This window comes from Fimbriimonadaceae bacterium (assembly GCA_019638775.1).
Classification (GTDB): domain Bacteria; phylum Armatimonadota; class Fimbriimonadia; order Fimbriimonadales; family Fimbriimonadaceae; genus JAHBTD01.
The window spans coordinates 115,344-226,955 of sequence record JAHBTD010000001.1 but is presented as its reverse complement, the minus strand read 5'-3'; the positions used below and the strand labels follow the sequence as shown (position 1 = coordinate 226,955).

General features: G+C 56.7%; 121 protein-coding genes and 1 tRNA gene (2 of these 122 running past the window's edge). 69 read left to right on the top strand and 53 right to left on the bottom strand.

Translation table 11 applies throughout. The features are described from left to right. The 3 genes from tpiA to KF784_01035 form a co-directional block, all read left to right on the top strand. Window positions 1-664 carry the 3' portion of a triose-phosphate isomerase gene (gene tpiA / locus KF784_01045; protein MBX3117623.1) on the top strand. Its footprint begins 128 nt before the window's first position, so 664 of the gene's 792 nt are visible here — the last part of the coding sequence; its start codon lies beyond the left edge, outside the window; its stop codon occupies window positions 662-664. Then, entirely contained in the window at window positions 661-1,194 is a 534-nt protein-coding gene (locus tag KF784_01040) for an acyl-CoA thioesterase (protein MBX3117622.1), read from the top strand. Before tpiA ends, KF784_01040 begins: the two co-directional genes overlap by 4 nt. 141 nt (window positions 1,195-1,335) lie before the next feature. Beyond that, window positions 1,336-1,965 (top strand): PEP-CTERM sorting domain-containing protein, encoded by a 630-nt coding sequence (locus KF784_01035; protein MBX3117621.1) that lies wholly within the window; start codon window positions 1,336-1,338, stop codon window positions 1,963-1,965. A gap of 69 nt (window positions 1,966-2,034) precedes the next feature. Here KF784_01035 and KF784_01030 read toward each other — a convergent pair whose 3' ends face one another. Then, on the bottom strand, window positions 2,035-2,895 hold the full coding sequence (locus tag KF784_01030) for an NAD+ synthase (protein MBX3117620.1): 861 nt from the start codon (window positions 2,893-2,895) through the stop codon (window positions 2,035-2,037). Between the two features lie 198 nt (window positions 2,896-3,093). On the opposite strand from KF784_01030, the gene KF784_01025 reads away from it, so the two are divergent. From KF784_01025 to KF784_01015, 3 genes are all read left to right on the top strand, one after another. Beyond that, window positions 3,094-3,285, top strand: a complete 192-nt coding sequence (locus KF784_01025; GenBank protein ID MBX3117619.1) for a hypothetical protein — start codon at window positions 3,094-3,096, stop codon at window positions 3,283-3,285. A gap of 43 nt (window positions 3,286-3,328) precedes the next feature. After that, window positions 3,329-5,563: a penicillin acylase family protein gene (locus KF784_01020; protein ID MBX3117618.1), complete on the top strand. Its 2,235-nt coding sequence runs from the start codon at window positions 3,329-3,331 to the stop codon at window positions 5,561-5,563. Between the two features lie 416 nt (window positions 5,564-5,979). Then, window positions 5,980-6,056 (top strand) — tRNA-Glu (locus tag KF784_01015). Window positions 6,057-6,203: 147 nt separating this feature from the next. Here the strand turns inward: KF784_01015 and KF784_01010 are convergent. Further along, window positions 6,204-7,289, bottom strand: a complete 1,086-nt coding sequence (locus KF784_01010; GenBank protein ID MBX3117617.1) for a hypothetical protein — start codon at window positions 7,287-7,289, stop codon at window positions 6,204-6,206. 581 nt (window positions 7,290-7,870) lie between these two features. Here KF784_01010 and KF784_01005 point away from each other — a divergent pair. Further along, complete coding sequence (locus KF784_01005; GenBank protein MBX3117616.1) at window positions 7,871-8,863, top strand: hypothetical protein; 993 nt, start codon at window positions 7,871-7,873, stop codon at window positions 8,861-8,863. Between the two features lie 97 nt (window positions 8,864-8,960). Here the strand turns inward: KF784_01005 and KF784_01000 are convergent, their stop codons facing one another. Both KF784_01000 and KF784_00995 read right to left on the bottom strand, forming a co-directional pair. Continuing rightward, window positions 8,961-9,668: a DNA alkylation repair protein gene (locus tag KF784_01000; GenBank protein MBX3117615.1), complete on the bottom strand. Its 708-nt coding sequence runs from the start codon at window positions 9,666-9,668 to the stop codon at window positions 8,961-8,963. Window positions 9,669-9,701: 33 nt separating this feature from the next. Beyond that, complete coding sequence (locus KF784_00995; protein MBX3117614.1) at window positions 9,702-10,187, bottom strand: hypothetical protein; 486 nt, start codon at window positions 10,185-10,187, stop codon at window positions 9,702-9,704. Between the two features lie 212 nt (window positions 10,188-10,399). Here KF784_00995 and KF784_00990 point away from each other — a divergent pair, with 212 nt between their 5' ends. Beyond that, entirely contained in the window at window positions 10,400-10,819 is a 420-nt protein-coding gene (locus KF784_00990) for a hypothetical protein (protein MBX3117613.1), read from the top strand. Window positions 10,820-11,049: 230 nt separating this feature from the next. Here the strand turns inward: KF784_00990 and KF784_00985 are convergent, their stop codons facing one another. Beyond that, window positions 11,050-11,532 carry a DinB family protein gene (locus tag KF784_00985; protein ID MBX3117612.1) on the bottom strand — a complete coding sequence of 161 codons (483 nt, stop codon included), beginning with the start codon at window positions 11,530-11,532 and terminating at the stop codon, window positions 11,050-11,052. Between the two features lie 170 nt (window positions 11,533-11,702). Between KF784_00985 and KF784_00980 the strand changes: the two genes are divergently transcribed. The 3 genes from KF784_00980 (at window position 11,703) to KF784_00970 (ending at window position 13,622) form a co-directional block, all read left to right on the top strand. Next, on the top strand, window positions 11,703-12,038 hold the full coding sequence (locus KF784_00980) for a hypothetical protein (protein MBX3117611.1): 336 nt from the start codon (window positions 11,703-11,705) through the stop codon (window positions 12,036-12,038). Window positions 12,039-12,202: 164 nt separating this feature from the next. Then, complete coding sequence (locus tag KF784_00975; protein ID MBX3117610.1) at window positions 12,203-12,718, top strand: hypothetical protein; 516 nt, start codon at window positions 12,203-12,205, stop codon at window positions 12,716-12,718. A gap of 187 nt (window positions 12,719-12,905) precedes the next feature. Next, entirely contained in the window at window positions 12,906-13,622 is a 717-nt protein-coding gene (locus KF784_00970; GenBank protein ID MBX3117609.1) for a hypothetical protein, read from the top strand. A 62-nt stretch (window positions 13,623-13,684) separates the two neighbouring features. Here KF784_00970 and KF784_00965 read toward each other — a convergent pair whose 3' ends face one another. Together KF784_00965 and KF784_00960 are read right to left on the bottom strand one after the other, a co-directional pair. Then, window positions 13,685-14,569 (bottom strand): alpha/beta hydrolase, encoded by an 885-nt coding sequence (locus KF784_00965; GenBank protein MBX3117608.1) that lies wholly within the window; start codon window positions 14,567-14,569, stop codon window positions 13,685-13,687. Window positions 14,570-14,614: 45 nt separating this feature from the next. Next, a complete protein-coding gene (locus tag KF784_00960; GenBank protein ID MBX3117607.1) occupies window positions 14,615-14,908 on the bottom strand; it encodes a DUF1905 domain-containing protein in 294 nt (97 codons plus the stop codon). 87 nt (window positions 14,909-14,995) lie between these two features. Between KF784_00960 and KF784_00955 the strand changes: the two genes are divergently transcribed. Both KF784_00955 and KF784_00950 read left to right on the top strand, forming a co-directional pair. Next, on the top strand, window positions 14,996-15,493 hold the full coding sequence (locus tag KF784_00955; protein ID MBX3117606.1) for a DinB family protein: 498 nt from the start codon (window positions 14,996-14,998) through the stop codon (window positions 15,491-15,493). 23 nt (window positions 15,494-15,516) lie between these two features. Continuing rightward, complete coding sequence (locus KF784_00950; GenBank protein MBX3117605.1) at window positions 15,517-15,897, top strand: VOC family protein; 381 nt, start codon at window positions 15,517-15,519, stop codon at window positions 15,895-15,897. A 5-nt stretch (window positions 15,898-15,902) separates the two neighbouring features. Here the strand turns inward: KF784_00950 and KF784_00945 are convergent, their stop codons facing one another. Beyond that, window positions 15,903-17,588 carry a hypothetical protein gene (locus KF784_00945; protein ID MBX3117604.1) on the bottom strand — a complete coding sequence of 562 codons (1,686 nt, stop codon included), beginning with the start codon at window positions 17,586-17,588 and terminating at the stop codon, window positions 15,903-15,905. A 92-nt stretch (window positions 17,589-17,680) separates the two neighbouring features. Continuing rightward, window positions 17,681-18,493: a methyltransferase domain-containing protein gene (locus tag KF784_00940; protein ID MBX3117603.1), complete on the bottom strand. Its 813-nt coding sequence runs from the start codon at window positions 18,491-18,493 to the stop codon at window positions 17,681-17,683. 259 nt (window positions 18,494-18,752) lie between these two features. On the opposite strand from KF784_00940, the gene KF784_00935 reads away from it, so the two are divergent. After that, a complete protein-coding gene (locus KF784_00935) occupies window positions 18,753-19,502 on the top strand; it encodes a zinc-dependent peptidase (protein ID MBX3117602.1) in 750 nt (249 codons plus the stop codon). Window positions 19,503-19,513: 11 nt separating this feature from the next. On the opposite strand, the gene KF784_00930 is transcribed toward KF784_00935, so the two are convergent. Further along, window positions 19,514-20,848 (bottom strand): HD domain-containing protein, encoded by a 1,335-nt coding sequence (locus KF784_00930; GenBank protein ID MBX3117601.1) that lies wholly within the window; start codon window positions 20,846-20,848, stop codon window positions 19,514-19,516. 117 nt (window positions 20,849-20,965) lie between these two features. Between KF784_00930 and KF784_00925 the strand changes: the two genes are divergently transcribed. From KF784_00925 to KF784_00910, 4 genes are all read left to right on the top strand, one after another. Continuing rightward, entirely contained in the window at window positions 20,966-21,667 is a 702-nt protein-coding gene (locus KF784_00925) for a tetratricopeptide repeat protein (GenBank protein ID MBX3117600.1), read from the top strand. Continuing rightward, complete coding sequence (locus KF784_00920; protein MBX3117599.1) at window positions 21,664-23,382, top strand: exo-alpha-sialidase; 1,719 nt, start codon at window positions 21,664-21,666, stop codon at window positions 23,380-23,382. The genes KF784_00925 and KF784_00920 overlap by 4 nt, the downstream gene beginning before the upstream one ends. A 99-nt stretch (window positions 23,383-23,481) precedes the next feature. Then, complete coding sequence (locus tag KF784_00915; protein ID MBX3117598.1) at window positions 23,482-24,498, top strand: hypothetical protein; 1,017 nt, start codon at window positions 23,482-23,484, stop codon at window positions 24,496-24,498. Between the two features lie 110 nt (window positions 24,499-24,608). Beyond that, window positions 24,609-24,758, top strand: coding sequence for a hypothetical protein (locus KF784_00910; GenBank protein ID MBX3117597.1), 150 nt, complete (start codon window positions 24,609-24,611; stop codon window positions 24,756-24,758). A gap of 23 nt (window positions 24,759-24,781) precedes the next feature. Here the strand turns inward: KF784_00910 and KF784_00905 are convergent, their stop codons facing one another. From KF784_00905 to KF784_00825, 17 genes are all read right to left on the bottom strand, one after another. Beyond that, window positions 24,782-25,096 carry a hypothetical protein gene (locus KF784_00905; protein ID MBX3117596.1) on the bottom strand — a complete coding sequence of 105 codons (315 nt, stop codon included), beginning with the start codon at window positions 25,094-25,096 and terminating at the stop codon, window positions 24,782-24,784. A gap of 143 nt (window positions 25,097-25,239) precedes the next feature. Continuing rightward, window positions 25,240-25,764, bottom strand: a complete 525-nt coding sequence (locus KF784_00900; GenBank protein MBX3117595.1) for a hypothetical protein — start codon at window positions 25,762-25,764, stop codon at window positions 25,240-25,242. A 293-nt stretch (window positions 25,765-26,057) separates the two neighbouring features. Then, window positions 26,058-26,540, bottom strand: a complete 483-nt coding sequence (locus KF784_00895; GenBank protein ID MBX3117594.1) for a DinB family protein — start codon at window positions 26,538-26,540, stop codon at window positions 26,058-26,060. A gap of 10 nt (window positions 26,541-26,550) precedes the next feature. Continuing rightward, window positions 26,551-27,213 carry a YceI family protein gene (locus KF784_00890; protein MBX3117593.1) on the bottom strand — a complete coding sequence of 221 codons (663 nt, stop codon included), beginning with the start codon at window positions 27,211-27,213 and terminating at the stop codon, window positions 26,551-26,553. A 163-nt stretch (window positions 27,214-27,376) separates the two neighbouring features. Then, window positions 27,377-27,772, bottom strand: a complete 396-nt coding sequence (locus KF784_00885; protein ID MBX3117592.1) for a YciI family protein — start codon at window positions 27,770-27,772, stop codon at window positions 27,377-27,379. A 105-nt stretch (window positions 27,773-27,877) separates the two neighbouring features. Further along, the gene (locus KF784_00880; protein ID MBX3117591.1) at window positions 27,878-28,270 is read right to left on the bottom strand and encodes a hypothetical protein; all 393 of its coding nucleotides are present in this window, start codon (window positions 28,268-28,270) and stop codon (window positions 27,878-27,880) included. 120 nt (window positions 28,271-28,390) lie between these two features. Then, window positions 28,391-28,825 carry a YciI family protein gene (locus KF784_00875; protein ID MBX3117590.1) on the bottom strand — a complete coding sequence of 145 codons (435 nt, stop codon included), beginning with the start codon at window positions 28,823-28,825 and terminating at the stop codon, window positions 28,391-28,393. Window positions 28,826-29,096: 271 nt separating this feature from the next. Continuing rightward, window positions 29,097-30,371: an RNA polymerase sigma factor gene (locus KF784_00870; protein ID MBX3117589.1), complete on the bottom strand. Its 1,275-nt coding sequence runs from the start codon at window positions 30,369-30,371 to the stop codon at window positions 29,097-29,099. Next, complete coding sequence (locus KF784_00865) at window positions 30,352-30,750, bottom strand: DUF1801 domain-containing protein (protein MBX3117588.1); 399 nt, start codon at window positions 30,748-30,750, stop codon at window positions 30,352-30,354. The genes KF784_00870 and KF784_00865 overlap by 20 nt, the downstream gene beginning before the upstream one ends. A 69-nt stretch (window positions 30,751-30,819) precedes the next feature. Further along, window positions 30,820-31,302, bottom strand: a complete 483-nt coding sequence (locus KF784_00860; protein MBX3117587.1) for a VOC family protein — start codon at window positions 31,300-31,302, stop codon at window positions 30,820-30,822. A 32-nt stretch (window positions 31,303-31,334) separates the two neighbouring features. Further along, on the bottom strand, window positions 31,335-31,709 hold the full coding sequence (locus KF784_00855; GenBank protein MBX3117586.1) for a DUF1801 domain-containing protein: 375 nt from the start codon (window positions 31,707-31,709) through the stop codon (window positions 31,335-31,337). Further along, on the bottom strand, window positions 31,706-32,176 hold the full coding sequence (locus KF784_00850) for an SRPBCC domain-containing protein (protein MBX3117585.1): 471 nt from the start codon (window positions 32,174-32,176) through the stop codon (window positions 31,706-31,708). The genes KF784_00855 and KF784_00850 overlap by 4 nt, the downstream gene beginning before the upstream one ends. Continuing rightward, window positions 32,173-32,679: an SRPBCC family protein gene (locus KF784_00845; GenBank protein ID MBX3117584.1), complete on the bottom strand. Its 507-nt coding sequence runs from the start codon at window positions 32,677-32,679 to the stop codon at window positions 32,173-32,175. The genes KF784_00850 and KF784_00845 overlap by 4 nt, the downstream gene beginning before the upstream one ends. Window position 32,680: 1 nt before the next feature. Next, complete coding sequence (locus KF784_00840; GenBank protein MBX3117583.1) at window positions 32,681-33,013, bottom strand: helix-turn-helix transcriptional regulator; 333 nt, start codon at window positions 33,011-33,013, stop codon at window positions 32,681-32,683. A 121-nt stretch (window positions 33,014-33,134) separates the two neighbouring features. Further along, a complete protein-coding gene (locus tag KF784_00835) occupies window positions 33,135-33,866 on the bottom strand; it encodes a DUF899 domain-containing protein (protein ID MBX3117582.1) in 732 nt (243 codons plus the stop codon). A gap of 31 nt (window positions 33,867-33,897) precedes the next feature. Beyond that, window positions 33,898-34,371: a DUF1579 domain-containing protein gene (locus KF784_00830; protein MBX3117581.1), complete on the bottom strand. Its 474-nt coding sequence runs from the start codon at window positions 34,369-34,371 to the stop codon at window positions 33,898-33,900. A gap of 46 nt (window positions 34,372-34,417) precedes the next feature. Then, window positions 34,418-35,044: a TetR/AcrR family transcriptional regulator gene (locus KF784_00825; GenBank protein ID MBX3117580.1), complete on the bottom strand. Its 627-nt coding sequence runs from the start codon at window positions 35,042-35,044 to the stop codon at window positions 34,418-34,420. Window positions 35,045-35,151: 107 nt separating this feature from the next. On the opposite strand from KF784_00825, the gene KF784_00820 reads away from it, so the two are divergent. After that, complete coding sequence (locus tag KF784_00820; GenBank protein ID MBX3117579.1) at window positions 35,152-36,060, top strand: site-2 protease family protein; 909 nt, start codon at window positions 35,152-35,154, stop codon at window positions 36,058-36,060. Window positions 36,061-36,062: 2 nt separating this feature from the next. Here the strand turns inward: KF784_00820 and KF784_00815 are convergent, their stop codons facing one another. Then, window positions 36,063-36,779, bottom strand: a complete 717-nt coding sequence (locus KF784_00815; protein MBX3117578.1) for a DUF1697 domain-containing protein — start codon at window positions 36,777-36,779, stop codon at window positions 36,063-36,065. On the opposite strand from KF784_00815, the gene KF784_00810 reads away from it, so the two are divergent. The 9 genes from KF784_00810 (at window position 36,766) to KF784_00770 (ending at window position 43,046) form a co-directional block, all read left to right on the top strand. After that, window positions 36,766-37,089 (top strand): hypothetical protein, encoded by a 324-nt coding sequence (locus tag KF784_00810; GenBank protein ID MBX3117577.1) that lies wholly within the window; start codon window positions 36,766-36,768, stop codon window positions 37,087-37,089. The genes KF784_00815 and KF784_00810 overlap by 14 nt on opposite strands. 216 nt (window positions 37,090-37,305) lie before the next feature. Beyond that, window positions 37,306-38,061, top strand: coding sequence for a hypothetical protein (locus tag KF784_00805; GenBank protein ID MBX3117576.1), 756 nt, complete (start codon window positions 37,306-37,308; stop codon window positions 38,059-38,061). A 121-nt stretch (window positions 38,062-38,182) separates the two neighbouring features. Then, window positions 38,183-38,989 carry an SUMF1/EgtB/PvdO family nonheme iron enzyme gene (locus tag KF784_00800; GenBank protein MBX3117575.1) on the top strand — a complete coding sequence of 269 codons (807 nt, stop codon included), beginning with the start codon at window positions 38,183-38,185 and terminating at the stop codon, window positions 38,987-38,989. Window positions 38,990-39,384: 395 nt separating this feature from the next. Then, entirely contained in the window at window positions 39,385-39,597 is a 213-nt protein-coding gene (locus KF784_00795; protein MBX3117574.1) for a hypothetical protein, read from the top strand. A gap of 40 nt (window positions 39,598-39,637) precedes the next feature. After that, window positions 39,638-40,171, top strand: a complete 534-nt coding sequence (locus KF784_00790) for a DinB family protein (GenBank protein ID MBX3117573.1) — start codon at window positions 39,638-39,640, stop codon at window positions 40,169-40,171. 125 nt (window positions 40,172-40,296) lie between these two features. Continuing rightward, window positions 40,297-40,824, top strand: coding sequence for a hypothetical protein (locus KF784_00785; GenBank protein MBX3117572.1), 528 nt, complete (start codon window positions 40,297-40,299; stop codon window positions 40,822-40,824). Between the two features lie 139 nt (window positions 40,825-40,963). Further along, entirely contained in the window at window positions 40,964-41,899 is a 936-nt protein-coding gene (locus KF784_00780; protein ID MBX3117571.1) for an ornithine cyclodeaminase family protein, read from the top strand. A 111-nt stretch (window positions 41,900-42,010) separates the two neighbouring features. Continuing rightward, the gene (locus KF784_00775; GenBank protein MBX3117570.1) at window positions 42,011-42,421 is read left to right on the top strand and encodes a cupin domain-containing protein; all 411 of its coding nucleotides are present in this window, start codon (window positions 42,011-42,013) and stop codon (window positions 42,419-42,421) included. Between the two features lie 73 nt (window positions 42,422-42,494). Beyond that, entirely contained in the window at window positions 42,495-43,046 is a 552-nt protein-coding gene (locus tag KF784_00770; GenBank protein MBX3117569.1) for a hypothetical protein, read from the top strand. Window positions 43,047-44,214: 1,168 nt separating this feature from the next. On the opposite strand, the gene KF784_00765 is transcribed toward KF784_00770, so the two are convergent. The 7 genes from KF784_00765 to KF784_00735 all read right to left on the bottom strand — a co-directional run bounded on the left by KF784_00765 (window position 44,215) and on the right by KF784_00735 (window position 48,466). Further along, window positions 44,215-44,454: a hypothetical protein gene (locus KF784_00765; protein MBX3117568.1), complete on the bottom strand. Its 240-nt coding sequence runs from the start codon at window positions 44,452-44,454 to the stop codon at window positions 44,215-44,217. 8 nt (window positions 44,455-44,462) lie between these two features. Continuing rightward, window positions 44,463-44,828: an N-acetyltransferase gene (locus KF784_00760; protein MBX3117567.1), complete on the bottom strand. Its 366-nt coding sequence runs from the start codon at window positions 44,826-44,828 to the stop codon at window positions 44,463-44,465. Window positions 44,829-44,913: 85 nt separating this feature from the next. Beyond that, window positions 44,914-45,771, bottom strand: a complete 858-nt coding sequence (locus KF784_00755) for a hypothetical protein (GenBank protein MBX3117566.1) — start codon at window positions 45,769-45,771, stop codon at window positions 44,914-44,916. Window positions 45,772-45,788: 17 nt separating this feature from the next. Then, the gene (locus KF784_00750; protein MBX3117565.1) at window positions 45,789-46,859 is read right to left on the bottom strand and encodes a hypothetical protein; all 1,071 of its coding nucleotides are present in this window, start codon (window positions 46,857-46,859) and stop codon (window positions 45,789-45,791) included. A 61-nt stretch (window positions 46,860-46,920) separates the two neighbouring features. Continuing rightward, window positions 46,921-47,391 carry a DinB family protein gene (locus KF784_00745; protein MBX3117564.1) on the bottom strand — a complete coding sequence of 157 codons (471 nt, stop codon included), beginning with the start codon at window positions 47,389-47,391 and terminating at the stop codon, window positions 46,921-46,923. Between the two features lie 52 nt (window positions 47,392-47,443). Then, the gene (locus tag KF784_00740) at window positions 47,444-48,007 is read right to left on the bottom strand and encodes a hypothetical protein (protein ID MBX3117563.1); all 564 of its coding nucleotides are present in this window, start codon (window positions 48,005-48,007) and stop codon (window positions 47,444-47,446) included. A 15-nt stretch (window positions 48,008-48,022) separates the two neighbouring features. After that, window positions 48,023-48,466 carry an Lrp/AsnC family transcriptional regulator gene (locus KF784_00735; GenBank protein ID MBX3117562.1) on the bottom strand — a complete coding sequence of 148 codons (444 nt, stop codon included), beginning with the start codon at window positions 48,464-48,466 and terminating at the stop codon, window positions 48,023-48,025. A 130-nt stretch (window positions 48,467-48,596) separates the two neighbouring features. Here KF784_00735 and KF784_00730 point away from each other — a divergent pair, with 130 nt between their 5' ends. The 4 genes from KF784_00730 to KF784_00715 all read left to right on the top strand — a co-directional run bounded on the left by KF784_00730 (window position 48,597) and on the right by KF784_00715 (window position 52,936). Next, complete coding sequence (locus KF784_00730; GenBank protein ID MBX3117561.1) at window positions 48,597-50,213, top strand: hypothetical protein; 1,617 nt, start codon at window positions 48,597-48,599, stop codon at window positions 50,211-50,213. Between the two features lie 127 nt (window positions 50,214-50,340). Then, a complete protein-coding gene (gene msrA / locus KF784_00725) occupies window positions 50,341-51,042 on the top strand; it encodes a peptide-methionine (S)-S-oxide reductase MsrA (protein MBX3117560.1) in 702 nt (233 codons plus the stop codon). Window positions 51,043-51,077: 35 nt separating this feature from the next. Next, the gene (locus KF784_00720) at window positions 51,078-51,935 is read left to right on the top strand and encodes a hypothetical protein (GenBank protein ID MBX3117559.1); all 858 of its coding nucleotides are present in this window, start codon (window positions 51,078-51,080) and stop codon (window positions 51,933-51,935) included. A gap of 29 nt (window positions 51,936-51,964) precedes the next feature. Next, entirely contained in the window at window positions 51,965-52,936 is a 972-nt protein-coding gene (locus KF784_00715) for a TIGR01777 family oxidoreductase (protein ID MBX3117558.1), read from the top strand. On the opposite strand, the gene KF784_00710 is transcribed toward KF784_00715, so the two are convergent. From KF784_00710 to recG, 4 genes are all read right to left on the bottom strand, one after another. Further along, window positions 52,933-53,757: an HDOD domain-containing protein gene (locus KF784_00710; GenBank protein ID MBX3117557.1), complete on the bottom strand. Its 825-nt coding sequence runs from the start codon at window positions 53,755-53,757 to the stop codon at window positions 52,933-52,935. The two genes, KF784_00715 and KF784_00710, sit on opposite strands and share 4 nt — an antisense overlap. A gap of 172 nt (window positions 53,758-53,929) precedes the next feature. Beyond that, window positions 53,930-54,844, bottom strand: coding sequence for an HDOD domain-containing protein (locus KF784_00705; protein MBX3117556.1), 915 nt, complete (start codon window positions 54,842-54,844; stop codon window positions 53,930-53,932). A gap of 72 nt (window positions 54,845-54,916) precedes the next feature. Then, window positions 54,917-55,813, bottom strand: coding sequence for an HDOD domain-containing protein (locus tag KF784_00700; protein ID MBX3117555.1), 897 nt, complete (start codon window positions 55,811-55,813; stop codon window positions 54,917-54,919). 69 nt (window positions 55,814-55,882) lie between these two features. Further along, window positions 55,883-58,033: an ATP-dependent DNA helicase RecG gene (recG, locus tag KF784_00695; protein MBX3117554.1), complete on the bottom strand. Its 2,151-nt coding sequence runs from the start codon at window positions 58,031-58,033 to the stop codon at window positions 55,883-55,885. 23 nt (window positions 58,034-58,056) lie between these two features. Between recG and KF784_00690 the strand changes: the two genes are divergently transcribed. The 8 genes from KF784_00690 (at window position 58,057) to atpG (ending at window position 63,827) form a co-directional block, all read left to right on the top strand. Beyond that, complete coding sequence (locus KF784_00690; protein ID MBX3117553.1) at window positions 58,057-58,635, top strand: hypothetical protein; 579 nt, start codon at window positions 58,057-58,059, stop codon at window positions 58,633-58,635. Next, complete coding sequence (locus KF784_00685; GenBank protein MBX3117552.1) at window positions 58,632-59,012, top strand: hypothetical protein; 381 nt, start codon at window positions 58,632-58,634, stop codon at window positions 59,010-59,012. Before KF784_00690 ends, KF784_00685 begins: the two co-directional genes overlap by 4 nt. 81 nt (window positions 59,013-59,093) lie before the next feature. Beyond that, complete coding sequence (locus tag KF784_00680; GenBank protein MBX3117551.1) at window positions 59,094-59,798, top strand: F0F1 ATP synthase subunit A; 705 nt, start codon at window positions 59,094-59,096, stop codon at window positions 59,796-59,798. A 56-nt stretch (window positions 59,799-59,854) separates the two neighbouring features. Continuing rightward, window positions 59,855-60,067 carry an ATP synthase F0 subunit C gene (locus KF784_00675; GenBank protein ID MBX3117550.1) on the top strand — a complete coding sequence of 71 codons (213 nt, stop codon included), beginning with the start codon at window positions 59,855-59,857 and terminating at the stop codon, window positions 60,065-60,067. A 66-nt stretch (window positions 60,068-60,133) separates the two neighbouring features. Continuing rightward, the gene (atpF, locus tag KF784_00670) at window positions 60,134-60,754 is read left to right on the top strand and encodes a F0F1 ATP synthase subunit B (protein MBX3117549.1); all 621 of its coding nucleotides are present in this window, start codon (window positions 60,134-60,136) and stop codon (window positions 60,752-60,754) included. A 1-nt stretch (window position 60,755) separates the two neighbouring features. Beyond that, the gene (gene atpH, locus KF784_00665) at window positions 60,756-61,307 is read left to right on the top strand and encodes an ATP synthase F1 subunit delta (protein ID MBX3117548.1); all 552 of its coding nucleotides are present in this window, start codon (window positions 60,756-60,758) and stop codon (window positions 61,305-61,307) included. Window positions 61,308-61,329: 22 nt separating this feature from the next. After that, window positions 61,330-62,859 (top strand): F0F1 ATP synthase subunit alpha, encoded by a 1,530-nt coding sequence (atpA, locus tag KF784_00660; GenBank protein ID MBX3117547.1) that lies wholly within the window; start codon window positions 61,330-61,332, stop codon window positions 62,857-62,859. A 107-nt stretch (window positions 62,860-62,966) separates the two neighbouring features. Beyond that, window positions 62,967-63,827, top strand: coding sequence for an ATP synthase F1 subunit gamma (gene atpG / locus KF784_00655; GenBank protein ID MBX3117546.1), 861 nt, complete (start codon window positions 62,967-62,969; stop codon window positions 63,825-63,827). A 287-nt stretch (window positions 63,828-64,114) separates the two neighbouring features. Here atpG and KF784_00650 read toward each other — a convergent pair whose 3' ends face one another. Further along, on the bottom strand, window positions 64,115-65,596 hold the full coding sequence (locus KF784_00650) for a beta-lactamase family protein (protein MBX3117545.1): 1,482 nt from the start codon (window positions 65,594-65,596) through the stop codon (window positions 64,115-64,117). 72 nt (window positions 65,597-65,668) lie between these two features. On the opposite strand from KF784_00650, the gene KF784_00645 reads away from it, so the two are divergent. After that, the gene (locus tag KF784_00645; protein ID MBX3117544.1) at window positions 65,669-66,256 is read left to right on the top strand and encodes a helix-turn-helix transcriptional regulator; all 588 of its coding nucleotides are present in this window, start codon (window positions 65,669-65,671) and stop codon (window positions 66,254-66,256) included. Between the two features lie 119 nt (window positions 66,257-66,375). Then, window positions 66,376-66,783: a hypothetical protein gene (locus tag KF784_00640; protein ID MBX3117543.1), complete on the top strand. Its 408-nt coding sequence runs from the start codon at window positions 66,376-66,378 to the stop codon at window positions 66,781-66,783. A gap of 249 nt (window positions 66,784-67,032) precedes the next feature. On the opposite strand, the gene KF784_00635 is transcribed toward KF784_00640, so the two are convergent. Beyond that, on the bottom strand, window positions 67,033-68,283 hold the full coding sequence (locus tag KF784_00635; protein ID MBX3117542.1) for an NAD(P)/FAD-dependent oxidoreductase: 1,251 nt from the start codon (window positions 68,281-68,283) through the stop codon (window positions 67,033-67,035). 105 nt (window positions 68,284-68,388) lie between these two features. After that, on the bottom strand, window positions 68,389-70,917 hold the full coding sequence (locus tag KF784_00630; GenBank protein MBX3117541.1) for a T9SS type A sorting domain-containing protein: 2,529 nt from the start codon (window positions 70,915-70,917) through the stop codon (window positions 68,389-68,391). Window positions 70,918-71,043: 126 nt separating this feature from the next. Here KF784_00630 and KF784_00625 point away from each other — a divergent pair, with 126 nt between their 5' ends. Beyond that, window positions 71,044-72,534 carry a carboxypeptidase M32 gene (locus KF784_00625; GenBank protein MBX3117540.1) on the top strand — a complete coding sequence of 497 codons (1,491 nt, stop codon included), beginning with the start codon at window positions 71,044-71,046 and terminating at the stop codon, window positions 72,532-72,534. A 102-nt stretch (window positions 72,535-72,636) separates the two neighbouring features. Here the strand turns inward: KF784_00625 and KF784_00620 are convergent, their stop codons facing one another. Further along, window positions 72,637-73,224 carry a DUF1287 domain-containing protein gene (locus KF784_00620; protein ID MBX3117539.1) on the bottom strand — a complete coding sequence of 196 codons (588 nt, stop codon included), beginning with the start codon at window positions 73,222-73,224 and terminating at the stop codon, window positions 72,637-72,639. Window positions 73,225-73,347: 123 nt separating this feature from the next. On the opposite strand from KF784_00620, the gene gspE reads away from it, so the two are divergent. From gspE to KF784_00560, 12 genes are all read left to right on the top strand, one after another. Next, on the top strand, window positions 73,348-74,919 hold the full coding sequence (gene gspE, locus KF784_00615; protein ID MBX3117538.1) for a type II secretion system ATPase GspE: 1,572 nt from the start codon (window positions 73,348-73,350) through the stop codon (window positions 74,917-74,919). Between the two features lie 6 nt (window positions 74,920-74,925). Beyond that, a complete protein-coding gene (locus tag KF784_00610) occupies window positions 74,926-76,131 on the top strand; it encodes a type II secretion system F family protein (protein MBX3117537.1) in 1,206 nt (401 codons plus the stop codon). A gap of 59 nt (window positions 76,132-76,190) precedes the next feature. Beyond that, window positions 76,191-76,610 (top strand): type II secretion system major pseudopilin GspG, encoded by a 420-nt coding sequence (gene gspG, locus KF784_00605; protein MBX3117536.1) that lies wholly within the window; start codon window positions 76,191-76,193, stop codon window positions 76,608-76,610. Beyond that, window positions 76,567-77,130 carry a type II secretion system protein gene (locus KF784_00600; GenBank protein ID MBX3117535.1) on the top strand — a complete coding sequence of 188 codons (564 nt, stop codon included), beginning with the start codon at window positions 76,567-76,569 and terminating at the stop codon, window positions 77,128-77,130. Before gspG ends, KF784_00600 begins: the two co-directional genes overlap by 44 nt. Next, a complete protein-coding gene (locus KF784_00595; protein MBX3117534.1) occupies window positions 77,123-77,545 on the top strand; it encodes a type II secretion system protein in 423 nt (140 codons plus the stop codon). Before KF784_00600 ends, KF784_00595 begins: the two co-directional genes overlap by 8 nt. After that, window positions 77,542-78,300 carry a prepilin-type N-terminal cleavage/methylation domain-containing protein gene (locus tag KF784_00590; GenBank protein ID MBX3117533.1) on the top strand — a complete coding sequence of 253 codons (759 nt, stop codon included), beginning with the start codon at window positions 77,542-77,544 and terminating at the stop codon, window positions 78,298-78,300. Before KF784_00595 ends, KF784_00590 begins: the two co-directional genes overlap by 4 nt. Further along, complete coding sequence (locus KF784_00585) at window positions 78,297-79,538, top strand: general secretion pathway protein GspK (GenBank protein MBX3117532.1); 1,242 nt, start codon at window positions 78,297-78,299, stop codon at window positions 79,536-79,538. Before KF784_00590 ends, KF784_00585 begins: the two co-directional genes overlap by 4 nt. Beyond that, a complete protein-coding gene (locus KF784_00580) occupies window positions 79,535-80,818 on the top strand; it encodes a PilN domain-containing protein (protein ID MBX3117531.1) in 1,284 nt (427 codons plus the stop codon). Before KF784_00585 ends, KF784_00580 begins: the two co-directional genes overlap by 4 nt. Next, window positions 80,818-81,420 (top strand): type 4a pilus biogenesis protein PilO, encoded by a 603-nt coding sequence (pilO, locus tag KF784_00575; protein ID MBX3117530.1) that lies wholly within the window; start codon window positions 80,818-80,820, stop codon window positions 81,418-81,420. The genes KF784_00580 and pilO overlap by 1 nt, the downstream gene beginning before the upstream one ends. After that, window positions 81,413-82,090: a hypothetical protein gene (locus KF784_00570; protein ID MBX3117529.1), complete on the top strand. Its 678-nt coding sequence runs from the start codon at window positions 81,413-81,415 to the stop codon at window positions 82,088-82,090. Before pilO ends, KF784_00570 begins: the two co-directional genes overlap by 8 nt. After that, entirely contained in the window at window positions 82,087-84,609 is a 2,523-nt protein-coding gene (locus KF784_00565) for a hypothetical protein (protein MBX3117528.1), read from the top strand. The genes KF784_00570 and KF784_00565 overlap by 4 nt, the downstream gene beginning before the upstream one ends. A 197-nt stretch (window positions 84,610-84,806) precedes the next feature. Continuing rightward, complete coding sequence (locus KF784_00560) at window positions 84,807-85,598, top strand: Spy/CpxP family protein refolding chaperone (protein ID MBX3117527.1); 792 nt, start codon at window positions 84,807-84,809, stop codon at window positions 85,596-85,598. Window positions 85,599-85,840: 242 nt separating this feature from the next. Here KF784_00560 and KF784_00555 read toward each other — a convergent pair whose 3' ends face one another. The 5 genes from KF784_00555 to KF784_00535 all read right to left on the bottom strand — a co-directional run bounded on the left by KF784_00555 (window position 85,841) and on the right by KF784_00535 (window position 92,075). Beyond that, window positions 85,841-86,200: a sulfite exporter TauE/SafE family protein gene (locus KF784_00555; protein MBX3117526.1), complete on the bottom strand. Its 360-nt coding sequence runs from the start codon at window positions 86,198-86,200 to the stop codon at window positions 85,841-85,843. Between the two features lie 68 nt (window positions 86,201-86,268). Next, window positions 86,269-87,096 (bottom strand): N-acetylmuramic acid 6-phosphate etherase, encoded by an 828-nt coding sequence (locus tag KF784_00550; protein MBX3117525.1) that lies wholly within the window; start codon window positions 87,094-87,096, stop codon window positions 86,269-86,271. Beyond that, window positions 87,093-87,977, bottom strand: a complete 885-nt coding sequence (locus tag KF784_00545; GenBank protein ID MBX3117524.1) for a hypothetical protein — start codon at window positions 87,975-87,977, stop codon at window positions 87,093-87,095. The genes KF784_00550 and KF784_00545 overlap by 4 nt, the downstream gene beginning before the upstream one ends. Before the next feature lie 24 nt (window positions 87,978-88,001). Then, window positions 88,002-89,207, bottom strand: coding sequence for an MFS transporter (locus tag KF784_00540; protein MBX3117523.1), 1,206 nt, complete (start codon window positions 89,205-89,207; stop codon window positions 88,002-88,004). A gap of 126 nt (window positions 89,208-89,333) precedes the next feature. After that, on the bottom strand, window positions 89,334-92,075 hold the full coding sequence (locus KF784_00535; GenBank protein MBX3117522.1) for a prolyl oligopeptidase family serine peptidase: 2,742 nt from the start codon (window positions 92,073-92,075) through the stop codon (window positions 89,334-89,336). A 321-nt stretch (window positions 92,076-92,396) separates the two neighbouring features. Here KF784_00535 and KF784_00530 point away from each other — a divergent pair, with 321 nt between their 5' ends. Further along, entirely contained in the window at window positions 92,397-93,824 is a 1,428-nt protein-coding gene (locus KF784_00530) for a hypothetical protein (protein ID MBX3117521.1), read from the top strand. Between the two features lie 20 nt (window positions 93,825-93,844). On the opposite strand, the gene KF784_00525 is transcribed toward KF784_00530, so the two are convergent. From KF784_00525 to KF784_00510, 4 genes are all read right to left on the bottom strand, one after another. Then, complete coding sequence (locus tag KF784_00525; protein MBX3117520.1) at window positions 93,845-94,876, bottom strand: UDP-glucose--hexose-1-phosphate uridylyltransferase; 1,032 nt, start codon at window positions 94,874-94,876, stop codon at window positions 93,845-93,847. 297 nt (window positions 94,877-95,173) lie between these two features. Further along, entirely contained in the window at window positions 95,174-95,677 is a 504-nt protein-coding gene (locus KF784_00520; protein MBX3117519.1) for a VOC family protein, read from the bottom strand. Further along, window positions 95,668-96,006 (bottom strand): helix-turn-helix transcriptional regulator, encoded by a 339-nt coding sequence (locus KF784_00515; GenBank protein MBX3117518.1) that lies wholly within the window; start codon window positions 96,004-96,006, stop codon window positions 95,668-95,670. The genes KF784_00520 and KF784_00515 overlap by 10 nt, the downstream gene beginning before the upstream one ends. A gap of 366 nt (window positions 96,007-96,372) precedes the next feature. Further along, entirely contained in the window at window positions 96,373-97,335 is a 963-nt protein-coding gene (locus tag KF784_00510; GenBank protein ID MBX3117517.1) for an NmrA/HSCARG family protein, read from the bottom strand. A gap of 222 nt (window positions 97,336-97,557) precedes the next feature. On the opposite strand from KF784_00510, the gene KF784_00505 reads away from it, so the two are divergent. Then, window positions 97,558-97,914, top strand: coding sequence for a hypothetical protein (locus tag KF784_00505; GenBank protein MBX3117516.1), 357 nt, complete (start codon window positions 97,558-97,560; stop codon window positions 97,912-97,914). Between the two features lie 53 nt (window positions 97,915-97,967). Here the strand turns inward: KF784_00505 and KF784_00500 are convergent, their stop codons facing one another. Next, window positions 97,968-98,597: a hypothetical protein gene (locus KF784_00500; protein ID MBX3117515.1), complete on the bottom strand. Its 630-nt coding sequence runs from the start codon at window positions 98,595-98,597 to the stop codon at window positions 97,968-97,970. 92 nt (window positions 98,598-98,689) lie between these two features. Between KF784_00500 and pruA the strand changes: the two genes are divergently transcribed. The 12 genes from pruA to KF784_00440 all read left to right on the top strand — a co-directional run. Beyond that, window positions 98,690-100,318 carry an L-glutamate gamma-semialdehyde dehydrogenase gene (gene pruA / locus KF784_00495; protein MBX3117514.1) on the top strand — a complete coding sequence of 543 codons (1,629 nt, stop codon included), beginning with the start codon at window positions 98,690-98,692 and terminating at the stop codon, window positions 100,316-100,318. A gap of 241 nt (window positions 100,319-100,559) precedes the next feature. After that, a complete protein-coding gene (locus KF784_00490) occupies window positions 100,560-101,564 on the top strand; it encodes a proline racemase family protein (protein ID MBX3117513.1) in 1,005 nt (334 codons plus the stop codon). Window positions 101,565-101,654: 90 nt separating this feature from the next. Beyond that, window positions 101,655-102,128 carry a GNAT family N-acetyltransferase gene (locus tag KF784_00485; protein ID MBX3117512.1) on the top strand — a complete coding sequence of 158 codons (474 nt, stop codon included), beginning with the start codon at window positions 101,655-101,657 and terminating at the stop codon, window positions 102,126-102,128. Next, window positions 102,121-102,588, top strand: coding sequence for a GNAT family N-acetyltransferase (locus KF784_00480; protein ID MBX3117511.1), 468 nt, complete (start codon window positions 102,121-102,123; stop codon window positions 102,586-102,588). Before KF784_00485 ends, KF784_00480 begins: the two co-directional genes overlap by 8 nt. Before the next feature lie 709 nt (window positions 102,589-103,297). Further along, window positions 103,298-104,944, top strand: coding sequence for a phage tail sheath subtilisin-like domain-containing protein (locus KF784_00475; GenBank protein ID MBX3117510.1), 1,647 nt, complete (start codon window positions 103,298-103,300; stop codon window positions 104,942-104,944). Window positions 104,945-104,953: 9 nt separating this feature from the next. After that, window positions 104,954-105,475, top strand: a complete 522-nt coding sequence (locus tag KF784_00470; GenBank protein ID MBX3117509.1) for a phage tail protein — start codon at window positions 104,954-104,956, stop codon at window positions 105,473-105,475. Window positions 105,476-105,485: 10 nt separating this feature from the next. After that, window positions 105,486-106,178, top strand: coding sequence for a hypothetical protein (locus KF784_00465; protein MBX3117508.1), 693 nt, complete (start codon window positions 105,486-105,488; stop codon window positions 106,176-106,178). Beyond that, window positions 106,175-106,894 carry a hypothetical protein gene (locus KF784_00460; GenBank protein MBX3117507.1) on the top strand — a complete coding sequence of 240 codons (720 nt, stop codon included), beginning with the start codon at window positions 106,175-106,177 and terminating at the stop codon, window positions 106,892-106,894. Before KF784_00465 ends, KF784_00460 begins: the two co-directional genes overlap by 4 nt. Then, window positions 106,891-108,126, top strand: a complete 1,236-nt coding sequence (locus KF784_00455) for a DUF4255 domain-containing protein (GenBank protein ID MBX3117506.1) — start codon at window positions 106,891-106,893, stop codon at window positions 108,124-108,126. The genes KF784_00460 and KF784_00455 overlap by 4 nt, the downstream gene beginning before the upstream one ends. Continuing rightward, complete coding sequence (locus tag KF784_00450; GenBank protein MBX3117505.1) at window positions 108,123-110,012, top strand: ATP-binding protein; 1,890 nt, start codon at window positions 108,123-108,125, stop codon at window positions 110,010-110,012. Before KF784_00455 ends, KF784_00450 begins: the two co-directional genes overlap by 4 nt. Further along, the gene (locus KF784_00445) at window positions 110,009-110,206 is read left to right on the top strand and encodes a hypothetical protein (GenBank protein ID MBX3117504.1); all 198 of its coding nucleotides are present in this window, start codon (window positions 110,009-110,011) and stop codon (window positions 110,204-110,206) included. The genes KF784_00450 and KF784_00445 overlap by 4 nt, the downstream gene beginning before the upstream one ends. Beyond that, on the top strand, window positions 110,199-111,612 hold the 5' portion of the coding sequence (locus tag KF784_00440; protein MBX3117503.1) for a DUF4157 domain-containing protein. The gene runs 2,000 nt beyond the window's last position; the window shows 1,414 of its 3,414 coding nt (coding positions 1-1,414); its start codon is at window positions 110,199-110,201; its stop codon lies beyond the right edge, outside the window. Before KF784_00445 ends, KF784_00440 begins: the two co-directional genes overlap by 8 nt.

The following is a 111,612-nucleotide window of genomic DNA, read 5'->3' as shown; positions in this document are numbered from 1 at the left end:
TTTCACGTCCTTGCATAGCATTTATCAGTTGATCCGCCGAACGCATGTCGAGCTCGGCGCCCAAGATGTTTTCTGGATGGAGAAGGGTGCATTTACCGGGCAGGTCAGCGCTTTTCACATAGCCGATGCGGGGGCAAAGTACTGTATCGTTGGGCACAGCGAGACGCGCGGTAAGTTCGGAAAAGTGGAGGTTTCGGAAGAAACGCTGCCCTTTTTCTCAGAAACGGATCACACCGTCAACCTCAAAATTCGCACGCTGCTCTATCACAACATTGCCCCGATCCTTTGCGTAGGAGAGACGCTCGCCGAACGTGAGGCTGGCTCGACCGATCACGTCGTTCAACAACAATTGACGGGTGCGCTGGAAAACATCGAACCCGCCGAGCTGATGACATTGAGCGTGGCTTACGAGCCAGTTTGGGCGATTGGCACCGGCAAAACCTGCGACTCCGCCGAGGCCGATAGAGTTTGTGGAATGATCCGCGAACGCCTTGATAATCTTCTCGGAGAGCAACTCTCCAGCGGTATTCGAGTTCTTTATGGAGGCAGTGTAAAAGCCTCAAATGCCCGGGAACTGTTTGCCCAGCCAAACATTGACGGTGGCCTGGTCGGCGGGGCCAGCCTCGATCCCGAAGAGTTTAGCCAGATTGTGAAGTACGCATGACCTCCAAGAGAGCCTCCGAAACCAGGGTCAGCACGGCCCAAATCATGCAGCCCAACGACGCCAACTTTCATGGCTACGTGTTTGGTGGCGTGATCCTTTCGATGATCGACTTGACGTCTTACGCCGTCTCAGGGAGATTCGCCGAGAAGCTGACCGTAACGGCAAGTTTCGACCGTGTGGATTTTCACGAACCGATTGAGGTTGGGGAGTTGGTCGAAGTGGTGGGTTACGTCACGTACGTTGGGCGCACATCAATGGAAATCACTCTGGAAATCTACGCCGATAACGTGCTTAAAGGCAACCGAAGACATACCAATACGGCCCGGGTCACAATGGTCGCCATAGAAGACGGCAAACCGGTTGAGGTTCCACGCCTCATATGTGAGAGTCGTGAAGATAAAATCCGCTTTATTCAAGGCCGACTTCGCCGCGAAGTGCGCAAGCTTCACATACAAGAGTTGCACAAAAGATTTGCCGAAGTTGAGAGTGCAACGGATGAAGAACTCGACGCACTCATCGCCCAAGACTAATTCTCCCAGCATTATTACGAGCAGTTCCAATTTTTGCAGTTAATTGGTTGAAAAGTTATCTGTTTTGGATTATGCTAACTTTGTGCCGCAGGCTTGAACGTCCTTGGTTTCAGCTGAGCGGTTAATTTGGAGGAGGATTTTATGCGAATTCGTACATTTACGATTCTCGGTCTCGCTTTCTTTGCGCTTCCTGGCGCTCACGCGGCCATTGCTTTCAACAATTTTGGAGCTGGCGATTCTTTCAATACAGGTTCTGGTGGAACGATTGGTGGATCGTCTAGCCAAGTCGGCTACATTATCCAGGGCAACGGCTTTAACTCTCTTGCAACCGGTCAGATTTCGACCATCACACTCGGCTACGGTCACGTGACTGGAACAAACTCGACGACCTTCCGATTATTCGGAGGAACCGCAGGAAGTGTTGGCTCATTTATCACATCCTGGACAGTAACGAACAGCCCAGCCTTTGGTTCGGGTGGCCTTGTCGTCATCAACAACACGGACGCACTTGCCACGCTGAATTCGGGCACGGACTACTGGCTGATCGCCGAAGCCGCATCAGACGCTTGGCAGGCTTGGAATAATAATAACATCGGCGATGTTGGACCGCACGCGGTCAGCAACGACGGTGGTGCCACCTACGGCATCGGGAACGGAAGCCGCAACGTATTCCGCGTTGAAGTAGAGCCGGTTCCTGAGCCCGCTTCGATGGCAGTTCTTGGCATCGGTGCGCTCGCGCTGATCCGACGACGACGAAGCCGCAAGGCGTAAGGCAACTCCGTAGTTGGTCAGACTGGCCAGCAATTAGGGGCTTGAATCACATGTGATTCAAGCCCCTTTTCAGTAATCGACGGGCCGCAGGTAGTACTCGCCGATCGCGCTGTTGCTCAGCATCGCCACAGTCGGCAACCGACGCTTCCAGTGCGTCGATTGAACCTTTCGGAATGCAAGCCTCACGTCGCTTTCAGGAAATCCCATCGCGATCAGCTTCTGCTCCGAATAGTTCAGCGTGAGGTAGTAGAGGATCCGATCTGCCTGCGCATAGCTCATCCCAAAGTCGCTTTCGTCAGTTTGCCCTTTCACCAAGTCGGCGGTGGGCGCTTTTTTCACGATGACCTCGGGAACGCCCAGCGCCTCTGCGATCTGCCAAACCTGACTCTTGAACAAGTCTCCAAGCGGATTGATCGGAGGAGCGTCGTCGGCATGCCAGGTGTAGTATCCAAAGAGCCGCTCCGTTTTATTGCCCGTGCCGATAGGCAGCGCTTTGAGCTCCGCAGATTGATCGAACAGGACGATCATCCGCGACCGTGCACACACATTTCCTATCCGGGTGGCATCGGCGTCGGCCTGGAACTGAAGGTAGCCATCAACCATCGCCGTGATGTCGATGGTCTGCGAGGGCAGCCCCAGATCGTCAATGATGAGTTGAGCGTGATCTAGAGACTCGCTAGACGAAATCTTGTAGGGCATCCGAATCACGTGCGTGTTCTCCGGCCCAAACGCTTTCGCGCACAGATAAGTCGTCACGGCAGAGTCAACGCCCCCCGACAGCCCGATCACCGCTTTTGAGATGCGTCGCCGCCGAATGCACTCGTCCTGCAGAAACTTCACCAGCCAATGAATGACCAAGTCAGGATTTATACGAAGATTCGCGTCGTCCGTAGGGTCAAACGGCTTGCCGCGATAGACCGGGATGGGCATGACTTTAGCCTACCCGCAGGGTCATTGTGCTTACAGTTTAGGCTAAAAAGTCCTGGAAGTCGTCTTACAACCGGGGACCAAGGTCCTCACTTCGGAAGTCGCCCCAGCCATTCGCCGATAACTGCTGTAAAGTGGATTATCCTTAAGTCGGGGGTCTGATTCACGAGGCGGACCCACGTCCCGGATAGAGGTGAAACGATGTCGGGAAGTCTGAAACTAGGTTTGATTCTGGTCTTTGGAGCCATCGCCGCAGTTCTGGTGATCAATATTGCTCGGAGCTTAATGGGGCTGGTCTTGCCCATCGCGATCGTTGGCGGAGTCGGTCTGATTCTCTACTCACTCATCAGTCGAAAAGCCCTCGGTGGAAGCGGCAGAAACTACTTGCCGTAGGACCGAAAAGGAACACCCAACAGTTTTGTAGAACGTGTAGCTAATGCTGCACGTTCTTTTTGCTTTTGTCCTGGCACAATCCGCCGCTCAGGACGCCCCCCAAATTGCCCGCGACAACTACGGTGTCCCCCACATCTCCGCGAGCGGCCTCGACGACGCGTTTTTTCAGGCTGGCTATGCCGTTGCCGAAGATCGTCTGTGGCAGATGGAGAACAGCCGGCGCCTCGCTCGGGGAAAGATGTCCGAAGTTTTCGGCTCTCGGTTTCTACCCTCCGACCGCGAAATCCTAAAAACGGGCTATTCCGAGCAGCAACTCACGCAGCAGCTGCAACTCCTTGGCTCAGAGGGGCAAGCAGCTTTTGCCGCCTATGCCCGAGGGGTGAATGCCTACATCGCCACAGCAAAGCAGGCAGGAAAACTCCCGAAAGGGTACGCCGACAACGGCTTTCAGCCTGAGCCTTGGACCCCGACCGACTCCGCCGCGATCTGTATCCGCCTCTTTCAACAGTTCGGCAGGTTTGGAGCAGGCGAGATTCGCGGTCTGGCGATGAGCATCTACATGCAAGGGCAGCCATGCAAGGCCAAGTATCTCGACGTCCTCGACGACTTTATGTGGCAGAACGATCCTGGTGCACCCACCACGATCGCCGCCGGTGAGGGCGGAAACGCGCGCCCAGCCCTTGCCAGCTTTACCCGGCAGGACACCGAGCGCCAGCTTGCAGCAATGCCCAAAGTAAGCCTCTTTGAGCTTCTACCCGGCTTCCGGCTGGAAAGCCGCGAGTCCTCCATGCTTGCCGCCGAGGAGCGCGGCGTACCATTCAAGATGGGGAGCTACGCGGTTGCCGTAGACAAGAGCCGATCGGCCTCCGGGAATGCTCTGCTCCTGTCGGCTCCGCAGATGGGTTTCACTGATCCGTCCATCGTCCACGAAATGTCGATCTCGACCCCCCAATTCAGTGTCGCGGGAATGGACGTTCCCGGCGTCCCTGGAGTCGTGATCGGATACACACCGAACGTGGCTTGGGGGCTCACGAGCGGGGTTGCGGACACCGATGATCTGGTTGTCCTGAACCGCCCCGACACCGACAAATACCTCTACGGCGGCACGCCAATGCCAATCCAAAAGATTGAGCGCGAGCTGAAAGTAAAGGGAGGCAGCGCCGAAACGGTCATCCAAGAGATGAGTCACCTGGGGCCGGTCATCCTGGATAGCCGAGGCACGAAGACGGCTTTCGTACGTCAAAGCGCCGCGTGGATGAAAGAGCTCAAATCGCTGGACGCCGTCTTCGGCGTTTACCGTGCAAAATCATCCGCCGACATGAACACAGCCTTGGCCCATGCAACCGTCAACTTCAACTGTCTCTTCGCCTTTAGCTCGGGTGACATCGGCTACCGCTACGTCGGACTCGTGCCCATTCGCGCCGCAGGAATCGACCCCCGCTTCCCAACGCCCGGCGACCCCAAGTACGACTGGAAGGGGATGGTCCCGTTTTCCCAGATGCCCCACGTAGACAATCCCAAGTCCGGCCTCCTCTACAACTGGAACAACAAGCCCGCCGACTGGTGGCCCAATCTCGACACCCCGGTTTGGGGACGGATCTTCCGAGTTTGGGAGCTTGCCGGAGCGCTGAACAAGCCCAAGCTCGGCAGGGAAGATGTGGAGATGGCGGCTTGGACCATCGCCCGCCGACACTCCGACGAGAAGCTGCTCCTCCCCTTCATCAAGAACGCACTCAAAGGAGCGATCTTTGACGGGGTGAATGCGCAGACAGCGGCCCAACTGATGAACTGGGACGGGTGGGCATTGCAAGACTCGGTCGGGGCAACCATCTTTACCAACCTCATCGCCGCTCTTCGCGTTGAACTCTTCGCCCCCCACGTCGGCACCATGATCCAACCCGACCTCTTTGCCCAAGCCATCCAGCCAAGCCTCATCCTCAACGCCCTAGAAGGCAAGACGAAGTACTCGTTTTTGGGTGGGCGTAAAGCGTCGGAGGTCGTCGTCGCGGCGCTCAAGCGCACCAGCGAAAGCCTGATCAATGCCCGTGGAGAGGCCGTAGCGGCGTGGGGATACAAGCCCGCGACAATCGTGTACAGCGGCGAGCCGGAGGTCCCCTATCGCGAACGTGGCACGTATATCCAGATCATCGAGATGGCTACCACCCCCTACGGCAGGAACGTTCTGCCCCCCGGAGTCGCCGAAACAGGCCCCCACAGCCGTGACCAAATCCCACTCTCCCGGGCATGGACATTCAAGCCGATGAAGCTGAAATCGTAGACAGGGAACCTCTCCGTTGGTTCCGCTATGAAGCGATCTAGAGCGCTGAGCTTTTTGGGAGTGCGCGAATTCATTCGCGCTTTTCCCTGCGCTATACCTCGGGCGGACGGGAACCGCTCTGTCGGTTCCGCGATGAAGTGATTTAGAGCGCTGAGCTTTTTGGGAGTGCGAGAATTTATTCGCGCTTTTCCCTGCGCTATACCTCGGGCGGGCGGGAACTGCTCCGTCGGTTCCGCCAGGACTGAACCTCAGTTCAGCTTGACGGAGACCGAATTAACCGTCCACGCCTCCCATCCGGCAAAAGGCCGTAGAACCCATCCCTTACCGCTCCAACCGCACACCCGCCTGATAGACCCAACTCACGACCCAGGGGATAGACAAATCAGGCGGGTTCGGGTATCTTTTTGACCCTGCGTGCTCCGGTCGTCTAGCGGTTCAGGACATCGCCCTCTCACGGCGAAGATCGCGGGTTCGAATCCCGTCCGGAGTACCAACAAAACAGGAGAACTTGCCGAAGGTAGGTTCTCCTGTTTTGGTTTTCGCATGCAAGATTCGAACGTTCGAATCTTGAGACGGAGTCGAAATCCCGTCGTTGGGAAACAAACGCAGTGAGCCGGGGCCGTCCGGAGTCCCACTTCATTTAGGGCTGAAACGGCTTAAACTCTGATCCATCAAGTTTAAAAACACCCGCGCTGTCCGTTCCTAGCCAGATGTCGCCATTGTTGTCTTTATAGACTGTGATTAGCCATGAACTGCCTGTCTTGACAGGAAAGTGCTTAAGAGATCGTCCATCAAACCTCCAGACTCCAGAGCCGTTGCTCGACATCCACAGGTTCTGTTGATCATCTCTCGTCATGGACTCAAAGAAGATCGGATCATATCCGGATTTGCTAGCCGTGTGGCTGATTCCATCTTCCCTGGTGTAGTCAATGACATTGCTTTTTCCGCTTCGCATGCCAGCACTCATGGCGTACCGGAAGCGATTGCTACATATCCAGAACTTCCCGGACTTGTCTTCACCAATCGTCCTGATTCCAAACGATCCGCCGCCTTCGATTTCGGAGAGGTGACGTTCATAAATCCAGGTTAGAGATTTGCCGTCGTATCGGCAGGCACCGAGATTAGCAGTGCCGAACCACACGTTCCCTTTGGTATCTTTGTATATTGTGTAGATCGAATAGGGGCTAGCGGCTGGATACGGTGTCTCTTTAGTGATCTGATCCTCAAGATAGTGCTTGGGGAACTTGAGAAGGTAAAGGGTTTTGCCATCGTAGCGGAAAGGACCCGGCTCGTTGGATGCGCCTTTGAACCACAAGTCGTCTGAATGCAGTCTCCATCCTTTATCGGTCTTAACAACGTTTAACGTTGTGAATGTTCGCCCATCGAACTTGCAGATCCCATCCAAAGTAGAGATGAAGATATTGCCAGATTTGTCTTCCTTTATCTCTCGAATTCGGTTGTTGGGCAATCCGTCTTTGGTTGAAAACTGGGTGATCGCCTTGCCGTCGTAGCGGTATACACCTTGGCCATCACTGCCAAACCAATAGTTGTTCTTCTTGTCTTGATAGATAACCCAGACGTTTTTCCCGACGTCAGCAACGGCCTCGCCAATCACTGCCGTAGTTGTTGCTTTGGTTAATGGACTTACTGGCGCGGGAATGCTAGGAGTTAGGGATACCAGCGTGAGGAAAATGACTCCCGAGAACAAAGTTGATGCAAGATTCATTGGCCTCATTCTCAACCACACGTCGTGATCCAAAGTTCCTTGCATATCGCATCTGTGGAGTTCACGCTAACTCTGCTCCAGGAGTGCTGACTTTGAAGGGCGATGAATAATTAATAACTCTCATTTCGCTCAGTTCGATGTACCAAAGAGGCAGGACGGCTTGCCAAAGGCAGGTCCTCCCGATTTGGCTTCTGCACGGTGGATTTGCACGGCCGAATCTAGCGCGGAGGGACATTCCTCCGAAGGGCAATGAAGCATAGCAGACCCCGCTGAACGCAGTGAAGGAAATGAGCGTAGCGAATCGGGGTGAATCGGGTCCGCCTGCTCCGCCGAAGGGTAACGAACGCAGTGAGTCGGGGTCTGGAGTACCATCTGCACCTCAAGGTTCACTCGACTGTGACAGTTTGCCTATGCCAGTTTCGAGTCCGATTAACTCTCCCCGGCTATGACCTGCCAAAGCCTTGAGCGTCGCCTATACAAAAGGGAATGTGTGCAGCCTTTCCCTGCCAACTGCACCAGCACAGCAGGCTTCCGGGTAGATTGCGGGAAAGCCAGTCATTCCGTCCACGAGGGTCCATAACATGACGACACACTCCGCCAATCGCAGCCCGCAAGTGCACTCCGCCGTGCACATCCGCGCCCTATTTGCAACGGCTCTCGCCGTTCTCTTGCTCGCCGTACCCCTTTCAAGCGTCAGCACGGCCCTGCAGACGCCCGGATCGTCGCCGCAGACCGACGACTTGCGAGCGCTCGACGGAGAATGGGTCTATGTAGAAGACCGTACAGAGGGGCGTTCCCTTGAGCAACTGACCCCACCCATGGGATCGAAGTTTGTATTCCGTGTTGAAGAGAATGCGATCGTTCTGGTAAGCGGGCACGGCGGCGCGCGCCGCGAAGTACAGGTCTCGCTGGACGGTACAGAAATCGATGTGCCAAGTACACTTGAAGGAACGATAGCGCGCTACCGCGGCGCTTGGAAAGACGGTGCGTTTTCATACGAGATCGGCTTCGTGCGCACTCCCGGCGGCACACCTGAGGGATTGATTCGAAGGGAGTTCCGAATGACGAAGGACGGGCTGATCGTCCGCTCCAACCTTGGTTCGCCTAAGGAGTATTCGTCGGTTGGGCTCTACCAACACCCCCAGGACATCCCGATGCCCACGCCGGCAAAAGCCGTGATCGGCGATTTGGGATGGCTTTCGGGGGCGTGGGTCGGTACGCGGGGAACCGGCGGCGCGATCTCGTTCGAAGAGCGATGGAGCCCGCCGAAGGGAGGCGCGATGCTTGCCACGTCGCGAACGGTATCGCGCGACAGGATGTCCGCGTTCGAATTCCTACGCATCGTCGAGCGCGACGGCGGACTGGTCTACATCGCACAGCCGAACGGCTCACCCCCGACCGAGTTCGTTCTGACCGAACTGAGCGGCAAGCGTGCGGTATTCGACAACCCGCGCCACGACTATCCCAAGCGCATCGTGTACGAACTTTCAGCTGAGGGTGTCCTGACCGCTACGATCGGCTTCACCAAAGGCGGCAGTCCCCGTCGCTTCGAGTTCAAGCGCGAAAGCGATTAAACGGAGCTTCCTAATTCATCCACGGAGTTTCTCGGCAATGTAGCGATCCTGCCGCAAGGGAAATGTACTCAACGTAATCGGAACCATCCGCCCACCCTCAGCACCTCGCCGACTTGCGCTTTTTGCCGACCCTCCCCTTGTCAGCGACCTTACGGATGTAGTCCGGCGCGAACGGAACCTTGCACGACGTATTGCCCATATCCACGCTCACAGCTCCGATCTCCTCGCCCGCTCGCAGGGCCTCATCCGTAAGCTCGCTCACATAGCTCCCCAGCGCGATCACGAAGCCGTTCATCTTGTAGCGCACTCGGTTGGACGCGGTGTGGATGGTGCCCTTCACCCGCTCCAGCAGACTCCTTAGCGCCGGAATGTCCAGTTCGGCGTCGTCCTTCACCGCTACCACGCTCGACAGGGTCCCCCATCCCACCACTGCCGCCTTTTCATCCGAAGAGTCGATCCACTCCAGCGCGAGGTCCCAGCCGTGCGGACCGTCTGCCGCCACCCAGGCAACCGCAAACTCGGCAACCGTGTCGCTGGTTGCTTTGTCGAGCCAGTTGCGCAGGTCGTCCTTGGTCATCTTGGATTCGTCGGCGATGAGTCCAGCCAGGTACATGGCGTCGTAGATGCCGGTGTCGAAGAGGTCGAGCGCGAGCTGATAGTCCTTTTTGATCGCCTTCTCGTACTTCTTGAGCTCCTCCACCTTCACGCCGAAGAGCGGCCCGGTGATGCCGTGGTTGCGCAGGATACGGCGGTAGCCCTCGGTTCCAAGCGGCTCGATCTCTGAGATAATTTGCTGTGCTGTCATGGGTGTTTCCCCATTTTAGGCTCAGTTGGAGTTCTATGCAAGCTCGCTCTGGATAAATCGGCTGTCGAACGGCCTAAGCTTTCGAGTCGAAGGATTAAGGACAAGATCGACGATCGCGTTCTCGCCAGAGGAAGCATCCAGCACGAAAACGCATCCCGCCTCGACGACCGGACGGCAGCAAGCAAGCAAAAAGCGGAGAACAGCGCGACTTGTTTCCAAGTCTGCTTGCTCGGAGAGAACGATGATCCTCGCATAGCGAAGCCCACCCATGTTGAAAGTACCCTCGGCATCCTCGCCAGGAAGGCATATGCCCGTTCCCAGAGACGCCACGATCGATTGAACTTGGTCGTTCGACAGCGTGTCGAGCAAGTCTTCACTGTATGCAAAAGAGCCATTGATCGGCAACACCGCCTGAGTCATCCGGTCTCTGCCCTCCCGAACTGCATCGCTCAGGACCTTCGAGCATACGATGATCAGCTCTGTTTGGGAAGGGTCCTTGATGACACAGTCATGGAGCATTCTGAGAATGTACCTATCGCAAGCGATATATGCCCTTAAGCCGTTGCTATCTTTCTCCAGTAGAATGAATCAAGAGGCTTCCTATGATTCGGCTTTTGCTTGCAACCGCCCTAATCGTGCTCGTGCTGCCATCTTGCACGAGCATGAGTGCCCGGCCACACTTCGCTATCACGGGCTTAAAGACGAGCCCTTTATCCGGGGTAGAGGGAGTTATGGTTTCGGTGGAGGGTGAGAAGGCAAGCTCAACAGGCCAGGTACGTGGAAGTGGGAAGCGCTCGTTGCTCACGCTCATTTTTATGACTCCTGGAGCAACAGGAAATGGCTCAGAGAGCAGTACTGACAGCGGTGGTTTGGTGGCGAAATTCAGGCTGTCGAATGGGCTTCCACCGAACAAAGTCGACGCGGCAGCCGAATGGGACAAGAAGGCCGATGTGGTTGCGATTGAAGGGAAGAAATACGATCGCGCCAACGGAACGCTCTTTGTGATAGTGAAGTCACCCGGTTCTGCCGCGAAAGTCTGGCAGTTGAACCCTCCAGAAGGAATAACCGAGGAGAAGAAGCTGCTGGTATATGCGAAGGAAGAACTGAAGGACAACAGCGCAGTTCAGTCGGCGTCGTTGGATGCGAAATAGCGAAACGGCATAGAAGTGACTTCAATCACACTCCGTGCAAATTTCCTCCCCCTTGATGGGGGAGGCTGTGAGCGAAGCGAACTGGGAGAGGGTGACAAAGTCGGAGGACTCGCGCTTTTCGAGACGGACTCTAAATGCCGTCGAACGCTGTTTAGGGCTAGCGGAAGCGGTGAAACCGGGGCGATGTCAGTGCAAGAAAGCCCACTCTTGAATCAGTACGCCCACCCCCCTCACACATAAACTTCCTGATCGTCCCAGCAGGTCTGCAGATAGTCGATCTGCCCGGTATGGAGCGTAGCATGCCACCCCGGCAGCTGCATCAAGAACGTCATGGGCATGGACCACCCCAGCCCGGAATCCAGCGACATTGCCACATCTTCGGGCGTTAGAGAATCCAAAGCCGCCATGACCTCGTCGGTGCCCTTTCGGAAGATGGCTTCAATCTCCGCTCTGCTCGTGATCGCCTCTTCCTCGGCGTTCCGTTCCGCAATCCAAGCCTCCAGACTGTCCATCTTCGGCAGGCCCTTTTCACGGATCATGTGGGCGAACCTTCCCGCATAAAGGGCGGTGTGTGCGGCTATCCGAAGAGCGCTCTTGGCGGTTGGCGTAGGGGTCCAGTCCAGCTTGTCGTCGGGCACATGCGAGAAGTTTCTCAGGAACATTTCCATCCCTTGCACAGCGCTCTCTTTGCATGAATTCACGAGGTCTTCCATCTGTCCGTCCGTTGTCCTTGGGTGTCGGCCCGCTCTCTTGCGGCAAAGTGTACTGCCGAACGGCGCGGCAAGCGCGACCGGGAAAATTCTTTTAGCAATCTGTCGAATCTCAGCCGTCTTGTTCGGCTATAGATAAAGGCGGAGCTGCGGCCCGCCCGTAAGGAGAGATCATGAAATATCTGGTAGCCATTCACCACCCCGACGACTACGATCCCACAACAGAGGACCAGGCCATGCACCGCGCCATCGACGAGCTGAACGATGAGATGGTTGCGGCAGGGGTCCGGCTCTTTGTCGGCGGCCTGCACCTGGCAAGCAAGGCGAAGTCGCTGCGTGCGCAGCCCGGGGGCAAGGTCGTCGTCACCGACGGCCCCTACCTAGAGACCAAGGAGCACATCGGCGGCTTCTGGGTGCTGGAAGCCGCGAGTATGGAAGAGGCGCTGGAATGGGGCCGCAAAGCCGTGATCGCCTGCCGAGCTCCGGTCGAAGTACGGCAGTTTCACTAAGGGAGGACCAGCGGAATAAGCTAAGACCTACTATCGCCTTGGCTTATTCCCATCAAGAGCTCGCCATAAGGCACATTCCACCCCAGCAAACAAATCGTACGAGACACAATCTCCAAAGTCCCTCAGCGCTCTTCCTCCCGCCCCCAATGCCCCATAATTCCCGAGTGCCCTTCACCCCCGTCCCCAACTTTTGCGAAGAGAACGTTTGGCGGCATTTCCAAGCTCCCAGCGGCAACCCGCGATGGGTGGTTTTTGTCGCCTCAACCGAAGGCGGATGCACCATGCACGCTCAAATCTCGCAGACAGGCGGACCGGAGCCGGTGATCTGGGACTACCACGTCGTCGCCCTAGAGCAGACCCCCGACGGGTTCACCGTTTGGGACCCCGATTGCACCGAAGGCTATCCCCTCCCCAGATCGCGCTGGACCGAAGCCAACTTCCCAACAGCCGATCCATCCGTCCGATTCCGAGTGATCGAGGCCGACGCCTACCTGCAGAACTTCAAGTCCGACCGCCGCCACATGATCAGCGGCATCACGCCCCCATGGCCCAAGATCTCGCAGGACGAGAACAATCTGGACGAGTACAAATCGGTAACACCCGGCCCGCCCGGTGAAGTGCTGGACCTCGGCGAATGGCGGAAGTTCGGGCATCCGTTCAAACCTTCTCCCCTCCGTTAGCTCCAATCTTGTTTGTCACCTCCACGCGCCAACTATTGCGTTATAATCGCACTTAGGCGCGGCCCACGCCTCCCCCCTCCGACCGGGAAAGTGTCACTCACGCAGGGCATCAAAATCGTCGAACCGACTGTTCGAGCGCGAAGCAAAAGGAGGGACTGCCAAACCTGCTCGCAATAGGAGGTTACGAATGAAACTGTCAACACCGATCTATCACTTAAAGCGCAAGGCAAAACTCTTGTCCCGCGAAGACAAAATCCCCCTTCACGAAGCGCTCAACCGCGTCGCCCTTGCCGAAGGCTTCAGCAGTTGGAGCTTGCTCGCCGCCAAAGCATCCGCGACCGCCCCAGCCAGCAAACTGTTCTCTCGACTAAAGCCGGGCGACCTGGTTCTCCTTGGCGCGCGCCCCGGCCAGGGCAAAACGCTGATGAGCTTGGAGCTTGCCGTCGAAGCCATGAAGGCTGGCAATAAGAGCGTTTTCTTCACGCTCGAATACACGCCAAAAGACGTCTTGGAATGTTTCCGAGATATCGGGGTGGACTGGACGCAGTTCGAGGGCTTGTTCGAATTCGATGGCTCCGACGCCATCAGCGCGGTCTACATCGTCGAGAAGCTTGTAACCGCTCCACGCGGCACCCTGGTCGTCATTGACTATCTGCAACTGCTCGACCAAAGACGAGAGAATCCAGCCCTGTCTGTTCAGATACGCACGCTAAAGTCGTTCGCAAAAGAACGCGGGCTGATCGTCGTCTTCATCTCCCAAATCGACCGATCCTACGATCCATCGATCAAGCCGTGCCCCGACAGCCGCGATGTCCGGCTCCCAAACCCGCTGGATTTGAAGCTGTTTAACAAGATGTGCTTCTTGAATAATGGCGAAATCCAGTTCAAAACAGCGCGCTCATAACCACAAAGGCCTATGTCGCGGAATACCGCGACATAGGCCGATAGCATCGTCTTAAGCCCGCCCTACTTGCCCTTGTTGGCCATTAGAAAACCAACCAGAGCTGCCCCAAAGTCCGGCTTGGTCAGCGTCGTCATGTGGTCCGCGCCCTCCACAATCTTGACCTCATGATTGGGAACCACCTTCCGCGCCGCGCTGACGCAATTCTTAACGTAGTCCGACTCATTCCCCCCATAGATAAACAGGGTCGGAGCCTTACACTTCTTAAGATCATCCACGCTCACGGCAAGGTCCTTGAACCCACGACCCGCCGCCACAAACGCCCGGACGTCTTTCTTGCCATACAAAAACTTGGCATAAGCGTCGGCCTGCTCTTTAGTTGGTTTTGGCTTGTCGTCTGGGCTTACCGCCATGATGTAAGACCCCAGATCGCCCTCTTCCACCGCCTTGGCAAACAGATCAACCTCCCCAAATTTGAGCGAGGAAACTTCTTTAATGAGGGGCGCTTGCCCGCCATAGACCACGCTGATCACGCGATCCGGATGCGTCGCCGCCACGTGTCCGGCGATGAAAGCCCCCATCGAATAGCCGATCAAATGCGCCCTCTTGATCTTAAGGTGATCGAGCAGTCGCACCACATCCTCCGCCATTTCTGCGCCGTACTTGCTCGGCTCATACGGCTTGTCGCTTTTGCCGTGCCCGCGACAGTCGAGGGCGATGGCCTGGAAGCCCTCCAAAGGGGTGAGCTTGGTTTCGCCGGTTGCGGCATCCCTACCCCACATGCTGGAATCGCTCATCCAACCGTGAATCAGCACAATAGCCTCCCCCTGCCCCTCGGTGACGTACCGAATCTTCACACCGTTGGAGTCGAAGGTGCCCTCAGCAGCTTGGGCAGATATCGGCAAAGCGCATAGGGCGACCAGAGCCGCCAGAGTCGTCTTAATTCTCACAGAGGGTCCATACTCCGGAACAGGGCTAAGGGTTGCGATAGACCATTAACTTCCAGAAACCACCTCAACCCTCAACCTCACAACATCCCCCACATTCACACCCTCCGCCCGCTGGACCGCAACCTTCACCGGCACCAGATACACCCCATCCTTCGGAAAGAGCGACGTCCGATACTCCGTCTCCCCAATCCTCACAACCACCGGAATCACGCCCCAACCGTACGTCACCTGCGCCGAAATCGCCTTGACATCAGCCGAGAGATCGGGAGGAATCGGCACAAACACAAACGGAGCCGGGCCGCGCCAATAGATCGCTTCCCCCTCAAACTCCAAGATCATTCGGCAAGTATATCAAGGGCTGCCAGCTTGCTCTATCCCATTCCCCAACCGCAAAGCGCAAACCACCGCCCCAGGTAAAACCGACCGATGGATGTCACCGCCGCTCTCCTCGACTCCTGGGATCGCCAATGCCGCATCGTCAACGCCATCGCAGAGCGAGTGACCGAGGCTAACCGCCACATCAAACCCTCGCCCGACGGATGGTCGTTGGACACTCATCTGGCCCACATCCAGAAGGTCCGCACTTACTTCCTCACCCAACTCGACGCCGACAAGGCCAACGCGCTCGGCAAGCCGTTCAAGAAGGAGTGGGAAGACCCTATCGACGACCTCAACGCCATCCGAAAGATGCTCGCCGAAAGCAGCCTCGCGGTGAGAGATGCCGTCAAGAGCGCCATCGAAAAGGGCAACGAGAAGGCGGGTTGGTACGACAATCCGGTGCTCTATCTGCAGCACATGGTCTGGCATGAAGGCTGGCACGTCGGCCTGATCTTCCTTGCCCTAAGGTCGGCCGGAGAAGAACCGCCCGAAGAGTGGGAAGAAGAGAAAGTCTGGGGCGAGTGGCGCACAGAAGAGTGGTCATAGCGTCACCTCAGATACCATATAACGTGCTGCCAATTTTGCGCATTGCCCGACCCGTCACCGACCTCGCCCTGTCGCAGAGGATGTACTGCGAGGGTCTTGGCCTCTCCGTCCTCGGCTCCTTCCAAGACCACGATGGTTTTGACGGCGTCATGGTCGGAAGGGAAGGATCACCCTATCACTTCGAGTTCACCTACTGCCGCACAACTCCGGTTGAGCCAACCCCAACCCACGAAGACCTTGTCGTGTTCTACATCCCGACGGATCACGAATGGCAAGCCGTCTGCGATTCGATGCTTGCCGCAGGCTTCAAGGCCGTAACCTCCTACAACCCCTATTGGGAGAAGAACAGCCGAACCTTTGAGGATCACGACGGATACCGCACGGTGCTGCACAACGGGGTCTGAAGGCTTTACTTGGCCAGGGCCATTTTCAAAACGACTTTGCCCCTTTCCTCATTTGCCGTCCAACCCTTTTCCGTCGCTTGCGCTGTGCCCTGCACAACCGCAATCGAATATTCAAACTCCTGCCACCGATACGCCACTTGCTTGGGCTGAACGCCCGTTAGCGCCGACTTCGCCGGGTCCCACTCAAACGATACTTTCAGCTTCTTATCGCTCTTCGTGGCAAACTGCACCGTAATGCTGCTCTCTGCAAAATGGACTCGAAGAATCGCACCATCCTGAACCGGCAGCTCCACGATCATCGAATTGCCGTCCTCACGTACCGTGGGTTTGCCCGTGAGCCGCAACCGTTGATCATCCAGGTAGAAGTATCCACCCGCGCCCTCGTCATCAAGCGATCCCGGCTTCTTGCTCCAGTGGTAGCCGTCCAGCACGGCGGGCATGCGCTGCTCCACCTCGGTCAGCCGGGTCGGCTCGTCAAGAAACGGCTGCTTAAAGCGGTCGCTGTAGACTGTCAGATCGCGCAGATAGGGAAGGTCGCCCTTCATGTGCAGGTTCGCCCGGTAGAACCTGGACTGATACCAGACCGTCGCGGCGGGCTTCTCGTTCCCAAAGGGATCGTTCAGCATCACCTGAGCCTGGGGTGGCGTCTGCCGGAAGGCCTTCTTGAACCGCCGGCCTGTCTCCCCCATTGTCTCTACATGCACCACGCCCCGATCGCGCAAAGCCGCCAACGCCTCCATTTGGGCAGGGTAGCCCGTTGCCTGCTGATCCCACGGGAACGTGTTCTCCTGTCCCATCTGGGCATAGGCAAAGCCGAGCGTCGGCGACTTCTCGATCATCTCCAAGAACTCGCGTACAAAAACCGGACTCCGACCGGAAGGCCATACCGGCTCCATCGTGTCGGGTTCGCTGTGCCGCTTTCCGTCCGGCATCATCCAAACGCGGTCATAGTAGTAGACCGGGTCTTGCCCCAGCATCCGAAAGATCGGCGAGCCGATCTGCTGGCTGCGGTCCAGCGCCGGACTCCAACAGTTGGCCTTGCTGGGGTAGTAGCCCGCGATGGGTGCTCCCCAGATGGTGAAGCCGTCGGTGGCAATTTGGTCACGGCAGACGGCAAAGGCATCGACCTTGTACTTCTCGACCAGATGTGCGATGGTCACGGAGTCAAGATTCCAACTGGCGACGGAGCTTGGGTACTTGCCCCAAACCATCTTGAACTCTTCCATCGCCGTATCCGCTAGCTTGATCCGCTCCTCCTTCGTGTAGCCGATGGTGAACGCGACATGCGGGATGTGGTCCCATTCATAGCCGGGCCGCCCGCGCCATTCCACACCCGCCGCCTTGCAGTGCCGCTCGTTCATCTCAAACCAGAAGCCGACCTCGTGGTCCTTCGCCATCTGGGCCTTCAAGAACGGCACGAACGGCCCGGAGACCAACGCATCGAATTGGAGCAGCCAGGTCGCGGGCAGCCGATGCTTCAAGATGATCTCCATCTGCTTCTGGATGGGGAGCATCATGTCCATCTTGAAGCGAGGCTCGATTTCGCGGATGAAGTTGATGACGTTGATGCAGCGCGTCGTGTTTTGGCCAGTCGGCAGATCCATTATCATCAACGTGCTTGCAAAATTGAGGCTGCCAACAGAAGCCCACGCCGCTCCCGATAGCTTCAAAAAATCGCGCCTGCTGTGCATTGAGGCCATGCTACCCCGCCCTAACAACGGGGTAGCATGGCCTCCCTTAGCGATCCAAAAACGTTAGGGCTCCTAACATTCTCCGACCGCAATCAAACGTTCACAGTTACGCGCAAGAACGTCGCTGGGATGTGCGTCCCCCCGTTCTTGTCGGTGTTCTGCGCTCGCGCCAACTCCAAGAGTTGCGCATGCAGCTCTTCCGTTCTGCCATCCTTCTCCGCCGCGTCAAAAGCGTTCATCGTCGGACCGTAGAACCGTCGGAAGATATCGATAAACTGATCTGGCCCCGTGTCCGGCGAGATGAAGTAGAAAGTGTCTTTCGCCGTAGAGATATTCGCCTCGGGCACTCCTGCTTTCCCAAATCGCTCAATGATGTGAGAATCCACACCCCAGAGCATCGGGCTGATGAAGCCCTCCGGCGGAGGAGGCGTAAAAGCCGAGCTGATTTTGAGCAGCTGCGACACAAACGTCTCATCGCCCGGAATCCAGTTGCCCATAACCACTCGCCCGCCCGGCTTGGTCACTCGAACCATCTCCTGTGCAACTTCAAACGGCTTGGGGGCGAACATCGCGCCAAACACGCTAAGGCTCAGATCGAACGAATTATCCTCAACCCCTTGAAGGTCGCAGGCATCGCCCTCCCGAAAGCTCACGTTGGTAAGCCCCATTTCAGAGGCTCGTCGATTGCCGGCTTCCACAAGATTGCGAGCGATGTCGATGCCCACCACTTCCGCTCCCAATTGAGCAAGGGGAAGGGCGGTTGTCCCATCGCCGCATCCGAGGTCCAACGCTCGCAGCGGCGGGGTAATGCCGATAGACTCAACGACGGCGTGACCCGATTGACGCATGAAGGCGGCAATCTGAGTGAAGTCGCCTTTCTCCCATAACGCTTTATTTGGATTCATAACTGCTCCTGTTTCGATGCTCATAGCAAACCTCTGAAGAGTCTGGCATAGCTGATCTTGACCCCTCCCGAGTCCCAACGCAAAACGGGCTGCTGCACTCTCCAGATTCCGACCAACTGCCCATGACCGATGCGCAAGAAAGGGACATTAGGCCGTTGCTCCAGACCTTCTCAAACGCACTCGTTGGCAACCGAACACAGCCTTGGCTTACAGTTAAGCCTAGCACCCTTCTCAATCTAACGTAAGGCATACTCTGGAAATGGGTTTGAGTTATATCCTCCTCGCTGCGGTCACGCTGACGTCCTGCACGCAAGAATCGCCTGCGCCCGACCTTGCCGCATGGCTCACTCAGACAAATAAGCCCACCTACCAAAAGCGCATTGTGTCCGGCTGGACCGTCAACATCCAAACAGAGCTGCTCACCACCGATGCCAAGCTCACCGAACGCGCCATCGACTTGCTCAAAATCCAACTCGACGAGATCGTCAAAGTCGTCCCAAAGCCCGCCGTTAAGGAACTGCTCAAGGTGCAGCTTTGGTTCTCACCTGTATATCCCGACTCCCAAGCGGGCGCGGCCTACCATCCTGGCGCAGCGTGGCTCAAGGAGCACGGGCGAAATCCTGATATGGTCCAAGGAGTCGAGTTCACAAACATCCGCATCTTTGATGCCGAAGTTCGGCGAATGCCCAACTTCGCCCTCCACGAACTCGCCCATGCGTATCACGACCGCGTTTTGCCCGAGGGCTTTGGCAATAAAGAGGTTCGCGAGGCTTACGAAAAGGCGAAGGCAAGCGACAAATACCAGAGAGTTGAAAAGCAAGATTCTGAGGGGAGAAAGTCGATGGATAAGCATTACGCCCTCACCAACCCGCAAGAGTACTTTGCTGAGAGTACAGAAGCGTTCTTCACGCGCAACGACTTCTACCCATACAACGCCACTGACCTGAAAGATTACGACCCCGACACGTACGCTCTGATCGCGAAGTTATGGGGCGTGGAAAAGAAGTAAGTCGTTGCGCCCTACGCTGCATCAACGAGCTTTACATCGTAAATGCACTCTTTAAGTGCGGCAACGCAATCGCCATCGAATGCAGTGCCGATATCGCTGTCGAGAATGCTCCAAACCTTCTCCAATGGCATCGCCGCCCTGTAGGGCCGAGTCGCCGAAAGCGCATCGAAAACATCGCAGGCGGTGACGATACGAACGTCGAGCGAGAGGTCATCAGCCCCCAAACCGCGCCAGTACCCCTTGCCATCAAGCCTCTCGTGATGAGCTGAGGCAATCTCCGCCATGTATTCAAAGCTGGGAATCCGCCCCAAAATCTCGTGGCCAAATTTGGGATGCAGCGTGACGCGCTCAAACTCTTCAGGATCCAGCCGTCCCGGCTTCTCCAAGATGCCGCTGGGCACGCCAAGCTTGCCAATGTCGTGGAGCAGCGCCGCTCGCCGCAGGTCCGATAGCCTCGCTTTGTCGAATCCGAGGTGCTCGGCAATGAGTACCGAATACTGCATCACTCGTGTGGAGTGCTCAGAAGTGAAGTTCGACTTCGCGTCAACGATCATCGCAAACGCTTCACAAATCGCGTCGATGTCCGACTCGATCGCATTTCCGGCTAGCTCCGGCAATTCACGCTCGACAAATGATGGATCGCCGATGCTTTCTAAGAAAGAGTTATCGTCGGCAAAGTCCACACAAGCCTGCACGACCTCTGGATCGAACCACCTTCCAGAACGCGCTGCCGCCATATCAAGCGACTCCTCCAATCCATAGCAAGCCAGAAAGACCTCAAAGGTTTGGGCAAAGCAAAGGATGCGGCTCAGGATCGGAATCTTATCGCCAGCAAGCTGGTAGGGCGCTCCCTTGCCGTCCCAATGTTCATCCAGATAGAGAATCGCATCGGCAACTGCCGGGTTCAAACTCAGCATATTCGCGATGGCTGCGCCGCGCGTGCATCGTGCCTCGGTCATCGCGTTCATGACCTGGTTCGGCGAGCCGATGTTGCTCGCCATTCGGCGCAGCTTGGCCGCGAGAGATCGCCCAGCCTCCGTGTGTTGCCAGGCAAACTTGAGCGACTGTGCGGGTGAAGTCCAGTCGATAAATTTGACCGCACGCTTGGAAAGATGCTCGTCTCCACCAAAAATTTGCTGGATGCGGACGGAGTTGTTGGAGCATCCCGAATCTTTCAACACCGCTGCAAAGTAGAGGTCTTCGCGCTGCCTATTGGATAACCCCATCGTCTCGCCGATTTTCAGCGCAATTTGGGCCGTGCGCAGGGCATGCCCTTCCGGTTGACCCTCAACGAGGTCCAACGCTTGGCTAAGCGCACCCAAAATACTCGCCTTCGACGGCCTCATCTCCACAAGAGAATTGTCGGTACGGCTGGCATTTTTCTTAGGAAATTCACAAACGGGCCACAAGCCAATCCTGGCTTGTTATACTGGCGTTCTCGGGTTGCAATTTGGAGATGTTGAATGCGGGAATACGCGGTTAGGGGTTACACCTACTTAAGTTGCTGTGTCATGTTGCTCGCCGTTATCGGTTGCAGCCAAACGCCACCGCTCGCCAGTAAACAGCCTTCTGGAGTCCAGATGCCTCCTACCCAAAACCCAAAGGAGAGGCAGGACGAGGAGCGATTGAGCGCTGCAATCGAAGGTCTTAGCTTCGCCTCCGGCGCCGTCAAAGTAATCTCACCTCAGCGCGCCGATCGAAGTAAGAGCATCAAACTAACGCAAGCCGCTGAGAAGTGCCTGAACGTCGATAACGTCTGGTTCAAGGCAGCCGGCCTTTTCCGCGATGCAATCCTTGCCGACCCCAGCCATGCCCCCGCATACGAGGGGCTTTCGCGGGCGATAGTCCTCGAAGGCGGCACAGACCTCGCAAGCGCCGCCCTCAACACAGCAATTTCCCTCGATCCTGGCTTTCTTAAAGCCCGGTATGAGCTCGGTGTAGTCACCCAAATGACTGGCGACTACAAAGGCGCGATCCAGGCTTGGAAAGAACTGGTAGCCCGCGATCCCAATTACCCCGATGCCTATGCACGGTTGGCCATCGCCAGCTATTTCGACCAAGACTTTAAGTCCGCTCGGATGTACTTGGAGGAGGCCGACAAGCGCAAGCAAAGCGTCCCGCCCCAATTCCGCGACCTCCTACAAGAGGTGTCGACAAAGCCATGAAACGTGCGCTGATTATCTCTATTCTCGCGATCATGGCGTTTGCCGCCGCACAAAACCCGATCGTTAACAATCAAATCCGGGTGTCCTTAGACGATGTTTCAAAGTCCGCTACCGAGACCAGCGCAGCGGCAAGCGCCAACGGACAAGAAATCGTCGCTGGATTCGTCGACGCGCGTACCGATGGCTCCTACAAGAGCGGCTTTTCGGTGACTTCGAACGGTGGGCAAACCTGGGAGCATATTATCGTTCGACCCCCCGCAGCATTTCAAAGTACGACCGAAGCCGACCCCATGACCGCATACGACCCCCGAACGAACACGCTGTTCGTGGGCGCAATTGCAGGCGGCAAAGGGATGTATGTCGCCAAGAAAATCCCGGGGCAAAACGCCTTCACCCCCGCTGTAATGTGCCGTATCACCACCGGCGCCGACAAGGGCTGGATGACCGCCGGCCCCCTCCCCGGACAACCGAATTCGACAAGGCTTTACATCGGCTACAACGAAGGCATGATCTGGTCGGATGACCTGGGCGCGACATGGACAAATCCGCTCAGTATGGGTGCGGGAGTTGGCTTCCTGCCGCGAGTCGGTCCCCAGGGTGAGTTGTATCTCACCTATTGGGAATATCTTGGTTTCGGCATCCAATTCCGCCGCAGCTTCGACGGGGGCCAAACTTGGGATGCACCGGTTCAAGCCGCAACCCGCCTTGCAACCTGGGGAGTCGTGAATTACGGTGTCCCCGGAATATTCCGAAACGTTCACAACCACGCCATGGCCGTCAACCCGGTAAACGGTGAGATCGTTCTTGTTTACTTCGATCAAACCAACATCGTTGATGGTCGAAAAAACCTCGACCTTTATCTGATCAAGTCGGCAGACCAGGGTCAAACTTGGTCCAACGCTGTCCGACTGCCGTTCCGTCCACTCAACCAAATCTCCGATATGATCTTCCCCTGGCTGGAGTTCACCAAAGACGGACGCCTGCACCTGATGACAATGGACACCTCGTTCAATCCCGGGCAAGCGGACGGACTGATCAATGGACTGTGGGACCAGGTCTACTACTACAGCGACAACGCCGGAGATACATGGTCGCAAGCATTTCGACTCACGCCAACTTCGTGGAATAGCGCCAACGACGGCCTCGGCGGTTGGTTCTCAGGCGACTATCAAGGAATGGCCGCCAGCGACAAGGCGATGTTTCCCGTGTATCCCGACGCTCATACGCTCCAACACGAAGCCTATATAAACGTCATCTACAACCCCATCGAGCGCCCGCTCTCCTACGCCTGGGTTACCGGCATACCTGTGAGCGGGACGCTTGAAAGTCTCTTCCTTGCCGATGGCAACGCCGTCCAAGTCAAACCCCTATACGTGCCCATCCGCTCAGAACCGCAGATCAGAGTGGAGACAACAACCACGGTTCCTTCGAGCGCTCCATCGTCGATGAAGGTTTGCCTTTGGGCATCCACCACCATCGCCAACATCCAGCAGCATATCCAGCTGAAAAATGTAATCACCGGGAACTGGGACACGGTCGACAGTCGGGTCGCTGCGTTGTCACTGTCGAACGTAACGGCAACCGTGCCGACCCCGGCAAACTACATATCTGGCAACACCGTGAAGGCAAGGATTGTGTATAAAGCAAACGACTTTGCAATGGGCAGAGCTTGGACGGCGAGTATCGATCAATGTGTTCTCCTGGTTGACCCGTAGCCGATTCCAACGGGATTAGCCCGCTGATGCACCATCAAGATTCTAAAGGCAGTAGTTGATTAGTTACGGATTTGCCACTCAGAGCCGTATAATTACGAAATGCTAAAACGCTCTGTCTTTCTCAATCTTGGGATTGCGTTTTCCGTCGTTGCAGGCTGCCTCGTCGTCAGCTCTATCGCCCAAAGCTCCGCCCAGCAGACCAAGCCGCCCGCAACCGCCCCCACCAAGGGCACCGTTCAGATGCCCGGCGACAACGGCAAGGTCGGCACCATCTACCAGCTTGGCCCGAAGGGAACCGAGATGCACTTCACGCTGGATTCGGCAGCCGTCGCCACCCGCTACAAAACCGTCGATACCAACATCATCGCCGGCAAAGATGAGCGGCTGCTGGTCCTGACCTACACCGTCCACAACCCCCTCAAGACCGAGCAGATGGCAGATTCCCAGTCGTTCAAATTCACCGTCGTCTCGCCCGACGACAAGAACGTCGAGTTCCGTGGCGCTGTCTACGAACCGGTCAAGCGCACCGCCATCAGCCAAATGCTCAAGCCCGCTCAGAAAGTCAAGCTCACCGCGGTCATCCCGATCTTTGCCCAGGGCCCCATCACCAAGATCATCGTGGCTCGCGGACAGGGACCCGTCCTTCGGTACGACCTGCGCGAATCTCTGGTGAAATCGACCTCTGTCTTCGCCACCGACGGCGTGACGATCGGCAACGACGCGACCGTTGAGCTGGGCAAGCCGTTCGACTTTGGCGGGTTCGACATGGAGATTCAGGATATCAGCGAGTCAGCCGCCACCATCGGAGGCTACGTGGCCAGCGATTCAAAGGGCGTCTACCGCGTTGTCGTAAAGTTCTCCAACCCGCTCTCGAAGCCGCTTTCGGTCGGCTGGCAGTACTTCACACCCAAGCTCACCGACGAGAACGGCGAAGAGATTCACTGGGCAAAGGATCTGGCGTCCATGTCGGGAGCGTCCTATTTCAGCTCTGATGTGGACATGGATTCGTCGGTCCGCGCGCAGTACCTCTTCGCAGGTGCCAAGGGCCTTAAGCTGGCAAAGTTCAAGCTCACCCAGAACAGCACAGGCCGCGCGGTAACGGTCAAGCTGCAGTAGAATCAAACGTCGCCTCCCATTGCTGGACAGAGGTCGGCAATGGGAGGCTGCGTAGCTTTGAATGAAGGATAGGCGGCGCTCCACAAAACCCAAATCGAGTATCTTAAGTCATGAAACGACCATCGAAAAAAGAGATTAAAGCGGCAGTCGAGAAGCTGAAAGAGAAGCCTGTGGACACGTCAGGCGCTTCCGAACCGACCAATGTCGGCAAGCCCGCGTCCAAGAAGACCAGCCAGCGCATCCGCAAGCAAGGCGTCTAATCCCCCTTTAGGAGTGCGCGGATTCATCCGCGCTCTACTTTTTCATCTCGATTTAGCAGGAGATGAAAAGGGACAACCACGATCTCCGATCGCCGGCCGCCGATAGCCGATAGCTGATTTCTGATCTCTGATCTCTGATCTCCGATAGCCGATAGCCGATAGCCGATAGCTGATTTCTGATCGCCGATCGCTGATTTCTGATCTCTGATCTCCGATAGCCGATAGCCGATAGCCGATAGCTGATTTCTGATTGCTGATCTCTGATCGCCGACCGCCCCTACAAACTCCTCCCCTTCAAATACTCCCTCCAATCCCACGCCACCGGATCGTCGCAGCACCGCACCGCCACCGGAGCTGCCACCCGCATCGCAAGCTCATCAAAGATGCTCTTCACCGGCTCCACCTGGTCAAACCCAGGCTTTCCAAAATCCCTCGCCCGATTGCATAGCGAGCACACGGCCCGCAGGTTGATCGGCCGGTTTCATCCGCTGCCCGTGTGGTCGATCTCCGTCGCAGGCGCACCGCACACCTGGCACTTACCGCCATCCCGCTCGATCACCTTGGCAACGACCTTGGGCGGCACCAGCGCCTGCCGCATCGGATAGCCCCCAACCGCCACCGCCCACAGCTTCTGCCCCATCATCGCCTGCTTCTCCGGCTCCAAAATCGACCCGTCACTCACCGCCGCCCGAAACTGCCGCACAAACGCCGCCATCTCCCGGCACTTCTCGCTGCAATACGGACTCCGCTTGTCCTGAACTTCGATCCCACAGTTAGGACAGGTGTTGGAATCGGTAGGGAAGTTGGGGAAGCTTTCGCCCTTTCGAGTCGGATTAACTCGCCTGATGAATGGTATTAGAATGCGTCGAGTTTGAGCATCCGGGCCTTCAAGATGTTCGTCCTTAAGTAGACCACTCACAAAGCTTGTCACCAGTTGGTTCAAATGAGCGGACGTCTCAACCATCATCTGTATTTTACATAGAGCCTCAAGGAGTTGTAGCGACATGAACCCTTCTCGCACACGCTTTGAGTGAAACTCCTCCCCCTTGAGGGGGGAGGCTGTGAGCGTAGCGAACAGGGTGGGGGTGACGCAGACGCCGTCCTGGTCACTGTTAGGCTATCTACAGACCGACCGACTCCCCAGCCTCAACCAAAGTCGGCCCGACATCCGGCTTCCGAATCTTATAAACAATCACCCCAATCAGCACGACCAGCAACACCAAGGACGGCCCCTTACTGTAGCTCAGTCAATCTTCCTTCAATGTACGTAGGAGAAGGGAAGAGAGCAGACATATCTGGTCACATATGCCAATCCTGATCGCCGTAGACCGTCTGAATGTAGGCTATCTGGGCAGTGTGCCAATCAATGTGCCCCGCCATGAACGGCAACACGGTGTGCATGGGCGCTTCGCCCATTCCGAAGGGGAAGGTGATCGTGCTGTCCAACTCCCATTCTCCTACGTTTTCTAACCAATTCAAGAAAGCAAGGCTGTTCTCTTCCAAGAGCTTAAGAACCTCCTCTCGCGTAGAAAATGGCTTTTCCCACTCTCGAAACTCACGGTCGGCCTGTGCCGTGGTCGGCACGGCAAACGTCTGCCCCTGAAGCATCCCATGCATGCTCTGCACCGCCCATGCCGCATGGGCCACCAGCTGAATCGGGGTCCGAGCCGTAGGCGCAGGCGACCAGTTGATCCGGTCGTCCGGCGTTGTCGCGAGAGCGCGCTCGATTCCCGCCTTCGCTCTTAGAAACTCCTCTTTCGTCCTGTCGATCACGTCACTCATCTTCATTCCTTTACTTGTCTTTAATCGCCTCAAAGGAGATTCGAACGATAACGGTATCGCTCGCGCCCTCGGTGCCATCCGGGAGCTTGAAATCTCCCCCGACCCCAAAGTCGCTCCGCTTGATCTTGATCGGCTCGGCAACAATACCTACTCGTGTAGAATTATCACCCACCGTCAGCGTGTAAGGACCATAGTGCTTGAACGGGATAGTGATCGACTTCGTCTTATCCTTCATCGTCAGATCGCCCGTAACCGTGTACCCGTCCTTTGTCTTTTCAACCTTTGTGCTCTTGAAAGTCAGCGTCGGATACTTGGCGGCATCGAAGAAGTCCGCGGTCAGCAGATGCTTGTCCCGCGCGGCGACAGCCGTGTCGATCGAGTCGATCTGGGCTGTGAATTCAACGCTCGATTTGGTCAGGTCTTTGGCATCTTCCTCCAGCTTTCCGCTGAACTTGTTGAACCGTCCGTGAGTCTGCGAGAGGCCCAGGTGGGTGATCTCGAACGAGATGCTGCAGTGATCCGCGTCGATAGTGTAGCTCGCCTGATCGGCAAACTCAGTCGTCGAAAGCTTGGCAAAGTGCGGCTCAGCATAAGCCACCCCCGGGTGGAAGGCAACATAGCCCGCAAAAAGCGTGGCTAAGGCTAATGGGATAAGTGTAATTCTTAGTTTCATAACGATCTCCTTTTCTGTGGCAAACGGAATGTCAGAGAGAAAACTGCTAACAAGCGCCTCCAATCTCCAATCTACAATCTATAATCCCTCAATCTCCAAACTCCAATCTCCAATCTCCAATCCACAATCTCCAATCCACAATCCACAATCCAAAATCCAAAATCTAAAACCCCTTCGCCTTCCTCCTTTCGCGGCTGGCTTCCACCATCGCATTCAGGTCGGCGGCAGGCCGAATCTCAAAGCATCCCGCCCGAACGCCCGGATGCTTCGACATGATCTGAATCGCGTGGTTTAGGTCGTTGGCCTCCAAAATCAGAATGCCTCCGAGTTGCTCTTTCGTCTCGGCGAATGGACCGTCGATGACGACAGCCTTGCCATTGGCCCAGCGCACGGTCGTGGCTGTATCCGTCGTCTGCAGAGCCTCTCCGCCCGCAAAATTCCCGTTCGCGCGCAGCTCTTCATCGTATTCGAAGCATTCGTCCATGAACTCATAGATTTCGGCTTCGGTGTATGAATTCCAGTTCGATTCTTGGTGATATCCAAGGCAGATGTATTTCATCGTTTTCTCCTAAATCTGTCCCCCCTCCCTCGCCAACTCCGAAGGTTGGTGAGGGAGGGGGTTAGGGGGAGGGAGACCAGCGGCCTCTCGCCTGCCAGCAGCCTGTCAGGCGTTGCCCCTCGCTTCCCGGCTCGCCTCCACCATCGCGCTGGTGTCAAAGATCGGGCGAATCTCCAGCCCGGCGCTTCCACGAACTCCTGGGTGGGCAAGCATGATCTCAAGCGCGTGGTCGATGTCGTTCGCCTCGATGATCTGGAATCCCCCGACCTGCTCCTTCGTTTCAATGAAAGGCCCGTCGGTCACCACCGGCTCACCATCCTTCCAGCGCACCGATTTGGCCGACTCCGGCCCAAAAAGCGCTTCGCTGGCCACGAAGTTTCCGTTCGCCCGAAGCTTGTCGTCATAGGCGCAGCAAGCTTCCATCAGTTCACTCATATCGACTTCGCTGCCGGTGTGGCAGCTATCGCCCGACCCGTATCCAAGGCAAATAAATTTCATCGTTGTTTCTCCTAAATCTGTCCCCCTCCTTCGCCAACTCCGAAGGATGGGAGGGGGTTAGGGGGAGGGAACAGCCCACTCCCACTCCAAACTTGCTTCCTGCAAAAAGGAAGGCTGGACCTACTGCGGCCCCTCGCTCAACATCGTCTCCTTCAGCGGCGAGCTGTCCACCACTTTCTGGACCTCTTCCGGGTAGTCGTCCATGTCGAAGATCTGCCGAACCTCGACCACGTCGCCGTCCTGGGCTGGGCAGCGAGCCGCCCACTCCAAGGCCTCCTCCTTCGAGTTCGCACGGATAATCCAGAATCCGCCCACGACCTCTTTGGCCTCGACAAACGGGCCGTCGGTGATGGTGCCCTTGCCGCCCGAGAAGGACACGCGACCGCCCTTCGCCATCGGCTGAAGACCGTCCATCGCGATCACCATGCCAGCGTTCGCCAGGTCCTCGTTGTATTTCATCATCTTCTCAACCAGCCCGGGAGGCGGGTCGAATTCGGGGTTGTTTCCTTCGGGGCCCTGATAGACCGCCGGAATCATCAGCATCAGAAATCTCATCTTCGTTTCTCCTTTTCGTGTCTACTTCCGTGGCCTGCCTTTCCGGCGGGAGTTCCGCTGGGAAGGCTCGGCTTCGGTTGCTTTCAAGATGTAGTCGAACGGCAATTGTCCATTTCGACAGCGACGTGAAGTTTTTTGATAAATTCTCGATTTGAGTCTGACTGCTCTGTGTGGAGAATTATCTGACCGTTTGTTCGGTGATTCGTGATCCACAATCGGCTATCGGCTCTCCGCAATCCAAAATCTACAATCTACAATCTACAATCCAAAATCAAGCCAGCCCTTTCAGCCGCCTCTCAATAAACCGCCGCTCAGGCTCCAGCTGCGTCAGGCTCAGAGCCCTCTCATACGACGTCCTCGCCTCTTCCCGTCTCCCCAGCCGACGGCACAGGTCCGCCCGCGCCGAATGCACCAGGTGGTAATCCGCCAAATCCCCCCTCTCCAGAATCGAATCGATAAGAGCCAGCCCCGCCTCAAACCCTTCATGCATCGCCACCGCAACCGCCCGATTCAGCTCAATAACGGGCGACGGCTCAATGCGAAGGAGCAGGGAATAGAGCGCGGCGATCTGCCCCCAGTCGGTCTGTTCAGGCGTCTCCGCCTCGGCATGCACCGCCGCGATCGCCGCCTGCAGCGTGTATGGCCCGAACCTTCGGGAAGCGAGCGACTGCTCGACTAGCGCAATCCCCTCAGCGATCATCGACCGATCCCACAGCGTCCGGTCCTGATCCTCCAAAAGAACGAGCTCCCCGTCGGAAGAGGTGCGGGCCACACGCCTCGACTCTTGCAGGAGCATCAAGCCCAGCAGCCCCCCAACCTCCGGCTCGGGCAAAAGCTCCATCATCAGCCGACCAAGCCGAATCGCCTCGCCGGAAAGATCGGCCCGCGTCAGCTCCGCGCCAAAAGAGGCCGAATACCCTTCGTTGAAAACCAGATAGATCGCCTGCAAGGCCGTGTCCAGCCGGTCGGGAAGGTCCGCCGAGGTTGGCACTTCATAAGGAATCTTCGCATCCCGAATCTTCGCCTTGGCTCGCACGATCCTTTGCGCAATCGTCGGCGGGCTCGTGAGGAACGCACGCGCAATCTCCTCTGTCGTCAGTCCGCACACTTCCCGAAGCGTCAGCGCAACGCGAGCCTCCGCCGGCAAAGCCGGGTGGCAACAGGTAAAGATCAGACGAAGCTGGTCATCCTTGACAGCCTGCTCGCTCGCCTCAAAGGGCTCCGAAGATCGCGTATCCAGGCGGTCGGCAGCATCAGCCAGGGAAGCGTCGAACCGCGCGCGGCGACGGATCTGGTCGATGGCCTTGAACCGCCCGGTCGAAACGAGCCATGCGCGAGGGTTGTCCGGCACGCCGTCGACGGGCCACTTCTCCAGAGCCGCCGCAAAGGCGTCGTGCAGCGCGTCCTCGGCAAGCTCAAAGTCGCCCAAAAGCCGGATGAGCGTGGCAAGAACCCGCCGCGACTCGGTCTTGTAGATCGTTTCAATGTCGATGGTCTTCAATCGCTTCCCAAGATTCCTCGAAGCTTCACGAGGCTTCCTCGGCATCCATGCACGCCACCCAGCTTCGGACGACGCTTTCCAAGGCCAATCGCTTATCCTCGATATCCTTCATGTTTCGCAGATAAGCCATCTTCCTTCCGTCGGGATAGTCGCCTTCAAGGAGGCCGCTGCTGTCCGGAATGCGGTTTCCAGTGGGAAAGATCAGGTGGACATATTCCTGGGATCGAGTATGGATAACCGCCATATCGCCCTTGTAATAGAAGCAGGGATTGTTCCACTTGATGCCCTCGGTCATCCTTGGATGTGCGCTCAGGATGATCCGTCGGACAGCCTCAATCTCCGCCTTCAAGGGATGCTCCAGCCCTTCCAAGAAGGCGGTCACCTTCGGGGCATCGTCAAGCGGCTTCGCCTTGGATGTTGCCATTGTCGTCTCCTTGTCGAGGCGGCGGTCGTTCAGCGCCGCGATGGATTGCGATGCCTCCTGATCGGCACCTCAGACCTGATCCCTTGCCGCCTCCAAGGTCGCGATGTCGAACTTCACCATCTGCATCATGGCCTTCATAACCCGTCCGGCTCGCTCCTTGTCGGTGTCATTCATCATGTCGCCAAGGATCGTCGGCGTAACCTGCCAAGAAACCCCGAACTTGTCCTTCAGCCAGCCGCAGGCCTGTGCCTCGCCGCCCTCCATGAGCTTGTCCCAAATGCGGTCGATCTCCTCTTGTGTCTCGCAGTTGATCATCAGCGAGATGCCTTGATCAAACTTGAACTGCGGCCCGCCGTTCAGCGCGATGAACTCTTGACCCTCGATCGTGAAGGAGATCGTCATCGCCTGACCCGCCACATGGGCAAGCTCGGGGATGTCGTCGGGGTAGCGGGAGATGTGGGTGATCTCTGCGTTCTTGAAGAGGGAAACGTAGATGTTGACGGCCTCTTCGGCCTGATCGTTATAAGTTAAGAATGTCGTTATTTTCTGCATGAATGTGTCCTGTATCTAAAGTGTAAAAGGGGTCAACGCCTTAGCGTCTGCACCGCACCTGCCTCATTCTCATCGACCCTCGCTAAAACGAGCCTTTCGACAAGATCAACGGGAATCGGTGTACCAAAGCGGAATCGCACGGTGCCTTTGGAAGTGTCGTACCCTTGCAGATCGTCCTGAAATCTATCGAGCAAGGTCGAGCTCATCACATAAAGGCTGCAATGTCCTTTGCCGTAGCCGAATCCGACAAGCCCCCCAAACAGCTTAAAAGTGGGCACCTGATAGCTGATCGCTTCGACGGCATCGGGAGCCACGCGGCCAATAATGCCGCGCAACTCCTCCAACATTGCTCTTGCCTCGGGAGGGGCAGAGGCGATGTATTCGTCGACAGCCAATGCGTCGCTCATGAAAGCTCCCCAAGCCGTGTCGCCATCTTCTCAAAGCTCTGGCTCCAGCCTTCCTCCATTCCTTCAAGCATGTACTTCGCCGCTTCGGCAAAACCGACTCCCTTGTCGTGCAGGGTCATCTCGGTCTTGCCGTCTTTCTCAATGAAGGTTACCGTCGCCAATCCTTCAAGGACCGTGCTGCCATCTTCGCCAGGAACCGACGCAAAAAAGACAAGCTTGGTTGGTTTGATGACCTCGTGAAAGGTGCCGGTCATCGGGTAGATTGCTCCCTCAGGGCTTTGCATGTGGATGAGAATCGAGCCTCCCGGGCTAGCATTCCATTCGCAAACCGGGTTGGTGAACCCGTGCGGCCCAAACCACTCCTTCACATGACGGGCCTCCGTCCACACCTCCCACACAAGGTCTAGCGGCGCGTCAAAAAGACGAACCAGCGTGAGCTCCTTTTCGGCAACGGGAACCCTGCTCATGCCTTTGCTCCGTGCTGCATCTTAACAAGCAGCTCTTCCAGTCGGTCGTAAGACTCGCCTACGCCGCGCTCCACTCCCGAACCAAGGTGTCCGGCACAAGCCTCCTTCGTCATGTGAAAGACCGAGACGGTCATCTTCGTCTTGCCGCCGGCCTCTTCCAATGACACCGTCACCGTCGCCGGATAGTTGTTGTAGGGCTCCACGTCGAAGATTTCGATGAATCGGATCCGGGCCGGCGGGTCGATCTCAAGGTATTCCCCCTTCATCGGGCATTCGTTGCCGTCGGAGGTCCGACCGAGATAACGATAAGCTCCGCCCACGCGAAAGTCGATCTCGCAGACGGGCATTGTCATGTCGCGGCATCCCCACCACTGCACCACATGCTCAGGCTTGCTCAAAGCCTCGAACACCAGACTCCTTGGCGCATCGAAAGTGCGCGTCATGACGAACTCAAGGTCCGAGACCTGGGTCAAAGTCAGTTTATTCCTGCTAACTGTGTCCATCCTATTTTCCCTTGCTTTGAATGTCTCGCAAGTAGTCATCCAGTCGGTCGAAACTCTCCTCCCAAAACTGGCGATATTTCTCCACCCAGTCCAGCACCTCTTTCAATGGCTCGGCCTGTAGCTTGCAAGGCCGCCACTGCGCCTCCCTCCCTCGAGTGATCAGTCCGGCGTGCTCAAGCACTTTGAGGTGCTTGGTGATCGCTGGCATGGTCATATCAAAAGGCTGGGCAAGCTCCTTGACGGACGTCTCGCCCGACGCCAGCCGAGCCAAAATAGCCCGCCTTGTCGGGTCCGCCAGGGCAGAGAACGTAGCGCTGAGATGATCTGCTTGCATAGTATTTAACCTTACAGTTAATTAACTAATTGGTAAATTACCATATTCGCAGGCGTGTGTCAAGGCTCTTTCAACGGTTCGTTTGGAATGCTCATCTGGCGGTTTGCGACGATCGAACCGTTTATCCGTAAGTCGGGCTTTGTGGCCAGCCCTCCGGCGAATCCTCAAAATCCTCCTGACGACCGTAGGGCGTCAGATCGAGCAGGCCGTAGGTGTCGGTCGTCCCTTCCGTACCCCGACCGTAGTTCGAATAGGCGTGGTACACGTCGTCGCCAATCCGAAAGAACACGCTCGTCCCGTGCTCCTCGCCAGCCATGCGGCTCGTGTCCTTGCCAAGCGCCTCCCACTCCGCCTTGGTGCGGTAGTTGTATTCGAGGGGCGCTTTCGATTCGTCGATCGTGGTGTGAAAGTCGTAGTTGAAGTCGCTCCCAAAGGACGACGCCCAGCTGACCTTCCAGCCCTTCTTCTGCTTAAAGCTCTCAAGCTTTTCGAGCGGGGCGCGCGAGATGAGGGTGAACGTCGTGTCCCTTTTGGCAAGGTGCGACTGGTCGCCGATCTCAGCGACGTAGCTTGTGCATCCGGGGCAGCCCTCTTCCCATTCGGGGTCGAACATGAAGTGATACACGATGAGCTGGCGACGGCCCTCGAAAAGATCGAGAAGCGTCTTCTTGCCCTCGGATGTGTCGAACACGTACTCCTTCTCGATCTTGACCATAGGCAGCCGCCGACGCAAAGCGTTGACACGATCCTTGTGCCGGGTTAGCTCTTTCTCCTCTTCGAGGAGCCGCTTGCGTTCGGCGAGCCACTCTTCCCGCGACACAACTTTTGGGTGGGCGATGGTTTCTGTCTGCATATCCGTCTCTCCTTTCTGACCCGGTACTGACCTACTTCACGCGATAGTAGTTCGCCTCCATAAACTGCGTCCACTCACCGTTGTCACCCAGCATGTGCGAGGTCAAGACTCGGTGGTCGTCGCTCTTGAACTCCATGACGTCGCGATATTGGCGCATCTTTCCTGGCGTCTCGAAGTCCGGCCCCTCCGCGCTCAGCGTCAGCGTCGTGCCTGCCTCGTTCATCTCCCCGTCATAGACCCACAAATGCGTCATCATCGAGCCTATCCAGGTGCCGATGTATCGGCCCTTCTGCGGGTCAAAGCCGACCGTCATCCGTGTAGTCATTGGGCTGCCATCCGGCATTTCCCCCGACCCGTTCAATTGCGCCCAAAGCCCGCCGATCATGTGTCCCGTCTCTGTTCCCGTGCTCTTCTCTTGGCCTTCGCCGCAGCCGGGCATTTCGAAAGTCCATTCCCCGACAAACTTCTGAAGCCATTCGTGCTCTTTCTGTGGTGTTGCAAACATAGTTGATTCCTCCTTCTGATTCTTATTTACGTCTCTTTTCAGCCCATTAGGCTGCACTTTCCTTTCTGTCGAACAAGCTCATCACATAAGCCCGACAGTGTTTAATGTTGCTGTTCACGATCGCGCGGTCGCTCTGAGTTTTCGCGATCAGTAGAGTCCCCTGAACGAAGCTGCACAGCCACCAGGCCACCTCGTCCGCGTCAAAGTCGGTATGCGGTGGATACGCAGCCTTAGCTTCACTGAGGAGCCGAGAAGTGTTCACCTTCCAGAACTCAAGATGCGCCTCGCAGATCGCTCGGAACTTCTCGCTGGGAAGGGAACACTCCTGCGCGACCGTTCCGATCATGCAGCCCGGGTCCACGTCAGGATTCAGATAAGCCCCTTCCATCACCTTGAAGAGATGCTCCACCCGATCAAGCGGGTCAGGGATGCGGTCGAAGCCTGCCTCGTCCATAATGCCGAGCCAGTATCCAGCCCAAGCCTCCATCGCCGCCAGACAGATCTCCTCCTTGCTGGAGAAGTAGTAGAAGAAGCTCCCTTTCGTCACCTCCGCCTTCGCGCAGATGTCATCGACCGAGGTCGCCGCATAGCCGTGCCGAAGCATCAGCCGCACGGCTGCCTCGATCAGGCGAACCTTCTTCTCCGGTATCTTGGTCTGGACTTGATCACTCATACCAACTGGTTGGTATGTTACAAGAAAAACGACACAATGTCAAGCAAGAGTGAAAAAATGAATGCTCAGATGCTGGAAAAAGACGGCTAACATAAACTCAGCTATCGTTGCAGATTGAAGAGCAGATAGAGCCAGACCGAACCGAGCAAAAGATGAGCCTTGCAAAGCTAAACGCCTTTTTGAATTGGTCGGTCTCCGTGGGCCGACTCTTTGGCATTCCGATCAAGCTCCATATCTCGCTTGTCTTCTTTCTCTATCCGGTTCTTATGGGTTGGGGGATGGGCGTCTGGCACACGCTCGAATATGTGCTCTTGATCGTCCTGAGTATCCTCCTCCACGAGTTCGGTCACGCACTTACCGCAAAGCGCTACCGCCTCACCGGACTCTCGATCACCCTCCACGGTTTTGGTGGGTTTGCCGTCTCAAGTGGCTACCGCTCACCCAAACAAGCCCTCATCATAACGCTGATGGGGCCAGCCGTCACATTTGCAGTAGCGGGATTCTGCTTATCGGTCGGCACACTTGGATTGAACGCAGCCGAACTCGGGTCTGAAGCGCGGACGCAGTTTCTCATCGTGCATGCCGTAGGCTTTCTGAACCTGATGCTCGGATTCCTCAACCTCATCCCGAGTTATCCATTCGACGGCGGTCATGCGGTTCAGGCCATCCTCAACCGAAAGCAGGACGAATTCAAGTCCATGCGGGTTGTCTTTCACCTGGGCTTGGTCGTCAGCATCCTTGTCTTAGTCTATGGCCTGATCTCGGGGCATAGCCTCGTCACGATTTTCGGCCTGATCGGCGGAGCAACTTCTTTGGTTAACCTGCGGCAAACAGGTGGAATCAGGTTCCGAGAGCCGTTTCAAGATCGAAAGAGTAGGAAAGAGGCCGAAGCGGCCCGCATGCGCGAAAGAGCCAGGGATCAAGCGTTTCTAAGCGATGTGATGAACCGGGAAAAGGCGCGAGAAGAGCGTGAGCGGTTGAGAAAGATCCTCGAAGCTTCGCTGGACGATGAGTAGCCCTACGCCTCACCCATCAAAGCCGCCAACTTCAATACCGTATTCCAATTTCGTCCTGTTGCTTGGGCAGTCAGCTTCTTCCACAACTTATGCTCAGAAAGCTTCGACACGCCGATACCAACCGGGAAGCATGCGTACAGGTAACCGCCCACAAGCTTATAGCTTTCCGGCCCCGAGTAAACCTCACGAATCTCCTGAATAGCCTCTTCAGAAGGCGGCTCAACGAACGTAAACACGAGCAAATGGCTGGGGTCATCCTTTGCAGAGTCAGGAAAAGGGTTCGCGCCGATCATCTGCATCCATTCCCATTCCGAGCGCACGTAAAACTGAACGTTTAGACTCAGCCGCTGAGAGGCCTCCGTCCTCAACAACTCTTCAAGTTCTGCGGTGGAACCCGTTTCGGTCTTAAAAACAAAGTTCCCGCTCTGTAGCAAAGTTTGGGCGCGAGTGAGCCCGATCTCAGCAAGAAACGCCCGAAAATCCGCCATCTTGATAAGGTTGTTCCCACCAACATTGATCCCACGAATGAGCCCCACAAATCTCGCCACGAGAACATTGTATCTGCCGCACCAGACGATTCCAATCTCAGCCGTACGCCGTGCCTGCTCAAGAATATCTCCCAGTCCAGATTCGGCAAGAGCATCGAATTGGTCGGGTAAGCTCGAACCTATGAGGTTCAGAATTCTCCTGACGTTGGCAGCGATCGTGTCTGTTTCCATGGTCGTGAGTCAGGCCAAGCCCCCCACGAAGAAACCCGCGCCCGTCAAGGCGACCTTTGCCAAGCACGTTGCGCCGTACATCAAGAATTACTGCGTGAGCTGCCACACCGGAAAGGACGCACCGGACAAGATCGACTTCAGCATCATCAAGAAAGAAGAAGACGCCAAGAAGAACATCAAGTGGTTTACAAAGGGCGCCCACGAGGTGGCAGAAAAGAAAATGCCGCCAAAGGGAATGACCCAGCCCAAAGCCGAAGAAACCAAGATGTTCGCTGCATGGGTGAAGGCAAACACCCCTAAGACGAAGTAACAACTTTTGGGAGTGCGCGAATTTATTCGCGCTTTCAGGGGCGGCGATTTATCGCCGCCCCTGTTTTTGTCTAAGACGGTGCATGACATCGTCAACACCCGCAAAAATCACTCCACAATCGACGAAAGTCACAGGTGCAGAAACGCAACGGTAACTTATACTTTCTACTGAAGGGAGATTTACACGGACCCAACTGACGACCCCTTAGGATTTGAAATGAGAAAGCTATTCTTTTTCTTCATCGCTGCAACCATCGCTTCGCAGCTCCTTGCTCAAGACGAAGACATGCCCAAGGCCAGTGCCGCTAGCCGCAAGTACCACGAATATCGAGGACAAATCACCGAGCCAAGCTACGGCCTCGCCAAAGTAAAGGCGCTAATCAAGAAGATTAAGCCGAAGAATGTCGAAGATGATATGGGAGATTTGAGCCTGCCCGACAAAACTTTTGACGCCCTCACCGTCGAAGAAAAATTCACCTACACAATGCTTCACGGCGAGATTTGGTCACAGGTCTGCGACGTATCGTTTGCGATGCAGGGCGAAGAGAAGATGATCTTTGCCTACTTCCCAAGCATGTTCGGTGGAGAGCAGCTTTGGAGCCCAAGACAGCGAGAATTCTTGAAGAAGAATCGAACCAAGGTCATCAGTCTCGTCAAGGAAACGATGACCAGCAAGAAACGAATCGGTGTCAACCTCAAGGAGGCCATCGTTGAGGTCAACGCATATGAGCTGATCCCCGACATCATCGCCATGTACAACCGCGACAAAAAGGATCACGACATCCTCACGCTGCTGTTCCTGCTGATGAAGGAAGGCAACTACAAGCCGTTCATAGAATCGGCAGCGCATGCCAAGCTGTACAGTGAGGATGCGAGATACGACGCCTACCTCACCGCAAACGCTCAAAACCAAAAGCTGACGCTCGACCGCGCGACGGCTTACTACAAAACCAAAGTCAAGCCGAAGAAGTAAGAGGAATCAAACTCCCTCCCCAGTCAATCGCAAGAATGGATGGGGAGGGACGAAAATAATAAGATAGGATTTGAATCTCCGATAGCCGATAGCCGATAGCCGATCGCCCTTACACCCCCAAATGCTTTCCACCCTCGCCGGACTGATCCTAATTCTCTCGCCAATCCCAGAGCCAAAAGCTTTCGTCGCCGTTAAGGCCGGAAAGTACACCGTCGGCGACACCATCCGCCTCGATAACTTCAAGCGCACCGTCACCCTCAAGGCCTTTGAGATCGCCAGATACGAGACCACTAACTCCGAATTTGAAGCGTTCGTCAAGGCGACGAAGTACGTCACGGACGCCGAACGCAAGCACGATGCCATGGTCTTCGATCCCCCGATGGAAGAGTTTCGGTGGACTCAAGACAAGACCGCTTTTTGGCGCTTTCCAAACGGCAAAGCAAGGGGAGGGATCGGCGACAAAATGGACCACCCCGTCACCTGCATCAGCTATCACGACGCACAGGAATATTGCAAATGGGCAGGCGTTCGGCTGCCGACGCTCGACGAATGGGAGGTTGCCAGTCGAGCTGGGGCTAAGACCGATTTTTTCTTTGGCAAGGAAAATACAGAGATCGGTCAATACGCAAACGTCTGGCACGGGCGTGACCACACAAAGCCAGACCTCAGCGACGGCTATATGTACACCTCGCCGGTAGGGAAGTTTAAGCCGAACCCGTGGGGCCTGTACGACATCTACGGTAACGTGTTTGAGTTCTGTTCGGGCAGGGTCGAGAGCGATACGTCTGAGCGAAGCGTCCACGCGCGCGGCGGGTCGTGGTGGTGCAGCAAAAACGCCTGCAACTTCTTTAACTCGGTCGACATCGGCAAAATGGACATCCGTGCATCCTTCAGCAATCAAGGGTTCCGGGTTGTAAAAGGGAAGTAAGCGCGCTCGCTTTTTGATAGTCCGCAGCATTGTGCCCAAGCCTCCCCTCCCTCCATTTTTCTGGAAATGGAGGGAGGGGGCAGGGGGTGGGAGGTCTCCTTTGGGAGTGCGCGAATTTATTCGCGCTTTCAGGGGCGGCGATTTATCGCCGCCTTTTTTTGCCCCGAAACTGCATCCTGAAGGCATAAGGATCCGGCCACGGGAGGGCAACGCTCCGTCGTTGCGGCTTGATGCGCAATCTATCTACCGGAGGGCAACGCTCCGTCGTTGCGGGTTCATGCGTGATCTAGCCACGGGTGGGTAACGCACTGTCGTTGCCGCTTGTGCGCAAAGGGAAGCAGTCCAACGGCTCTCATCGCAACTCAGCCGCAAGCCCGGTCGTACCTACGAGTGCGATGAAAGCACGACTCGGCAACTGGAAAACCGCTCTCTTGTGCGCCGTGCTCGGCGCAGCCATCATCGGGTTCAGCATTGCGGGATACATCGTTCGAAAAGAAGGCTTTGAAGGTCTCCTGAACCGCAAAAAGAGCGTTATCAAATCTACTTTTCCAGAAGCAATGCCTATCGTCGACAAAGCCGAAAAAGCCATCAAAGAGTCAGGGAACTAGCTCCAATCTAACCGGACAACTCCAAGGTATCGTCATTCCCATGACCGCAATCGACCTCCTCAAACTCGACGCCGAGTACGGATTCAAGCAACTCATGGAAGCCCTCGAAGGCATCACCCAGCCCCAGGCCTGGGCCAAACTCACCCCGCAAGGCAAGGAATACCTCCACACCGACGGCTCCGTCCAGGGAATTGCGCTGCACATCGCCTCGGTAAAGTGGGCTTACGCCAGCATCACCTTCCGCAACACCGAACTCCGCTGGCATCAAATCGCTGACCAGATGGAGGCCTTCGAGCCCTCTTGGGATGGCGCGCTCGACTACCTCAAGCGCGGGCACGATTATTGGATGGCAAGCTGGGCAGACCTCAAAGAGGAAGAATTAGAGGAGATGCGCCCGACCAATTACAAGAAGGAACTGCCCGCCTGGCGCATGATCCAAATCATGAATCAGCACGACGCCTACCACGCCGGGCAGATCGCCACCATACGCTATGCCGCAGGCGAATCGGACACCCCGCCCATGTCTTACGCCGAAGACATCCGGGGAAGTTGTCAAGATTCGGCAGCTTGGTAGCGGGCGCTTATTTAGCATTCTAAGCACAAAAGGCGCATCAATGCCCGACTTCTGCGCTACCAATCAACTGCGCCGTTGCCCATCCCGTCCCAACTGCGTTAGTATCCGAAAATTGAGGCGACCCTATGACCCAACTCCTTTTTGCCGCCGCCATGATCGCAAGCTCCGCTGCGAACCAACCCTTCACGGTCCGCTACGCACAGAGCATCACCGGTCATAACGTTTCGGTCTCCCTGAACGGTAACCGCGCCAAAACCACCTTTGCCGGAAAGCTCGGCTTCCAAGATCAAAACCGTTCGTGGATGTCTTACTGCGCCCAGCCAGGCTCCCCCATCCGCGCCGGTCAATTCTTCCAGGTCAGGTCTCTAAGCTCAGCCAAGCAGGGGGGCAACGTCGCCAAGGCGGGCAATATCGTCGCAAAATTCTTCAGCTCCGCCCAAACCGCCGACCAGTGCGCTGGACTTCAGCTCGCCATATGGGAAGCGGTTGAAGATGGCGGGGATAAGCCGCACTTCCTGAGCGGAAGATTCCAGGCAAGAGCCAGCGAAGCCGTCATCGCCTACGCCGAAGCGTATTACGATGCCATCGACGAAGAGGGTGACGCGATCTTTCTGCAATCCGGCGGCGACGGGCAAGACCAGATCACGACCTAACCGCTACCCCTAGCTAGCTTCTTGGACACCCGAACTCCTTAGCACGGGTGTCCATTTTGCATGCCTCAACTCTCACAAAGAATAACGGCCATAACCGCAACTGCCCGCCCAAACCACTCACCCAAGTAACATATCCCCAATGTCCGCATTCCGCTCCATCACGGCCCAAGACCTCGCCCGACTCCTGCCCTTCAAAGAACTCGTCGAGGCCCTTCGCGCCCAATACCAAAGCGGATGCACCGTCCCCCCACGCCACCACCACACCGTCGATCAAGGAAGCGAGCCCGAATCCACGCTCCTCCTCATGCCCGCCTGGGACGACGAGTGGCTTGGAATCAAAAACGTCACCGTCACCCCTGGGAATGGCGCGCGCGACCTGCCGACCGTCAGCGCCACCTACCTCCTCTACCGCAAGCAGACAGGAGAGCTCGCCGCCATCATCGACGGCGCTGAACTCACCGCTCGCCGCACCGCCGCCAACTCCGCCCTCGCCGCCGACCTCCTCGCCCATCCCGACGCTAAGCGCATGCTCATGGTCGGCACCGGCAAACTTGGTTCCAATCTTCCGCTCGCCCACGCCTCCGTAAGGCCGCTGGAACGCATCGACGTGTGGGGAAGACGCCACGAAAGAGCCGTTAGGCTGGCTAGTGAATTACAGGCCGCCGGACTGAACGCCTACCCTGTCGAATCCCTCGAAACGGCCTGCCGAGAGGCTGATATTATTAGCTGTGCGACGCTCGCCAAGGACGCGCTCATCAAGGGTGAATGGCTCAAGCCGGGTTCGCATCTCGATCTTGTCGGAGCCTTCCGACCCGACATGCGCGAAGCCGACGCTCAAGCCGTCGCCGGAGCCTGGCTAGCCGTCGATCACCGAGCGGGCGTCCTTGCCGAAGCTGGGGACGTACTCTGCGCCATCTCCGAAGGCGCGATCACCCAAGACCATATCGAAGCCGACCTCCCCCAGCTATGCCAAGGAACCGTTCAGAGGCCTAACGACCAGGAGCAAAGAACGGCCTTCAAATCTGTGGGCATGGCCCTCCAAGACCTCTGCGCGGCAAAGATGGCGCTGAGGTAGCCTTTACAGCAAGAACCGCTGCACTTGTCAGCACACCAATCGACGAGTTAAGGTTTAGACAAAGCCCACTACCCTTGCAAACCCACCGCTTTACCGCCTATCCTTAACGTTATGCTCGACGAACAAACGCCGATTACACTTGCGCCAAACGAAGGTCGTACCTACTTTTGCGGCCCCATGCGCGCGGTCTTCAAAGCCGACGGCGAAGAGACGGGCAGCCGCTACAGCGTCTCCGAATGGTGGGTCGAGCCGCAGCAGCCGGGCTCTGGACCACACTCGCACGACGCAAACGATGAACTGTTCTACGTCACCGAAGGCACGATGTCGTTTCGTGTGGGCGACGAATGGACCGACTGCCCTCGCGGCACATTCCTGCGTGTCCCAGCCGGTGTCATCCACGATTTTCGCAACCGCACCGACGCCCCTGCCTGCGTCCTGAACGTCTTTCTCCCCGGCGGGTTCGAGGAATCCATGCCCCAGATCGTAAAGTGGTTTGAAGATCACCCCGAAGGCGTACAGTAACCGCTCGGTCGTGGCTAGGGAGCGCGACGCTCCATTATTGTCATGACCCTCAAAGCCGTACAATTCAATCCAAATGCGCATTGCCGACTTCATCGCCCAAGTCAAGGAGCAGGGAACGCTTCTCGCCCTACGCTGCGAATGGCAGAAGGACGATAAGTTCTTATGCGGCTATGTAGATGAAATAGAGGGCGATGACTTTAAGCTCCGATATGTGAACTTCCACGGAGAGCCTGGGCATTCTGGAGCGGAGTACGACTGGATCGGATTTGACGAGGTCGACTGGATCGAAACCGATAGCCGTTATCTTCACGCGCTGGAAAAGCTGCACAAGACATGGTCGCAGTTCGAGGGACAAAAGTCAGCCCGTTGGAAGACCAGCCCAGCCTCCGTCAAAAAGGCCCTCAAAGACTGCCACGCCGCCGGAGCGTTTTGCTGCGTCCGCTATGACGACTGCATTTACTATGCAAAGGTCGAAGAAGTGCATCAACACATTGCAAAGCTGGCCGTTTTCTGGGAGGACTATTCTTCCAAGGGAACGGTGTTCATCCGCCCCGACCAGATCAAAGCCATCCGCATCGGCGGAATCGACGAAGCACAGGCAGAGTTCCTGCTGGCAAAGGCGTAAAAAGGCGTTCTCCCAGGAACCTCACAAATCAGAAACCCCTCCCTCCATTTTTCCGGAAATGGAGGGAGGGGCTAGGGGGAGGGAGGTCACGGGCTACCTGGCTGTGGGCGCCGTTCTTCGACTCCGCCGAGAAACGCGCCTGCCCTGGCCAATCGGGGATGACGGAAGCAAAGGAGGGGGTGATTGGATAGCACGGTCTTGTCCGAGTACCACAACCCATCGCAAAGGCCCTCCTCCCCCTTGAGGGGGGAGGCTGTGAGCGCAGCGAACTGGGTGGGGGTGATTGGACAGAGCGGCCTTGTCCGAGTACCACCACCCACCGCAAAGGAGCTTCCTCCCCCTTGAGGGGGGAGGAACCAAAGGAGGGGGTGATCGGGTGGCACGGCCCCTGCGCCATCGCAGATTCTGCGCGCCCTGTCTTAGCCTGCTGCCCAGCCCCCGCATTCAGCCGCGCTCCTCGCCACCCTCCCCCTGTATCCCCCTCCCATCAAGGGAGGGGGGATTCCCTTCGGCCTTGGCTCGAGGACTTCCTCCCCCTTGAGGGGGGAGGCTGTGAGCGCAGCGAACAGGGTGGGGGTGATTGGACCGCGCATCCCTTGCCCGAGTACCACCACCCAACGCAAAGGATCTTCCTCCCCCTTGACGGGGGAGGAGCCAAAGGAGGGGGGTGATAGGGTGGCACGGCCCCTGCGCCATCGCAGATTCTGCGAGCCCTGTCTTAGCCTGTTGCCCAGCCCCCGCATTCAGCCGCGCTCTTCGCCACCCTCCCCCTTTATCCCCCTCCCATCAAGGGAGGGGGATTCCCTTCGGCCTTGGCTCGAGGACTTCCTCCCCCTCGAGGGGGGAGGCTGTGAGCGCAGCGAACAGGGTGGGGGTGATTGGACCGCGCATCCCTTGCCTGAGCACCGCAACCCATCGCAAAGGCCCTCCTCCCCCTTGAGGGGGGAGGCAGTGAGCGCAGCGAACTGGGTGAGGGTGAATGGACCACGCTGCCTTGCCCGAGTACCACCACCCATCGCAAAGGCCCTCCTCCCCCTTGAGGGGGGAGGAACCAAAGGAGGGGGTGATTGGGTGGCACGGCCCCTGCGTCATCGCAGATTCTGCGAGCCCTGTCTTAGCCTGTTGCCCAGCCCCCGCATTCAGCCGCGCTCTTCGCCACCCTCCCCCTTTATCCCCCTCCCATCAAGGGAGGGGGAATCCCCTCCGGCTCGGCTTGATCCGGCTCTGCCTCCGGCTCCTGCCCGTCCGCCTTTTCCTTAGCCTTGTCTCTTTCAGACAAGATATCGTCAATCGTCACGGCCCCTTCCCCAACCGGGCTCTTCCCGATCAGCTTCTTGCCCTCTGCTTTGCTCAAATTGCCCTGCTCGACCAGCTTGCGGAGGACTACTGCGTTACAAAGATTCTCCACGCCCCAACCTATCCCACTAAATCCGCATACTCTTGATGCTTATCCAAGAACCCCTTCACAAACGGACACACCGCTTTCACCTTTAACCCATCGCTCCTGGCCGACTCAAGCGCGTACCGCGTGAGCATGTTCGCGATCCCGCGTCCTCGCAAGGCATGGGGCACTTCAGTGTGGTTGAGCGACACTACTCCCGAATCTCTGCGATAGTCCAAGATTGCAAGACCGCCGTCAAGTTGGAGCTCATACCGGCTCCGCTCGGTATTGTCCTTCGGCGTTGGGATAGCCGTGACCGCAGGAGGATCACTGGCGGGGAAAGATTCGTCCAAAGCCTCGTCAAGCCGGTCATCCGTTTGTGTGTGCTTGTCATTCATCATGGGCTTCTTTCTACGCCATCCCTATCCACGTAGGTTCAACAAGATGCGTAAGATTAGGCAGTACGTACGTCCAGTCCATGACTTATCAGCGATGGGAAAATAGTTGGCCAACCTCTTCAAGAGCCAGCCGTACCTTGTCCCAAGCATGCCCCGGCTCCGTGCCACCATCGCGCACCACGACCAAGCTCCAGCCCCACACACGCCAAGGATCAAGCTGCAACTCTTTGGCAAACCGCCGTATCCGTCGCTCTAAGATCAAAGGCAAGTCTTCCCACTCCCCAATCTCCTCGATCGGATTGCGGATAAACGCCGACGGCTCAAATGCCGGATCGCCAATCAATCCCTTGGGGTCGATCACCACCCAACCCTCTGGGCCAAGCAGAATGTTGCTGTGGTGCAAATCACCATGCAAAAACACCTCTTCAGTGGTGCTTTGCAATAGCTCCTGCCCGAGCGGGTCGTCGGCATCAACGTAGTTGCGAAGGGGCATCAACCGATTGTGGTGCAGGCATCCTTGCTTGCCCGATCCGCTGGAGGGACATTGTCCACAATGTCCACTCTCGTTATGGTGCAGGCTTCCAGCCTGATCCGTCAACTCCCACTCCAGCGCATCCACTGGGTTTTCACGTATCCGGTGAGCAAACTCAACTGTAATGTTGAGGCATTCTTCATCGGATAATCCTGCTTGTGAAAGGGAAGTCCCCGGCAACAGTCGATCCATCAGGATCACCCCTGTCGCCTCATCCCAAGCATGCACCTTCGGCCCGACTGTGCCCGACATCCGTACCACCGCCACGCACCCACTGGTCAGCTCTTCCCCCTGAAAAGGAACCTTCAAAACCCGCGTCTCGTCGGCAAACACCCGCGAGCAGTACCCGCTCGGAAGCTCGACCTCGGGTTGGAACCCCCAGGACTCGGCAAGTTCCCGGACTTTGACGTCCATGGAGAATGGGTCGCTCTTCATGGCCGTCGATCGGTCAAGCCGGAAAGCCAGCTTGCTCCCTCAAGGAGGGCCAACGCCGTCACCGCGGGTCGATGCAGGTACACGTTATCTGCATTGAATGTCAGCGCTTCCGAGATCGTTTGCTGTCGATAATCCTCAACTGTTTCCTGCGAGCCAGAGCGAGACGCCGCCATGAACCATCGCTCGGCTGGAGCTTGTGGAGCGAGGCCAGTGTCGGGTTTGAACTTCGATCTAAGCTCGCTCCAAAGCTGGCCACGCCATTTGGCCACCCAAGTCAGCGCAAAGAGATTAGCCATGCATTCAGTTCCAAGGTGTTGTTTGGCATCGGCCGGGCGGACTTCGTAAGCTCCCGTTTCCAGGAGCGCATACGCATAACGCTCCTCCTTGGCTTGCCAAAATCCGATCAAACGGTTGCCAAGCACGTTGCGTAATCTCGCCGACTTCGAAGTCTGCTTGTCTTCGCCCAACGCAATAAAGAGCCTCTCCGCAGACACCAACCCGCCATAAACCTCAATGTTATCCATCAGATATTTCACACGGTAGTTGGCGTGAGCCCAAGTTAAACCGTCAGCCCTGTCCGTAACGCTTTCAATGGCAGCAACGGCGTTCTTGGCTGCTTCTCGAACACTATCGGGCAGCTTGGCGGTTGCCTTGTGATACCGTTCCACCACGATCAAAAACGTTGCTGCCGTCGAGTCAGTGGCGTCGGTCGTGCCTCGGTCTTTATAGTCGTCGCGACTGCCTACAAAGTCGTTGACGGTACCGTTTGAGTGCTGATGAGCGGCGTACCATTCGAGCCATTTGGCAACCCTAGGAAGGTCCGACTCTTGCTTGCCCGCGACCAGTGCCAATGCGGCGTGGTTGGCGAAGTACGGCTGAATCCAGACGGGCCCATCCTTCTTCATCGTGAAGGCTCCATCGGGCAATTGGCAATCGCGGATCAAAGTCAAGCAGTGGGCGATGGCGCGCTCTTGGGGAGTTAGTTGGGACACCTGCGCATCAACGTGCCCGGCCAAACAGACCGCCACCGACACAGCCACTGCAAACCTGCTCAGGAGCCTACTCATGGATAGGCAAAAGCCTACCTGCGTTCATCCAATAGCAGGAGCGACACTGTAATGAACTCGCCTACACGAACTTCATCAACTGCCGAATCGCGCCGAGATGATAGGCCATGTGCGGCAGAACGTTCAGAGCGCCGATCAGATTGTCTTCGTCCGACCAATCTTCGTTCTTCTCGAACCACGCCACGAACGAATTGCATTCAGAGCGGACGGTTGCCACAAGCTCCTTCCACTCCGCCTCATTAACGGATTGCTTGTCCCAACTCGTCTCCCACGTCCCCACAGGCTCCGGCCCACCCTGTAGATTATTCGCCCACCGCATCGCAAAGAGGATGTGATAGGTGTGGGCGGCGATGGTGGAGCAGTCGGGTGCGGGGTGCGTAGAGGCTTGTTCGGCGGTGACGGAATCGAAAGAGTCGAACAACGCTTCGTTGCGTTGTATGAACCAACTGTAGTCTTGGCTTTGCGGAACGCCTTCAAAGCACTCACGCAAAAGCGTTGTTGTCGCTTGCTGAAAGTCAATGGAGTGTGCCATGAGATTATTGTAGACAAATGTATATCAAAATGCAATGATTTTGATATCATTTTCATATCATTTGGAGGTCGGCCACTGCGGCCCGCCAAGCCTTCATTTGGATCATCCGCGCGATCGGCAAAAAAGTCCAGAAAAGCCAGTGCTGCGGCCCTGCAATACTGGTCACCTGCAGCTTCAAACGCCCATCCTCTCGCCACAAATGCGCCTGCCAAATCCCCCTGCCAAAATGCCGAGCCGTAGTTACATAACCGATCCGGCAATCTGTATCAGACGACTCCGCAACAAAGATCTCTGCTGCCGACCACAAATATAACTCTTTCACAGAGGGGAGTAAGAAAGCCTTTTGGATGATGCGGTCACCAGGACGCAAGTGCCGCGCCTCGTTTCGAAATCGCCCATAGAAGCGGATGACATTGGGTGGGTAGTACTTGCCGCTGAGCATCCGCTCCCGAATCAGTTCAAATCGCAATCCTTCAGGATCAGCCCCCAATTCAAAGTGTTTGTCATCATCCCAAGCGATCCAGGGCCGCTTGCCGCCTTCGGTCGGGTGCCAAGTAAGGGGGCAGTTCTCTCCCCACTGGATGCGGCTTTCTGGGATGTTCTCGCTGGGTTGCATGGCGGTTCAGTAGGTTCAGTTTGCCTCTTTCACTCGCACCAGCACAATCGAGCTGATCGTTCGCACCACTTCTGGGAAGGCGCGGATGTCCACGAGCAACGCGCGAAGCTCCTCTGTTGATCCAACCTCAACTTTGAGGTAGAAGCAGTCCTCACCGTTTACGTCGTAGCACTCCACGATTCGGGGCTCATTGATGGCGAACTTCTCAAAGACTTCAGTGTCGTTTGGAGTAGGGCGAGTGACGATTCTCACGAACGCCACCAAGGAGCGTCCTTCAAAGTCGGGATTGATATCCACCTTGTAACCGCGGATGATGCCAGATTCCTCAAGACGCTTGACCCGGGCATAGACGCCAGGCCCCGTCAGACCGACGGCGCGTCCAATCGTCGCATACGAGGCGCGGGCGTCCTTTTGCAGTTGTTCGATGATTTTCCGGTCGAGCGCGTCTGCCGATGACATGAAACGGAGTGTATCTCATTCTTAACGAATCGTAATCAAATTTGAAATTTCAGTAATGATTCGTAGCAATTGGGAGAGCTTTTACGCAATGGGGAGATTGATAAGCGGGGTGGTCAGTATCATTCCGCTAATGGTCTTCAAATCGCGTCTGATTCTTTTCTGCTTCATGATCCTCTGCTCTGTAGCGGCGATTGCGCAGCAGCCGCTGTTTTGGGGAGGACTAAAACCGGGGCTGCATTCGGTAGGTTTCCAAAGTCGTTGGGTGGCTGACTACAGCCGAACGTATCAACTCCCCGGAGCAAGCGTGGAAGCCATTTTGGCAAGCAAAGCTCCACGCCCAATTCTGCTGAACATTTGGTATCCGGCGGTTGGACCGAAGGGACAGCCCCTGAAACAGCGCGACTACTTTGCCATTGAGACCAAACAACCGGAGTTCAAGCAGGTTGCCGAGAAACTGCGGGCCTATGAGCTGGACACGGTTGCCACTGAGGTGATGCGCAAGGAGCCCGCGAAGCTTACGCCTGAAGAGAAGGCCGTTCTGAATCAGATTTTGGACACAGCTACGGCGGCGTATCGCGATGCAAAGCCAACGCCCGGTAAGTTTCCGCTCGTGATCTACCATGCGGGGAACGGTTCGTCGTTTGATGACAATTCGGTCCTTTGCGAATACTTGGCAAGCCACGGCTACGTTGTGGTGGGCAGCGCATTTCAAAGTCTTGATGGCTCCTCGATGGCGATTGAAGGGGGTGAAGGATCGGGCCAAGATATCCGGTTTATCATCGGTTACTGCCGTACGATGCCCAACGTGAACTGGGATCAGATCGGGTTTGTGGGGCACAGCGCTGGCGCTCAGGCAGGCGTGATCTTTCAAACACATGCGGGCACGCGTGTTGATGCGTTGGTGAGCCTGGATACGACGGAGGATTACTACAGTCTTGCTGACACCCGTTGGCGCTATATGACCGATCCAGTTCAGAGAAACATGGGCATCATGCATCAGCCGATTCTCTTCTGCGCGGGCCCAGAGGCGGGATTTGACATGGTGGACCGGATGAAGTTCACGCCGCGCCATATCTTTACCATCGACCAGCTTAATCACAACGATTTCATCTCGCAAGGGACGATGAGTCACCGGGCCAAGTCTTTGCTTATGCCGGACTCTGTTGAGCTCAAGCAGACTGCGCAAACGATCCTCGATCGTTACGTGATGCTCAATGAAGTTGAGTTAGCCTTTCTCACCAAATGCCTCAAGGGCGATTCAAAGCTGTTGGATCAACTGATGACTCGATATGACGCGCCGGTGCGGATGGATTCGGCGAGCTTGAGTTATGCGCCGGTTGGCCAGGTTGGTCCAGCGCCCTATGACAGTTCCAGGAGCCTCCCACCTGGTCCACGCGACATTCGACCCCTGATCGCGAAGAATGGAGCTGTTGAGACGGGGAAGCTTCTACAGAGATACAAAGACCAGATTAAGGTCGCGCCCATCTACGATACACAGTTCGCTTTCGCGCTGGTCTTCCAGTTGGCCTCAGACAGCAAGGATGCGGATGCGAAGACGATGTTTGCGGCCTATCGCGATGCGGGAGTCGATGCCGCGAAGGCGCTTTTGTCGAACGGCAGCTTCGCGAAACGATTTGGGATGCTCGAATTTGCCGAGAAGTGTTTCCGGATTTTGCTGATGGTTGATCCGGGGAATAAGGAAGCGGCCGATGAGCTGAAGGCGATGGGGAAAGGCGAGGAGTCTTAGATTTTGGATTTTGGATTGCTGATTGTAGATTGGGGATCGCAGATAGCAGATAGCAGATTGATGATCATGCGTTTGAGGCGATGGGACCTGCGCGAACTTTTTTGCGTAGAAAGGGATTGTGAATGGCATGGCAAAAATGGGAATGCTTTTTGTTTTGGTCTCGGCAGCGGTCATTGGGCTTGCGGTCTTTAGTGTTCGGCAGGGCGGCGATCGCAAACCGCTTTCTGGCAAAATACCGGCGCAAGTGACTATTCCCAAGGATGCAAAAGAGATTGTTCTCGGAGGCGGCTGCTTCTGGTGTATTGAGACACTGTTTGAAGAGCTTGAAGGTGTGTACACCGTTGAGAGTGGCTATGCGGGGGGCAAGTCTGCGCAAGCGACCTATGCCGATGTCAGCTCCGGCACGAGCGGACACGCCGAAACGATTAAGATTTTTTATAACCCGAAAGTGATCACGGCCCATGATCTCTTGACCGTGTTTATGACCGTCCACGACCCCACCACGTTGAACCGACAGGGGCCAGACTCGGGTCCGCAGTACCGGTCGGTGATCTTCTATTCCAACGATGAGGAGAAGAAGTTGGGGCAGCAGGTGATTGACGAGATTGCCAAAGAGAAGATTTGGCCGAACAAGATTGTGACGGTGCTTGAGCCGCTCAAGAATTACATCCGGGCGGAGGAGTATCACCAGGACTACTTTAACAAGTATGAGAACGCGAGCGATGAAGAGCGCGCGCGGATGAATGGTGGCTATTGCCGTGCGATCATTGAGCCGAAGGTGAAGAAGTTCCGGGCGAAGTTTGCGTCGAAGTTGAAGAAGAAGGGGTAGTGCGAATTAGCCTCAACCCTTGGAAGGGTTGCAGCATGGAAAACCGGAGAGCCATCGGAAACGATGGCTTTTTTGTCTATGATCAAGGCGGAGTGAAAATGTCTCCTAATCCTCACGCACGAATATGGTTGATTGCAGCTAGAGACAAACCTCTTGTTGTGATTCTTCGCCTTAAGCCAAGCAAGCACTTTCACGTAATGCTTTGGCACACAGAGACTGGCGAGATCGAGCACGGATCGTGGTTTCATGGCAGGTTATTCGCCGAGCATTGCGCCCTCTCGCCGGATGGCAAATTCTTGCTGTACTCTGCGATGGGCGCAACAGGGGACACGTGGACTGGAATCTGCAAACCGCCCTGGTTGCAGACTTTATGTCATTGGAAAGAAAGCGGGACGAACTTTGGCTATGGGGGCTGGCAAGACTCCACCACGTTGGTAACACACTATTCATCTAATGATGAAGGCTTTGAAATGAATACAGCTGATCAGTTGCCCTTCATAATTATCGCGGTTGGAGATGACAACACAGATGCTTTGAGTGGCGGCTGGATTGAGCGTCCCATTCCAGAGATGCCAGGCAGCATCAAACCAGAACGGGTCAGCAGATGGCAGCAGGTCAACCACCAAGGGTGGGAGAAGAAACCATCACCGAATCATCCCAATCTGATTCGTCAATACACAACAGATAATAAGAACTGCTCTTTGTACTACAGTTATCAATTGGAGGGTTGCGAGGGGTTGCTTGGCCCGGAGGTGAATCAGGCGGACTGGGATAGCGAAGGATGTCTTGTTGTTGCTTCCTGTGGTGTCATCCAGAGATACACTCTTTCGGACATGAATGCGGGGAAACCAAGCTTCTTGCTTGACCTCGAACCACTTGCTCCACCCACGTAACGTCACCCAGTTTTAGAGGCAGTCATAGAATGAAAATCGTTATCCCCGGAGGGTCGGGCCACGTTGGGCAGATGCTTGCCCGTTACTGGCAGAAGCAGGGCCATGAGATTGTCGTGCTTTCGCGCTCCTCTTCGGCAGGGGAAGTGAGGGCCGTTGCCTGGGACGGCAAGACCCTTGGTCCTTGGACTGAGGAGTTTGAAAACGCCGACGTCATCCTCAACCTGGCGGGACGGTCGGTCAACTGCCGCTACACCGAGGCTAACCTCAAGCAGATGATGGATTCGAGGGTGGATTCCACACGGGTTGTCGGGCAAGCGATTGCTCAAGCAAAGCACCCGCCCAAGCTTTGGTTTCAAGCGAGCACCGCGACAATCTATGCTCACCGGCTCGACGCTCCCAACGATGAATACACCGGCATTCTTGGGGGAGATGAACCAGGAGCGCCGTACAAGTGGAACGTGAGCATCGAGATCGCCAAGGCCTGGGAGCGCGAACTTGACGAAGCCGACACTCCGAGCACGCGCAAGGTCGCGCTACGGTCGGCGATGACGATGAGCGTGGAGGATGGGAGCGTTTTCGACACGATGGCACGGCTTGCCAAGAAGGGGTTGTTTGGCACTTCAGGGTCGGGGGAGCAGTACGTTTCGTGGGTTCATGAACAGGACTTCGTGCGCGCGCTCGACTGGATCATCGAGCATGAAAACATCGATGGGGCGATAAACATCTCTTCTCCGAATCCAGTGCCAAATAAGGAGTTCAACCGGATTCTTCGTCAGGTGTTGAGAGTGAGGGTTGGACTTCCTACGATGAGTTGGATGCTGGAGCTCGGCGCGCTCGTTATGAGGACGGAGACTGAGCTGATCCTCAAGAGCAGGCGCGTTGTTCCGACAAGATTGCTGGAATCGGGATTCACGTTTGACTACCCCGAGTGGGAAGGGGCGGCGAAGAGCTTGGCTGAGGCGTGGACACGTCGCGTTGTGAACAGTCGGATGCGCGTTTAGGCCGCCGACTTTTGCGGCAGGCAATCCCAAGCGATGTCCCCGATCAGCTCTATCGTCTCGAGCTCCTCTTCGGGCGAGAGTCCGATTGCTGATTGGACAAAATCTGGGCACTCGGTTGTGGCGAGATTCCTGGTGAGTCCGTAGCCGAACGTTTCGGCAAGGTACTCGGCATAGACAAGGCAAGCTACCGTTTTGGATTCGGTGGGATGATCTTCGGGGGCTGACATGGAGCTTACAACGTCCAGCAACTTCGGGGAGAGATTCCACGATCGCAGGGCCCCGGCGGTCAGTTCGTAAGAGCACTCGTCGTAGGTGCGCAGGAATTCGTCGGAAACCGTGAGCAAGTGAAGGCGGGAGGACTCGACCATCTTGCGAAACTGCATGGGCTCGGTCACAGCGAAGAGTCCGAGGCCAACGTCGTGGAGGATGCCTGCTGCGAAGATTTCGTCAGGCAAGAATTCACTCTTGTGTCCGTGCTCGCGCACTTGGGTTTCGAAGAGGAAGCGCGCCATAACGCCGACGAATGTGCTGTGGAGTACAAACTGTCGAGGATCGAGCAGGGCGGCTTTTACGCGCTCTGAGATCACGGCTTGGACGATGGAGGCGATCGCGATCGCGGTTAGGGAGCGTTTGCCAAGAACGAGGATTGCGCGGCGGACGTCGGTAACTCGTTCTGACGATCCATATGCAGCGCTTGACGCAGAGCGCAAAACCATTGCCGTGAGCGCAGGGCTGCTGGTGATGATCCGGTGCAGATTGGATGTTTCAGGCTCGACGGGGCCTTCCAGCACACGACGCAGCTCGACGGAGGCCTCCGCCATGTGCGGTACCGCATTCTCTACCGAGATTTCGTTTTTAAGTTTTGTAAGAAATGCTTTGTGCACGTAACGCCTCAACTTATATTTGCGGCAGATAACGATGCACTCTTTAGGTGATAGCCTGTAATTGATCGTATACAAGCCTCTATTCTAAGTGTGAGAAATAGGCAATGTCTTAGGCTGCATTTTTCTTGGGGAGGCATCCCAAGGCGACTTCTCCAATCAGGTCCGTCACTTCAAGCTCTTCATCAGACGACATTCCGACGGCATCTTGGACGAACGCAGGGCACTCTGTTGTCGCCAGGTTTTTTGTCAATCCAAATCCAAATGTTTCGGCTATGTAGTCTGCGTATACCAAGCAGGCGGCGGTTCGAGATTCTGTCGGATGGCTTTCTGGGTCGGTCATTGCACCGACGAGTTTTCTCATCTCGGGAGAGAGATCCCAGGCTTTCAGGGCGCTTGTGGTCAGTTCGTACGAGCTTTCGTCGTAGGTGCGCAAGTATTCGTCTGAGACCGTTAAGACGTGAAGGCGAGAGGATTCGACCATCTTGCGGAATTGCATTGGCTCGGTTACGGCGAACAGGCCAATACCGACATCGTGCAGGATGCCCGCGGCAAAAACTTCATCGGCTAGGAACTCGCTTTTGTGGCCATGCTCACGCACTTGCAGCTCGAACAAGAACCTCGCCATGACGCCGACAAAGGTGCTGTGGAGGACGAACTGTTGAGGGTCAAGAAGGGCTTTCTTTGCTCGCTCGGAGATGATTGCTTGTACGATCGATGCGATGGCAATGGCGAGCAGTGATCGCTTTCCAAGAACAAGGATCGCGCGACGGACGTCCGTGACTCGGTCTGTGGCGCCTGACGATGCGCTTGACGCCGATCTCAACACCATCGCGGTCAGCGCGGGACTGCCAGCAATGATCTTGTAGAGAGTCGCCGTAGACGGCTCGTCTTCTTTCTCGATAACTCGCTTGAGTTCGACGGCTGCTTCTGCCATATGGGGCACAGCAGTTTCTAGGGCGATAGCGTGTTTAAGTTTGGCAAGAAAAGCTTGTTTCAAGGGTTCCCCCAAAGTAATGAATGGCATTGCTTAAGGGACTCCTCAGTCCGAAATTCGGACATGTGGAAAAATGCCGTCGAAATGACATTTTGTTGTTGCTTAGAGGGGCGTAGAACCACTGCCAGCCATCCAAAGGTCACAGGTTTCGGAGAGGGCGTGGACAGCGGAGCGGCCCTCCTCTTCGGAGATGCCTGCGGAGGCGATGACGTCTTCTGGGCAAGCGGGAGCTGCTCGCTGGGACAACAATCCTAAACCTTGCGATTCGAGCAGGTAGTCCGCATAGCGAAGGCAAGAGGCAGAAAGATTTCTTGGTGTGGATGTGTCACTGAATGCTGAAGAGACTACATTGACAAGCCGGTCGCTTATTCCCCAAGTTTTGAGCGCGATCGTGGTGAGCTCAACAGTGGGGCTGCCGAATGCGGAGGCGAACGCCTCTGAGAATGTGAGTTCGCGTTGCTCGGCGAACTGGGCAAGCGGGCGAAATACGCCTGGTTCGATGACGGACAGAATCCCGATACCCACGTCGTGGAGGACTCCAGCAGCGAAGAGTTCGTCCGGCTCGGATTCGTCTCGACTGGTTTCTGGCGTCCGGTGAACTTGGAAGAGTGAGCTGGCAAGGAGGCCAACAAACATCGAGTGTCTGACAAATCGGTGCACATTAAGCCCTGAGTGTCGGGCCGAGTTTGAGAATGTGCTTTGGACCATCACCGCGAATGTGATGGAGCGCAGGGTTTTGAGGCCAAGAATCTGAATGGCTGTGCGGACGTCTGAAACTGCCCTGGATTGACGGTTATAGAAGGCGCTGGAGGCCATTCGCAGCACGGAAGTGGTGAGCGCGGGGCTGGCAAGGATGGCATGGTGGATGTCGGTAAGGTTGGGCTCTTCGATGCCGATGAGCTTGAGGACCTGAAGGCAAGACGTAGGCAATTGAGGAATCGCCGCTTCGTTGGCCATTCCGTCAAGAATCCGCTGATAGATCTCCTGCGGGCGCACCACTATGATGAATATCGGGTGTTTGTGTCTCGGCGCTGATACTTCGTTGGCGAAACCCGACAAATGTGCGAGTTAGCTCACGACGATAACAGCCAGATCGGAGCGATGGTTCTGAGCCTTTAGCTTGATGGTTTGGTGGTCGGGATGGGCGAGCGTTTGATCTCGGCTGAGGAGGTCGATCGCCGCCTGTCGGGCTACTTCGAGCATTTTGGAATCTTGGATCAGGTCGGCGACTTTGAAGTCCAGGTTTCCGCTTTGTCGGGTTCCGGCGACTTCGCCTGGGCCTCGCAGGCGGAGGTCTTCCTCGGCAATCTTGAATCCGTCGCTAGTGGCGACCATGACATCGAGCCGTGCTCTTGCATCTTCAGTCTTGGCATCGGCGATGAGGATACAGTAGCTCTGATGCTCGCCACGCCCTACACGCCCTCGCAACTGGTGCAATTGGCTTAGCCCAAACCGGTTGGCATCTTCGATGACCATAACTGAGGCGTTCGCGACGTCGACGCCGACTTCGATCACGGTTGTGCTCACGAGGATGTCCAGCTCGTGCTTGCGGAAGGACTCCATGACCGTCTCTTTTTCCTTTGCCTTCAACTGTCCGTGAAGCAGGCCAACTCGAAGGTCGGGGTAGACCTCGTGGGTGAGTCGATAGTGGAGGTCTTCGGCGGCTTGGGCTACGAGCTTTTCGTTTTCGGAGACCATCGGGCAGACGAAGTAAGCCTGTCTTCCGTCGGCGATGAGCTTTCTTACCGAATCGTATACAGATTCGCGCTGATGCGAGAACTTCCAGTGTGTCTTGATCGGCTTGCGGCCGGGGGGCATCTCGTCAATCACGGACAGGCTGAGGTCGCCGTAGATCGTCATGGTGAGTGTGCGGGGAATGGGTGTTGCTGTCATCACCAGGACATCTGGATTTCCGTAGCCTTTCCCGCGCAAAGCTGCACGTTGGAGGACTCCGAACCGGTGCTGCTCGTCCACCACGATCAGCCCAAGTTTCTCGAACTCAACACCTTCTTGGATGAGGGCATGGGTTCCGACGGCGATGCGGGCGATGCCGTTCTTCGTTGCTGCCGCCGCTTTTTTCTTTTGGGTGGCAGTGAGCTTTCCGACGAGCAGAGTCACCTCAATACCGAGCGGGTCAAAGAGTTCTCTCAGGCTCACGTAATGTTGCTCGGCGAGGATTTCGGTCGGGGCCATCATCGCAGCTTGGTAGCCGCATCTCACGGCGGCGAGGATGGCGCTGGCAGCGACGGCGGTTTTGCCCGAGCCGACGTCGCCCTGGACAAGCCGGTTCATGGGGTGGGGGGCTTCCATGTCACGCCAAATCTCACCGATGACGCGAGTCTGGGCGTTGGTGAGTTGGAAGGGAAGCATCTGATGGACTTCATCCCAAACAGTCCCTTCTGTGGATGCGCCGAAGAGGGTGCCCGACCCTGCGCCCGAACCCCGGATTTCGGAGATAGGAAAGGCAATCCCTGGCTCTTGCAAGGTCTCTTGCCTTCGCATCGCCATGGCGACCTGCATGTAGAAGAAATCCTCGAAAACTAGCCGCTTTCGGGCTTCGAGGCGGTCGTTTTCTGACTCTGGGTGGTGGAGTTGCCGCAAACACCACCCGAGAGGACGCAGCTTCTGCTCGCGGCGGATGGATTCGGGCAAGGGGTCTTGGACAAGTTGGACATATCCGGCGATTGCGGAGGCGGCGGCCTTGCGGACGAGCCATTGATTCACCCCTTCTGAGAGCGGATAGACGGGCACGATCTGGGCGAAGGTCTCGCCGTCGTCCTCTTCGTCGAGCAGCTCGTATTCGGGGCTGTGCATCTCGTAGGACCAGCCCGCTTCCTTCACCTGTCCGTAGGCGATCAAATCTCCGCTGTAGCTTTTGAGCTTGCGGGCAACCCAGGGCTGGTTGAACCAGACGAGGGAGATCGCGCCCATTCCGTCGGTGAGGGAGACCTTGATGATGACCTTGCCCCCGCGAACGGTGCGGGCGTCAAAGCCAGCGATTCTGCCCCGCACCGTCGCAAACTGGCCCGGTTTGAGGTGGGTCATCGGGGGGAGCGTGGTGCGGTCCTCGTACCGTCGGGGAAGGTAGAAGAGCATGTCGCCGACGGTCTTGATGCCGAGCTTCGCCAAAGTCACAGCGTTCTTTGGCCCGACCCCTTTGAGGAATTGCACCTCGGAATCGAGCGATTTGAATCCGGATCCGCTTGAAGTTGTAGCCATGGCGATGCGGTACCTTTACGAGTATGCCGGACGACGACAATCCGCGTAAAGACGTACCGGAGGAAGACCTGGATGCTGAAATCGCTGAGCTTGAGCAGAAGCTGCAAGAGGCGGCAGCAGGGATGCCTCTTTCGGATGAGGATGAAGATCGCGTTATCGAGATTGCCGAAAAGCTAGAGACCGAGGCAAAGCTTGAAGCGTTCCTAGAGCATCATCAAGAGGGCATTGACGCGCTTCAGTCGATTGCGGAAGAGGTCAAAGTTGACCGTACGGCACCTGACTTCGATTCGGAGTTTCACGAAAAGCTTGCAAGCATAGAGGAGCGCGCACGCATCGCGCGCACGAGGCGTGGGACTGGACTGAAGAGCCCTGACGCTGAGCGCCAGATACGGTCGGATCGTGAATCGGCGAAGGGTCTCGGCACAGGGCTTGGCTTGGCCTATCTCATTTTGGGAACGCCTATGGCGGGGCTTGGTATCGGCTGGCTGATCGACGTACAGACCGACAGCAACGCCTTCAAGGCATTCTTCATGTTGGGGGGCGCGGTTCTGGGTGTGATCCTTGCCGTGATGTTGATGAACCGCGAGCAGAACAAGCCATGACGGACACTCCTGCGGCTGTGCCTCGCATCTTTTCGCCTCTGTGGCTGATTACGCTTTCTCTCATCGCCATCGGTGGTTCGTGGGTCTTTGCTGGGTGGCAAGGCGGAGTGGGGATGGGGGCAGGAATTGTCGGCACATCGTTCAATTTGTGGGCCCTTTGGCGTATTTGTATTTACATAGGAGAAATCGCTGCAGACAACCCGCAACCACGCGTTGCCACCTTCGTTACGATCTTCGTCTTTCTGCTAAAGCTGCCGATTTTGATCGGTCTCGGGCTCGCTATGCAGCGTGTCGGAGGTCCCGCCATGCCTTGCTTTCTGATCGGACTTGGGATGGTATACTTCGCGCTGGTCGGATGGGCCTTGGCTCGGCGCTAAGGCCCATATCTTCGTATGGGCGATTTTCAACAGATAGGAATGCATTTGGTTGCTAGCGAGGGTGGTGAAACAAGCCACGCTATGAGCTATGCGGGCCTCTTCATTTATCTCCTCATTGTTCTTGCCGTGATCTTCGGTTCGATGGCAATGTCGAAGTCTGGGCTCAACGCTAAGGTTATCAAGAACCCCATTGCGCAGCTCTACGAACAGCTTTACCTTTTCATCGAAAATATGACGGTGGGCATCATTGGCGGCCACGGCCGCCGATACATCCCGATGATGATGACCATCTGGCTGGTCGTGTTCGTCTCGAACATGGTTTCGCTCTTCTTCCCGGCAGCCCCGAGCGGCGACCTCAGCTTTAACATTGCGCTGGCGTTGGTTTGTGTGGGCTATGTGCAGTGGGAAGGCATGAAGGCAAACGGTGTGTTTGGCCACTTTGGTCACTTCGCCGGTCCGAAGCTGGGCCTCGCTTTGATCCCGATTACGCTGATGATTTTCGTTATCGAAATCATCTCCGAAGTGATGAAGAATGTGTCGCTCTCGCTGCGACTCTTCGGAAACATTCACGGCGGTCACGAAGCGGTTGTCAAGTTGAACGAAATCGGCGCGCCGATTTATGTTCCGCTTGGCTTCTTCTTGCTTCCGATCAAGTTTCTGACGTGCATTGTGCAGGCGCTCATTTTCACCTTGCTGACCTGCGTTTACATCTCCTTGGTGACACACCATGAAGAGGAGCACGGCGGACACGACGAAGGGCACGGGGAGATGGCTCACGCCCACTAATACGATTTCTGCGGTCCAGGACGGTCCGCAGCGCAACTGGAGGATACTAACTTAAAATGACTGGCAACGTTCTGGCACTCGGTATCGGCATCGCCGCACTTGGCGTCGCACTCGGTCTTGGTCTTATCGGTTATTCGGCGCTTCAGGGCATGTCCCGACAGCCGGAAGCTATCGGTAAGCTTCAGACGGTGATGCTCATCGCTTTCGCATTCGTCGAGCTCGTTTTCCTACTTACGGTCTTCGTCGTTCCCGGCGCAATGCCCAGGTAGATTCAATTTGATATGGCGCTGTTTGGGATCTCCCAAACGGCGTCGTCGTGACCCCTGAAATTCAACATGGCGAATACGAATAAGTCTTCAGCAGCATCCACCTGGATCGGCATCATCGTTGGTGCCGCTCTTGCGGTTGGTGGCTTCTGGGTCTCGAAGAACTGGCATCCTGACTTTCTGGATACTCTGAAACATCAGGGCATCGATATCGATCCGGGCAAAACCGTTTCGGCAATCGGCGTTCTGTTGTTCCTGTTCCCAGTCGTTCGAACCTTCTATATCGTTCCCCTCAAGGAAGCGATCGAAGGCCGCACGGCGGAGCTTGAGAAGACCTTCTCGGAAGCCGAACAGCTTCGCGTCGAAATGTCGACGATGAAGTCGGAATATGAGAACAGGATTGTCGAGACGGAGGCTGCCGCTCGCGAACAGATTCAGGCTGAAGTGAAGCGGGCTCAAGACCTTGCGACTCAGCTTCGTGCAGAAGCTTCTTCGCAGATCGAAGAGATGAAGCGCTCCGCGACCGATGAAGTGGCGCGAGAAAGGGATAAGGCGATCCGGGAGCTTCAGCTCCACGTCGTCAACCTGACTCTCGGCGCGACGGAGAAGCTGCTCGGCGAAAACGTCGACAGTGAGAAGAATCGGAAGCTCGTGGAGGAGTTCATCGAGAAAGTGGAGGTAAGCCGCTAAGATGGACGTTCGTGTCGCCCGCCGTTACGCAGAAGCGTTGTACTCCGTTGCAAAGCAGGATAACACCATTCAGGCCGTCGAAGACGATCTGAATGGTGTTGTCGGCATGATGGAGAACGATCAGCGTTTCCGCAGCTTGGTTCTTTCGCCGACTTTTGACCGAGGGCAGAAGCTTCAGGTCCTTGAGAAGGCGTTTTCGGATCGGGTGACGGCGCTCACGATGCAGGCTTTGCGAATCCTTGTTCAGAAGCGACGCGAAGCCGAACTCGCTGCATTGCGCGATGAGTTCGTTCGGATTCGTCGTGAGCAGGGCAAGGTGATGTATACAAACGTTACCTCGGCAGAAGCTCTTACGGCGGATCAACAAAAGCGCCTCATCGACCAGCTTGCCAGCCAGACTGGCAAAACGGTGGAGGCAACCTTCGACGTCGACAAAGCGCTGATCGGTGGAATCCGGGTCAGCTACGACAACTACGTTTTGGACGGGTCGGTTCGGGGTGGGTTAAACCGCCTTCGCGAATCGCTCAAGCGCGACTTGCTGAAGCAAGCGTGACGACTTTGGTGAACTAAGAGAAATGGCCATTCGACCAGAAGAAATCACATCGATCATCGAACAGGAACTGCAGAAGTTCGAGCGAAAGCCGGGCGTCGAGCACGTTGGAACCGTCATCCAAGTGGGCGACTCCATCGCTCGTGTCTACGGTCTCCCCGACTGTCAGGTCGGCGAACTGCTTGAGTTCCCCGGTGGCGTTATGGGCCTTGCCCTCAACCTCGAAGAGGACTCCATCGGCGCGGTCTTGATCGGCGAGGACAAGGAGATCAAGGAAGGGGACCCCGTCAAGGAGACTGGACGCATTATCGAGCTTCCGGTTGGACGTGGAGTGCTTGGGCGCGTGGTCAACATTCTTGGCCAGCCGCTGGATGGCAAGGGTCCGATCGTTAGCGACGAAACCCGCCGACTTGAAGTGATCGCTCCCGGCGTTGTCGAACGACAGCCGGTTACCGAGCCGCTTCAGACCGGAATCAAGGCCATTGACGCGATGATCCCCATCGGTCGCGGACAGCGCGAGTTGATCATCGGCGACCGCCAAACCGGTAAGACGGCGATCTGTATCGACACGATCATCAACCAGGCCGTGATTAACGAGACCTGTGCCGAGAAGGACCGCGTTTATTCGATTTATGTTGCCATCGGACAGAAGATGGCCTCGGTTGCCCGTGTTGTGGCGACGCTTGAGAATGCCAACGCGATGCAGTACACGACCATCGTGGTTGCTTCTGCCTCTGACCCGAACGCGATGCAGTATCTGGCGCCGTTTGCGGGAGCTGCGATTGGCGAGTACTTCCGTGACAACGGGATGCACGCACTTGCGATTTACGACGATCTTTCCAAGCACGCGCAGGCTTATCGCGCGGTTTCGCTCCTTCTGCGAAGACCTCCGGGCCGTGAAGCTTATCCGGGAGACGTTTTCTACCTTCACAGCCGCTTGCTTGAGCGTGCCGCGAAGCTCAACGACGAGCTTGGTGGCGGATCATTGACGGCTTTGCCGATCATCGAAACTCAGCAGGGCGACGTTTCGGCGTACATTCCCACGAACGTTATCTCGATTACCGACGGCCAGATCTACCTTGAGCCCGACCTGTTCTTTGCGGGTGTTCGCCCTGCGATTAACGTCGGTATCTCGGTTAGCCGCGTTGGTGGTAATGCTCAGATCAAGGCGATGAAGCAGGTTGCGGGTCGGTTGAAGCTGGAGATGGCGAACTTCCGCGAAGTTCAGGCCTTTAGCCAGTTTGCGAGCGACCTTGATAAGGCCACGCAGATGCAGCTCATCCGAGGTCAACGCCTTACCGAACTGCTCAAGCAGAACCTTCAGTCGCCAATGGATGTTAACGACCAGGTCGTTTTGATCTTCGGTGGTACGACGGGCTACCTTGATGAAATCCCCAACGACAGGGTTGGCGAATTCTCGGAAGGCATTCTTGCTTTCGTCAAGGATAAGTATCCGGAGGCGATTGAGTCGATTCGAACAAGCAAAGCGATGTCGAGCGAAGTCGAAGAGACGCTGAAGAAGGCGTACAGCGAGTTCACTGCAAATTTTAAGTAGAGTTGTAAGGGTTGTAAGGGGTAAGGATCGTAAGGGCAGCATAGAGAAACTCAAGCGATCTTTTCTCCTTACCCTTTACTCATTACAATCATTACAACGTAGAAATTATGGCAACCCTTAAGCAGATTCGACAACGCATTAAAGCAGCGAAGAGCATCCAGCAGATCACTCGTGCGATGAAGCTGGTTGCCACTGCGCGCTTTAAGAAAGCTACCGAGAGAGCTATTGCAGCACGGCCTTACAGCGATAAGCTGCAAGAGTTCATGTCGTCTCTTTCGAGTGCGGGCGAGTTGCCGGAACACCCTCTGCTTGAGAAAAGAAACACCGAAGACTATGCCGTTATCGTCGTTTCGGGCGAGCGGGGACTTTGCGGGTCTTACAATACGAACTTGATTCGTAAAGCTTGGGATTTTCTCCGAGCTACACCAGGCAAGGGTAAGTTGATTACCGTTGGCAAGAAGGGCATGCTCTTCTTGAGCAAACGCGGCTATGAAGTTGCATATCACCACACGGTTCCAAGCGCGGGCGCTGGGCTTGCCGACGGAATGGCGGTAGCTCAGAAGGCTGCCGAGCTTTGGGCGAGTGGGGAAGTCGGAAAGATATACGTTTGCTACAGCAAGTTTTATTCGGCGATTCGGCAGGTGCCGACCATTGTGCAGCTATTGCCGATTGAGCCGCCAGAGTCGGAAGAGGGGCACGGCGAAAGCAGCGTTTTTGAGTTTGAGCCGAATGCTGAGGAGCTTCTGCAGACGCTTTTGCCGCGTTACTTCCAGACGCTTGTGCTGCAGGCGCTGTTGGAGTCAACAGCGAGCGGATTTGCTGCGCAGATGACGGCGATGACAAACGCTACCGAAAACGCGGGCAAGATGATTCAGAACCTAACACTGACGGCGAACCGCGTGCGTCAGGCCACGATTACCACGGAGATCCTTGAGGTCGTCGGTGGCGCTGAAGCTTTGAAGAGCTAAGGCACGGAGCCAGTTCTCTGTGTTATTGTTTGCTCGGCAACGACGGAGCGTTGCCCTCCCGTCCTGTAGTTATTATTTCTCGCAAAGACGCCAAGGCTTTTGGATTTTAGATTTTGGATTGCGGTGGGAGTGTTGCTCGTAAAAGCGCAAAGCCTGTCCACAGGGCTTGTGTTGTTCTCCGTGTCTTTGTTTGCGCGGCAACGACGGAACGTTATCCACCCAGTGAATTAAAAGGAAATGACGTAGCGGGGGGATTGTATGGCATCGACGGACGATGCCATACAATCTCATTTGGAATCCGGTGCGTAGCGCCGGGCAATCGCTTCGACAGCCTGCAGCGGCGGTGAGGGGTCGGTCTCTCCACCTCGGTTGACAATCGCGGCGACGATCAGTTTTTCCTTAGGAAAGATGGCGAGCTCTGCTCTGAAAGTGCCGTTTGAGCCGTTATGTCCGTGCCTTATGGCGGTGCCCATAAGACGCCCGACCGACCAACCGCAAGCATAGCCGCCAGAATCGCCGGGCCGCTCGGGTACCGCTTCGTGCAGTTTCTTGATGGTCGCCGACTTCAGGTATCCATCCACCCCGTTGATGCCGTCCATGTGCATCTTCGCAAACTTGGCTAAGTCTTGCACTGTGCTGGACATGTCTCCCGCAGGCCGCATCATCGCGCCAATCTCGCCATCTAGCGAATACGGTCGGAGTCCGGTCTGACCCATCACGTGTCCGCTCGGGTGGACATCGGGGAGGGTGTTTGAACAGGTTGCCGAGTTCATCCCCAGAGGTACAAATACAAGCTCTTTGACAAGCTGCTCGAAAGGCTTATTCATCGTGCGCTCGGCAATGTGCCCGAGCAGCATATAGCCAGCATTGGAGTAAGCAAACTTCTCGTTTGGCTTGCCGATCGGCTCGCGAGATAGAACGTCTTTCGCGTAGTTAGCACGGATAGCCATCGGCTCTTTTGCCGTGCCGACAATCTTTTCTACTTGGGCGCGATTGAAGCCCATGTCTTGCGGAAGTCCACCACGGTGGCGCATGATGTCAAACAGCTTTACACCCTCATATTCCGGCTTCATCTCGACGCCGGGAAGAGCCTCTTTAAGTGTCATATCCCATCGCAACTTGCCCATTTCGATCAGCTTTGCGACGAGGGTTGATGTGATCGATTTTCCGATAGATCCGATATGCCAGACCTCCTCGGGAGTGACCTTTTCTTCCTTGCCCATTGCACGCACTCCGTCGACGGCTACCTCCATCGGCTTGCCGTCCTGCCAGACGCAGACCGCCATTGCTGGCGAGTTGGTGTCCTTGCGGATGTCGGCGACTAAGATTTGGAGGTCCTTCCAACCTGTGTAATCTTTGGCGGGGGGCTCGTCGAGCGACTCGGGTCCATCGAGGAGGATTCCGATGATCTTGGGTGGATTGCTTCTGCTGAGCATGAGGGTCAACGTGATCTGCTCGCCGCCTTTGTCCTCGATCAGGCCCCTTTGCAGTGTGCGATTCGTGTAGCCCAGCTTCAGGAACTTGAACGGAGCACCGTTTTCGATGAGCGGCTTGAGTCGATTTGCCATCGCATCTGGAGGGGCTGAACCGCCAAAGTTCTCTTTAAGATAGTCGACCAGTTTGGCAGGGTCTTTGGCGTTGAGAGCGTTGATAAAGGGCTCAACGTAGTTCTTGACCGCCGCGCTTTGATTTGCTACGCAGACACCGAGGATCAGTGAGGCTCCGAGGGCGACGGCAAAAATGTGGTTAAAAAGTCTCCTTCGATTCATTTTCTATTCTTCTCGCAACGAATGTTTAAGGGAACGCGTCCAATAATTAAAGAAGTTCCATTATATTTAATTATGCGCGCATATTCTCAAAAGTCCCATGTCCTGACCGCTGAGCAGGTTCGATGCTTGGCTACGCCCGCTCGTAACGAAGTGTATCAAAGACTTCGAGCGATCCAGCCCGCAAGCGTAGCGGACGTGGCGGCATCTCTCGGTCGGTCGGTGGAGTTGGTTCATTATCATGCCCGGTCGCTGGTCAAGTGTGGATTGATCGCCGAGGTTGAAAAGCGGCCTTCGGGAAGGAGGCCAGAGGCGGTTTATTCGGCGGTTCATGGTCCCGTCCAATTGCCTGAGCCGAGTCCGGATACGGATGATGTGGTGAGGGAGATGGTTGTGGGCGGGCTGAGGTTGACCGCTCGGCAGTACGAACGCGCTTCCATCGCCTCCGCTAGCGATCCAGAGATTCGGAACTCAATGCATGTACTGCGGGCGATCGTGCGATTGAACAATGATGACTTTGAGGAGTTTACGGAGATGCTGGAGCGGGTGGGCGAATTCCTGAAGGAGAAGCAATCGCCGGAGGGGAAGAGCATTACTTGGTCGTCGGCTGTGTATCCGAATCTCCCTGCGAAAAAGAGCAAGGCACGTAAGGTCGCGGAGTAAGGGATGAACCCTCGTTTAACTCGGTCACGTATCACTTAATAGTGAGTGAGCACACCAATCCGTCTCTTCCAGCCGACTTCGAACCGTTCGAGATCCGAGCGGGGAGGCAGTATGCGCTCATGCTGACTCTTGGCACAGTAGCATTGGGCTTGCTTGTAGGAATGTGTATAGGCTTTTTTGTGGACAGTTTCGACATCATATCGGGCGGCGTGCGTGAGTTAGTTTCAGTCTTCGCTTTTGCCCTCGGACTTGGTTTTGCTAGTAACTGCTTGTGGGTGAAGCTCACCAAAGGAATTACCCTTGTTGCCGATAAACAAGGAGTCGTTATGCGAAAAGGCCAGTCAATCCTGTGGCAATCCAAGTGGGAGGAGATTCGCTTTCGCTGGCGAGGAATCGCGCTAGTCGGAAAAGAGCCAATAGATGCTTTGGGACGTCGCCTTAACCTGGATCTCTTCCTCGAAGAACCGGAGCGAGTACGTCAACTCCACGCAATCCTTGATAACCTGCGAAGGGCAGGCACTAGGTAAGACTTTTCGGCAACGACTGAGCGTTGCCCTCCCGTTGAAGTTACGCGGCATCGACGGAGCGATGCCCTCCAGTCCTGTAGTTCTTATTTCTCGGAAAGGCGCTAAGGCGCAAAGCCTGTTCTCTGTGTTATTGATTGCGCGGCAACGACAGAGCGTTGCCCTCCCGTTTAGCTAGTTTGGTAACGACGGGCGTTGCCCTCCCGGGACCTCCCCTCCATTTATCGTTCCTCAAATGGAGGGGAGGGGATTCTATTCGATGCGGGTGATGAGTCGGGCGCCACGCCGGAAGGTGATGTACGACCACGCCCATTGGATCATCACCAGCAGTTTGTTTTCAAAGTCGATCAAATACCAAATGTGGATCGCCAACCACAAAAACCACGCCAGAAAACCACCGAACTTCCGGCCCCCAACCTCCGCAACGGCAAGTTTGCGCCCGATTGTCGCCATGATCCCCTTGTCGATGTAACGGAAGTCGCCCGGGTCACCCCGCTGCCCAAGCTTTGCCAAGACCTTTTTGCCCGCATAACGACCCTGCTGCATCGCTGCCGGGCACATTCCTGGCACGATCCCACCCTTCGTGTCCTTCACGATGGCGACATCGCCAAGCACGAACACGTTTTCTAATCCAGCAACCGTCAAGTCAGAGCCGACGACAACACGCCCAACCCGATCCCCCTCAACCTTTAGCCATTGAGCCACGGGCGATGCTTGCACCCCGGCAGCCCAGATTGCCGTACAAGCGCCGATGGGGCCGCCGCTCGTTTCCACGATGTGGTCTTTGACCGATTCGACGCGGCAGTTCAGACGGACGTCCACGCCAAGCTTCTCCAAACTGGATTTGGCTCGGGCTGAAGATTCCTCTGAGAACGCGCCGAGCAGTCGCGGACCTGCCTCAACAAGGATGACTTTGGCATCCTCGGGGTGAAAGTTTTGGAATTCAGAGGCAAGAGTTCTGGTGGCGATCTCGGTGATGGCTCCGGCAAGCTCCACACCCGTCGGTCCACCGCCGATGATCACAAACGTCAATTGGCGTAAGCGCTCCTCGGGGTCGCTCGTCATCTCGGCACGCTCGAAGGCAAGCAGGACTTCTTTGCGGATGCGAAGAGCGTCGTCAAGGGTCTTCAAGCCTGGCGCGTATGGCTCCCAGTCGTCATGCCCAAAGTAGCTGTGCTTGGCTCCGGTCGCGAGGATCAAGTGATCGTACGGCACTCTTCGACTGGCGGTAACAACCTCGCGCTTTTCAAGATCAACGTCGGTAACAGTGTCCATCAAGACCGTTGTGTTCGACTGCCCGCGAAGGATGTTTCTTATTGGCGCGGCAATGTCCGCTGGGCTGAGTCCGGCGGTCGCGACTTGATAGAGAAGAGGTTGGAAGACGTGGTGGTTGGTACGGTCGATGAGGGTGATATCGGCATTGGCCTTTTTTAGGGCCTTCGCTGCTGCGATTCCGGCAAACCCACCTCCAACAATTACGACTTTTTGCCGGCGCTCTTCCATCACTTAGGGTGTACCAGATGATGGTTAACCCGGCATGGGGTTAATGGGCTATGAAAAGAGCTCCCTGGCTTAGGCCAGGGAGCTCTTTTGCTTCGTTGCTGTCGGTTAGGCTCGAATCCAGTCCTTCACGTCGAGCACCTGAGTTTGAGTCTGTCCGTCAACGGTGATCCGCACGGCATAGGAGCCAGCTTGGGCCATCCCACCGCTTCCGCGCAGGTTCCAGGTGACGGAGTTGAGTCCAGCTGTGAGGGCTGAGCTTGGCACTCGCGGTTCCGAGATCACCTTTCCGTCCACGCTGAGGATTTCGATCTTTACTTCCTTTGCATCTGCGGCGAGGAAGAAGTAGATCTGCGCCCCGAATGGCGGGTTCGGCGAGGTGTATCGTGAGGAGCCTTGGAAGGCATCGAACATGTTCGACTCGTTCACGAAAGCAAGCGCGGCGGCTGGCTTGAACAAGTGGAACGGTTTGCCCATCACGTCGGCGGAGAGCTGCCGGAGTGGATTGACGTCCATCACGAAGATGCCGCGTCCGTGAGTTCCGACAACCAGGTCGCCATCTCTTGGGTGGACAAGCAGGTCTTGAACGGGCGCGGACGGGAGGCCGTTGCCCAGTTTGTTCCAGCTTTTGCCGCCGTCGAGACTGACTTGGCAGCTTTGCTCTGTTCCGACGAACAGGAGGTCGGGGTTCAGGATGTCCTGCTTGACCACACAAAGCTGCTCGTTCGGGAGGTTGCTTGCGATTGAGTTCCAGGTCTTGCCGTAGTCGGTGGTCTTGTAGATCAGCGGGGTGAACTCATCTTCGCGGAATCCGGTGATGGTCACAAACGCAGTCGCCACGTCGTGGGGTGAGGCGTGAACGCGGCTGATCCACCATTCTTTGGGTGCGCCCGGCATATTGGCGTTGACCTGTGTCCAGTTCGCCCCGTCGTCTTGGGTGACCCAAACGTTGCCATCATCGGTCCCTGCCCAGATGACACCTGCCTTCTTGGGCGATTCGTCGAGGGTGGTGATGGTGCAGTGGGGGACGTTGCCTCTGATCTTGTCGGGGTTGTTTGTTGTTAGGTCTGGGCTGATGGCGGTCCAGCCATCGCCACGGTTGAGCGACTTGAACACCTTTTGCGCGCCGACGAGGATCGTCTTTGAGCTATGGGGTGAGGTCAAGAATGGGGTCATCCAGTTGAAGCGGAGCCCTTGTTCGCGCGGGCGGATCGAGCGTCCGTTTCGGGTTACGGCGTCGAAGCGTGTGATGCCGCCAAACTGCGATGACACGTAGATTGTGTTGGGGTCTTCGGGGTCAGGGACGGAGTAGAAACCGTCGCCGCCGACGATGTTAAACCAATCGGAGTTGTTAATACCGGATGGTCGTCGGGACCGCGAAGGGGCGCGCCAAGCGCCGTTGTCTTGGAGGCCACCCATCACGTTGTAGGGGACGGCCATGTCAGCGCCGATCGCGTAGAACTGGGCGAGCGGAAGGTTGTCGTGGAAATGCCAGTTTTCTCCGCCGTCGTAGCTGGAATAGAAGCCTCCGTCGTTGCCGCAAAGGACGTGTTCGGAGTCACGTGGGTCGATCCAGATTGCGTGGTTGTCGACGTGCTTGCCGCGTTCCATCGTGCGGTATGTCTTGCCTCCGTCTGTGGATTTGCGCAGCTGAACGTCGATAACGTAAACCGTGTCGGCGGTATTGGGATCGACAAAGATTTTGCCGTAGTAGGAGCCACCGCCGAGTCGTTGGGTACTGGCCAGATTCCAGGTCTTGCCGGAGTCATCGCTGCGATAGACTTCGACGGACTTGCCGGGGTTATTGTTGTCGATAACGCTGTAGACGATCTTGGGGTCCTTCTCGTAGAAAGCCATGCCGATCCGTCCAAGATTGCCTCCGGGCAATCCGTTTGCGCCAGAGATCTTTGTCCAATTTTTGCCCGCATCGGTGGACTTATAGATCGCAGAGCCGGGTCCGCTGTCGCGGATGTTCCAGGGGCGTCGAAGGCGATCCATCGAACATGCAAAAAGCAAGTTGGGGTTTTTGGGGTCAATGACGACGTCGATCATCGCGCAGGTGTCGTTTTCGCCTTGCAAGATTCGATTCCAGGTTTTGCCACCGTCGGTCGTCTTGAAAAGGCCCTTGCCGCCTCCGGGTTTGTATAGGTAGCCCATCGCGGCGACATACACGATATCGGGGTTTTTGGGGTCGATAGCGACTCGACCAACTCTCATCGAGTCGGCAAGGCCCATATTTGTCCAGGTTTTTCCCGCATCTGTGGACTTCCACACGCCGTCGCCGTAGTGAGCGCTTCGCTGGCTGTTGTTTTCACCCGTGCCGAGCCAAATGATGTTTGGGTTGCTTGGCGCAATTGCCATATCCCCCATCGAAATCGTCTTCTCGTACTGATAAATGCAGGTCCAGGACACGCCATTGTTTGTGGATTTCCACACGCCGCCGGTTGCAGCACCTACATAGATCGTATTCGGTTGGCTTGGGTGGACTTCAATGTCGATAATGCGTCCACCGGTGACGGATGGACCCATTTCTCGAAATTGGAAGCCTTTGAGGAGAGTTGCCGCGCTGGGAGCGCTTTGAGCGAGAACGCTCAGCGGCAGTAAAAGAGCAAGCAGTGATAGTAACGACCGCCTCATAGTGCGCCTATTCTTCCCTAAAAAATTCGCGCCGGTCTACGTGCGATGGAAATCTTGCATGAAGAAGCCAAAGGGCCGAGCAAGGCAAACGAACCTACGCCTGTGCCCGGTAACATTGGATTAGCTATGTCAGAAACGATTACGAATCTTAAGTCAAGACTCGCGGATATCAACGCTTTGAATGCGGCAACTGCCGTTTTGGATTGGGATCAGCAGACTTACATGCCCAAGGGCGGCGGTGAGGCGCGGGGCGCTCATGTTGGACTCCTCGGCCGGATGGCGCACGAGCTGATGACGTCCGACGAGATGGGCAAGCTGCTTGAGGCGGCGGCCTCTGAGGTTACACCCGGAAGCGACGATGCGGCGATGGTGCGCATCAGCAAGCGCGATTATGACCTTGCCACAAAGATTCCCTCGAAGTTAGTTGAAGAGAAGATGCGTCTCTCGTCGGAAGCTCACGAGCACTGGGTTCAGGCGCGGGCTAACAACGACTTCGCTTCGTTTGCGCCGATCCTTGAGAAGATGTTCGATATCTCGCGCCAAGAGGCCGAGTACCTTGGATACAAGGATCATATCTACGACGCCCTGCTCGACCAGTATGAAGAGGGGGCAACCGCTGCCGAGGTTCGTTCCATGTTCGACTCGCTGAAGGGTCCGTTGGTGGACCTCGTGAAGGCGATTAAGGACAGCCCAAATCAGATCGACGATTCACGTCTCTATGGGAACTGGGATGTGGATAAGCAGCGACAATTTACGGAGAAGATCGTTCAAGCGGTTGGGTTCTCGTTCGACCGCGGACGACAGGACATCGCACCACACCCGTTCTGCACAAACTTCTCGGTGAACGACGTTCGGTTGACGACGCGCTACAAGGATTACATCGGTTCAGCGATATTTGGCTCGCTGCACGAGGCTGGACACGGCATGTATGAGCAAGGTTCGCCGACAGCTTGGGATCGAACTCCGCTGGCGGGTGGCGTTTCACTCGGCGTTCATGAAAGCCAATCGCGAACCTGGGAGAATATCGTCGGACGCTCCAAGGCGTTCTGGAAGCGGTACTTGCCTGACCTGCAGGCCACGTTCTCTGAGCTGACGGCCTTCAACATCGACACGTGGTATCGGACTATCAATAAGGTGGAACCGTCGTTCATTCGGGTGGAGGCCGATGAGGTCACGTACAACCTCCATATCCTCGTCCGGTTTGAGATGGAGTGCGACCTGCTGGAGCAAAAGCTCGCTATCAAGGACATTCCCGAGGCGTGGAATCAAAAGTACAAGGACTATTTGGGCATCACACCGGAGACCGACTCGGTGGGATGTTTGCAGGATGTCCACTGGTCAGGCGCGCTGATCGGCTACTTCCCAACGTATTCGATGGGCAACCTTTTGAGCTACCAAATCTGGAACTGCCTGCGCAAGGATGTGGGTGACACCGACGCGCTGATGGAAGAGGGTAAGTTCGAACCGATTCTGACCTGGCTGCAAGAGAAGATTTATCTGCAGGGCTCGAAGTATCCGCCGCGCGAACTGATCATGAAAGTCACCGGCAAGCCGATGGGCTCGGAAGATTATATGACCGCGCTGACGGCAAAGTATTCCGAGATTTATGGGCTTTGAGGGGAGTGGGGGTGTTCGGCGTTCGGGCGTACAGGCTTTAGGGCGTTAGGGCGTTAGGGCGTTCGGGCGTTCGGGCGTTCGGGTGTTCGGGCGTTCGGGCATTTACCTTGGGTATCGGAAGTGTGCGACGATCTTGTAGCTCTCCAGCACGTCCTCTTCGGTGGGTTTGTTGAGGTTATGGATCACGAGCGGCAGTCCTTTTTCGTTGCGTTTGTCTGTGAGGACACCCACGTGGTCAAGGCCGCTGGATAGCTTCCAAAAAACCACATCGCCCGGCTTCCACTCACTCTTGTTGGCGGCTTCGACAGAGGTCGTCAGCTTCTTGCCGTGGCGTTTGAAGAAAGCGATTTGGTTTGGGCAGCGGCGATGGTCGATGTTGGGATCGGGTTTTGAGTTGCCGGGGTAGCGAGGGTAGGAGCTCCACGCAGTCTTCATATCTTCGTGGATCAGCTGCTGTAGATCATAACCGGCGTGACGGAAGGCACGAACCACGACGTCGGTGCAGACACCCTGTGTTTTAGGGACATCTCCGTTTGGATAGTTGATGCGGACGTAGGCGCCGTTATAGGTTGTTCCCCAGTTCAGTTGCTGGCGCGCTCCGGCGACGATTTTGGTTGCGGGAGACTCGGTTGGCTTCGCCTGAGGTGGCGCAAGGGTAAGGCTCAACACTACGATTGCGGCTGTCCACATAGTTCCCAGTTTATCCCTGTTCGATCTTTGGACCTGTTTTTGTTGAAATGGTGTGACGTGAACTAAACAATGGAGAAGTCTTGGCGTCTCGGCTCGTACTCCAACCTTAGGTTGGCTCTAGCAATGAATACTATCCCCACGAAGGAGGGCCTAAATGGCCAAACGCGGACTGACAACGCCGGTCTACCGATGGTGGACCTTGACGAGGTCAAGCCCGATCATGACGCCATTTTGTTGGCTCCGGGAGATTTTGCCCTCAATCGGCAGGTCTTGCCGATGTACGTTGAAGGTGAGACGCTCGTCGTCGCCATCGGTTCCGTCGAATCTCTAACCTCCGTCGATGACCTTGGAATTCTCACGGGAATGCCCACACGCGCGGTCATGGCTGATCCGCAACTGCTGCGTGAGCGCATCGAAGAGCGATTTCTTGAGGGGATGCTTGCCGAACTGCCATCCGATGACAGCGGCATCACCGAAATCGACGACAGCGTTGACCTTGCTGACCTTCAAAAGATGGCGGGCGAGACTGCCGTCGTCCAGATGGTCAACCTGATCTTCGCCCAAGCCGCCCGCGACGCGGCATCGGACATCCACATCGAACCTTACGAGAAAGAGGTCAAGGTGCGCTACCGCGTCGATGGCATGCTGCGCGACGTGATGAGGCCGCCAAAGCGGATGCACGCGGCGCTTATTTCACGCATTAAGATTCTTGGCGAGATGAACATCGCCGAGCGGCGACTACCCCAGGATGGACGCATCAAGCTGACCATCGCGGGTCGAGGCGTCGATATCCGTGTCTCCATCGTGCCGACCGTTTTTGGCGAGCGATGCGTTATGCGTATTCTCGATAAGGGCACGGCGATGCTGAGCATGACCGACCTTGGCATGGCGGGCGACAACCTCCAAAAGTATCAACGGCTCATCAACATGCCGTACGGGATTATCCTCTCCACCGGTCCGACGGGAAGTGGAAAGTCCACGACGCTGTACGCTTCGCTGCAAGAGATTTATTCGCCATCGAAGAACATCCTTACGATTGAGGACCCGGTCGAATACCAAGTCGCCGGAATTGGGCAGATTCAGGTGAGATCGAACATCGGTCTGACCTTTGCCAGTGGACTGCGCAGTATCGTTCGGCAAGACCCGGACGTGATCATGGTCGGTGAAATCCGCGACCATGAGACAGCCGAGATTGCGATCCATGCGTCCTTGACGGGACACCTTGTTTTCAGCACTCTGCACACCAACGACGCACCCGGCGCGATCACACGATTGATCGACATGGGCGTGGAGCCGTTCTTGGTGGCAAGTTCGCTTCTTGGAGTGCTTGCCCAGCGGCTTGTTCGTCGCAACTGTCCTTTCTGTTCGACGCCATACGAGTTTGACGAGGATGCCCTGCATTCGGTTGGCATCCGGTTCGACGAACTTAAGAACGCTAACTTGATGAAGGGCAAGGGCTGCGACAAGTGTTTGGGTTCTGGTTACAAGGGACGACAGGGAATTTTTGAGTTGCTCGTGGTTGACGAAGAGGTCAAGCACTTGACGGTTGCGCGGGCGTCGGCATCGACCATAAGAAACCACGCTATTGAGAAGCAGGGAATGCGGACGCTTCTCGGAGACGGCAAGCTTGCCGTTCTTAACGGCAAGACCACTCCGGAAGAGGTGCTTCGAGTCAGCCAACGGGAGGACTTTTAACCGCGAATGACAACCTTCGCCTATACCGCTGTTGAACCTTCCGGCAAGAAGCAGTCGGGTTTTCTTGAGGCTGCTTCGCAGGAAGCGGCTGTGGCTACTTTGACCGCAGACGGTCGCTATGTGCTTGAGATCAAAGCACAGAAGCAGGTGTCGCAAACAAAGGCTACGGGTCAGAAGAAAGCGACACGGCAGGACATCGCCTTGTTTACTCGGCGAATGGCGGATTTGGCTTCGGCAGGTTTGCCTCTCGACCGCGTTTTGCAGGTCATTGGCGAGCAATCGGAAAGCCCCCAGCTCGCGGCGATTGCGGAGCAAGCGTTAGAGGATGTTCGTTCGGGATTGCCAGTATCGGCAGCCCTCTCAAAATTTCCAAAGCAGTTTCCCAGCGTTTACACGGAGACGCTCAAAGCCGGTGAAGCTTCAGGTCAGTTTTCTGAAGTTGCAGGAAAGCTCGCCGACTTCCAAGAGAACGAGCTTGCTCGCCGCAGCCAGATTGTCGCGGCGCTGATCTACCCTTCGATCTTGGCGGTCGTTGCGGTTTTGGTCGTCGTGTTTCTGTTCACCTTTGTCATTCCCCGACTCTCGGGTGTGTTTGACAGCCTGGGCAACGAACTGCCGACGACAACGAAGATTCTCCTTGGTATCGCTGACTTTTTGACGAGCAACGGTACGGTGATTCTTGGTGGGCTTATTGGCGCGTTCTTGCTGTACCGCGGCTGGATCGCGACCGAGGCGGGGGCGCTTGCGCGAGACTCATTCCTTCTTCGGGCACCGGTCCTCGGCAAGGTGATTTCTAAGGCGGTCGTCTCCAGGTTTTCACGAGTTTTGGGAACATTGGTTTATGGCGGTGTGCCAATTCTCGAAGCGCTAACGCTGGCGGGAATGGCAAGCGGCAACCGTTTGTTTGTTAAAACAAGCCGCCTCGTCGCGGATGATGTTCGCGACGGTAAAGCGATCCACCAGTCGATGCGCGATACCGGCTCTTTTCCGCCGGTGCTCGTGCACATGGTCGCAATCGGAGAGGAGACGGGTGACCTGCCGAAGATGCTGGGCCGCGTTTCCGACAGCCTCGACTTTGAGGTTGATGTGAGCATGCGCAGGATTAGCGCCATGGTCGAGCCGATTGTCGTCGTTGCGATGGGTGTGATTGTCGGTTTCGTCATCCTCTCGGTGCTCCTGCCGATCGTCCAAGCACAGGACTTGGTGAAGTAAGGGAGCTTTCGAGATTGAAGAATTCAAATAACAATTTACGAAGTACGGGAAGAAAAACTATGCTGAAAAGGCCAAACATACGAAAAGCTTTCACGCTCATCGAGCTCTTGGTGGTCATCCTCATTCTGGCCATCCTTGCGGCGATGATCGTGCCACGCATCATCAACAAAGCGGGCGACGCCAAGCGCGCCAAAGCCGCGAGCGACATTGCCGCGCTGCGCACCGCATTGACCAATTTCAAATTGGACACAGGGACATACCCGACGACCGAAGAGGGCTTGCTTGCTCTTGAGCAGGATCCGGGCAACGTCAACAACTGGAAGGGCCCTTACACTGAGAAGGCGATTCCGCCGGATCCCTGGTTTAACGAATACATTTACACATCCGATGGGGAGACCATCACGCTGACGAGCTACGGCAGCGACGGCCAGCCAGGTGGAGAAGGAGAAGCCGCTGACATCGATCCGGTCGATCAATAAGCGCTCCGGATTCACGCTCATTGAGTTGGGTGTGGTTGTTTTGGTGCTTGCAATGTTCTCTGCTCTGGCAGTGCCGCGTCTTGTCGCGTTCCAGAGGGCTGAGGATTACCAGAACTTTATCAACCGCACAAAGGCGATCTTTGGTGAGGCTCGGGAGACGGCAATCGAACGCAAAGCCGTCTTTGTGCTGCGTGTATCGGGCGATCAGATCGAACTCACTGAGGACGGCGCTGATGAAGGTCAGGGCCAAGCGATACGAACGGTGCCATTGCCAGACGGCGTTCAGGTGGACCAAGTGACCTTGAACGGCTCGACGACCAACACCGAAACCTGGCTTATGGCGTTTTATCCCGATGGGACCGCCACACGAGGCGGGGTTCAGTTCGATTCGGATGGGCGTCTGTTTTCGATGCAGGTTGATGACGTAACCGGGCGAGCCGCATTTATCGACGGTGAACTGCCCGAACAAACTCAGACCAAGTGGGAAGCGGGAGAGAGGGAGCAGCGCGGTGGTGGCTAAACAACATCGTCGTCCCTCATATGCGCGTCAACGACGCGGCTTCAGCCTTGTTGAAGTGTTGGTGTCTATTGCGCTGCTCGGCCTGGGCATCAGCGCATGTTTGGGCGCTCTTGCCGAGATGGCCAACGGCGAGACGCGAGCAGAGAGGGCAGAGCATTTGCAGATGCTCGCCAAACGAAAGCTTGATGAGATTATCGCGACTGCGGAGTATCAGCAAGCTCCGCTTGATGGCGACTTTGAAGTGGAAGGCTATCCAGATATCAGCTGGGAAGCGAGCACTGAACAGAGCGGCGTCGAGAACCTTGAGATCGTTCGATTTACGATCAACGGAGAGGGCAATTCGATCTCCTACTCCCTGACAAGACTTGTCTTCCGACAGCCCGTAACCACCGATGCAGGAGGCCAGCAACCTTGAGGAGCAGACAAGCTGGTATTACGCTGATTGAGACTCTGCTGGTGGCAGCGATGAGCGCGATCATTCTGACCGGCGTTTCGTCATCGTACGTCGCGGCCCATAACTTTCAGGCACGCATCGCGCCTCGGCAAGAGCAAGCGGCGATCCAGCGCACTTTTGAGGACCGCGTGACGCGGTTGCTTGAAACGGCGTTCCTTACAGCTGAAGAGGACACAACCACCTTTTTTGTGGCAAGCATCGACGGTGAGAATCCGATTGAGCCATCCGCTTCGGGATCGACATCTCTCCCCGACACTTTGATCTTCACGTCGGCGGGGACGACGACAAGCGGGGCTTTCCTCAACACTTCGGCTACCGAAACCTTTGAAGACCTGAATGCGACGTACGGTCCACAGGGCGGTGTCGCCGAGTTTGGGCTTTCGGTGCTTGCGGTTGGCGATCCGGCGGGGCGAACAGGCTTGTTTTTACGTGAGCAAAGACCTTCGGACGGCGACGCTTTCCAGGGCGGATACGAGTCGGTGATGGATGAGCATGTGACGTCCATCGGGTTCGAGTTCTTTGACGGGATTCAATGGGTCACCGAATGGGACACCACTATCGCCACGGAGAAGCGACTGCCGGCGGCGGTGCGTGTGACTTACACCTTAGATTCGGATGATGGCAGCAATCACGTCTTTACGGTTCGGCTCATGTTTAGCGACGTCACGCCGGAGAACCCAGCAGCTACCAGCGGTGGTATTGGGGGTGGGCAATGATGCGCAGGAAGGATAGCGGCGGTGTGTTTATCATGACGCTCATCGTTCTTGTTGGGCTGGTCGCCATCGTGGCTTCTTTTGCGGCGACTCAGCGCGTGTCTTACATGGCCCGCCAAAACCGAATCGACCATATTCGTGCGGAGCTGATGGCTGAGTCGGGAGTTCAGCGGGCGATGGCCGAGCTTGAACTGATCGAAGCGGGCACCCCGACGACAACGCAAGACGAATGGGCCTTGCTTGGCAATGCGGGGTCGGACAGGTTTGTCGTTGCCGAGGGTTCGATTCGCATTCAGATCGTGGACGCTTCGGCGAGGGTTGATCTTAACACCGCGGCGCAAGAGCAGTTGCAGCGGCTGCCACTCACAAACGAGCAGGTTGAGAGCTTGCTGGATTGGCGTTCGCCAGAGACAGCCCCACGACCCGAAGGCGCCAAGGACGAGTATTACAACAACCTGGAGTATGCCTACAACGCGGCGCTGCGCCCCTTCATTACAGTTGACGAACTGCTGTTGGTGCGGGGTTTTACACCGGCTACGCTTTATCAACCCACCGAGGTCAACAATTCCAACCAGTTCCTCGCGCAGGGCGATGTCACTCAGCAGCCTCTTTTGATCGACTTGGTGATGACGGGGCAGCTTTCTTCGCCGGTGGCTGCGGCGGGGCAGCAGCTCATCAATGCCAATCAGGCCCAAGGCGTGCAGATCGGGCAAGCGATTGGCAACATCCCACTTGGATTGCAGATCGCCCAAAATCGACCCTACACAAGCATGCAAGACCTTCTGGTGCGAAACAACGTCACAACCCAAACCGTTGGCCCGATACTCGACAACCTTACGGTTAGCACAGAGCAGGAGTTTGGCGGAAAGATCAATTTGAACACGGCATCGGAAGCCGTTTTGAACAGCATCCCGGCCTTTACGCCGGACATTTCGCAGGCGATTATTCAGCGTCAAGACGCAGGAATGACGACATTGGGGGAGATCGCCGCGATCCCTGGAATGACCGTGGACATCCTTCGACAGTCTGTCGATCTGTTTACGATCAATTCGCGAACGTTTTTGATACGAGTCATCGGAACCTATGGAAGTTCTCAATCGATTAAAGAGGTCTTTGTGCATCTGACCGACACGGGACCGCGCATTCTTCGCACCGACCAACCGAGGGGGGACAACCTCTTGACCCGGTGGGGCTGGCAGCCCGAAGCCGCCAACGACATTGTTCTTGCGGAGGCGCAATGAGAAAGTCGATCCCTGGCGCGATGCCGGTTATCGAATGGTCGGCTAAGCATGTCGCCGCCGTGCCAGCGGCAGGGGGTTCCGCTTCGGTATCCGATACCGTGTCGGGAGCTGCCGATAAAGCTGGACTGGCGAAGGCGGTTGTGCTTGCCCTTTCTCGGCGAAGCGCGTTTGTGCGAACCACGCACGTGCCTAACATCAACGAGCGCGAGATCACCCAAGTCCTCGCTCTTCAGGTTGGCAAGCTCTTTCCGATCACTCAGGGCAAGGTGGCATACGATTTTAAGCTGGGTACAGAGCTGACGCAGGAAGGGCGGGTTGCCAGTGTGATGGCGACATCGGACGAGACGCTCAAGCTTGCCAAGGAGGACTTGGCGAAGGCGGGCTACCACGTCGCGGCGTGTGTTCCTTCGGCGCTCGGGGCGCTGGCTCTTGCTGGCTCGCTTAACATCACGGATTGTGCGGTTGTCGAGATCGGCTTTGAGGGTCTGTCAGTCGATATCGTCAAAGATGGACTGCTTCGCTACAGCCGGGTAGCTCCCAAGACCGAGGACCCGGAAGCGATTCAGGATGAGGTGTGCCGGACTTACTCTTCGGTGGGTATAGCCTGCGGTCCGGTGTTGGCCGCTGGTGGCTTGAATTTGCCGACCGCCGATTATCATTCGCGGACTTCGACGCTTGAAGCTCTTGCGGGGGTTGGACTTGGTCTTGGCGTCAACGTTGAGCAGCCCGAAGAGGTAGCTCGTCGAGAGGCCAAGCAAGCTTCGAACCGGGCGCGGTTTGCCGCGCTCCTTTGTGTTGCGGCGGTGATGCTGGGCGCACTGGCGTTTATGGACCGGTCGGATCAATCGGCAGCGGTGGATACGCGCAACGCAGAGTGGATGGCGAATTCGCGATCGGCGCGACAAGAGCGTGATGCGGCCAAACAGAAAGCCGCGAATGCGAAGGTCATTAGCGACAGCGTGCGACGGCTTTTCGAACCTGCCCAGCGTTCAAGCGACATCTTGGTGTTGATCGGGAACAGCGTCCCTGAGGGGGCTTGGATCACGGGTGTCAACTATGACCGAGGCAGGGTTGTTCAGATTCGGGGAACCGCAGTCAACAACCAGGCCGTAACGGCCTATTTGGAGGCGCTGACCGCGCAAGAAAGATTCCGAGACGTCAAGCTGGTGTTTGCCAACAACGCGACCATTGAGCAGACGGAGGTTGTGAATTTCTCGATCTCGGCTTGGGCGGTGGGCAACTTGCCGCTCGAGGATGTGAAGAAGGGGGCAAAGAGATAATGGCCACGAACGCTCAGAAGATCAAGACAGCAAATACTGTGATGATCGTGGCTGGGGTCGCGATGCTTGGCATCTTCCTTTACGACAACTTTGCACCAAGACCCACGGAAGCGATGAAGCAGAGCGCTCGAAACAGCAGCATCGCGACAATCAATGGCGAGAAGCATACGAGCCTTGAGCTTGAGAAGAAGGAGCGAGCCTACGCTCAAACGAAGGTGTGGTCGGAAGAGGTCGAGCAGATCGGACCCAAGGTGCTTGATCGGGCAACGGCGATCGCTCGTGAGAACGGTTTGGCGATCAAAGCGTTTCGCCCTCAGCGAACCGTTGAAGACGGGAAGCTTTTGCGCGTTCCGTTCCTTGTCACGCTTGATGGCTCTTATCCTCAGGTCGCCTCGTTCCTGCGCTCTATCGAAAATGCGGAGGGCAAAGTAGCCGTGACGATGGTGCAGCTCTCTTCGTCGGACGGTGTGAGTGATACGGTTTCAGCAACGATTGGATTGATGGCGCTTCGGGACATGGCCAAGCCCGAACCCGAGAAGAAAGACGGGGAAAAACCCCCAGCGGCAACGACCGCACAAGTTTCAGGAGACTCTCATGCTTAAGATTAGCAAACCCATTTGGTACTTATTGGTCGTCGTGGCGCTATCGGCAGTCTATATGCAGATGAGCGGCGACGAATCAGCCGCAGCAAAGGCCAAAAAAGCGAAGCCCCCGGCAAAGACAGCCAAGATGCCGGAGGGAGTGACCCAAGAGGATTACACAAAACGGTTCGATCCATTGAACGAATCTGTCGATAATTCGTTTATGCCTATAGTTGCGCGCATGTCGAGCGGCAAGAATGGTCAGATGAACGAGCCTGACGCCATTCCAGCCGACCTTGCGGGTGGAGAACCGGGTTGGTACTTTACCGGGACGTTTGAGATCGACGGCGCGCGCGAGGCCTGCGTTGAGAACCGCAGTTCGGGCGTAGGAGAGTTTATAAGAACAGGTCAAAGCTGGAAGCGTGTGAGGATCACAGAGATTGGCGATGGAACGCTGACGATGGTGGGTCCAAACGGGCAACCAAAGACGCTACGTTTAGCGTATGGATTTAATGATCAGACAGTAGCAAGTTCATCGGGGCTGAGACCGCTGGATCCGACCCTAAGTGGGAATATCGGTGGAGGCGGGGCGGTTGGAATTAGTCCCTCCAATACGTCGGGAAATAGAAGAGGTCAGGGACGTGGAAACGGCAACAGTATGCCGGCTACAGATGCAGGAGCAGACGAATGAAGGTTTTTAAATGGTTGATTTGTATCATCGCGCTGGTGCCGGTTGTGGCATTTGCGCAGTTTGATGACGGCAGCAGAATCGCACAGACACCGGCGTGGAAGCAGTTTGAGTTGAATCCCAAGACGAGGATGAAGCTTGAGTTCCGCAATGCCAGCGTGGACATGATCGTTTCCGTTTACTCCAAAGCGTCTGGACTCACCATCATCAAGGACCCGGCTCTCACTGGGACATTAACGATCACGAGCCCCAATCCTGTACCGCTGGATGAGGCGTTTTCGATTCTGAATACAACCCTTGGCCTAAAGAACTTCGAACTTGCCAAAGAGGGCAACGCTCTCGTGATTCGAGGGCGAAGGCAGAACCGTGAGAGCGGCGGGAACAGCATGTTCGGCGGGATGACTCCAGAGCAGATCGCCCAGATGTTCAGCGGCAGCCGAAACGAGATCAAGGTTTATCCTGTTCAGTATGCGAATGCGAGCCAGGTCGCCCGCGTTGTGAATGAGGTTTTTGCTCAGGCACAGAGCGCGTTCGATCAGTTCATGCAAACGCTCGGCGGTGGCGGCGGAATGCCGATTTCCATCGGACGCGGTGAGCCAGAAGCCTCCATTGACGGCGACGGCCTTTATGCGCAGCGGGGCGGCGGCGGTAATCCGTTCCAGTTCGGCGGGCAGAACCGTGGCGGACAGAACAACAACCGATTTGGTGGATTCTCCGGCTTTGGACGTGGGCAACAGTCCAGCGTTCGTGCATCTTCTGACGATTACAGCAACACCGTTATCGTCAACGCTCCGTCGAACGAGCAGAAGCAGGTTGAGGCTCTCATCAAGCAGATTGACAAAGAGACCGATCAGCCGCTGAAGCCCAAGGTTTACACGCTTGAATTTGCCGCTGCCGATCAGATCGCAGCTGCGATACAGAACATCCTGACCACCAACGCTCCGAGAGGACGTGGCGGGCAGGGCAATCAGAGCGTTCCGATTGAGCAGAGATTTCAGCAGGCGTTCCGATTTGGCAACGCGCAGGCCGCATTTGGCACCGTTGTCGCGGACGCTCGTACAAACTCAATCGTTGTAACCGCTACCGAAGAGAACCACACGCTTGTTGCGCAGGTTTTGAAGGACCTCGACAAAGAAGTGACCATTGAGCAGTCGACGTTCGTGGTGCCGCTTTCGAACGCAAGGGCCGACCAGGTTTCCGATCTCCTGAACCAAGCGTTTGGCGGGAACAACCGAAACAACAACCGCAACAACACGGGTCGAACGACAGGCAACAACAATAACCGGAACAACAATAACAACCGCAATAATGGCGGAGGCAACCGGGGCGGTGGACAGCCCGAAGCTTACGTTCCTTCTGAAGAGGAGCTTGCTCGGAACTCGCTGAACATCGATATGGACGGCGACGGCTACCTTGATACGGACGTTTACGTTCAGCAGGGCGGCGCCTTCCAGTTCGGCGGACAAAACCGACAGGGCAATCAGGCTACAGGAGCAGCAACCCAGCAGGGCCGCGACTCTCAGGGCCGCCTCATCAACATTCGCGATCTTACCAACCAGGTCACGATCATTCCGGACCAGAACACGAACAGCCTGATCATTGTTGGTTCGCCCGACAATGTTGAACTGATTCGGCAGATTCTTGAGCAGCTTGACCGGATTCCTGAGCAGGTGATGATCGAGACGATTATCGTGGAAGCGACGCTTGACGCGAGCAGCAAGTTTGGCGTGGAGTGGAAGTACGCTCAGAGCAATCCTTTTGGAACGCCGGGCACCACCGGAAACTCCGAAGGCGCTTTTGGATTGGCGAATGCCAACCCGCCACTGCAGGGCTTCCGATACACGCTATCGGGCGGTGCTTTGACTGGGTTCCTCAATGCGCTGAAGACCGACCGTAAGTTCCAGGTCCTTAGCACACCGAGAATCTTCACTTCGAACAACTCTCAAGCGACGATCAACATCAGCCAGCGGATTCCTTATGTTCTGAGCTCACGCGAAGATACCAACGGAAACCTCACCTTCACTTACGCCTTTGAAGATGTTGGAATCATTCTGACGGTGACCCCGCGCATCACCTCCAACGGCTATGTGACGATGGATATTACGCAGACGGCGAACGACCTTCAGGGCTTCACCGACTTCAACGCGCCGATTATCAATCAGCGCGAAGCCGATACGACCGTGTCGGTGAAGGACGGCGAGACGATTATCTTGGGTGGAATTATCCGCAATACGGTGAACTCCACGACCAAGAAGATTCCCCTGTTGGGCGATCTTCCGATCCTTGGCAATCTCTTCCGCAGCACCGACAAGCAGGATGTGAAGACCGAGCTTCTCGTCTTCCTTACACCTCGGCTCGTTCGTGACGAGGATGAGGCTCGGAGACTTCGTGAGGAAGAGCAGAGGAAGCTCTCCAAGCAGTCGCAGGGAGCGCTTGACGGCGTGATCAAGAAGACGGACCCACCCAAACAAGGACCGCCTGCAACAGGTGGCGGGACTGGGGGCGGTGGCGGCAAGGGCTAAGCTTTCTCGCCAACAATTCGATGCCCGAAGGAATACCTTCGGGCATCGTTGTTTTTAAGGTTGACTACAGCAATTCTTGCCGCTCAAAAATCTAAGAAATATTCGCCTTTTCTTTCTGAACTTCACACCAGCCTTAACGTCACAACGTTCAGTTCGTAAGAATACGCGCTTTTCGGCGTGACTTACAGAGGCGAGCTATGCGAAATACAATTTGGAAATTTACAGTTGCAGCCGTGCTTGTGGTAGCTGCTACATCGATGGCGTTTGCCCAGGGTGGCGGCGGCGGAGGACGAGGTGGCGCTGGCGGATTTGGCGGAGGCCAAGGCCGTGGCGGAATGTTTGGCAACGATACGAGCGGGCTTAATCTGCTCGGACGTGCTGATGTTCAGAAAGACCTGAATATCACTGCTGAGCAAAAGACGAAGATTGATGCCCTGAACCAGGCAAATCGCGACAAAATGCGATCCGCTTTTCAGGACAACCAAGGCGATCAGGAAGGCATGATGAAGGCTATGGAGAAGATCCAGGCTGACAACAAGGCCGAGGTTGCCAAGATTCTTGATGCGAAGCAGGTTAAGAGACTCGGCGAGATCCGAATCCAACTGGCGGGCAACCGTGCGATCATGGAAGCCGACGTTCAGAAGGCGCTTGGCATGAGCGCTGAGCAGGTGGCTAAGGTCAAGAAGCTGAGCGACGATTCAACAGCGGCGATGCGATCTTTGGGCGAGAAGATGATGAACCAAGAGATCAGCCGAGAAGATATGCAGGCTGCTATGCAGAAGAACAACGAGACCATGAATGCGGAGCTCGGAAAGGTTCTGACCGCAGACCAGACAGCAAAGCTGAAGACCATGGGTGGCGAGCCGTTCAAGGCTGAGCCTCAGCAGGGTCGTGGCGGCGGCGCTGGTGGACGTGGCGGCGGTACCGGTGGCGCTGGCGGCGGCGGCGGTCGTGGCGGCGGCACGGGCGGTGGTGGCGGCATCGGCTAACCACTAGCGACGATTCATTTATACGTAGGCATCATTCTGCGGGCATGCTCGCTGTATGTACCGATCGTGAAGGGGCTCTGCGGGCGGCGGAGTCCCTTTTTTGGGTTGTAAGGACTGTAAGGATTGTAAGGGTTGTAAGGGGGAACGATCGTCAAGAGATCAGAATCCCGATCACTGACCACGGATTACCGATTACGGATCACGGATTACCGATCACCAATCACCAATCACGAATCTCTTCCTCACTTCTTAAAAAAGAGCTGCAGGGCCACCAAGACCAAGAACACGGCAAATGACTTTCGCAAGAGTGTGTCATCAATCTGCACGGCGATTTTTGAGCCGAAGAAAGCGCCGACAAAGAGTCCGGCTGCGACGAGCGCGCCTATCTTGAAGTCGGCCTGCTGCTTCTGATAGTAGTTCCAAAATCCAAGGATGCCCACGGGCAGGAGCAATGCCGCAAGCGACGTGCCTTGGGCCTTCTGTTGGGAGAACTGCATGAAGTAGATCAGCGCAGGGACGATGATGATTCCCCCGCCGATCCCGAACATCCCGCTCAGCACTCCCCCCGCTAGTCCGATTCCAAGCCCGATCAGCCATTCCATAGGCTCATTCTACTGGGCTGAGCTAACGGCACATACAGGGAGGAGTGATGAGAACAATCGGAAGCGCCTTACGTCCCTGCCTGGACGTTGCTTCGCACAATCTCAAGCACTCGCCGGACGTTCCAGTCGTTGGCGGCGAGGAGGGCGTCGGCTTCATCCGCTGTGACCGGCGCAAGCTCTCGAACGATGCGCACGCAGCGCTCGCGCAGTTTCTCGTTCTTTGCCTTGACGTCCACCATTAGGTTTTCTACGACCTTGCCGCTTAGCACCATCGCCGCCGTGCTGATTCGGTTTAGGATGAGCTTTTGAGACGTGCCCGCTTTCAATCGGGTTGATCCCGTCAGAATTTCGGGACCGGTGTCCAGGAAAATGCCAAGATCGGCGAGCTGGAGCAACGGGCCATTGGCGTTGTTCGCGATGCCGCAAGTCCAGATACCCTTTTGTTGGGCATGCCGCACAGCGGCAAGTGTGAACGCGGTTTTGCCAGATGCAGCCAGGCCGATGACGATGCTTTCGCGGGTTAAGCTGAGCGCGTTCAGGGCATCGATGGCGGCGTGCTCGTCATCCTCGGCATCCTCCTGCGTGTAGCCTCCTGCCACGATGGGGCCACCGGCAACGACCGCGACAAAGCGGTTAGGATCGACCCCGAAGGTGGGTGGCATTTCGGCAGCGTCGGTAGTGGCGATGCGCCCGCTGGTTCCGGCGCCAACATAGACGACAGTGCCTCCTGCCATGAAGGTGTTGGCTGCCTTTTGCGAGACGATGGCGATCAGTTCTTCAACAGCTTGGAGCGCCCTTAATACCGAGTACTCCTCTTCGTTCATCAGCCGGATGATTTCTTGGGCCGACATTTTGTCCAGGCCGTACGAACGTGGGTTTCTTCCTTCGGTACTCATATCTCTTTTGCAAGCGCGATGGCTCCGTAAACGGGGGCGCGCTGGATGCGTTGGGTCTCGATAATAATGTCGGGCATTGACCTTTGGCACTCTACGTCAAATGCTTCGCGGAAGATGCCTGAAGCATCCCAAAGTCCTCCGCTCAGGCAGACAAGAATCCGCTCTTGTCCCTGAAGGTATTGGTCTTTATGTTGTTTTACCGCTTCTACGAGGCGTTTTGTCTGTGTCTTCAATTCCTGGGTTGCGTAGGCTTCGCCTGCACGCGCATCCTTGACGAAAGCATCGACGAGTTTTGCCAACGCCGGTGCAGGGGCACCCCCGCGATAAAGACGGGCTATGATCTCGTTCTGTTCGCGAGATTGGAAGCGGTCTTCGATCGCGGCAACAAGGGCTGCACTGGCCTGATCGGGGCGCTCTAGGTAATGCTCAAGCGCGGCTTTGCCGTATCGGTAGGCCGAACCCCAATCGCCGAGCAAGTATCCCTTTCCGCCCGATTTGACCACCGTGTCGTTGTGACGTGAACATATGAGTGACCCGGTTCCGGCGATGACGCAGATGTCGGTGCCTGGCACACAAGCCATGAGGGCTGCGTAGTAATCGGGCTCGGCGCGAATGGTTGCAGCAGGGAAGATCTCTCGCAGGGTTTTGATGGCTTGTTGACGATCCTTGGCGGTGAGCAGTCCGGCAAAGCAGCCGCAGACGGTATCGGGTGTGGGGCAACCGGCAAGCGCCTTTTCAAGACTGGCTCGCAGTTTGGCGGGTGGAGTTGTGGCAATGTTTGCGGGGCCGGACTGTCCCTGAAATACAACTTCGTCCGACTCGTTTTGAGCCATCGCTCGGCAAGACGAGCCGCCACAATCGAGGCCAAGCGCAATGTGCATGCGGAGGCTGGAGTGTACCTGTGGTCAGCTGGCTTTCTTCTTGCCAACCACAAACGGAACTCCAACCGCCGATAGCAGCGCCAGGCCAGCACAAGCTTTGAGGGCTGCGCCAGGAGAAACCGAGTACCAAAGCAGGCCAGTGAGCGCATTGCCGAGTAGGGTCGCCAACCCTCCAAGCATTTCGAAGAAGCCCATCGCGGTGCCCTTCATCTGCTTTGGTGCGTTGTCGGCGACGAGCGCTTTGCCTGCGCCTTGGGTCATTCCGGTGTAGATGCCGTAGAGCGCCCATAGCATCCATGCCCAACCGTTGCCCATGATGGCAAATCCCAGATACACGCCCGCATAGAGGAGCCATCCTGCCGCGATCACGCGCCAGCGTCCGATCCTGTCGCTCAAGACTCCGAATGGGTAGGAGGTGAGTGCATAGGTCACGTTGTAGAAGGCGTAGGCGAGAACGGTTTGGAATGGGGTGAACCCCCAGTACAACGAGGAGAAGAGGAGCAAGAAGGTGTCGCTGGAGTTCGCCAGCCGAAAGACAAGCGTGATGGCGAGCGCTTTCCAGTAGCTCGTGGGCAGCTCTTTGAGACTGATTCGGGGTTTTGGCTCCTCATCGACGTTGGCTTCTGCCTCTTTTTTGGTTGTGGGCTTTGCGCGGTCTTTGAGCGTGAGTGTTATTGCTACGGAGATGGCACCAGGAATGATGGCGAGCAAGAAGATTAGGCGGTAGTTTCCGGGTACGAGTGAAAGCAGGAGCAGAGCAATTGCCACCCCGACAAACGCACCTGCAGTATCCATGGCACGGTGAAAGCCGAACGCTCGTCCGTACTGGGACGCGTCTACCGAATCCGCTAAGTAAGCGTCGCGAGCGCTTGTGCGCAGTCCTTTGCCAAAGCGGTCGAGCAGTCGGGCAAACAGGACAAGAGGCCAGATCGTTGCCAGCCCAAGAAGGGGTTTTCCGACGGCGCTGAGGCCGTAACCCCACTGAATGTAGGGGACGCGCTGCCCTTTCACGTCGGAGCGCCATCCTGACCATCCCTTCATAAAACTGACCAGAGCCTCTGCCAAACCTTCCACGAGTCCAAGGATCGGAACGGGGGCCTTGAGAACGCCGGTCAGGAATAGGGGGAGCACCGGATAGGCCATCTCCGAGGCTACGTCGGCAAAGAAGCTGATCCATCCCATCTTGGCGACGACGGGCGGCAGGGAGGTCTTGGCAGCTTGCTCGTGCACGGCAGATTAGTTTAGCTGGTATTTGGCCTGGAGGCTTCCGAGGATTTGTTGGAGATGGTCCCTGATTGAAATGCGACCCTCTGCTTTTGCAGAGGGTCGCATCGCGGGTGGTCGGATGAGCTTTGGCTACGGCTTCTTGATGAACGGCACACCTTCGGTCACCCACGGGTCCGCTTTCGCGCCTTGAAGGTTAACGTCGAAGAAATGCCGCACACGGTAAGTGAAGTCCAGCACGTTCGCCTTTTTCGCAGGGAAGTGGTTTTCTCCTTCGTAGACGACCATGATGACCTCTTTGCCCATGCGTCGGAGGGTGTTGTAGTAGTACTGCCCTTGGTGCCAGTCCACCGCACCATCAGAAGTGCCAAACAGCATCATGAACGGGCCGTTGATGGTCTTGGCGTTCCACATCGCCGAGTTGCGGGTGTACGCATCGGGGATGTCGTACCAGGGCTTGTTGAATCGCCCTTGCGAGCTTTCAAAGATGACCTGATTGGTCTCGCCCCAGTTCCAGTAGAAGCTGTTCGACATGCTCACCAACTCCGTGAGGGGAGCTCCGGCGGCGGCGGCTTTGAATAGCTTCGACTTGGTGTGAACGAAGGTCGTTTGGTAGCCGCCCCAACTGTGCCCTGTCAAGCCCAGATTGCGTGGGTCTACACCGACGTTTTTCTTGAGTACCGTTTGAACGGCGGTTTCGATGCACTCCAGTGCAGAGAGACCGGGATCGTTGGTGCGGTAAGTGATGTCGGGCCTCAGCACGAAGTACCCCTTTTGCGCGAACATTTGGGCGCTGTAGGGGTTTGTGTCGCTTGGAGACTCGTAGTTGTACATCCCGTCTGAGAGCTTCTCGTAGATGTAAGTGATCATCGGATACTGACGCTTGGGATCGTAATCCGCCGGGTAGGTGAGGATGCCGTGGAGCTTCCAGCCCGACTTTGTGGTGAAGCTGATCAGCTCTTGCTTGGGCCAGAAGAACTGCGACTGTTGTGGATTGAGTCGGCTCATCGGCTTGGCGGCGTCGAATGTGGCGTTTGTGAGGTAGAGATCGGCGGTCTTTTGATCCGATTCCATCGAGAAGATGATCCTATCGGTGTCTTTCGACTTTTGGATGAGACCGTACTGAACGCCATCGTAGGTCAGCATTTTGCCGGTTCCGTCGGTCTCTCTACGGTACAGGCCTGCCTTCATCGTGTTGTTGTCGAACACTCGGAAATAGATAGGGTCGGCAAGCCGAATTCCATCTTCGTGCCACCCAACATCGGTCGGGCGGAGAGTCAGGTTTTCGGCTGCCCCCTCGGTGATTCGACGTGCCTCGGCCATCGTGGGCTCTACGAGATAAGTGTCGAACTTGTCGAAGATGAACGCGGCTTCACCCTCCATCCACATCACGCCGGCTGCGGCGGGCGTTTCCTGCTGGGGGCCGTCGTAATCCACGTCATCCCATCGGGTCTTGATGTTGCGGGTTACGTTCGTGGATTTCTTTGCCGCGCAGTCGTAGAGCCACCAGTTTTTCTGCTGGTAGTACATGACGTAATTGCCCTTGCGTGAAGGAGAGACTCCGAACTGGCGCTTTTCGACGATCTTGGTCTTTGTGCCATCCTGCAAGTCCCAAACGTAGTAGTCGGCGTAGGTGAGGCCACCCGGCTTTACGGCGCTTCGGTAAGGCTTTGGATCGGTGATGATTGCAAAGCGTCCGTCTCCGATGGGATTCACTGAGATCAGTTCGTCGGTTTCGAGTTGCTTGAACTCGCCGTTGGATACGTTCCAAGTGCTGCGCAGTGTTTTGGATTGTGCCTGTCCGGCGAGGCTTTGCTGCAGCGGCTGGACGTCGACGTCCTTGTAATGCCAGATATCGACGCCCGGTTTGTCTTCGGGTTTCTTGCCATCGGGGGTCTTCTTGTCGGGCCAGTCTTTGATGCCAAACCAGAACTTGGTACCGTCCTCGCTGATGCGCAGCCCGCCGGATTCGGCGATTCGCATCTCTTTGGGAAACTTATCATCCTTGGCTGGGTCGTACTCTGTCTTCTTGGGATCGCTTCCCACTCCGCTATAGACGACGACGCGATTTGCGGCTCCTTCTTTCTTCGGATTCGGAGTCCCGACCAAAAAGCCAAGCGTGTCCGCCTTCCTTGCCCAGATGGCGGGGCCAACATCGTCTTTCCCCCATTGCAACGTTTGCAGCGTTCCAGAGGCGGGGTTGAAGAGCTGCATGCCGTGCTCGCCGCTGTCGGATTCGATGTTTAGGGCGATGAGGGTTTCCTCTTTATTTAGCCTAAAGCCCATGACATTGCCGATGGTCAGCGTTGTGCCGTTGGCAAGGTTCATCACCTGAAGGTCGGCGCTTGGTGGGTTCTTGCCCTGGCCGGGGTAGCGCGAGATGAGCAGAAACTTGCTGCCCTTTAAGAATTGGAATGATCGTACGTTCTCAACGGTCTGCTCTTTACCCTCGGGCAAGCTGCGCAAGCCTAGCTTCATTCTGACGGGTTGTTTCTGAGCAGCCATCTTTTCGGAGTCGGCTTTGGAGACGCCGATGGAGTAAGCCGCCCATTTGGAGTCGTCGGAGAAAACGATGCGGGTGGTGTAAGGAATCTCCCACTTTTCTGGGCCGTCGGAGCTGCGAATGATGCCTTTTGGATCGCCCTCGTAGTGACCGATGCCGTAAGCCACCCAACGCCCGTCTGACGAAATGGTGCCTCCGGCGAGGCTTTGCCAATCTTTGAGGTCGTCGGGGCTCTTGATGGCGCGCTTGGCGGTTTGACCTTGGGGTGCCGTGTTAGCCGGGGCGTTTGGGTCTTGGGCCAGAACGATGCCCGCAGGGATGAGCAGGATGACGGCGCTGAGGGCGACGATACGCCAGGTTGGGACGATCATGACTCATTATTCGTGAATTGTTTTCGGGTTTGCAAGGAGTGCTGCACGACAATCCCTGAATGATTCAGAGCAACATATTTGGGGCTCTCGATTGTCAAAAGCGTTGAGGCAGCCCCGTATTTAGATGGGGCGCCGTGATTGCCCTTTACCCTGGCAAAGATAGTGGGAGCCTCGTATTTCTCTGAGTAGAAGGGAAGTCCTTTATCCGATGAGAAACAAAATCGTTTAATACTAAACTATCTGTCAAAATTGCATGGTATTCGATTGATGCTAAGTATTTTGTGTGAACTATTGTGATTTTTGTGCCGATTAACACAATAGATGATCATACCGAACAAGCCCCCGACCCGGCGGGATCTGCTCAAGGCAGGTGCCGTCGGTATTACAGCTTTGAGTCTGCCTGCGAGCCTGCTTGCGGAGCGTCCGCAAAAGGCTAATGACGACTCTTTGAAGAAAGCCCAAGAAGTTCATAAATGGCTTTCGACGATGCGTATAGAGGAACCTGATGGACAGGTGCGATACAATCTCGCTCACAGCATTGATTATCCTGAAACTAGTCTCTATTCGGGTACTGCCGGTGTTCTGTATTTTTTACGGGCATTGAACGATGCTGCGCCATCGCCACGGATTGAAAAGGATCGCGAAGGAGTTGTGCGGCATCTGGCCGGATCGGTGCAAGACCTAAGCGACGACTCGCCTGCTGGACTCTACTCGGGCAGCGCGGGTCTGCTTGACTTGCTTTTGAGGGAGAACCTGAACAGGGCATCCTTCAAGGTCAATAAGCCTGGGCGACCCTTAGCACGACCTGTCCTGGAGCACTATGGGAGTGTCTGGTCGAAGCTTCCTGCTGACGAACGATTTGGACCGGAGAACGACCTCTTTTCTGGCCTTGCCGGACTTTGCGTGGCTTGGCCCGGTGAGTCTACCAGTAAGTCTCTTTGGCCCTCCGCGACTTCGACTAATCTGAAAGTATCTTCAACGATTGGCAAGTTAGCCGCCGATGAACTGATTCGTCGAGCGGATAAGTCAGGAACGGGCTGGAAGTGGGCCGCGCTTGAAGATATGACACTCAATTTGTCGAATTATTCGCATGGCACTATTGCGGCATCTTATGCGTTGGCTCGTGCCTTTGAGCTTTGGCCGGGCAGGCCTGAGTATCTTAAAGCTGCTCTCAAGGGTGTTGAATATCTTGGCAGTATAGGCGATTGGTCAAATGCAAACTGTCGCGTGTTTGCTGGGCATCCGATTGATTCGCTCGTTATTTATACGGGGAGAAGCCACGGAACGATTGGCATAGCAAGACTCTTTGCAAAGCTTCATCAGATCCAACCCAAGAACGGGTGGATGAAAGAGGCGGGACGATGTGCAAGGGCTGTTATGAATAGCAGTTGCGATAAGCATAGTGAAAGCGGCTTGAAGAGCAAGAACTGGGATTGTTGCGGCAATGCGGGAATTGCGATGTTCTTTATGGATATGTATCGCGAAACTAAGAAACAGGTCTATTTAGAATATGCAAAGTCGCACATAGCTGCGATCGACGCGAAGGCGACTGTGGATGCCAAGGGGCGTCGATGGAGCTGGACGGACGGGGAAACGCTGGACCAGGGTCACCTCGCTCAAACTGGCTTGATGCAGGGCGCGGCAGGAATCGGCCTGATGTACCTGAGCATGCATGCTCTTTCGAGCGGCGCGGAATGGACGCATCGTTTGCCCGATGATCCGTGGTTTAAGGGCGTCGGCGAAGTTTAAGCTTAAAGTCCGTTGCGCGCTCATGCTCGGCAGTGGGCGGTAGTCTGCTCGCGCAGTCTAGCCGCCGCTTGCTCGGGCGTCAAATCCCGTTGGGCTTCGGCGAGAAGCTCATATCCAACCATGAACTTTCGCACGGTTGCGGACCGCAACAATGGCGGATAGAAGTGGGCGTGGAGCTGCCAGTGTTTATTGACTTGATCAGTATTTGGCGCTCCATGCCAGCCCATCGAATACGGGAAGCTGGTCTGAAAGAGATTGTCGTAGCGGGTGAGCCCGAGTTTCAAGATTTGGGAAAGGCTGCTTTGCTCAGCCTGTGTTAAATCGTGCAGCCGATGGACGTGCCGACGAGGAACAAGCAGCATCTCGAACGGCCACGTCGCCCAATACGGCACGATCAGGGCCCAGTGCGCATTGACATCGACGATGCGTTCAGCTTTTTGGAGCTCTTGCTCGACGTAATCGAGCAAGAGCGGCTTTCCATTACTGGAGAAGTAGGTCTGCTGAGCGCTGTCTTCGCGCGCAGCAAGGCTTGGCAACGCGTTGCTGCACCAGATCTGTCCATGCGGATGTGGGTTTGAGCATCCCATCGCCGCGCCTTTGTTCTCAAAAATTTGAACCCAGGTGTATAGCTTGGCGAGTTCTGTGCTTTGCTCGATCCAAGTGTGGATGACCTTGCCGATTTCGGCTTCCGACATCTCCGCCAAAGTCAAATCGTGGCGCGGAGAAAAGCAGATCACGCGGCACGTGCCCTTTACGGACTCGGCGCGGAAAAGCGGATCCGAGGTTTGGAAGTCGGGAGATTCGGGCAGGATCGCCTGGAAGTCGTTGGTGAAAACGTATGTTTCTGTGTAGTTGGGGTTCTGGTGTCCACCCGCGCGTTCGTTGCCTGGGCAAAGGTAGCAGTCTGGGGCGTGTGTGGGTCGATTCTCTTCCGCAGTCGGCTCTGTTTGTCCTTGCCAGGGCCTTTGTGTTCGGTGCGGAGAGACGAGCACCCACTCGTTCAGGAGGGGGTTGAATCGTCGGTGAACGTGCTGGGTTGGGTCGTGGTCCATTGACGGATTAGGCTAGCATTTTTGGGGATGGTGGAGTCGGAGCGGTTTTCTGCACTGCGCTGATTCTCAGCTTGCACCGACTTGGCATCTGCGGAGTTGCTGAGCCTCATACAAGGCTTGCGGGGCTTGGGCACTTTGAAGTTTTCGTCACCCTCTCCCCTTGCCCCTCTCCCATCAAGGGAGAGGGGATTTCCTTCGGAACTTGAGGCTATTGCCACCCTCTCCGTCCAGATAAATCGGGCTCTTAGGACTTGCCCCTCTCCCGTCTAAGAAGAGGGGATTCATCTCTGCGGAGGGTTACTTGGCGCAGCAGGTTTCTGCAGCTGCTGGCTTCTCGGCTTGACATTCGCAGTCACCGAAGCTCTGCGTTTGGCAACACTGGCTGGCGTCCACTTCGCCATGGGCGTGATCGTCGTGGTCGTCGTCCTGCATATCGTCGAGCAGGGCATAGACCTCCCAAGCATTGCCGTCGGGGTCGCGCACCCAGATCTTGTCTTGCTTGGCGTAGCAACACGTCACATTCTCTTCGGAGAAGGTAATCAGACCAGCCTCTTCAAGACGCGTTTTTGCGGCAAGGACCTCTTCTGTGTTCGGCACCAGTATGCCGAGGTGGTTGAGCGGCCCCCCGGTTCCAGCGTCGATTTGCTGGAGCGCTAGCTTGAGGGCGGGTTGATCGAGGTCGAAGTTGGCATAGCCGGGTCGGCGTTTGTGCGTCGGTACCCCGAAGAACACTTCGTACCAATGCGCCGACTTTTCGACGTCCTTTACATTCAATGACAGATGGGTTTTTGTTATAGACATGGGTTCTCTCCTTTCGATAGGGAAATTACGAACTGCCCGAGCTGGGCGAGGGCCTCTTTGTTGAGGGTGCATATCATGCTTTTGCCCTTGCGTTCGATCTCGATGAGGCCTGCACCCTTCAACTCATGCAGGTGGTGCGAGATCGTGGAGTTGATTTTCTCCGCCCCGGTGATCGTGCAGCAGACTTCGCTTGCGGTGGGTCCGCACGATCCGTCTTCGTCGATCACGTTACACTGTGGGCAACATCCAAGAAACTGGATGATGCGCAGTCGGGTGGGGTCTCCGAGCGCTTTCAAGGCCTTCGCCTGACTCGTCGTTTCGTCAATCATCGAAATGAATATACCATACATTTCGATAAAATACGAAATGAAATAGAAAGTCCTAGATGTTTTCTTGGGATTACTTCCCTGGCCATCGAATCGAACGTATGTTTGGATGCCCGTGAATTGAGGTCGTGACTGGTGTGGGTGAGTTTCTCGCAGAGCGTGCCAAGAAGCAAAGAACGCTAAGCCAGATCAGGCAACAGTACACGTTGCGAGCATTTGACGACTTTGCGTCTGTTGTGCGGAAGAGGTTTCTCTTCGCAGGATAGAAGCTGATTTACCAGTTCCATCCGTTAACTAGGCACAGACAGCAGAATCCCTGGATGACGGTAACCCGCATCCAGGGATACCTCGTTTACGACAGAGGTTCGTTTAACCTACCGCTGCGGGAACTGGGATCTTGCTGCCGTTTTCCGCCAGCCACTCCTTAAGCGTTTTCAGCTGAGGGTTGAGCTCGCGGGCGATCACATGGTCGCGGGCGGTCAAGAAGTAGTCGTTGAAGTCGCGGTGGAACTGGAACATGTTGCCAAGATCGGCTGCGCCTGGGAATCCGAAGTTCCGGTACGTCTCCGGCTCGACTGCCCAATAGCCAACCGGCTCGCCCAAGGTCTCCGAAAGCGCAGCGGCCATCTCTTCTCCGGTGAGCTGCTCTCCGGCAACGCCCACGCGCTTGCCGATGTACTCGCCTCCACGCTTAAAAATGCCGTAAGCGCAGCGACCGATATCCTCAATGCTGATGCCGGGCAGCTTCTTGTCCCCCATCGGAAAGGTGATCATCAGCTTTCCGTCTGGCCCGCGCTGAGGACCGGAGCCGAAGTGGATCATGTTGTCCCAATAGAATGCGACCATGTAGAAGGTGGTCGGCACACCGGCGTCGGTGAAGAAGTGGTCGGCTTCACCCTTGGCGTCGAAGTGCGGCACCTTGTAGTTACCGTTCAGGGTCGGCAGTTGGTCGCTCTCGAGCGGCACCCACTTGCGGACGTCTTCGAGGGTTGACCAGATGACGTGTTGAAGTCCGGTCGCTTTGGCGGCTTGGGCCATGTTCTTGGCCTGCGACATTTCGAGGTTGGGGTCGAAATGCTCCCAGAATGAGGTGACGCAGTAGGCGCCGTACGCGCCTTCAAAGGCTTTGGTCAGGCTGGCGACGTCGTTCATGTCCGCCTCCACGACCTCGACGCCCTGCGCGGCAAGGGCCTTAGCCTTTTCCGAGTCTGCGTTGCGGGTGATGGCGCGAACGGCGAACTCGCTGTTCGGGTCTTCGAGAATGGCGCGGATGAGATTTCCCCCCTGGGCTCCGGTCGCGCCGATGACGGCGATGATTTTCTTTTGACTCATGGTTTTCTTTCCTACGTCAGGAAAGTGAGATTACCGAACACTTAGACGTAATATAATTGCAACCGCAATTAAATAGGACTTATGGGCTTTACATCGTCAATCTGAGCAAACTAAGAAGATGACCGTGAAGTATGGAGAGAAACCTATCGGGTCATGACAAGCGTAACTCAGGTATGTCCTCCATGGGCGGGCGATCATGCCATTCTCACATTGGAGCATTCGATGAAGGAACCTTTTTCGCTCGATGGTTTACGGATGCAGGTGGTCTCAACCGCCGACAACGGCGTGGTGAACGCAGACACGACTTTCCAGTTCACACAAGAGGGTTCGACCGTTTCAGCGCATTACTCTGGCGGCAGAGTCCGACAGGGCTACCTCGTCGGAGAGCTCAAAGCAGACGAGCTCTGCTTTCGGTATTGCCAGCTCGACACCGACGGACGTCTTGACGGCGGGGTATCGACATGCGAAGTATCGAGGGGCGAAGACGGGCGAGTGCGCATCATCGAGCATTTTGAATGGCAGTCACGCGAGGGGGCCGGCACAAACATTTTTGAGGAGTTGCCTTCGCGCCCTGACTGACGAGCGTGTCGCTTGGCTCCTAATTTAACAGACACGCCAGTTCTTTCAGAAAGCTACGAAGTTAAGTCACTGTCCTCAAACCTTGTCTCGCCTGAATCTTCCCAAGGCGTCAGGTCGGTCAGTGAAATCGCCAGGTCGGTACGTCCAATCATCGCTGAAAGCTGGGCGAACTCTGTCAAAGGGAACTTGGCCATCCACCGTGACTCGTATCCCGCAAAGCCGTGTTTCAAGATGAGTCCTTCCAGGACAGTATGGACTGCCTGAGCAAACTCCTCGATCGTGCACTCGCCAACAAAGAGTAAGGTACGAACTTCATGGGCCTGACCCGGCCAAATCGAATCTGAGTCGTATTTCCAGACTTCGTACATGATCGGCGGGCGCTCTTCGACCTCTGGCCACCCTTCGGGTTTATCCCAAGGAAGCTCCACGGACTCCTCGTCTTCCAGAACGTTGAGAATGTAGCCACCGGGTTCGTCTGCGAAGGCGATTTCTCGATTGATTCTGTGCTCAATGGATGCCCCTTCTTCATCCGACGAGAGCAGAAAGCAAGCAAGGGTAACCATCTCCTTGAGTGGCTGACTCAAGCAGGTAACGGTCATCTCTGCCGTTTGCTCACCATTGCTAATCCGTGCTTTTGACCAGCCTCCATCAAGAAGCTCATATTCGAACTGGAACTTCTCCACACCGCAAGCATAGCCAATAAGACACTCGCAACGATCTCCGGCAGGCCAACATACCCCAGCGGCTCGGATTCCTCCCCGGTAAACTTGGACCTATGAAGTTCGGCGATTTTCACTATCCGATGCCTGTCAACGAGCCCGTCCTGAATTACGCGCCTGGATCCAAAGAGAAGGGAGCCTTGAAAGTGGCGCTCAGCGAGCTGAAATCGCAAGAAGCCGACATCCCCATGATCATCGGCGGCAAAGAGGTGCGCACCTCCAAGATGATCGCCATCCGCCCGCCCCACGAGATCGCCCACACCCTAGGACATTTTCATATGGGCAACGCGAGCCACGTGCAGGAAGCCATCGACGCCGCGCTTGCCGCAAAGCCAGCGTGGGAAAACATGAGCTGGGAGAACCGGGCCAACATCTTCCTGAAGGCCGCCGACCTCCTTGCCACCAGATACCGCCCGTATATCAACGCCGCAACGATGCTGGGCCAGAGCAAGAATGCTTTTCAGGCCGAGATCGACGCGGCTTGCGAGATCATCGACTTCCTTCGTTTTAACGTCCACTTCCTCAGCGAGATTTACGCCCAGCAGCCGATCGGCAGCCCAGGAGTCCACAACCGGATGGAGTTTCGGGCGCTGGAGGGATTCGTACTCGCCGTCACGCCGTTTAATTTCACCGCCATCGCCGGGAACCTGCCAACTTCGGCGGCGATGTGTGGCAACACGGTGATTTGGAAGCCAGCGAATACCCAGGTCTTCAGCGCACAGATGCTGATGAAGGTCTTCCGGGAGGCCGGTCTGCCCGACGGCGTCATCAATCTCATCTTCATCGACGGCCCGACGGTCGGCGACGTCTGCTTCAACCATCCCGACTTCGCCGGTGTCCACTTCACCGGCTCCACCGGAGTCTTCAACCAGATGTGGAAGACCATCGGCGAAAACATGGGCAAGTACCGCACCTACCCGCGCATCGTCGGCGAGACGGGCGGCAAGGACTTTGTGATGGTTCACAAGAGTGCGGACGTGGACTCGGTGGTCACTGCCCTCCTGCGCGGCGCATTCGAGTATCAGGGCCAGAAGTGCAGCGCAGCCTCCCGCGCCTATCTCCCCTCCAACCTCGCCGCCGAGATCAAGGCCAAGCTGGTCGAGGGCGTGAAGAGCTTCAAGATGGGCTCGGTCGAGGACTTCACGAACTTCGTCAATGCCGTGATCGACGAGCGCAGCTTCGACAAGATCGCCGCCTATATCGACAAGGCCAAGGCCGACGGTCAGATGATCTTGGTCGGCGGGGGATACGACAAGTCGAAGGGCTGGTTCATCGAGCCGACGATCATCGAAGCCCTTGACCCGCACTACCGCACCATGTGCGAAGAGATCTTCGGGCCGGTGCTCACGATCTACGTGTACGACGCGGACAAGTACGAAGAGACGCTGGACCTGGTGAACACGACCTCGCCCTATGCGCTCACCGGAGCAATCCTCTCCCAAGACCGCTACGCCGTGGAACTGGCGGTGAGCAAGCTTCGCCACGCCGCTGGCAACTTCTATATCAACGACAAGCCGACCGGCGCAGTCGTGGGGCAGCAGCCGTTCGGCGGGGCGCGGGCGTCGGGAACGAACGACAAGGCAGGCTCGCAGCTGAACCTCTACCGATGGCTCAGCGCAAGAACGATCAAGGAGACCTTCGTGCCTCCGACCGACTACCGGTATCCGTTCATGCAGGAGTCGTAAGAGAAAGCCCCTCCCTCGTTCCGGCTTGCCGGAATGGGGGAGGGGTTGGGGTGGGGGACGTCCGTTTCACTGCCTCCAGACGCTTCGTCTGGAGGCTTCATCTATGCCCAGCAGCCAAGCCTCCAGATTGCGAATCTTGAGGCAGGTGAACGCGCAAACCTACGCCATGCGCTGGAGGGACATTGTCCTCAATGTCTGACCATACTACGGATGCCTGCACCGTGTATGCTTCCCTACACTCATGCCCTACCCCCGAATCGACGTCCTCGACATGCACACCGGAGGCGAGCCCCTGCGCATCGTCAAGAGCGGCTATCCCCCCATCCCCGGCAGCACCATCCTGGACAAGCGACGCTACGCCCGGGAGAACCTCGACCACCTGCGCCGATTCCTCATGTTTGAGCCGCGCGGACACTTCGACATGTACGGCGCACTGCTGGTCGAGCCCACCCTTCCCGGCGCCGATCTTGCCGTCCTCTTCATCCACAACGAGGGCTACAGCACCATGTGCGGGCATGCCGTCATCGCGCTGGGGCGGTACGCGGTGGACTATGGCCTGGTCAAAGCCGTCGAGCCGGTCACGGAGGTGGGGATCGAGTGCCCCTGCGGGCTGGTGAAGGCCTATGTCGAGGTGACGGGCGGCAAGTCCGGCAAAGTCTCCTTCGACAGTGTGAAGGCGTTTCTGCACTCGGCGGATGTGCGGGTGGAGGTCCCTGGCTATGGCGAGATCGTGTGTGATGTAGCCTACGGCGGTGCGTTCTATGCGCTTGCCGATGCGCGGCAGTTTGGGCTGGAGCCGGGCAAATCTCCCGTGCGGGCTTTGGTGGATGCGGCTTTGGCCGTGTCTTCCGAAGTGAGGAAGGCGGTAAAGCTGAGCCACCCCGAGCACGACGATCTGGCTTTCCTCTACGGCAGCATCCTCACCGACGGGATCGACTCCCCCGACGCGACCTCCTGCAACATCTGCGTCTTTGCCGACGCCGAAGTGGACCGCAGCCCCACCGGGTCGGGTGTGACCGCGCGGATGGCGGCCCGCTTCGCCAAGGGTCAGGCCAGGCTGAATGAGACAGCTCTTTTCTCCAGCATCACGGGAGCGGTCTTTGAAGGAACAGTGGTGGAAGAGACGGGTGAAGGTTCGTTCGATGCGGTGCGCGTCCGGGTGGGCGGGCAGGCGCACTATTCAGGCGAAGCGAGCTATTGGTTGGAGGAGGGCGATGAGATAGGGAAGGGGTTCCTTGCGCGCTGAAGATGCTCCTGCGCTTGCTTGCGCGATCGTTCCTGACCGGGGCAGCTATCAAGCCGTGCCGCTGATCGGCTAAAGTTCATCCAAGCTCTCATGTCGCCCGAATTCAACCTTCGTGACGTCTCGCCAGAAGATATCGCAGTCTTCTTTAAGCAACAGGCAGCCCCAGAAGTGTTTCTGATGACGGGGATCCAGCCGCGCGATGAGAGAGCATTTTTCGATCACTGGAGCAAGGTTATGTCCGATTCCACCGTGATCGTACGGACGATCACAGTGGGCGATGAAGTAGCCGGGTTCACTGTCTCTTTCAACCGCATCGGTGTTCGTGAGGTGGGTTATTGGCTCGGGAGAGAATATTGGGGGAAAGGAATCGCCACGGCGGCGCTGAAAGAGTTTCTTCTTCTTCTGATTGACGAGCGCCCAGTGTATGCAAGAACCGCAAAGAAGAACACCGCGTCTGTCAGAGTCTTGGAGAAGTGCGGGTTTGTGGTCGCGGATCAAGCGGAGGGGTTTGTGGATGAATCTGGACAGCCTATCGAAGGGCTTCACATGAGGTTGGATGCATAGCGACATCGGTATTTCTGTGCGACAGGTCGGTGACCACGAGGCCAGACTCGTCTACGAGTTGAAAAAGGCAGCGTTCAAGGAATACATCGAGCAAGTCTGGGGTTGGGACGAAGAGGAGCAGTGGAAGCTTCATCTGCGCCGGTTTGCGGAGCAGGACTTCTTTCTCGTTTCGAGGGCCTCTGCCGACGTCGGCTACTACTCAACGACCATCGAATGCTCCTGTATCAAGCTTCATCAGATGTTTATTCATCCCGATTGCCAATCGCAGGGCATAGGAGCTTGGGTTATCGAAAGACTGATGAAACAAGCTCAAGAGTCGAGCGCCCCGATTCGACTCAGTGTGTTAAAGGTCAACCCGCGCGCCAAGGAGTTTTATCTCCGAGCGGGATTCGAGCCTTGTGGCGAATCTGAAACTCACGACCTCTTGGAATGGAGCCTCCCTGTGGACAACTCTCCCTGAGAGTTGTTGACCTATCTGCAAGTTGGTGGCCCCGAAGACCGCTTTGTTAAATCTTCGACTGATTCTTGGCCCATTGTGAAGTTGGGGTTGCATTTTTGGGATGGTTGCGTAAGAATAGGAATACTAATCTCTGCACATATAGGGCAAAACGGGCGGCACTTCAGATCTTTTAACGATTATAGATTTGGGTGTCGCTTCGTTGTGTGTGAGATGCGAAAGCCTTCCTTGGCTTGAAGCGAGTATTGGTGAAACTCTAAATCATTAAAGATTAAACGAATGTGAATATATCGAGGGCTTGGCTGGCCGAACGCGCAAAGACGCCTACACATCTCGTTGTCTCACTCTTTCATAATCGTCATTTTTGACAATTGTTAACGTGCGCATAGTATCGAAATTCTCTTGTGAGAGGGTCAGCATTTCATCATTCTGTGATGATGCAATGAATAGCCTTGTCTAACTCAACGAAGGCACAATGTGGCTCACTTTGCACTGTAGTTATCCACAATGCGCAGACAAGAGATTACATTTTTCTCTTGCCGCTTTTATCAGCTTGATGATCGTTTGATGCCTTCTGTATTGCGATCATCAGATAAGTAGAGAGTTAATGTTGCATTTTAGTATTAGCTGTGTTATGCTCACTGAACCAATTTGCTTTTCGTTGAAGCTGGCTTTTTCGTAAAGCATATAAATCTGTCAGTTGGAGAGAACTATGGCGCTTTCCGTTTCCTATCCTGGTGTCTACATTCAAGAAATACCCAGTGGGGTACGCACAATAACTGGGGTTCCGACCGCGATAGCGGCTTTTGTTGGCCGCGCTGCGCGTGGACCCGTCAATGAAGCTGTCACGATCACGAGCTACGCCGACTACGAACGCATGTTTGGGGGGCTTGCCGAGTTCAGCAACATGAGTTTTGCCGTTCGTGACTACTTCCTGAACGGAGGCTCACGAGCTGTGATTGTCCGGCTCTTCCGAAATCGCACGGGCGGCGGTGTGCCTCCGGCTTCGACGCCAATCGACGTAGGCGCGTTGGTTTTTGAGGCGGCCAACCAGGGCACTTGGGGGCGAGGTCTCCGGGTGCGGATTGATACGAACGTTCCTGCGGGCATGGGGGCGACGATGGGAGTCGCCCAGAATACGCTTTTCAACCTGCGCGTCACCGATGTCAACAGCGGGCAGAGCGAGACGTTCCAGAACCTCACCAGTGTTGCTCATGCTTCGCGGGTAGACACGGTTTTGGCTCAAAGATCGGCGCTCTTGCGCTGGCGAGGGGCCTACCCGAATGCCGCGCCTGCTGTTGCGGCGGGAGCGGATGCAGTGAGCGTCGCCGAGGACGCGGTGGAGGCGGCTCGCCGGGCTGTCCCGTTCAACCAGGGCAACTTCAACACCGCCGTTACCAACCTCAATACGGCGCTTGCAGCCCAAGGCGGCGACAACGGTGACACGCTGAGGGTGCAGGAGTTCTTTCCCAACAACGCGCGAACAAACAAGACAGCGTTCTACTCGTTGGAGCAGGCCGATCTCTTCACAATGCTCTGCATCCCTCCGACGGATGCGGCGACGTTGGACCCGCAGATTGTCGGTCTTGCGGCGTCGTACTGCGAAGAGCGCAGGGCCTTCATGATCGTCGATCCGCCGGATGCGTGGAATACGCCTCAGGCGGTCGTCACGGGGATGGCGGCTACTCCAGATCCGGTTGGGACGCGAAGCCGAAACTCGATGATCTCCTGGCCCCGGCTCAGAATGCCGAACCCGTTCCACAACAACGATCTGGAGACGTTCGTGGCGTGCGGCGCGGTCGCCGGAGTCCTGGCAAGGACGGACGGGGAGAGAGGAGTTTGGAAGGCAGCTGCCGGCTTGGAGGCAACTCTGCGTGGCGTGCCTGACCTGATGTACAACATGACCGACGGCGAGAACGGGCTTCTGAATCCAATCGGCGTCAACGCTCTGCGCATCAAGAATCCGGCGGGCCGAATCGTCTACGGGGCGAGAACGCTGGTGGGTGACGACCGGCTGGCTTCGGAGTGGAAGTATGTGCCCGTTCGCAGACTCGCGCTTTACATCGAAGAGAGCCTTTTCCGCGGAACGCAGTGGGCGGTTTTTGAGCCAAACGACGAGCCGCTATGGGCGCAGATTCGCCTCAACCTCGGCGCATTCATGAACAACCTGTTCCGCAAAGGGGCCTTCCAAGGGCAGACCCCCAGCGAGGCTTACTTCGTGAAGTGCGATTCCGAGACGACAACCCAAAACGACATCAATCTGGGCGTGGTCAATATCGTGGTCGGCTTCGCTCCGCTCAAGCCCGCCGAGTTTGTCGTTATCAGCCTGCAGCAGATGGCAGGAAGGGTTCAGGCATAGGGAGGAGCAATGGCACAGTTCACAGTCAACACACATCGATTCGACCCGTACAAGAACTTCAAGTTCCGCATCTGGTGGGATGGCAAGTTCGTCGCGGGAGTGAGCAAGATCACGGCCCTCAAGCGCACCACCGAGGTGATCAAGCACCGCGAAGGAGGCGACCCCAGCACCAGCCACAAGGCTCCTGGGCGCACCGAATTCGAGGCGATCACTTTGGAGCGCGGTGTCACCCACGACAAGGACTTTGAAGAGTGGGCGCGCCGGGTCTGGAACTTCGGGGCAAACCTCGGCAGCGAATCTTCGCTGAAGGATTTCCGCAAGGACATCATCATCGAGGTTTACAACGAGGCAGGCCAAAAGGTGATCGCGTACAAGCTCTATAAGTGTTGGGTGTCGGAGTACCAGGCGCAAGCCGACCTCGATGCCAACGCCAACGCCGTTCTCATTCAGAGCCTGAAGCTGGAGCATGAGGGATTTGAACGAGACGAAGCCGTTGGTGAACCCACCGAAGAGAGCTTGACCTTCGCTTAAGGAGCCGTCGATGTACGGAAGCGATCTCCTCGACCTGTGGGACGCCGGCGAGGGTTGCGCCGCTATTGAGCGCGGCCTCCTCGTGGCCTCTCAGGCTGCCCCAACCTCTGCGGATGATGCCGTGGGTCTGCGCAATGCGCGGATTCTTGAATGGCGCAGCCGTCAGTTTGGGGCGCGTGTTGAGGCGCTTGCTGCTTGCCCGGATTGTGGGGAGATCGCCGAATTCACTCTGCCCGATATGTCGGCAACGGAGCCGATGCCGGGAACGCTATCGATGGGGGATTGGGAGGTGGAGTATCGCCCCGCGAACTCCCTCGATTTGGCGTACATGCTGCGGTTCGACAACGACGAAGATGCGGCGTCTGCGCTTGTGCGAAGGTGCGTTTTGGCCTGTCGCAGGTCGGGCGAGGAGGCTTCCTTCGAGGAGGTTCCCAAGGAGGTCTTGGAAGCCCTTGACGAAAGATTGGATGCGGAAGATCCGCTGGGCGCACCTCGGCTGAGCCTGGCCTGCCCGAAGTGCGAGACCGAATGGGAAGCCTTGATCGACCTGCCGGCGATTACTTGGAGAGAGATCGGGCAGCGGGCCCGTCGTACGTTGAGCGAAGTTCACGATCTCGCCAAAGCTTACGGCTGGAACGAGACTGAAATTCTCGCCTTAAGCCCAGCCCGAAGACGCCGCTATCTGGAGTTTGCGCGATCATGAGCGGCTACTTCCTCTCGATGGCGCGGCTGGCTCTGGGAATCGGTCCAAGGGTGGAGCCTTTGCTGCCGGTGGCTGGACACGATGAGGGCTGGATCGAGGTCGAGCCGACGGCTTCGACGCCGTCTGAGCAAACCCCAACGCCGACGCTGCTGCCGGGAGTTCAGGTTTATGAGTCGCCGGGAGAAGGCTCCCGTGCCGACTTTGATCCTGAACTTCCTGAGCCTGCGCACGATACGCTGCGCGAAGTCCACCGGACGGATCGGCAAGTACATCGTGAAACGCTTGAGCGAGAGAAGGCCGTGCACGAATCGCGCACGCAAGAGACAAGGACTCGGGAGACCCAGCAGGTCCGCGAAACGCTGTCCCAGCTGTTGCGCGAAGCCCGCACCGAGCATCTGCGCGTGCTTCGCGAGACCTCGACCACGCACACCGAAACGCAGTCCGAGAGAGAAGTCAGAACGGAGCGCGAGCGGATTCTGCGAACGCAGATCGAGTCGCGGATGGAGACGGTTGAGAAGCAGCTGAGGATCTCCGGGCCGCCGTCGGAAGAGCGAATCCCCGTCCGGGAAGAGACCTCTTACGATATCCACATCGGACGGATTGACGTGCGTCTCGACGGAACCGCAACCCCTGCCCAGCCCACCGAATCCGAGAACCCCAAGGGGGCGCTCTCGCTCGACGAGTATCTGAAGCTTCGTTCGCGGGGTGAGGCATGAGCAACCACCTCGCCTTCGCCACCGTGACGTTTGTGCTCCAGCGGCTGCTGGACCGCGCTGTCCGGGCCGACGTCAACGGCGCATCGGCGAGCGCGGTTCGGCCCGACGGAACCGACGGCAACCTGCCGGGAACGGGGGTCAACGTCTATCTTTATCAGGCGGTGCCCACGGGCGATCTGGGGAACTTCGACGCCCCGACCCGCGACGCAGGGGGAAATCTGATTCAGCGTCCGGTCGGGGTGTTCGATCTCGTCTATCTGCTCACCTTTTATGGGCAAGAGGCGAACCTCGAGCCTCAACGTGTGCAGGCTTCGGCGCTACGCTACATCACCAGCGAGCCTCGCATTCTCAAGCAGGCTATCCGATCCCAGCTCCAAACCCTCCCGGGCGGGCACTTCCTGGCGAACACAAACCTTGCCGATCAGCCGACCATCGTTCATCTCAAGCTGCTGAAGACCTCTTTTGAAGACTTCTCCCACATCTGGGCGACCTTCTCGCAGATCAACTATTCGTTGACCTCCTTGGTGAAGGCCGAAGTTGTGATGCTGGACATGGAGAGCGCGGGTCGGGAGAGCCTGCCTGTGCGGAATCGCGGCGTCTACGGCGTGGCGTTTGGGGCGCTGGGGATCGACTCGGTCACGCCGAACCTCGTGCCGTTCGCCGCAAACGGAACGATCTTGCTGAACGGGCGCGGCTTCTCCGGCGCGAACGTGCGATTCCAGATTGGGGATGCCGACGCGAGCGTCGTCCCGAACACGCTCACCGGATCGGCGGTTCGCCTGCGGCTGCCCGCCGGGATTCGGGCGGGGGTCACGACGGTCCGGGCGGTGGATTCGGGCGATCTTGGGGCGGGCCATGTCGCCAGCGAGTCGAACGTCGTGCCGATCATGATCCTGCCCGTCATCCAGACCACCGTTTACAACTTCGACAACACTCCGGCAAGGGACCACACGATCACGGTCACCGCTCTGCCGCAGATCGGGATCGACCAGAAGGCGACGCTTCTGCTGAACCGAACCGATGCGCCGCCCCCGAATACACCCGCCGCCTACAGCATGGACGCAAGACCGCGCACCAACGCCAACAACCCGCTGATCTTCCCGGCTCGCGACGTCGCCGACGGCACCTACCTGGTTCGCCTGCGCGTGGATGGCGCGGTCAGCGAACTAGCTCTCGACCCCAACGCACCCGAACCTAAACCGTTTACCGGCCCGACCCTGACAATCCCATGAACACCTTAACCCTCGACTGGCAGAGAACGAACCAAGACCACCTTGCAGCGGTGGCGGAAAAGGCGCGCGCCCGGGTGGAGGCGCTCTTGGGAAACACGCTTGAGCTTGAGCAGGCGTTGGCGGTTGTTGAGGAGGTGCGGCAGCAGTGTCCGGCGCCGCCTGCGTTCGAGCTTTTGGCCCAGTCATTCCAGTTGGGAACGTTCGAGCAGGAGGTTCTGGGGCTGGTTGCGGCGCATGAGCTGCTGCCGAATTTTGCGGCCCGTTGCGCGGTAGCGATGGGTTCGGAGTTCGCCGCCTATCCCACTCCTGCGCTGGCTCTCGCGGCTTTGCCCGAAGCCAGCTGGCACATCTTTGCGCCGGAGGCTCCTCTGCGCAAGTTCCGGCTCATGGAGCTGGAGCCGGGACCGAGCTTCGCCTTGAGCGGACTTCGGATGCCCGAGCGGGTTCTGCACTATCTGATGGGGGTTCATACGCTCGATGCGGGCGGGGTGCCCGTGCAGCCATTCCGGGCAACGACCGACCTGACGCCAGGGCAAGCGGACCTCGCCGAGCGGATCGCCGACCGTTGGCGCAAGCGCGAGGGGGGACGGCTCACGCCGTTCTGGATCGCGGGGCCGGATTCACGATCCGTCGCCGGATACACGGCAGGCGTCCTGCGGCTACAGCCCTATATCGCGTCGTCGGAGGCTGTGCTTTCGGAGGGCTTCGTCGACGTTTGGACGCGCGAAGCGCTGCTTCTTGGCGCGGGGCTCATCATCGAGTGCGGCGAGCACGATGTGCCGCGTCTGAGCCGACTGTTGGAGGAGATTGAATTCCCAGCCTTGGTGGTTTCGGCGATGCCGCCGACCCACGCCAGCGTTCCCGTTTTCGAGTGCCCGCAGAGCACCGCCGGAGAGAGGGCCGACCTTTGGCGACAGAGCCTTGGCGAGAAGGGGGCCAAGCTGAACGGCGAAGTGGATACCGTGGCACGGCAGTTCCGGCTGACCCCGGAACAGATCGCTGTCGCGGCATCTGCCGTCGATCCCGGCGAGGATGCCGAAGCCGCTTTGTGGCGCGAGGGACGTCGAGCGGCAAGACAACGGCTCGACGGCCTCACTCACCGCATCGACACCCGCGCGGCCTGGGACGACCTGATCCTCCCCGAGGCTCCCAAGGCGATGCTGAGGGAGATCGCGGCTCACGTCAAGCACCGCTCCACGGTCTACGACCGCTGGGGCTTTGCCGAGCGCACCTCGCGCGGGCTTGGGCTCGCCGCGCTGTTCGCGGGGCCGAGCGGCACAGGCAAGACGCTGGCTGCCGAAGTCTTGGCGAACGAGCTTCGGCTGGACCTGCATCGGGTGGATTTGAGCCGGATCGTCAGCAAGTACATCGGCGAGACCGAGAAGAACCTGCGAGCGGTTTTCGACGCGGCGGAAGGCTCCGGCGCGATCCTGCTTTTCGACGAAGCCGACGCGCTGTTCGGCAAGCGCACGGAGGTCCGGGACAGTCACGACCGATACGCGAACTTGGAAGTGAGCTATCTGCTTCAGCTCACCGAAAGCTACGAGGGGCTCGTGATCCTGACCAGCAACCTCAAACAGGCGATCGACCCTGCTTTTCTGCGTCGGCTGCGGTTCACTGTCAGCTTCCCGTTCCCCGACCTGGTCCAACGCTCGGAGATCTGGAAGCGGGCGTTTCCGGCAGCCGCGCCGCTGGGCAAGATCGACTTCGACAAGCTGTCGGAGTGGAGCATCAGCGGTGGAAGCATCCGCAACGTCGCGCTGAACGCGGCCTTTGCTGCCGCCGAAGAGGACAAGCCGCTGGAGATGGATCATCTGCTTCGTGCCGCGCGGGCCGAGTTTGCCAAGCTGGAGCGTCCGGGCGCCGAACTGGAGGGGCTGCGATGAGGCGGATTCGGATCGACCGGATCGTGCTGGAGGGCGGGGCGAACGTGGACCCGGCTCGCCTTCGCCGGTGTCTTGCGGAAGCTCTGAGCGGCGCATTCGGGGAGGATTCGCGAAAGCCTGCCTTCCCGAATCGGGAGGAGGCCATCGCCCGCGCCATCGCCATCAAGGTGAAGGAGGCCGTCCGCAGTGGCTGAGCGCGCCGCTCCCCAGACGAAGGCCCCTGCCAAAACGCCGTCTTTGACCAAGACGACGAAGCCCGCTATCCGCATGAAGTGCAACTGCGGGGGCAGTTGCGCGGCGTGCAAGGACGACAACAAGAAGGACATCCTCCAGCGTAAGGGCTCCGTTCCAGCGACCTCCGGCATGGCGACCGCGCCGAGCATCGTCGGTACGGTTCTGAGCAGTCCAGGCAGACCGCTGGACGCTCCCGTCCGCAACACGATGGAGTCGCGGTTCGGAACGGACTTCTCGAACGTGCGCATCCACACCGACTCCAGGGCCGCCGAATCCGCCCGCGCCGTCGGAGCCCAGGCTTACACCTTCGGACCGAATATCGTCTTCGACCACGGCCGCTACAACCCGAGCGTCCCCACAGGACAGAAGCTTCTAGCCCACGAGTTGGCCCACACCATCCAGCAGGGAGGGCTTCAGCAGATGGCGAACGATGCGCCGGAGGTCGGGCTTGCCAGCGATCCGCTGGAGTATGAGGCCGACCGCGCTGCGGAGATGGTGACCGCCGGGTACGCCGCCCCGTCGCTCACCCAAGGAGACTTTGGAGCGATTCGCAGGACAGAGGATGGGACGACCCCGGTCGCGCCGCCCTCGCCCGTTCCCCCGACTTCGGCGACTACCACGCCCGTGACGGGAACGACCCCGCCCCCATCGACGCCGGGCGTACCCGCCCCTATCCCCGGCACGACGGCCCTCGCCGGATTCCCGCCCGAGCTGGACGCGACCAAGCTGAACCAGGCGGGCGTGACGCAGATTTTGGACACCGATCCGCCTGGAGGCATTCACCGCACCTTCGTCATCCAATACTTCGACCTTCCTGCGGCGAAGGGGCCGTTCTCGAAGGCGATCTACGACGCGATGGCGACCTCGAATCAGCTCCGGGCGACTATCGACATGCGGTCGGCAAACCCTTCCGCCGGGGCCAGCCAAGCCCGCGACCGGACCTCGACGCTGCGGCGAAGCTGGCTGCAGAGGGTGAACTGGTCGGAGCAGAGGGCGAACACGTATTGGGCGGCGGTCGGCGGCAAGACGCAGACCGGACGATGGACCTCCAAGCTCCAGAACGACACGATCTGCGACATGGACCACATCGTCGAGCTTCAGCTTGGCGGCGGCAACCAGCCCACGAACGTCCAACTTCTCGACCCCACGCCCAACCGCAGCAGCGGATCGAACATCTTTCTTTGGCTGGTGGAGCGGGCGACTCTCATCCGCGACGCGTATCCGGCAGGAGCCGCGCCGGGACAGATCACGATGGCTTTCCGTCAGGTTCGGGTGCCGGAAGGGGAAACGAGCTGCGGCACTTTCACCGACCCCGCGTCGCAGTGCCTTGCCATTGAGTGTCGGCTAGCAAACGGCCCGGTCGCGG

Excerpts from the sequence above, each read along its gene's own strand:
- KF784_01040 (MBX3117622.1), top strand. The coding sequence starts at position 661 with ATGACCTCCAAGAGAGCCTCCGAAACCAGGGTCAGCACGGCCCAAATC.
- KF784_01035 (MBX3117621.1), top strand. The coding sequence starts at position 1,336 with ATGCGAATTCGTACATTTACGATTCTCGGTCTCGCTTTCTTTGCGCTT.
- KF784_01030 (MBX3117620.1), bottom strand. The coding sequence starts at position 2,895 with ATGCCCATCCCGGTCTATCGCGGCAAGCCGTTTGACCCTACGGACGAC.
- KF784_01025 (MBX3117619.1), top strand. The coding sequence starts at position 3,094 with ATGTCGGGAAGTCTGAAACTAGGTTTGATTCTGGTCTTTGGAGCCATC.
- KF784_01020 (MBX3117618.1), top strand. The coding sequence starts at position 3,329 with ATGCTGCACGTTCTTTTTGCTTTTGTCCTGGCACAATCCGCCGCTCAG.
- KF784_01010 (MBX3117617.1), bottom strand. The coding sequence starts at position 7,289 with ATGAATCTTGCATCAACTTTGTTCTCGGGAGTCATTTTCCTCACGCTG.
- KF784_01005 (MBX3117616.1), top strand. The coding sequence starts at position 7,871 with ATGACGACACACTCCGCCAATCGCAGCCCGCAAGTGCACTCCGCCGTG.
- KF784_01000 (MBX3117615.1), bottom strand. The coding sequence starts at position 9,668 with ATGACAGCACAGCAAATTATCTCAGAGATCGAGCCGCTTGGAACCGAG.
- KF784_00995 (MBX3117614.1), bottom strand. The coding sequence starts at position 10,187 with ATGCTCCATGACTGTGTCATCAAGGACCCTTCCCAAACAGAGCTGATC.
- KF784_00990 (MBX3117613.1), top strand. The coding sequence starts at position 10,400 with ATGGTTTCGGTGGAGGGTGAGAAGGCAAGCTCAACAGGCCAGGTACGT.
- KF784_00985 (MBX3117612.1), bottom strand. The coding sequence starts at position 11,532 with ATGGAAGACCTCGTGAATTCATGCAAAGAGAGCGCTGTGCAAGGGATG.
- KF784_00980 (MBX3117611.1), top strand. The coding sequence starts at position 11,703 with ATGAAATATCTGGTAGCCATTCACCACCCCGACGACTACGATCCCACA.
- KF784_00970 (MBX3117609.1), top strand. The coding sequence starts at position 12,906 with ATGAAACTGTCAACACCGATCTATCACTTAAAGCGCAAGGCAAAACTC.
- KF784_00960 (MBX3117607.1), bottom strand. The coding sequence starts at position 14,908 with ATGATCTTGGAGTTTGAGGGGGAAGCGATCTATTGGCGCGGCCCGGCT.
- KF784_00955 (MBX3117606.1), top strand. The coding sequence starts at position 14,996 with ATGGATGTCACCGCCGCTCTCCTCGACTCCTGGGATCGCCAATGCCGC.
- KF784_00945 (MBX3117604.1), bottom strand. The coding sequence starts at position 17,588 with ATGCACAGCAGGCGCGATTTTTTGAAGCTATCGGGAGCGGCGTGGGCT.
- KF784_00940 (MBX3117603.1), bottom strand. The coding sequence starts at position 18,493 with ATGAATCCAAATAAAGCGTTATGGGAGAAAGGCGACTTCACTCAGATT.
- KF784_00935 (MBX3117602.1), top strand. The coding sequence starts at position 18,753 with ATGGGTTTGAGTTATATCCTCCTCGCTGCGGTCACGCTGACGTCCTGC.
- KF784_00930 (MBX3117601.1), bottom strand. The coding sequence starts at position 20,848 with ATGAGGCCGTCGAAGGCGAGTATTTTGGGTGCGCTTAGCCAAGCGTTG.
- KF784_00925 (MBX3117600.1), top strand. The coding sequence starts at position 20,966 with ATGCGGGAATACGCGGTTAGGGGTTACACCTACTTAAGTTGCTGTGTC.
- KF784_00920 (MBX3117599.1), top strand. The coding sequence starts at position 21,664 with ATGAAACGTGCGCTGATTATCTCTATTCTCGCGATCATGGCGTTTGCC.
- KF784_00915 (MBX3117598.1), top strand. The coding sequence starts at position 23,482 with ATGCTAAAACGCTCTGTCTTTCTCAATCTTGGGATTGCGTTTTCCGTC.
- KF784_00910 (MBX3117597.1), top strand. The coding sequence starts at position 24,609 with ATGAAACGACCATCGAAAAAAGAGATTAAAGCGGCAGTCGAGAAGCTG.
- KF784_00900 (MBX3117595.1), bottom strand. The coding sequence starts at position 25,764 with ATGTCGCTACAACTCCTTGAGGCTCTATGTAAAATACAGATGATGGTT.
- KF784_00895 (MBX3117594.1), bottom strand. The coding sequence starts at position 26,540 with ATGAGTGACGTGATCGACAGGACGAAAGAGGAGTTTCTAAGAGCGAAG.
- KF784_00890 (MBX3117593.1), bottom strand. The coding sequence starts at position 27,213 with ATGAAACTAAGAATTACACTTATCCCATTAGCCTTAGCCACGCTTTTT.
- KF784_00885 (MBX3117592.1), bottom strand. The coding sequence starts at position 27,772 with ATGAAATACATCTGCCTTGGATATCACCAAGAATCGAACTGGAATTCA.
- KF784_00880 (MBX3117591.1), bottom strand. The coding sequence starts at position 28,270 with ATGAAATTTATTTGCCTTGGATACGGGTCGGGCGATAGCTGCCACACC.
- KF784_00875 (MBX3117590.1), bottom strand. The coding sequence starts at position 28,825 with ATGAGATTTCTGATGCTGATGATTCCGGCGGTCTATCAGGGCCCCGAA.
- KF784_00870 (MBX3117589.1), bottom strand. The coding sequence starts at position 30,371 with ATGCCGAGGAAGCCTCGTGAAGCTTCGAGGAATCTTGGGAAGCGATTG.
- KF784_00865 (MBX3117588.1), bottom strand. The coding sequence starts at position 30,750 with ATGGCAACATCCAAGGCGAAGCCGCTTGACGATGCCCCGAAGGTGACC.
- KF784_00860 (MBX3117587.1), bottom strand. The coding sequence starts at position 31,302 with ATGCAGAAAATAACGACATTCTTAACTTATAACGATCAGGCCGAAGAG.
- KF784_00855 (MBX3117586.1), bottom strand. The coding sequence starts at position 31,709 with ATGAGCGACGCATTGGCTGTCGACGAATACATCGCCTCTGCCCCTCCC.
- KF784_00850 (MBX3117585.1), bottom strand. The coding sequence starts at position 32,176 with ATGAGCAGGGTTCCCGTTGCCGAAAAGGAGCTCACGCTGGTTCGTCTT.
- KF784_00845 (MBX3117584.1), bottom strand. The coding sequence starts at position 32,679 with ATGGACACAGTTAGCAGGAATAAACTGACTTTGACCCAGGTCTCGGAC.
- KF784_00840 (MBX3117583.1), bottom strand. The coding sequence starts at position 33,013 with ATGCAAGCAGATCATCTCAGCGCTACGTTCTCTGCCCTGGCGGACCCG.
- KF784_00835 (MBX3117582.1), bottom strand. The coding sequence starts at position 33,866 with ATGCAGACAGAAACCATCGCCCACCCAAAAGTTGTGTCGCGGGAAGAG.
- KF784_00830 (MBX3117581.1), bottom strand. The coding sequence starts at position 34,371 with ATGTTTGCAACACCACAGAAAGAGCACGAATGGCTTCAGAAGTTTGTC.
- KF784_00825 (MBX3117580.1), bottom strand. The coding sequence starts at position 35,044 with ATGAGTGATCAAGTCCAGACCAAGATACCGGAGAAGAAGGTTCGCCTG.
- KF784_00815 (MBX3117578.1), bottom strand. The coding sequence starts at position 36,779 with ATGGAAACAGACACGATCGCTGCCAACGTCAGGAGAATTCTGAACCTC.
- KF784_00805 (MBX3117576.1), top strand. The coding sequence starts at position 37,306 with ATGAGAAAGCTATTCTTTTTCTTCATCGCTGCAACCATCGCTTCGCAG.
- KF784_00800 (MBX3117575.1), top strand. The coding sequence starts at position 38,183 with ATGCTTTCCACCCTCGCCGGACTGATCCTAATTCTCTCGCCAATCCCA.
- KF784_00795 (MBX3117574.1), top strand. The coding sequence starts at position 39,385 with ATGAAAGCACGACTCGGCAACTGGAAAACCGCTCTCTTGTGCGCCGTG.
- KF784_00790 (MBX3117573.1), top strand. The coding sequence starts at position 39,638 with ATGACCGCAATCGACCTCCTCAAACTCGACGCCGAGTACGGATTCAAG.
- KF784_00785 (MBX3117572.1), top strand. The coding sequence starts at position 40,297 with ATGACCCAACTCCTTTTTGCCGCCGCCATGATCGCAAGCTCCGCTGCG.
- KF784_00780 (MBX3117571.1), top strand. The coding sequence starts at position 40,964 with ATGTCCGCATTCCGCTCCATCACGGCCCAAGACCTCGCCCGACTCCTG.
- KF784_00775 (MBX3117570.1), top strand. The coding sequence starts at position 42,011 with ATGCTCGACGAACAAACGCCGATTACACTTGCGCCAAACGAAGGTCGT.
- KF784_00770 (MBX3117569.1), top strand. The coding sequence starts at position 42,495 with ATGCGCATTGCCGACTTCATCGCCCAAGTCAAGGAGCAGGGAACGCTT.
- KF784_00760 (MBX3117567.1), bottom strand. The coding sequence starts at position 44,828 with ATGATGAATGACAAGCACACACAAACGGATGACCGGCTTGACGAGGCT.
- KF784_00755 (MBX3117566.1), bottom strand. The coding sequence starts at position 45,771 with ATGGACGTCAAAGTCCGGGAACTTGCCGAGTCCTGGGGGTTCCAACCC.
- KF784_00750 (MBX3117565.1), bottom strand. The coding sequence starts at position 46,859 with ATGAGTAGGCTCCTGAGCAGGTTTGCAGTGGCTGTGTCGGTGGCGGTC.
- KF784_00745 (MBX3117564.1), bottom strand. The coding sequence starts at position 47,391 with ATGGCACACTCCATTGACTTTCAGCAAGCGACAACAACGCTTTTGCGT.
- KF784_00740 (MBX3117563.1), bottom strand. The coding sequence starts at position 48,007 with ATGCAACCCAGCGAGAACATCCCAGAAAGCCGCATCCAGTGGGGAGAG.
- KF784_00735 (MBX3117562.1), bottom strand. The coding sequence starts at position 48,466 with ATGTCATCGGCAGACGCGCTCGACCGGAAAATCATCGAACAACTGCAA.
- KF784_00730 (MBX3117561.1), top strand. The coding sequence starts at position 48,597 with ATGGTCTTCAAATCGCGTCTGATTCTTTTCTGCTTCATGATCCTCTGC.
- msrA (MBX3117560.1), top strand. The coding sequence starts at position 50,341 with ATGGCAAAAATGGGAATGCTTTTTGTTTTGGTCTCGGCAGCGGTCATT.
- KF784_00720 (MBX3117559.1), top strand. The coding sequence starts at position 51,078 with ATGGAAAACCGGAGAGCCATCGGAAACGATGGCTTTTTTGTCTATGAT.
- KF784_00715 (MBX3117558.1), top strand. The coding sequence starts at position 51,965 with ATGAAAATCGTTATCCCCGGAGGGTCGGGCCACGTTGGGCAGATGCTT.
- KF784_00710 (MBX3117557.1), bottom strand. The coding sequence starts at position 53,757 with ATGGCGGAGGCCTCCGTCGAGCTGCGTCGTGTGCTGGAAGGCCCCGTC.
- KF784_00705 (MBX3117556.1), bottom strand. The coding sequence starts at position 54,844 with ATGCCATTCATTACTTTGGGGGAACCCTTGAAACAAGCTTTTCTTGCC.
- recG (MBX3117554.1), bottom strand. The coding sequence starts at position 58,033 with ATGGCTACAACTTCAAGCGGATCCGGATTCAAATCGCTCGATTCCGAG.
- KF784_00690 (MBX3117553.1), top strand. The coding sequence starts at position 58,057 with ATGCCGGACGACGACAATCCGCGTAAAGACGTACCGGAGGAAGACCTG.
- KF784_00685 (MBX3117552.1), top strand. The coding sequence starts at position 58,632 with ATGACGGACACTCCTGCGGCTGTGCCTCGCATCTTTTCGCCTCTGTGG.
- KF784_00680 (MBX3117551.1), top strand. The coding sequence starts at position 59,094 with ATGAGCTATGCGGGCCTCTTCATTTATCTCCTCATTGTTCTTGCCGTG.
- KF784_00675 (MBX3117550.1), top strand. The coding sequence starts at position 59,855 with ATGACTGGCAACGTTCTGGCACTCGGTATCGGCATCGCCGCACTTGGC.
- atpF (MBX3117549.1), top strand. The coding sequence starts at position 60,134 with ATGGCGAATACGAATAAGTCTTCAGCAGCATCCACCTGGATCGGCATC.
- atpH (MBX3117548.1), top strand. The coding sequence starts at position 60,756 with ATGGACGTTCGTGTCGCCCGCCGTTACGCAGAAGCGTTGTACTCCGTT.
- atpA (MBX3117547.1), top strand. The coding sequence starts at position 61,330 with ATGGCCATTCGACCAGAAGAAATCACATCGATCATCGAACAGGAACTG.
- atpG (MBX3117546.1), top strand. The coding sequence starts at position 62,967 with ATGGCAACCCTTAAGCAGATTCGACAACGCATTAAAGCAGCGAAGAGC.
- KF784_00650 (MBX3117545.1), bottom strand. The coding sequence starts at position 65,596 with ATGAATCGAAGGAGACTTTTTAACCACATTTTTGCCGTCGCCCTCGGA.
- KF784_00645 (MBX3117544.1), top strand. The coding sequence starts at position 65,669 with ATGCGCGCATATTCTCAAAAGTCCCATGTCCTGACCGCTGAGCAGGTT.
- KF784_00640 (MBX3117543.1), top strand. The coding sequence starts at position 66,376 with ATGCTGACTCTTGGCACAGTAGCATTGGGCTTGCTTGTAGGAATGTGT.
- KF784_00635 (MBX3117542.1), bottom strand. The coding sequence starts at position 68,283 with ATGGAAGAGCGCCGGCAAAAAGTCGTAATTGTTGGAGGTGGGTTTGCC.
- KF784_00630 (MBX3117541.1), bottom strand. The coding sequence starts at position 70,917 with ATGAGGCGGTCGTTACTATCACTGCTTGCTCTTTTACTGCCGCTGAGC.
- KF784_00625 (MBX3117540.1), top strand. The coding sequence starts at position 71,044 with ATGTCAGAAACGATTACGAATCTTAAGTCAAGACTCGCGGATATCAAC.
- KF784_00620 (MBX3117539.1), bottom strand. The coding sequence starts at position 73,224 with ATGTGGACAGCCGCAATCGTAGTGTTGAGCCTTACCCTTGCGCCACCT.
- gspE (MBX3117538.1), top strand. The coding sequence starts at position 73,348 with ATGAATACTATCCCCACGAAGGAGGGCCTAAATGGCCAAACGCGGACT.
- KF784_00610 (MBX3117537.1), top strand. The coding sequence starts at position 74,926 with ATGACAACCTTCGCCTATACCGCTGTTGAACCTTCCGGCAAGAAGCAG.
- gspG (MBX3117536.1), top strand. The coding sequence starts at position 76,191 with ATGCTGAAAAGGCCAAACATACGAAAAGCTTTCACGCTCATCGAGCTC.
- KF784_00585 (MBX3117532.1), top strand. The coding sequence starts at position 78,297 with ATGATGCGCAGGAAGGATAGCGGCGGTGTGTTTATCATGACGCTCATC.
- KF784_00580 (MBX3117531.1), top strand. The coding sequence starts at position 79,535 with ATGAGAAAGTCGATCCCTGGCGCGATGCCGGTTATCGAATGGTCGGCT.
- pilO (MBX3117530.1), top strand. The coding sequence starts at position 80,818 with ATGGCCACGAACGCTCAGAAGATCAAGACAGCAAATACTGTGATGATC.
- KF784_00570 (MBX3117529.1), top strand. The coding sequence starts at position 81,413 with ATGCTTAAGATTAGCAAACCCATTTGGTACTTATTGGTCGTCGTGGCG.
- KF784_00565 (MBX3117528.1), top strand. The coding sequence starts at position 82,087 with ATGAAGGTTTTTAAATGGTTGATTTGTATCATCGCGCTGGTGCCGGTT.
- KF784_00560 (MBX3117527.1), top strand. The coding sequence starts at position 84,807 with ATGCGAAATACAATTTGGAAATTTACAGTTGCAGCCGTGCTTGTGGTA.
- KF784_00555 (MBX3117526.1), bottom strand. The coding sequence starts at position 86,200 with ATGGAATGGCTGATCGGGCTTGGAATCGGACTAGCGGGGGGAGTGCTG.
- KF784_00550 (MBX3117525.1), bottom strand. The coding sequence starts at position 87,096 with ATGAGTACCGAAGGAAGAAACCCACGTTCGTACGGCCTGGACAAAATG.
- KF784_00545 (MBX3117524.1), bottom strand. The coding sequence starts at position 87,977 with ATGCACATTGCGCTTGGCCTCGATTGTGGCGGCTCGTCTTGCCGAGCG.
- KF784_00535 (MBX3117522.1), bottom strand. The coding sequence starts at position 92,075 with ATGATCGTCCCAACCTGGCGTATCGTCGCCCTCAGCGCCGTCATCCTG.
- KF784_00530 (MBX3117521.1), top strand. The coding sequence starts at position 92,397 with ATGATCATACCGAACAAGCCCCCGACCCGGCGGGATCTGCTCAAGGCA.
- KF784_00525 (MBX3117520.1), bottom strand. The coding sequence starts at position 94,876 with ATGGACCACGACCCAACCCAGCACGTTCACCGACGATTCAACCCCCTC.
- KF784_00520 (MBX3117519.1), bottom strand. The coding sequence starts at position 95,677 with ATGTCTATAACAAAAACCCATCTGTCATTGAATGTAAAGGACGTCGAA.
- KF784_00515 (MBX3117518.1), bottom strand. The coding sequence starts at position 96,006 with ATGATTGACGAAACGACGAGTCAGGCGAAGGCCTTGAAAGCGCTCGGA.
- KF784_00510 (MBX3117517.1), bottom strand. The coding sequence starts at position 97,335 with ATGAGTCAAAAGAAAATCATCGCCGTCATCGGCGCGACCGGAGCCCAG.
- KF784_00505 (MBX3117516.1), top strand. The coding sequence starts at position 97,558 with ATGAAGGAACCTTTTTCGCTCGATGGTTTACGGATGCAGGTGGTCTCA.
- pruA (MBX3117514.1), top strand. The coding sequence starts at position 98,690 with ATGAAGTTCGGCGATTTTCACTATCCGATGCCTGTCAACGAGCCCGTC.
- KF784_00490 (MBX3117513.1), top strand. The coding sequence starts at position 100,560 with ATGCCCTACCCCCGAATCGACGTCCTCGACATGCACACCGGAGGCGAG.
- KF784_00485 (MBX3117512.1), top strand. The coding sequence starts at position 101,655 with ATGTCGCCCGAATTCAACCTTCGTGACGTCTCGCCAGAAGATATCGCA.
- KF784_00480 (MBX3117511.1), top strand. The coding sequence starts at position 102,121 with ATGCATAGCGACATCGGTATTTCTGTGCGACAGGTCGGTGACCACGAG.
- KF784_00475 (MBX3117510.1), top strand. The coding sequence starts at position 103,298 with ATGGCGCTTTCCGTTTCCTATCCTGGTGTCTACATTCAAGAAATACCC.
- KF784_00470 (MBX3117509.1), top strand. The coding sequence starts at position 104,954 with ATGGCACAGTTCACAGTCAACACACATCGATTCGACCCGTACAAGAAC.
- KF784_00465 (MBX3117508.1), top strand. The coding sequence starts at position 105,486 with ATGTACGGAAGCGATCTCCTCGACCTGTGGGACGCCGGCGAGGGTTGC.
- KF784_00460 (MBX3117507.1), top strand. The coding sequence starts at position 106,175 with ATGAGCGGCTACTTCCTCTCGATGGCGCGGCTGGCTCTGGGAATCGGT.
- KF784_00455 (MBX3117506.1), top strand. The coding sequence starts at position 106,891 with ATGAGCAACCACCTCGCCTTCGCCACCGTGACGTTTGTGCTCCAGCGG.
- KF784_00450 (MBX3117505.1), top strand. The coding sequence starts at position 108,123 with ATGAACACCTTAACCCTCGACTGGCAGAGAACGAACCAAGACCACCTT.
- KF784_00445 (MBX3117504.1), top strand. The coding sequence starts at position 110,009 with ATGAGGCGGATTCGGATCGACCGGATCGTGCTGGAGGGCGGGGCGAAC.